We start from the raw sequence: 109,746 nt of genomic DNA on the forward strand, positions 1-109,746 counted from the left end.
TCAACTTGCGCATCGCTGAGTCCGGTCACAGACCCTAGGGGCCGGGCCCGGGGCGGACAAGGCCGGGCGGCTTGCATGGCCGGGAGGCTGCGGACATGCTCGGCCACCAGCAGGAGGAAACCATGGCCGCAGGGCTGACCGAGCGCGTGTGCGACCTGGTCGCGGCGCCGCCACCGCTCTCGGCCGGGGACCGGCAGGACGTGCTGCTGGCCTTCGCCGATACCCTGGCCTGTGCCCATGCCGGCTGGTTCGAGCCGGTGGCGCGGGCGGTGGCCGGCGCCTGGCGCGGCGGCACGGCACCGCTGCTGGATGGCGGCTTCGCCCCTTCGGCCGAGCATGCGGCGCTGATCACCGCGACAGCGGGCCATGCGCTCGACTACGACGACGTGCACCTCGACAGCACCTCGCATCCCTCCGTCGTGCTGGTGCCGGCGCTGCTGGCGATGCAGGCGGAGGGCCGGCTGCCCGCCGCGCGGCTGGCGCCGGCCTTCGCCATCGGCATCGCGGTGAATGCCGCGCTCGGCCGCGCGCTGGGCTTCGCGCATTACCGGCGCGGCTGGCACGCCACCTCGACCATCGGCCCGCTGGCCGGGGCGGCGGCGCTGGCGCATCTGCTGGCGCTGGACCGGCTGGCGACGCGGCAGGCGCTGGCGCTGGCCGCGGCGCAGTCCGGCGGGCTGCAGCGGAATTTCGGCGCCATGGCGAAGCCCGCCCAGGCCGGCTTCGCCGCCGCGGCGGCGGTGCGGGCGGCGACCCTGGCCCAGGCCGGGCTGACCGCGGATGCGGATGTCTTCGCGGTGGGCGGCTTCCTCGACCTCTACGGCGGCGATGCCGGGGCGACAGCGCGGGGCGCCGCGGTGGCGCTGGACGCGCGCCCGGGCAGCATCGCCCGCAAGCTCTATCCCTGCTGCTACGCGACCCACCGGCTGGTCGCCGCGGCGCTCGACGCCCGGGCGCCGCTGAACGCACCGCCGCCGGCCGAGGCCGCGCTGACCCTGTTCGTCCCGGCCGGCGGCCTGCAGCCCCTGCGCGACAGCCTGCCGCGCACCGGGCTGGAGGCGAAATTCTCCGCCGAGTACACCGTCGCGGTGGCGTTCTGGCAGGGCAGCCTCGGCCTGGCGGATTTCGAGGATGCGGCGGTGGCCCGGCCGGAGGCGGCGGCGCGCATGGCCCGGGTGCGGGTGATCGAGGAGCCGGTGCCGGCGGATGGGGCACAGGGGCTGGAGCACGGCACGGCGCGGCTGGCGGTGACGCTCGAGGGCCGGGAGATCGCGCGGGGCGAGGCGGGGCCGATCCCCGGCTCCCCGGCGCGGCCGGCGACCCAGGCGGAGATGCAGGCGAAGATCGCGGATTGCCTGGCCCGCCATGCGGCGGCCGGCGGCAGGCCGCTGGCGCCCGCGGCCTTCCTGGCGCGGCTCGAGGCCATGCTGGCGCCCGCCGCGGCGCAAGCGGCCTGACGGGGCCGCCGATCCGGCAGCAGGGGTAGGGGAGGAACAGGCATGGCGATACTGGCACCGGTCGAGGTCGCGCGCGAAAGCCGCCGGCCCATCGTCTCGAACGGCGTGGCGGCGCATCTCACCACCTTCATCGGCGCCAACCGCTACAACCCGGCGGCGGTCTATCCGATGGCCTTCCTGGTGGAGCAGCCGCCTGGCTCGGTCGTGGCGACGCATTTCCACGAGGCCAACCAGTTTCAGATCGTGGTGGCCGGCGACGGCCGGCTCGGCAGCCATCCGGTCGAGCCGGTCGCGGTGCACTACAGCAACGCCTTCAGCGCCTATGGCCCGATCACCGCCGGCGCGGCGGGGCTGCAGTACTTCACCCTGCGCAACGGCTACGACCGCGGCGCCCGCTACCTGCCGGCGGCGCGGGAGGAGCTGCGCGGCGTGCGGCGCCGCTTCCGCGACGCCTTCGCCGAGCCGGCGGCGCCGCTGGCGTCAGTGCCCGACGCGGCGGCGGCCGAGGCGCTGATCCCCGCCGCACCCGATGGCATGGGCGCCTGGCGGCACCGGCTGCCGCCGGGCGCGGCGCTGGAGGGGCCCGACCCCGCCGGCGGCGACGGCCAGTTCTGGGTGGTGACGGCGGGCAGCCTGCGGACGCCGGCGGGCGAGGCTTTGCCGCCGCTGTCCTGCGCCTTCGTCGCCCCGGACGAGCCGCCCTTCGCGGCGGTGGCCGGCGAGGCCGGGCTGGAGGTGGTGGTGGTGCAATTCCCGCGCGGCCGCGACCACGTAGCGGCGGGGAGCTGATGCGGCATGGCCCGCTGTGCGGTCCCGGGATGAGGTGACGCGGGTTGATCCTGAAGCCCGGCGGCTTTTCGGTCCAGGCGTCGCGGATGGCCCGGAACGGCGTTCGCCATCGCCGCGCCTTCAGGTGCCCGGCGACGTCGTAGGCATGGACGAACGCACCACCCCACTCCGGGACGGCAGACCTGGAACAGCGATGGTCAGTTCGTGCCCTGCGGCCGGGTTGAGGTGGGCGCCTTTGGCTTGGGCGCCGAGAAACTGCCCGGCATGCGCCAGCGGGCCGGCAGCAAGGCCGGAGCACGTTCCCGGAGGACCGACGCCGCCCGCGAACGCCAGATCAACAGGGTCTGCCGGACCTCGATCCAGAGCCAGAATGGCTTGACCGGGTGCCACAGCATGTCCGGCGTGGACCCGGTCCGAAAGAGCGTTGGCTTGAAGGCCATGCTGCCGGGCCAGAGATACATGTCGAATGGGGTGCTGAAGTAGAAGCGCTTGCGGTTGTGCGCCGCGGTGAACTCGCCCTCCGCGCCGATGTCGGCCACGGTCAGTCCGCGCATCGACGCGATCGTGGCCCAGGTGCATTCCAGATGTCCGCCCCAACCCTTCTGGTAGGCGGCATCCATCGCGCGCACGAGAGCGCCGGAGGCACGGAAGATCGGCATGAAGCTGCGCAGGGCTTGGCTGTCGTCCGGAGTCTCGTCCGTCGTGACCAGCGAATCCCAGAACAGCCATTCCTTGTGATCGCGGCGGCGATAGACAACGGTGGCCAGCAGGTCGCTGGGGTCATCTTCGAAGGCCGCAAAGAAACGATGCCAGCTGCTGCTGAAGGCGACATCGTACTCGACCTGCCAGTAGAAATCGTAATCCGGATGGGCCCGGCAGAAATGCATGAGAATGAGGTCAGTATGGCCATCGTGCCAGAGGTTCCAGCCCGGCGTTGCGACCGCTTTCTGCGGATAAGGCAGGGCGTGCAGATCCGGTGTCCGGACGATGTGATGCGGCACGCGGCGCAGTCGTTCAGGGACCGGCGCGTCGGCATCAAGCCGGATCAGGACAAAGAACGTGCAACCCGGTGCGGCCTGCTTCCGCAATCGAGCAAAAGCCCTTTCCGCCCACTTGTCGAAGAAATGGGTCTGGAAAAGTACCGCCGTGGTTCGTGCAGGCATTTTGCAGATCTCGTGTGAATTCGTAACTTATATCAGATACTAGACTTGGCCATGCAACGATCCTCAACCGTGCGTGAGGCGTGAATGCATAACGGCTTGTGACTGGTTGATTCCGGAATTGGGAGTGTCGAAAAGTCCATGTTTAGCGGGCCCGCTGAAGCGGGCCGGACTCCAGGCGTCACGCGGTCACCGCCAGCAGCTTCGGCAGCCCGACCAGCTTCTAGGCCGCCATGGCGAGGGTGAGCTTCCAGTCGACCTTGGGCAGCCCGGCCACCGTCCTGGCTCAGCCGAATGCCTCCTCGATCCGCGTCCGGATGCGCAGGCTGATGTCATAGGCGGGGTGACGTTGATGTCGCGGAGTTCAGCGACGAAGCCTTGCTCGCCGTTGCCCACCGCGTCGGTCGCGGGGCGGAGCCGTCCTTCGGCTGGACGCACCTGGGGCTGGCCCAGGCTTCCTGCAGCGTGCCGTCCACCGAGCCGTGCGCGGTCGAGAGCAGCGCTTTGACCCGAGGCTGTGCCAGCACCCTGGCCAGGACCTTCAAGGCCAGGTCGCCCTCGAGCGGTTGGTCGCGGTTCATGGTGAAGGTCGTGGTGTCCCACACCGGGTGATCCACGCCGAGCCCGACGGACCAGCGGAACAGCATGCCGAACTCGGTCCGCTCGATCGATTGCCGCTCCGGCGGGATCGAGTCCCGCCGGCCTGGCATTCATCACGTCTCGGATCACCCGAAGCGGATGGTCGGCACGCACCCGCTTCGCACGGTCGACATGGGTGAACAAGGAGCCAGCCACCGCTGCATTCCCACCCCATCCGACTGCGTTAATAGCGAATCACGGATGGGGGATTCAGGCTACGAATTGCAACAACCCGCTAATGCTCTTTCCGCCCACTCAATCAAGCAAAGCTCAACGAAGTCAGCGGGTTGGATTGACGTCTACAACGGTCCTTAAAAATGGCATCGTTTCTGCTTCACGGCATCGTGGGCAGGACACGACATTGTCGGTGACGGGGCGGCATATCACCAGGAGCTTTTGTCTTTATGAAATGCAATCAGTAATTGCACGGAAACGCTACTTATCCCCTGTCGTGGGCGATGTTACCGTGCTTTCAGACAAGGCAGCGGCAGTCGGGCAACGTGTCGAAGGAGCAGTTTCAGCCAAATGACAGCAGAGTATGGCGAAACCGTACCGTCCGATGATTTCCCGAACATGTCGCATCAACAATTCTGAGAACTAACGATGAAAATACTTATCACCGGTAACATGGGATACGTCGGCCCCGCCGTCGTCCGGCGGCTTCGGACTCGGTTTCCTGATGCTCATATCCACGGGCACGACAATGCTTACTTCGGGCATTGCCTGACCGGCAGTGCGATATTGCCGGAATCGTTGCTCGACAGGCAGACTTTCGGAGATGTCCGCGAGCTCGATATGGAGATGCTGCGGGGGCAGGACGCCGTGGTCCACCTCGCCGCCGTATCGAACGACCCGATGGGCAACCGCTTCGCCGCCGTCACCAAGGCCATCAACCAGGACGCCTCCGCCCGCATCGGTCATGCCGCCGCTGCGGCCGGCGTCCGCAACTTCGTCTTCGCGTCGAGCTGCAGCGTCTATGGCGTGGCCACGGGCGGTCCACGGCGCGAGGAGGACCCGCTGAACCCGGTCACCGCCTATGCGGCGTCCAAGATCGGCACGGAGCAGGCCCTGGCGCAGGTGGAGGGCGACATGGCCATCACCTGCCTGCGCTTCGCCACCGCCTGCGGCATGTCCGACCGGCTGCGGCTGGACCTGGTGCTGAACGACTTCGTCGCCTGCGCCCTGACGCGCGGCGAGATCAGCGTGCTGAGCGACGGTACGCCGTGGAGGCCGCTGATCGATGTCGCGGACATGGCGCGCGCCATCGAATGGGCGGTGATCCGCAAGGTCGAGGACGGCAATCGCTTCCTGACGGTCAATGCCGGCTCGGACGACCGGAACTACCAGGTCAAGGATCTGGCGAATGCCGTCGCGACCGCGGTGCCCGGCACCACGGTCGAGATCAACACCTCCGCACCGGCCGACAGCCGATCCTACAAGGTGGATTTTGCCCGCTTCGCCGCCCTCGCGCCGGACCACCAGCCGCAGGTCACGCTGGCCGAATCGATCCGCCAGCTGGTCGAGGGCTTGCGGTCGATGCGCTTCGCCGACGCGGAATTCCGACAGTCGCCCCTCATGCGGCTGCAGGTACTGCAGGAGCATATTGCGGCCGGCCGCCTGTCGCAAAGCCTCTCCTGGCAATGAGCCCGCAGCCCTCCCGTTTTCGGCGAAGGAGTAGCCACCCGTGAAAGTCGCTCTGCTCTCTGGCGGTTTTGGAACGCGCCTCAGCGAGGAAACATCCATTCGCCCCAAGCCGATGGTTGAGATCGGTGGCCGCCCGATCATGTGGCACATCATGAAGATGTATGCGCACTACGGCCTCAAGGACTTCGTCGTCCTGGGTGGGTACAAGGTCGAGTACATCCGTGAGTACTTCCTGCGCTATCAAAGCTCTCATTGCGACTTCTCGATAGACCTGAAGACCGGCAATGTGGAGTGGCTGCAGTCCGTCGATGAGGATTGGCGCGTCACCGTCCTCAACACCGGGGCCGATTCGATGACCGGCGGCCGGCTCCGCCGCGCCCGCCACGTGCTGGGCGAGGAGCGTTTCTGTCTCACCTATGGCGATGGCGTCTGCGACGTGAACATCGCCGAACTCATCAAGGCCCATGCGGCCAGCGATGCCTGGTGCACGCTGACCGCGGTGACCCAGCCCGGCCGTTACGGCGCGCTGCGGGTGAGCGACTGCAGCAAGCAGGTCCTCGGGTTCCGCGAGAAGGGCTCGACGGATGGCGGCCTGATCAATGGCGGCTTCTTCGTGTGCGAGCCGCAGGTCTTCGACCTGATCGACAACGATCAGACTGTCTTCGAAGCGGAACCCATGGAGCGCATGGTGAAGGCCAACCGGCTGGGCAGCTACACGCACACCGGTTACTGGCAGAGCATGGACTCGCTGCGCGACAAGCAGGTTCTCGAAGCCCAGTGGGCTGCTGGCGCACCATGGAAGGTCTGGTAAAATGGCCTGGGCTGGGCTGACGAGAGTGAGAGGGACTGTCGCTTGATCATCGTTGATACGGCACTGGCGCGACGGCATTCGGAGGGACGCCCGATCCGGGTGGGTATCGTCGGTGCGGGCTTCCAGGGTGCTGCAATCGTCCGGCAGATCGTCACCGCCACGCCGGGCATGGAAGTCGTCGCCCTTGCCAATCGGCACATCGCCAAGGCGATCGAGGCCTTCACCGTGCTCGGCATCACGCCGCAGCGCTGCGACAGCCGCATCGCCATCGAGACGGCCATCGCCCTGCGGCAGCCGGTGGTGACCGAGGATGCGACTGGGCTCGCCAGCGCCGACGGCATCGATGTTGTGGTCGAGGTCACCGGTTCGATCGAGTATGCGGCGCAGGTCGTCCTCGCCGCGATCGAGGCCGGCAAGCATGTCATCCAGATGAACGCCGAGCTGGATGGTACCGTCGGCCCGATCCTGAAGGCGCGTGCCGATGCGGCAGGCGTCATCTACAGCTTCGCCGATGGCGACCAGCCCGGCGTTCAGATGAACCTCTACCGTTTCGTCAAGAGCCTCGGCGTGACGCCGGTGCTGTGCGGCAACATCAAGGGCCTGCACGACCCCTACCGCAACCCGACGACGCAGCGAGGCTTCGCCGAGAAGTGGGGCCAAAAGCCGGCCATGGTCGCCTCCTTCGCGGATGGCACCAAGATCTCCTATGAACAGGCGATCGTGGCCAATGGCACCGGCTTCAAGGTCGCGCGACGCGGCATGCTCGGGCCGGATTTCTCCGGTGGCGATCCCGGCGCGCCTTTGACCCCAGTCGAGGACACCGTTGCCGCCTTCGCCGAGCACCTCGACCGCGGCGGGCCAGGCTTGGTGGATTACGTCGTTGGCGCACGCCCTGGCCCTGGCGTCTTCGTGCTCGGCACGCATGACGACCCGCGCCAGCGGCATTTCCTCAATCTCTATAAGCTCGGCACCGGCCCGTATTTCTGTTTCACCACGCCCTATCACCTGTGCCACTTCGAGGTCCCGACCTCCATCGCGCGCGCCGTGCTTTTCGGCGATGCGGTGCTGGCGCCGCGGGCAGGGCCCGAGGTGGGGGTGATCGCAGTCGCCAAGACCGACCTCGCGCCGGGCGAGGAGATCACCGAATTCGGCGGCTACCATGTCTACGGCGTCGCCGAAAATGCCGAGATCATCACGCAGGACCGCCTGTTGCCTCTCGGCCTCGCTCTCGGTTGTCGGGTGGCGCGGCCGGTGGCGAAGGATGCCGTGCTGACCTTCGCCGATGTCGAGATCCCGCCCGGCCGCCTGGTCGATGCGCTCTATGCCGAGCAGGAGACTCACTTCGCCCGTCAACCGGCTTCCATGATGCAGGTTGCTACATGATCTTCCATTCGACCACACTCAAGGATGCCTGGCTCATCGCGCTCGAGCCGCGGGGCGACGAGCGCGGCCATTTCGCCCGGACGATGTGCCAGACGGAATTCGCCAAGCATGGCTTGGCGACCGAGTACGTGCAGCAGAACATGTCCGCCTCCGCCAAGGCCGGCACCCTGCGTGGCCTGCATTTCCAGCGGGCGCCGCACGCCGAGGCGAAGCTGGTCCGCTGCATCCGCGGGGCCATCTTCGATGTGATCGTGGACTTGCGCGGCGATTCCCCGAGCTACCTGCGGCACGAAGGTTTCGAGCTGAGTGCGGTCAACCAGCGCCAGTTGTATGTCCCACCCGGCTTCGCCCATTCCTTCCTCACCCTGACCGATGATGCTGAGGTGACCTATCTTGTGTCATCCTTCTATGCGCCGGGGGCGGAGGGTGGGCTTCGCTACGACGATCCGGCGCTCGGCATCGAATGGCCGTTGCCGGTCAGTACCATCTCCGAGAAGGATGCCAACTGGCCGCTGCTCCGGCACGGTGATCCGGCGATTTTTTAGGCTGTCACAGAACCAACCCATTTGTGGTCGTACCGACCTGGACGCCGAAGCTCGTAGAGAAATCGAGCAGCTGGTGGGCGGGTTGCGGGCGGCCCTGGTGATCGATGACACGGCGCCGCCGAAGGAAGGCACGCTCTTGGTCGGGGGGGCGAGCGACAGAGCTGCGGCAGCTCAGAAGCTCGGCCCATTTGGCTGGAGCGATGGTGTCGATGACGTGCCGATGGTAGCCCGGAGCCCGTCGAGGCTGCGCTCGGCTGCCGCTCTGAGCGCGGCTTCCAGTTGGCGGAAGCCGGCTCGGCTGGGTTGAAGTCGGGGCTATGGGTTGAAAGGCAGAGCAGGCTTGCGCCTGCGGACTCGATGGCTGGACCTGAGGCCTTGTGGCTACCGAGGTTGTCCATCACGACGATGTCGCCAAGGCGGAGTTCGGGCACCAGCGCCTGCTCCACGTAGTCCTGGAAGAAGAAGCTGTTGATCGGCCCTTCGAAGCACCATCGGTGCGACCATGCCGGTGTTGCGCAGGCCGGCGACGAAGGTGGTGGTCAGCCAATGGCCATTTGGAATGGCGGCCCGCAGCCGCTTGCCCCGGGGCGCCCGGCCATGTTGGTCAAGGCCCCGTACAAGGCGGAGCCCTAACCATCGATAACACCAAGCGGTCCTGGTCGAGGTAAGGCTGGGCTTCGACTCAGGCCCAGCGCCGCTTCAGGACGTCCGGGCGATCCCGCTCGGCGGCGTGGGCGATCTTTTTGCGCGTCATCTGCCGCTGGTCGAAGAAGCGCCACAGCGTGCCGCGCCGATGCCGGCCGAAACACCAAGCTGAGCCAACTCAGCCTCGATCCCCCATAGCATCATGTCAGACTTCGCGTCGACGAGGCGGAGGATCAGCGCCGCATGTGCCTCGATCTGCGCCAAGCACTCCTGGCCCGACCGAACCTGCCTCCCGCACCGGTGCTACCCATCGGACTGCACCGGCTGAACTCACCCCACAGCGAGGAGGTGGAGGCGGTCACCCGACAAGCGACATTGTGTCTATCTTTTCACACGTCTTGCTGCCAGTCTGCGAGGGCATGACGCCACCATAGTTCACCGCTGAAACAGGCCGACCCCAGGTTGGTTCTGAACGCCCAAAAACTTTCTCCTTGGAGAGAGTGGGTGAACGCGTGTGAACTCCGTCATGCTCGGTGCCATTCAGTTATGGAAATTCGTCTGCTCAGCGCTTGTCTGCTGGGTCTGGTCTGCGCTGAGAGCGTGGACGAGGCCCTGTCTGCCGTAAGCGCGACACCACCCTTGCCGCTGTCCGTATTCCAGTCGGGCAAGGTCTGAACGCCCATGGCAAACACCCTGAACCACGCCGCCGCGGTCCATGGATCGCGGCTGCCAGAGCTTGATGCGCTCCGTGGCGTCGCCGCTCTCGTGGTGGTGGTGCATCATGCCTTGGAGATGCTCCGACCGTTCGAGTTGACCGATGGCACGGTGACAGGTCGCGCCATCCACATCCTCCTCAACTTCTCCCCGTTCCGGGTTCTGGAGTTCGGACGGGGTCCGGTGCTCTTCTTCTTTGTCCTGAGCGGCTACGTGCTGACGCGGGCGCTCCTGAAAAGCGGTTCGCCGGGCCTGCTGGCCTTCGCGGCACAGCGCTGCGTGCGTCTTCTGATACCGGTCACCGCCTCGGTCGTGCTGTCCTGCTCGCTCTATTATCTGGTCGCCGACCCGGCGCTGCTGCAGGGACCGCTCCTCAACCGCTCGCTGACGATCTGGAGCAAGCCACCGGATGTCGCCGCCGTTCTGCGCGAAGTGGCCTTGCTGCAAACCAACCAGGACCCCACACGGCTGAACAATGTTCTCTGGTCCTTGGCCCATGAGTGGCGGCTGACGTTGCTGCTGCCGCTGGTGCTGCTGTTCCGTCATCGGATATCGCTGTTGCTGGCCCTGGCGACGGCCGCGACGGGGTTCGGGGCGATGTTCAGCGCCGGTGAAAATTTCATCATGCTGGGCCCCGAGCTGCACGGCTCCATTGTCGCCACCGTCTATTTCTCGCTCAGCATCGCGAGTGGTGCGGCGCTAGCACTGGCAGGACAGGTGCCCGTGCTCTCGCGCGAGCAGCGTATCGCAACTGGAATCGGAATCGTCATGCTGGTCGGCATGACCTCTGACCTGGCCGTCTACCTGGCATCGGTGCTGTTGATTGTCCTGGCGCAGCAGCCAGGGCGCCTCCAGCAAGTCCTGCGCTGGCGTCCCCTGCTGTGGCTTGGGCAGGTTTCCTTCAGCCTCTACCTCATCCATTCGTTGATCATGGTCGCTTGGATGTGCCTGCTTTATGGAAGGTTGCCAGACTGGGCCATCGTGGTCAGTGGCGCCCTGCTGGCTGTTCTCGCAACGCCGCTTTTCTTCCACTGCGTTGAGCGTCCGTCCCGCCACCTGGCGAGGCTTGCCGAACGACGTTTGGTGCGAGACTTGCCGGATAAACTCGAGGCAGTGCCCGCGCCGTTGAAGCCATCTCTCCATACCAAACTTGAATGACAATAGGCCTGGCCGGACAGGGCGGCGCCCGTTCCCGATCAAGCCGGGCGCGGCCGGCGGCGGGCCAGCAGCACCAGCAGGATCGCGGCGGCGGAGGCCAGGGTGTACATGCCGAAGGCGTTGACATAGCCGATCATGGCGGCCTGCCGGTTGATCTCCCGGCTGAGCGCGGCGAGGCCGGGCAGCGTCTCGATCGTCCAGCCGCCCATCAGGCCAGGTGTCGTCAGCACCCGGTTGTAGGGCGTGACCAGCTCCGTCATGCGACTGTAGTTCATCGTCGTGGCCTGGATGATTTCGGCGACGCTGAGCGAAATGAACAGGCTGGAGCCGATGTTGCGCAGCAGGTGGAACAGCGCCATGGCCTCGGCCATGTGGCGGCTCTCGAGGCTGCGGAAGGTCATCACCGTCAGCGGCACCCAGATGATGCCGACCGCGACACCCTGCAGCACGGCGTTCAGCAGCAGCACCTCCACCCCGACGTTGAGGTCGAGGCTGGCGAGCCAGAGGCCGGAGACCACCAGCAGGCCGAAGCCGATCCCCATGCCGAGCCGCGGGTCCCAGCGGCCGATCAGCAGGGTGCTGGCGAAGCCGATGATGCCGCCGATGCCGCGGTAGCCGACGATCACGCCGATGATGCTGTCGGGATAGCCGGCATGCTGCTGCAGCAGCGAGGGCAGCAGCACGATCGGGGTGAAATTCACCATCCCGTAAATGAAGACCAGCACCATCCCCAGCGCGTAGTCCCGGTTCAGCAGCAGGCCGAGGTTCAGGAAGGGCCGCGCCGTGGTCAGGCTATGGGCGAGGAAGACGTAGAAGGCCAGCACGGCGAGGCAGGTCTCGAGGATGATCTCGGGGCTGTCGTACCAGTCCAGCCGCTGGCCGCGGGACAGCACGAGCTGCACGCAGGCGATGGCGGTGGCGAGTGCCAGGAAGCCGGTCCAGTCGAGCGGGATGCGGATGCCGGGCCGGTCCGCCGGCAGGGTGAGGCGGAGCGCGACGGCGGCGAGCACCCCGGCCGGGACGATCATGTAGAAGGCCCAGCGCCAGTTGTAGGCCTCGGCCAGCATGCCGCCGAAGACCGGGCCGATGGCCGGGCCGAGCACCACCGTCATCCCGAAGATGGAGCTCACCAGCCCGGCCTGCCGGCGCGGGAAGCTGTCGAGCACGATGGCATTGGCCAGCGGGATCACCGGGGCGCCGATGCCGCCCTGCAGGATGCGCCACAGCACCACGGTCTCCAGGGAATCCGCCTGGCCGCACAGCCATGTGGCGAGGGTGAAGCCGCTGACGCAGACCAGCATCACCCGGCGGCGGCCGAAGCGCGTCACCAGGTAGCCGGTCATCGGGGTGACGATGGCGGTGGCCAGGATGTTGAAGGTGGTCGTCCAGGCGATCTCGTCCGCCGTCGCCGCCATGGTGCCCTGCATCTGCGGCAGCAGGGTGGAGGCGACCAGCAGGGTGGTGGCATAGAGCGTCGAGCCGAGCACGACCGAGGCCAGGATCAGGATCCGGCGAGTCAGCGACAGGTCGAGCAGCGTTGCGCTTTCGGACATGCGACCGGTTCGGTGCCTTGACGAATAGTGCCTGGGTGATAGTGACCTGGGTACCCAATTTCGGCGGGACCTTCACCGTGTCGCTCCCCCATGCCGCTCGATGACCGCCGCAGCATCGGCTTCCTGATCTCGGACGTGGCGCGGATGATGCGGGCCGCCTTCGACCGCCGGGTGCAGCGGATCGGGCTGACGCGGTCGCAATGGCTGGTGCTCAGCCTGCTCTATCGCCGGCCGGGGGTGAGCCAGTCCGAGCTGGCCGAGATGCTGGAGGTGGAGCGGCCGACCGCCGGCCGCATGATCGACCGGCTGGAGCGGAAGAACTGGGTGGTGCGGCGGCCGGATGCGGCCGACCGGCGGGTCAAGCGGCTGTTCCTGACCCCCGAGGCCGAGGATGTGCAGGCCGAGATGGGCCGCATCGCCGAGACGCTGCTGGAGGATGCCATGGCCTCCCTCGCACCGGGCGAGCGGCTGGCGCTGACCGACATGCTAGGGCGGGTGAAGGGGAGCCTCACCGCGATGGCCCCCGCATGATCCCGTCCCGCCGCCGGGGGTTGCTGCGCCTGCTGCTGCTGATGGTGGTGCCGGCCCTGGCGGTGGTCGGGGCGGCCTTCGTCTGGCAGGCCGGGGGGCGGACCATCACCACCGAGAATGCCTATGTCCGCGCCGATATCGTGCAGATCGCGCCCGAGGTCGCCGGCCGCGTCGCCGAAGTCGCGGTCCGCGACCACAGCCGGGTCGAGGCCGGCGGCCTGCTGCTGCGGATCGACCCCGCGCCCTTCGCGCTGGCGCTGGAGAAGGCGGAGGCGGAGCTGGATACCGCCCGCGTGCTGGTCGAGACGGCGCGCGCCACCTACCACGAGACCCGCAGCGAGCTGGGCGAGCTCGAGAGCCGGGCGGACTACCTCCACCGCCAGGCGCGCCGGCAGCAGGACCTGGCGCTCCGCGGCGTGGCGCCGGCGACCCGGGTGGAGGAGACCAGCAGCGACGCGCAGGTCGCGCGGGAGCGGATCAACGTGCTGCGCCAGCGCATGCTGCGGCTGCTGACCACCCTGAAGGGCGACCCGGCGCTGGCGGTGGACGAACACCCCTCGGTGCGGGAGAAGCTGGCGGAACGCGACCGCGCCGCGCTCGACCTGGCGCGCACCACCATCACCGCGCCGATCGGCGGCACCGTCGTGAACATGCGGCTGCAGCGCGGCGAGCAGGTGCGGGCGGCGGTGCCGGTCTTCGCCCTGGTCTCCGACCGGCGGCCCTGGGTGGAGGCCAACCTCAAGGAGACCACGCTGACCCATGTGGCGGTGGGCCAGAGGGTCGAGGTGGTGCTGGACATCTACCCCGAGGTCACCTGGGTGGGGGAGGTCGAGAGCATCAGCCCGGCCACGGGGGCGGAATTCGCCATCCTGCCGCCGCAGAATGCCTCGGGGAATTGGGTGAAGGTGGTGCAGCGGCTGCCGGTCCGGGTGCGGCTGCAGCCCTTCGCCGGGGAGCCGCCGCTGCGGGCCGGGGTGACGGCGACCGTCTCGATCGACACCGGGCGGCGGCGCAGCCTGGCCGACGTGCTGGACAATCTGGCGAAGCTGGTGCGGCGCGATGCCAGCGCGGCGGGCGCCCCCTGAGGGGCGCGGCGCTCGGGCGGCTGCTGCTGGTGGGGCTCGGCACCATGGTGGTGCCGCTCGACAGCGCGCTGAACATCGCCTTCCCCGCCATCACCGCGCATTTCGGCCTGGCGCTGCCGGAGATCCAGTGGATCGTCATCTGCTACGTGCTGACCTACGGCAGCCTCATGCTCGGCATCGGCCGGCTGGGCGACATCTTCGGCCATCTGCGGGTCTTCCGCGCCGGGCTGGCCTGGAGCGCGGTGGCCTACCTGGCCTGCGCCTGGGCGCCGGACTACGGCTGGCTGCTGGCCTGCCGCGTGCTGCAGGGCATCGGCGCGGCGCTGGTGATCAGCTGCGGGCCGGCGCTGGTGACCGGTTGGTTCCCCGAGCCGCTGCGGCCCCGGGTGCTCGGCCTCTATACGCTGATGTTCGCCGCCGGCTCGGTGCTGGGCCCCTCGCTCGGCGGGCTGCTGGTGGCCTGGTTCGGCTGGGAGGCGGTGTTCTGGTTCCGCTCGCCCATCGCGCTGCTCGCCCTGCTGCTGCTGCGCGGCGGCGAGGCGGCGCGACCCGCCGGGCCACGCGAGCCCTTCGACCTGGCCGGCGCGGTGCTGCTGGCGCTGGCCATCGGCAGCCTGCTGCTGGCGATCAACCGGCTGGGCGGCGGCGGGCTCGCGGCCCTGCCGCTGGCGGCGCTGTTCCTGGCCGCCCTGCTCGGCTTCCTGCGGCAGAGCCGGCGCAGCCCGCGGCCCTTGATCGCGCTGGGCTATTTCCGGCTGCCGGGCTTCGCCGCGCTGAACATCGCCAATGCCCTGGTCAACCTGGCCGGCTTCGCGGTGCTACTCTTCGTGCCCTACTACCTCACCCGCATCGCCGGGCTGCCGGTGGCCCTGGCGGGGCTGGTGCTGGCGGCGTCGCCGGCCGGGGCGATGCTGGTTTCGGCGCCGGGCGGCTGGTTGCTCGGGCGGGTGCCGGCGCGGCGGATGGCCGGGATCGGCATCGGGCTGGTGGCGGCGGGGCTGGGGCTGATGGCGCTGTGGGGGGCGGCCACGCCGCTGGCGCTGCTGGTCCTGGCGCTGCTGCTGCATGGCGCCGGGCTGGGGCTGCTGCAGGTCAGCTACACCGACAGCGTCACCGCCACCCTGCCGCGGCAGGACCGCGGCGTGGCCGGCAGCCTGGCGATGATGACCCGCACCCTCGGCGTGGTGACCGCGGCCTCGCTCCTGACGCTGGTCTTCGCCGCCCTGGAGGCCGCGGCGCTGGCCGGCGGCGCGGCGCCGGGCGAGGCCTTCCTCCGGGCCTTCCGGCTCAGCTTCCTGCTGGCCGCGGCGATCCCGGCGGCGGTGCTGCTGCTCGCCGTTATTCGCCGGGGCTGAGCGCCGGGGCGGCCACCGGGTCGGCTGGCCGGCGGCGCCAGAGCCGCAGGGCCCATGCGCCGAAGTCGTCCACCACCGTATAGACCACCGGCACCACCACCAGGCTGAGCAGGGTGGAGGTGATGAGCCCGCCGATCACCACCAGCGCCATCGGCGCCCGGAACTCGGCATCGGCGCCGATACCGGCGGCGATATGGGCCATGCCCGCGGTCATCGCGATGGTGGTCATCACGATGGGCCGGGCCCGCTTGCGGGCGGCCTCCACCAGCGCGGCGCCGCGGTCGAAGCCGGCGCGGCGGGCCTCCACCGCGTATTCCACCAGCAGGATGGAGTTCTTGGCGACGATGCCCATCAGCATCAGCACGCCGATCACCGCCGAGACGCCGAGCGCCTTCTGCGCCAGCAGCAGCGCCATCAGCGCCCCGCCGAGCGACAGCGGCAGCGCCGACATGATGGTCAGCGGCTGCAGGAAGCCGCCGAACAGCAGCACCAGCACGAGATAGACCAGCAGCACCCCGGCGCCGAGCGCCATGATGAAGCCGCCGAAGAGCTCGCCCATCACCTCCTTGTCGCCGACCTCGCGTTCCCGCACGCCGGCCGGCAGCGCCTGCATGATCGGCAGGGCGGCGATCAGCTTGGTCGCCTCGCCCAGCGGCATGCCGTTGGTCTCGGCCTCGATCGTCGCCTTGCGGACCCGGTCGAGCCGGTCGATCTGGGCGGGGCCGGCGCCGTGGCGGATCTCGGCCACGGCATCGAGCGGCACCGCGAGGTCGAGCCGGCCGGTGACGCGGAGCGCGCGGAGCGCGTCGAGGTCGTCGCGGGCCTGCTCGGCCAGCATCACCCGGATCGGGATCTGCCGGTCCGGCAGGTTGAAGCGGGCCAGCGCCTGATCAACGTCGCCGATGGTGGCGATGCGGGCGGTGGCGCCGATGGCGGCGGCGGAGACGCCGAGTTCCGCGGCGCGGGCATCGCGCAGCACGATCAGCAACTCGGGCCGCTCGAGGCTGGCGACCGAGCGCGCACCGGACAGCGACGGGATGCCGCGCATCTGACTTTCCAGCTCCCGCGCCGCGGCGGCCAGCCGGCCGGCGTCGTCGCCGATTAGGGTGATGGAGGCCTTGGCGCCGCTCATGCCATCGGCGCCGAAGCGGATGCGGGTGCCGGGGATGGCCTCCAGCGCCGGGCGGATGGCGGTCTCGAATTGCTGCTGGGTCAAAGCGCGCTCGGCGCGGGGGACCAGGGTGATGATGAGGTTGGCGTTGCGCGGGTCGCCCTGGGTGGTGGTGCTGCCCATGCCGGGCCCCCCGCCGGCGATGCTGGCGGTGCCGAGCGAGGCGAAGACCGAGGCGACCTCGGGCCGGTCGCGCAGGATGGCCGTCGCGCGGCGGACCGCCGCATCGGTATCGGCCAGGGTGGCACCGGGGGCCAGCTCCAGCGCCATGGCCGAGCGGCCGCGGTCCGCGGCGGGGATGAAGTCGGAGGGGATCAGCGGCACCAGCGCGACCGAGAGGAGGAAGAAGCCGGTGGCCCCCGCCAGCGTGGTCTTGCGATGCCCGAGGCACCAGCCGAGCAGCGCCAGGTAGCGGCGGCCGATGCGGCCGTCGCCCACCTCCTCGGACCCCGCCCGCGTCGTCGGCTTCAGCAGGTAGGCGCCCATCAGCGGCGTGAGCATCCGGGCGACGATGAGGGAGAAGGTGACCGCGGCGGCGACGGTCAGGCCGAACTGGCGGAAGAACTGCCCGGGGATGCCCGGCATGAAGGCGACCGGGACAAACACCGCCAGGATCGCCCCGGTGGTCGCCATGACCGCGAGGCCGATCTCCTCGGAGGCATCCATCGCCGCCCGCCAGGCGCCGCGCTCGGGATGGGTCCGCAGATGGCGGACGATGTTCTCGATCTCGACGATCGCATCATCCACCAGCACGCCGACCACCAGGGTCAGGCCGAGCAGGGTGATGTTGCTCAGGGCATAGCCGAGCCAGCTCAGGATCAGGAAGGTCGGGATGAGCGAGAGCGGCATGGCGATGCAGGTCACCGCCGTCGCCCGCCAGTCCCGCAGGAACAGCCAGACCACGAAGACCGCAAGGGCGGAGCCGACCAGCAGGGCATCGATGGCGGCCCAGAAGCCGGCCTCGACGAAGGCGACGGTGGAGGTGACCTTGCGGACCTCAACGCCAGGGTGCTGCACCTCCAGCAGGGCGGCGCGCTCGGCGACCGCGCGGGCGACCTTCACCTCGGAGGAACCCCGCGTCCGCAGCACCTCGAAGGCGACCACCGGCAGGCCGTTCAGCCGGGCGGCGGTGCGGATCTCGGCGGTGCTGTCCGTCACATCCGCCAGGTCGCCCAGCCGGGCGGTGCGGCCGCCGGGCAGGATGATGGGCCGGGCGGCCAGCGCCTCGACCGAATTGGCCGAGCCGAGGGTGCGGATCGATTGCTCGCTGGCGCCGAGCGTGCCGCGGCCGCCGGGCAGGTTGATGTTGGCGTCGCGCAGCTGCTGGTTCACCTGCACCGCGGTGATGCCGAGCGCCAGCAGCCGGTCCGGCCGCAGCGCCACGCGGATTTCGCGTTCCACCCCGCCGATGCGGTTCACCTGCGCCACGCCCGAGATCGACAGCAGCGACTTCGCCACCGTGTCGGTGACGAACCAGGAGAGCCGTTCGGTGCTCATCGCCGGGGCGGCGACGGTATAGGTCAGGATGGCGCCGCCGGTGATCTCGATGCGGCTGATGATCGGGTCGCGGATGGCCGCCGGCAGGTCGGCGCGGATCTGCGAGATCTTGTCGCGCACGTCGTTGGTGGCGCGGTCGACGTCCTTGCCGAGGGCGAATTCGATGACGGTGGTCGAGGTGCCGTCCTGCACGATGGAGGTGATGTGCTTGACGTCGCCCAGGCCGGCGACCGCATCCTCCACCCGCCGGGTGACCTGGGTCTCCAGCTCGGAGGGGGCGGCGCCCGGCTGCAGGATGCTGACGACCACCGCCGGCAGGTCGATGTCGGGCGTGTTGTTGATCCGCAGCCCGGGGAAGGCGACGATCCCGCCGAGGGTGAGCAGCAGGAACAGCACCGCGGTCGGGATCGGGTTGCGGATGGCCCAGGCCGAGATGTTGCGGTAGCCGGGGTCGATCCGCGCCGGCGGGGTGGGCGGGAGTGCCATCTCAGGGCGCGAGGCGGACGCGGTCGCCGTCCGACAGGAAGCCGGCGCCGGTGATGACCACCCGCTCCCCCTCGGCGAGGCCGCGGGTCACGTCCACCACCCCGCCGCGGCGCAGCCCGGTGGTGAGGGGGCGGAGCGCGGCGCGATCGGAGCCGGCGGGCACCACGAAGGCGAAGGGGCGGCCCTCGCGGAAGACCACGGCTTCCTGCGGCACGATGAGGCCGGGCTGCGCCTCCGGCCGGAATTCGGCCTGGGCGAACATGCCGGGGCGGAGCCCGCTGTCGGCCGGCAGGGCGACATGGACGATGCCGAGCCTGGTATCGCTGCCGACCACCGGGGCCAGGGCGCGCACCTGAGCCATGATCTCGCGGCTGCCGTGGCGCACCAGCACCGGCTGGCCGGGGCGGAGGGCGGCGAGGTCCAGCTCCGGCACCCTGGCGTCCAGCTCCAGCCGGCTGTCGCGGATGAGGCGGAGGGCCTCTTGGCCCGGGATGGTCACCGCGCCGGGCAGGATGCTGCGGCGGGCGATGGTGCCGTCGGTCGGCGCCAGGATGCGGGTCTGGCCGAGCCGCGCCGCGGCCTCGTCGCGCCGGGCGCGGGCGGCGAGCAGCCGGGCCTCGGCCTGCAGCGCGGCGGACTGGCGCTGTTCCAGAATTTGCCTGGCGACGCTTTCGCTGCGGGCCAGCTCGGTGGAGCGGCGGAGGTCGGATTGGGCGATGGCCAGCGCCGCCTCGGCCTCCCGCACCGCCGCCTCGGCCTGGGCGGCCTGGGCCGCGGGCAGGGCATCGTCCAGCCGCGCCAGCAGCTGGCCGCGGCGGACGCCGTCGCCCTCCTCGACCGGGACCTCGAGGATCCGGAGGCCGCCGGTCTCGATGCCCACCACCAGCTCCTGCCAGGCGACGACCGAGCCGTCGCCGAAGACCGGCCGGGCGAGCGACTGGGCGGTGACCGTGGCCAGCGCGACGGTCAGGGCGGGCGGGGCCGCCTGTGGGCCGGGAGACGGCGCCGTAAGGACGGGCCGGGCGGGCCACAGCAGCCAGGCGGCGGCGCCGGCGGCCAGCAGCAGGACCAGCAGGACCGCCCCGCCCCAACGGACCCGCCGCCGCGACACGGGCGTTGCGGCCGGTGCCAGGGCCGTCTGGGCGGTGAAACCGTGGTCCGGCATCGGGCGATCCCTGGGGCGACCTGCATGTCACCCGTCGCGGCGGACCATGGGGCCAGCCGCAGCGTTCCTCATCTGCCCCTGTCTAGCCGAAGATCAATGCCGGCAGCAGGGGGCGCGGCCGGTCGTGGCCGCATTGTTACGGTTTGAACCATGGCGCGGCGGCCGCCCCGGTCAGGCCGGGGCGATGCAGGCCGCGACATAGGGCATGAAGTGGCTGACCGGCGGCGTCGCCAGGTCCTTCACCTTGGCGTCCTCGTCGAAGCGGCGGAGCTGCACCGCCGCCGCGGCCTGCGGCAGGGCGCGGAAGGCGGCCACTTCCGCGGCCGACATCGGGCCGCCCTGCAGCGCCAGGCTGCGCACCGAATCCGGCGAGAGCCTGCCGAAGTAGTCGGCCTCGGTCGCGCAGAGGTAGCGCTTGGCCGCGACATGCAGGCGCACCGGCTCCGTCACCTCCGGCCCGAACCACTTGGCGAGGAAGGCAGTGCCGAGATCCTCGTGCTGGTCGTCGACGCCCCGGGCGGCGGGATCCTCGCCCAGGTCATGCACCAGATGGCCGATGTCATGCATCAGGGAGGCGGCGATCAGGGCCGGCGGGCAGCCCTGCCGCTCGGCCAGCCAGGCGGATTGCAGCGCATGCTGCCGCTGGTTGATGGCGTGCAGGCCGTATTGGCCGTCGGCCTTCAATTCCAGTAGATCGGCAATAAGGACGAGCCGCTCGTCTGTCATCGTTCTGTCATCCGGCGTGGTTGTTCATGCCAAGGCTAGTATCGGCCGCAGGAGGAGTCCAACACGCATGGTCAGGAACGTGCTGCTCATCATCGCCGACCAGTGGCGGGGGGATTGCCTCGGGGCGCTGGGGCATCCGGCGGTGCGAACGCCGAACCTGGACGCGCTGGCGGCGGAAGCGACGGTCTTCACCCGGCACTTCGGCCAGAGCGCGCCCTGCGGGCCGGCGCGGGCCTCGATGCTGACCGGGCTCTACGTGATGAACCACCGGGTGGTGGCGAACGGCGTGCCGCTGGATGCGCGGCATCCGAACCTGGCGCTGGAGCTGCGCCGGGCCGGGCTCGACCCGAACCTGGTCGGCTATACCACGACCGCCCCCGACCCGCGCGGCACCACCGCCGCCGACCCGCGCTTCCGCGTCTGGGGCGACGTGCAGGAGGGCTGGCGGGTCTTCGCCCATTTCGACGAGGTGGAATTCCACAACTACTTCGCCTGGGCCGCGGCCAAGGGCATCGCCCTGCCGGCGGATCCCATGGCGCTGCTCGGGCCGGAGGGCACGCCGGGGCCCAGCGCCGCGCCGATGCGCATGCCGGCCTGGGCCTCGGACACCGCCTGGGCGGCGGAGAAGGCCATCGAATTCCTCCGCACCACCCGGCGCGACCGGCCCTGGGTGCTGCATGCCGGCTTCTTCCGGCCGCACCCGCCCTTCGCCGCCGCGGCGCCCTGGCACGAGGCGGTGGCGGTGGACCGGATCCCGGCGCCGCTGGGCGATGCGGCGGAGGCCGAGCAGCATCCGCTGCTGCGGCATTGGCTCGGCAGCCAGAAGCGGTCCAGCTTCTACCAGGGCGCGACCGGCACGGTGCAGCCGCTTGCCGCCGAGGAGGTGCGGGCGACGCGGCAGGCCTATTACGGGCTGATCGCCGAGGTCGACGACGCAATCGGCCGGGTGCTGACGGCGCTGCGGGAGACCGGGCAGGCCGAGGAGACGCTGGTCATCGTCACCGCCGACCACGGCGAGCAACTCGGCGACCATGGGCTGCTCGGCAAGCTCGGCTGGTTCGACCAGAGCTACCACCTGCCGCTGATCATCCGCGATCCGGCGGCGCCGGGCCCACGCCGGGTCGCGGCCTTCACCGAGGCGGTGGACCTGATGCCGACCATCCTGGACCGGGTCGGCGCCCCGGTCCCCCGCGCCTGCGACGGCGTCTCCCTGGCGCCCTGGCTGCGCGGGGAGACGCCGGCGGCCTGGCGCGACGCGGTGCATTTCGAATACGACCTGCGGGGCGGCTGGCCCGACCCGCGCCGGCCGCCCTTCGGCCTGGACGTCGATGCGGCGGCGATGGCGGCGATCCGGACCGAGCGGTTCAAGTATGTGCATTTCACCGGCCTGCCGCCGGTGCTCTACGACCTGGCGGCCGACCCCGGCGAGAGCCGCAACTTGGCCGCCGCGCCGGCCGCGGCCGGGCTGCTGAGCGAGGCGCGGAACCGCATGCTGTCCTGGCGGCTGCGCCATGCCGACCGGACGCTGACCCACCTGTGTGCGACGCCGGAGGGGCTGGTCGACCGCCGTGGTTGACACCATCCGCCGCGGGATTAGCGTCCTCGCCAACAACCACCAGGAGGCCAGGCCGATGGGCATGACGCTCGAGCAATTCGCCGCCCAGTGCAAGACCGCGCTGACGGCCCACCCCGGGACCGAAGGCCGCGTCGCCGTGACCGAGCTGGTCCAGGAAATCCTGAAGGACAAGGATTTCGTCGAGACATACATCCCGGCCGGCGGGCCGGAGCGGCATGTGCTCTACGAGGACCCCGATCTCGGCTTCACCATCCTGGCGCATGCCTATGAGGGCGCCAAGAACAGCAAGCCGCACGACCACGGGCCGGCCTGGGCGATCTATGGCCAGGCGACCGGCGAAACCATCATGACCGACTACGACTGCCTGGCCCGCCCGACCGAGGATGCCCCGGGCAAGGCGCGGCCGACCCGCGACTACTCGCTGCAGCCGGGCGATGCCTACCTGTACGAGCCGGGCGTGCTGCATTCCCCGCGCCGCGACGGCTCGACCCGCCTGCTGCGGATCGAGGGGCTGAACATGGATCGGGTGAAGCGGCAGCCCTATGTCGCGGTGAACGAGGCCGTGGGCGCCTGATATTGGCCTGTCACGTCATCGATTGTAACTTGTTGGACCGTCGCCACCTCCCTCACTAAGCTGGCTGCAAAGCCGAGTGTGGGGGTGTGGGATGGCCAAGCTCAACGTCAACGGACGCGTCGTCGAGGTCCAGGCCGAGGACGACACGCCGCTGCTCTGGGTGATCCGGGAGCAGCTGGGCATGACCGGGACGAAATACGGCTGCGGCGTCGCGCAATGCGGCGCCTGCACCGTGCACCTGGACGGCGTGGCGACGCGGTCCTGCGCCCTGCCCCTCTCGGCGGTGACCGAGGCGCAGAAGATCGTCACCATCGAGGGCCTCTCGCCCAACAACGACCACCCCCTGCAGAAGGCCTGGGTGGCGCTGGACGTGCCGCAATGCGGCTACTGCCAGTCCGGCATGCTGATGGCCGCGGCCGCGCTGCTGGCGGAGAACCCGAAGCCCTCCGAGGCGGATATCCGCGGCACCGTCACCAACATCTGCCGCTGCGGCACCTACAACCGGGTGCTCGCCGGCATCCAGCAGGCGGCCGGCACCAATGCCACCTCCCCTGGCGCGCGCGGCTGAGGGGGCACCGATCATGAACGCCATCGCCAAGCTCTCCCGCCGCGGCTTCCTTAGCGTCTCGGCCGTGGCCGGCGCCTTCACCCTCGGCATCCGCGCGCCCATGGCCCAAGGCCAGAACATTGCGGCCGCCGGTGCCGCCACGCCCGAGGTCAATGCCTGGGTCGTCATCAAGCCGGACGACACCGTCGTCATCCGCATCGCCCGCTCCGAGATGGGCCAGGGCACGCTGACCGGCCTCGCTCAGCTCGTCGCCGAGGAGCTGGACTGCGACTGGGCCAAGGTCACCACCGAATACCCGACGCCGGGGCAGAACCTCGCCCGCAGCCGGGTCTGGGGCGATTTCTCGACCGGCGGCAGCCGCGGCATCCGGGAATCCAACGAATATGTCCGCAAGGGCGGCGCCGCCGCGCGGATGATGCTGGTGCAGGCCGCGGCCACCGGCTGGAATGTCCCGGTCAGTGAGTGCAAGGCGGCCGCCTCGGTCGTCACCCATCAGCCCTCCGGCCGGACCATGCGCTACGGCCAGCTGGCCGAGGCCGCGGCGAAGCTGACGCCGCCGACCGACATCCCGCTGCGCAACCCGGCGGAATGGCACCTGGCCGGTAAGCCGGTGCCGCGGCTCGATACGATCGCCAAGACCAACGGCAGCCAGGTCTACGGCATCGACCTGACCATGCCGGGGATGCTGAATGCCTCGATCCGGGACTGCCCGGTCTTCGGCGGCAAGGTGAAGTCCTTCGATGCCGCCGCCGCCCTGGCGCGGCCGGGCGTGAGGAAGGTGGTGCAGGTCGGCGACAGCGCCCTCGCCGTCGTCGCCGAGACCTGGTGGCAGGCGAACTCCGCCCTCGATGCGCTCTCGATCGTCTGGGACGAGGGGCCGAATGCCTCGCTGTCCTCGGAGACCATCGCGGCCATGCTGACCGAGGGGCTGGGTGCCGCCGAGGCCTTCATCGGCAACAAGGCGGGCGATGCCAGGGCAGCGCTCGGCCGCGCCGCCAAGACGGTGGAGGCGGTCTACAACTTCCCCTTCCAGAACCACGCCACCATGGAGCCGATGAACGCCACGGCGATCTGGAAGGCCGACCGCTGCGAGGTCTGGTGCCCGACCCAGAACGGCGAGGCCTCGCTCGCCGCCTGCGCCGAGGCCGCCGGCCTGCGGCCGCAGCAATGCGAGGTGCACAAGGTGCATCTCGGCGGCGGCTTCGGCCGGCGCGGCTGGCAGGACTACGTCCGCCAGGCCGTGGCCATCGCCAAGGAAATGCCGGGCACGCCGGTGAAGCTGGTGTGGTCGCGCGAGGAGGACATGCTGCATGGCCGCTACCACCCGATCACCGCCTGCAAGCTGACCGCTGGGCTGGATGCCGAAGGCAGGCTCGAGGCGCTGCACATGCGCATCTCCGGCCAGTCCATCATCGCCGGCATCGCGCCGCAGATGCTGCAGGGCGGCGTCGACAGCCGGGTCTTCCAGGGCCTGGCGCAGGGTGGCGCGGAGGGCGCCTTCGGCTATGGCATCCCGAACCTGCTGATCGACCACGCCATGCGCAACACCCATGTGCCGCCGGGCTTCTGGCGCGGGGTGAACGTTAACCAGAACGCCGTCTACCTCGAGTGCTTCATCGACGAGGTGGCACTCGCCGCCGGCAAGGACCCGCTGGAGTTCCGCCGCGCCATGCTGCGGGGGGCGCCGAAGCACCTCGCGGTGCTGAACGCGGTCGCCGAGAAGGGCGGCTGGGGCACTCCGGCGCCGGCCGGGCGGCACCGCGGGCTGGCGGCGATCATGGGCTATGGCAGCTATGTCGCCGCCTGCGCCGAGGTCTCGGTCGCGGCGGATGGCGAGGTGACGGTGCACCGCATCGTCGCCGCCACCGACCCGGGCCATGCGGTGAACCCGCAGCAGATCGCGGCGCAGATCGAGGGCAGCTTCGCCTATGGCCTGACCGCGGCGCTGCATGGCGAGATCACCATCAAGGGCGGCCGGGTCGAGCAGGAGAATTTCGACACCTACCCGATGATGCGGCTGGCCGAGATGCCGGCGGTCGAGAGCATCGTCATGCCCTCCGGCGGCTTCTGGGGCGGGGTCGGTGAGCCGACGATCGCCGTGGCGGCGCCGGCGGTGCTGAACGCGGTCTTCGCGGCGACGGGCAAGCGGGTGCGGTCCTTGCCGCTGAAGGCGGCGGATCTGAAGACGTGAGGAAGGAAGGTTGGGGGGCGCGGCACTGCCGCGACGGTATTCTCCCCAAACCCCTCATCCATTTTTGTTCTGTTTTTAAAAAGAACAGAAAGGAAGGGTGGGGTTGGACGCATGCTTCCAACGGGAGGGAATACTTTTCCCTCCCTGACCTTGCCTTGCTTTCCTTTTTGATCGCTGTGCCAGCCGCAGCGTCGCCCCCTGGCGCTTCCTCCTGCGCCGGCTGCCACGGTGGCGGCGCCCTGCCGGCGCTGGCGGGCCAGCCTGCCGAGGCGGTAACGGCGGCAATGCTGGCCTATCAGGCCGGCGAGCGCGCCCCGACCGTGATGGACCGCATCGCCCGCGGCTTCACCGAGGCGGAAATCCGGGCCATCGCCGCCTGGGTCTCGGCACCGCCATGAAGCGGCGTGCCCTGCTCGCCGCCTCGCTGCTGGCCGCGCCGGCGCTGGCCCAGGCGGCGCCGAAGCTGGTGGTCATCGGCGGTGGCTTCGGCGGGGCGACAGCGGCGCGGGCGCTGCATCGGGCCGGGCTGGCGGTGACGCTGGTGGAACCGGCGGAGGTCTATGTCTCCTGCCCCTTCAGCAATGCCGTCATCGCCGGGCTGCGGGAGATGGACCAGCAGCGCTTCGGCTATGCCGGGCTGCGCCGCGACGGCATCGCGGTGGTGCATCAGGCGGCGACCGCGGTGGATGCGGCGGCGCGACGGGTGACCCTCGCCGATGGGACGGTGCTGCCCTACGACCGGCTGGTCATGGCGCCGGGGATCGACCTGCGGTTCGACGCGCTGCCGGGCTACGACCAGGCCGCGACCGAGGCCATGCCGCATGCCTGGAAGGCCGGCGCCCAGACCCTGCTGCTGCGCCGCCAACTCGAGGCGATGGAGGATGGCAGGCTGGTGGTGATGGCGGTGCCCGCCAACCCCTTTCGCTGCCCGCCCGGCCCCTATGAGCGCGCCAGCCTGATCGCGCATTACCTGAAGACGCATAAGCCACGCTCCAAGCTGATGGTGCTGGATGCGAAGGATGTCTTCTCCAAGCAGAAGCTCTTCGAGCAGGCCTGGGCGGCGCTTTATCCCGAACTGCTGGAATACGTCCCGCTCTCGGCCGGCGGCAAGGTGACCGAGGTCGATGTCGCGGGCCGGGTGCTGCGGACGGAGTTCGGCGACCATGAGGCGGCGGTGGCCAATGTCATCCCGCCGCAGCGGGCCGGGCGCATCGCCGCACTCGCGGGGGTGGCGGATCGCAGCGGCTGGTGCCCGGTCGATCCCGTCAGCTTCGAATCGACGCTGCGCCCCGGCATCCATGTGATCGGCGATGCGATCATCGCCGGGGCCATGCCGAAATCCGCCTTCGCCGCCAATGCCCAGGCGCGGGTCTGTGCCGAGGCGGTGGCGGGACTGCTGCGGGGCGAGGCGCCGGCGGCGCCGAAGCTGATCAACACCTGCTACAGCATCGTCGCGCCGGACTATGGCATCTCCATCGCCGGGGTCTACCAGCCCGCGAACGGGCTGCTGACGGATGTGCCGGGCGCCGGCGGCACCAGCCCGCTGGAGGCCCCGGCCAGCACCCGCCGCGCCGAGGCCGGCTATGCCGAGGGCTGGTACCGCACCATCACGGCGGACGTGTTTGGCTAGGTGGCCCTGGGTCCTGCTCCTGCTGGCCGGCGGCGCCGCGGCGCAGGAGGACAGCCTGCCCTCGCTCACCGGCACGCCGGGGGATGCGGTGCGCGGCCGGGCCATCGTCACCACGCGGCAGCGCGGGCTCTGCCTGCTCTGCCATTCGGGGCCCTTCCCGGAGGAGCGCTTCCAGGGCGACCTGGCGCCGGGCCTCGCCGGGGCCGGGTCCCGGCTGAGCGAGGGCCAGCTGCGGCTGCGGCTGGTCGATGGCCGGCGGTTGAACCCGCAGACCATCATGCCTTCCTATTACCGCAGCGAGGGCCTGCACCAGGTCGGCCCGGCCTGGCAGGGCCGCACCATACTCACCGCCGAGGAGATCGAGGATGTCGTCGCGTTTCTCCTCACCCTGCGTGATTAGCCGGCGCAGCCTGACCGGCGGGCTGCTGGCAGTGGCGCTGGTGTGGCCGGTGCGGGCCGCCGAGCGGGAGGGCCTGCAGCAGGTCATCCTCGGCTTCACCGGCGGGGCGCGGCCGCGCCCGGGGCGGGTCACGCTCGACATCCCCTCGCTGGTCGAGAACGGCAATACCGTGCCGGTCACCATCGCGGTCGAGAGCCCGATGAGCGAGGCCGATCATGTCCGCGGCATTGCCCTCTTCAACGAGAAGAACCCGCAGCCCCATGTCGTCACCGCCCGCTTCGGGCCACGTTCCGGCCGCGCCCGGCTGGCGACGCGCATCCGGCTCGCCACCTCGCAGACCCTGGTCGCGGTGGCGGAGATGAGCGACGGGACCTACTGGTCCGACAGCGCCGAGGTCATCGTGACCCTCGCCGCCTGCGTCGAGTTCTGAGCCATGGCCCGCACCCTGATCAACCTGCCGCGCAACCCGAAGCGGGGCGAAGTCATCGAGATCCGCACGCTGATCCAGCACGGGATGGAGACCGGCTACCGCCCCGGCCCGAACGGCGTGACCCAGCAGCGCGACATCATCCGCAGCTTCACCTGCCTGTTCAACAACGAGGAGGTCTTCCGCGCCGAGCTGCACCAGGCGATCGCCGCCAACCCCTTCCTCGAATTCTCCATGCTGGTGACCGAGAGCGGCATCCTCGCCTTCACCTGGAGCGGCGACAACGGCTTCGAGCAGACCGAGACCCGGGCGCTGACGGTGGCATGAGGGTTGGGGCATGAGGCGCGCCGCGCTGGCGCTGCTGCTGGCGCCCCTGATTGCACTGGCCGCGGCGGCGCAGCCGCAATCCGGCTTCGAGCTGATGGCGCCGGAAACCCAGGCGATGCAGCGGGACGATACCGCCAACCCCGGCATGCTCTGGGTCCAGGAGGGCGAGGCGCTGTGGCAGCAATCCGGCTGCGCCGGCTGCCATGGCGATGCCGCCGCCAGCATGCGCGGCGCCGCCGCCCGCTACCCCGTGTACGATGAAGCGCGGGCCGGGCCGATCGACCTCGCCGGACGGATCAACCAATGCCGGGTGGAACGCCAGGGCGCGCCGGCCCTGGCGCTGGAGGGCGAGCCGCTGCTGGCGCTGGGCAGCTTCGTCGCCCACCAGTCGCGCGGCCTGCCGGTCGCGCCGCCCGCGGACCCGCGCCTGGCCCCGGCCCGGGCGCAGGGCGAGGCGCTGTTCCGCGAACGCCGCGGCCAGCTCAACCTCAGCTGCGCCCAATGCCACGACGACAACGCGGGACGGCGGCTGGCGGGCAGCCCGATCCCGCAGGGGCACCCCAACGGCTATCCGCTCTATCGGCTGGAATGGCAGGGCATGGGGTCGCTGCAGCGCCGGCTGCGCAACTGCATGGCCGGCGTGCGGTCCGAGCCCTTCGCCTATGGCGCGCCGGAGTATATCGCCATCGAGACCTTCCTGATGTCCCGCGCCGCCGGCCTGTTGCTGGAGACGCCCGCCGTCCGGCCCTGAGGCCGTGGCGGAGGGTGCCGTCCTAGCCCCCGCGGGCGCGGCCGATCAGCGCCAGGCCTTCCGCGACGGAGACGAACTCGCCGCCGCCGGCCAGCTTGGCGGCGCCGAAGCGCTCCTCGAACAGCCGCCGCACCGCCGGGACCAGCGAGGTGCCGCCGGTGAGGAAGACCCGGTCCACCCGCTCGGGCGGCAGGCCGGCCTCGGCCAGGGCCTCATCCACCGCGGTGCCGAGCTTCGCCAGGTCCGGCGCGATCCAGGATTCGAAATCCGCGCGGTCGATGGCGGCCTCGACGCGGAAGCCCTCGTGGCGGAATTCCAGCGTGGCGCGGGGCGCCCGCGACAGCGCGGCCTTCACGCCGGAGACGGCGCGGTACAGGGAATAGCCGGCCTCCTCCTCGATCAGGCCGATCAGGTGGCGCAGCCGCTCCGGATGGTCGGCGGTGCGGGCGACCTCGGCGATGTCGCTGAGGATGCGCGGGGCGCGCATCAGCGACAGCCGGTGCCAGCGGGCGAAGCCGGTGAACCAGGCGGGCGGGATCGGCAGCGGCTTGCCCATCACCGTATAATTGTCGTTCTTGCCGAGCAGGGGCGAGACCACGCGGTCGATGATCCGGTAGTCGAAATTGTCGCCGGCGATGCCGACGCCGGCATGGCCGAGGGCGGTGACGCCATGGGCGGCGCCGGGCTCGAAGCGCAGCACCGAGAAATCGCTGGTGCCGCCGCCGAAGTCGCCGACCAGGACGGTGGCGGCACCGTCCAGCGTGCTGGCGAAGCGGTAGCCGGCGGCCTCGGGCTCCAGGGCGAAGCCGATCTCCGGCCAGCCGGCCCGGGCATAGGCGGCGCGCAGCCGGGTCTCGGCCAGGGCGTCATCCGGCGCATCCCCGGCGAAGCGGACCGGGCGGCCGGCGACGAGGCGGGCGCCGGCCAGCGCCGCGGCGCCGTCCCCGAACAGGTCCCGCAGCAGCAGGGCGATGAGCGCCTCGAGGTTGAAGGACCGGCCGAAGATGCGGGTCTCGCCGAAGGAGCGCTGCGCCAGGTAGGATTTCATCGACATGATGAGGCGGCTGGCCAGCGGGTCCTCGAGATAGGCATCGATCGCCAGCGGCCCGCCGGCATGCCGGACGGCGCCCCGCTCGGCCGCCCAGAAGCAGAGCACCGAGCGGAAGACGTCGAACTCGGCCTGGCCGACGGCGAAGCGGGCGGTCTCGACCCGGCCATCCGGCTGCAGGATGGCCACCACGCTGTTGGTGGTGCCGAAGTCGACACCGATGACCGCTGCCATGAAAGCTACCCGCGCCGCGAAGGGGCGGCGGGTTAGACCCGAAGCGGGGCTGCGGGGCAAGGGGGCCGTGCCGCGTCGGGCCGGCCCAGGTTCATTCCGGGCGGATGCCGGCACCGCTGAGGACCGGGCCCAGCCGGGCGATGTCCTCGCGGAAGAAGCGGGTCACCTGCTCCGGCGTCGCCACCTCGGGCACCGGCTGCAGGCCGATCCCGGCGAGGCGGGCGGCGCCGCGCCGCGCCGCCTCGGTGAAGAGGGCATTGAGCCGGGCGACGCGCGCCGCCGGGGTGCGGGCCGGCGCGAGGACGGCGATCCAGGCCTCGGCCCGGAAGGCCGGCAGGCCGGCCTCGGCCGCGGTCGGCACCTCCGGCAGGATCGGGCTGCGAGTTGCGGCGCCGATGACCAGCGCCCGCACCGTGCCGTTGCGGATATGCGGCGCCGAGGAGGCCACCGGGTCGATCATCATGCTGGTCTCGCCGGTGATGACCGATTGCATCGCCGGCCCGCCGCCGCGATAGGGCACGTGCAGCATCTCGGTCCCGGTCGCGGCGAGGAAGTTGATGCTGCCGAGGTGGATGGCGCTGCCGATGCCGCCGCTGGCATAGGCGTACTTGCCCGGGTTTGCCTGCAGCAGGGCGATGAAGCCGCGCAGGTCCGGCGCCGGCAGCGCCGCCGTCACCACGACCACCTGCGGCAGGGTGCCGGCCAGGAAGACGCCGGTGAAGTCGCCGGCGGGGTCGAAGGGCAGCCGCGCCATGAGCGACGGCACGATCGCATGGGAATTGGAGGTGACCAGCAGGGTATGGCCATCCGGCTCGGCCTTGGCCGCGGCCTCGGTGCCGACGACGATGCCGGCGCCGGTCCGGTTCTCCACCAGCACCGGGGTGCCGAGCAGGTTGCCCAGGGCCTCCGCCAGCACCCGCGCGGTGACATCCGTGCTGCCGCCGGCGGCGAAGGGGACGATGACCCGCAGCTGGCGATCCGGGAAGGGCTGCGCGGCGGCAGGGCTCGGCAGCGCCAGGCAGACCAGCGCGGCGAGCAGGTGGCGGACGGGCATGGGCGTTTCCTCGGCGATGGTTCGCCGCAGTATGGCTCAGGCCGGCGCCCCCGCTACGGCCTCAGTCGCTCAGCACGAAGCCTTCGTAGCCCTTCTCGGTGACCGCGTCGCAGATGGCGCGGTAGCGCGCCATGCCGCCGGCGTAGGGCATGAAGACCCGCGGCTTGCCCGGCACGTTGGCGCCGAGGTACCAGGAATGGTGCGCCTGCGGCAGCAGCGTCACGTTGGCGGCCTCGTTCACCTTGGCGACCCACTCCGCCATCGCCGCCTCGGTGGTCTCCACCCGCGCCAGCCCCCGGTCGCGCAGATGCGCGATGCAGCCGGTGATCCACTCGGCATGCTGCTCGATGGCGACCGGCATGTTGCAGAGCACCGAGGGGCTGCCCGGCCCGGTGATAGTGAAGAGGTTGGGGAAGCCGGCCACCTGCAGCCCGAGGTAGTTGCGCGGCCCGGCCTCCCAGGCCTTGGCCAGCGGCTGGCCGCCGCGGCCCAGGATGTTCAGCTTCAGCAGCGGGCCGGTCATCGCATCGTAGCCGGTGGCGAAGACGATGATGTCGAGCGGGTATTCCGCATCCTTGGTCCGCAGGCCGGTCGGGGTGATGGCCTCGATCGGCGCCGCCCGCACGTTCACCAGCGAGACGTTGTCGCGGTTGAAGGTGGCGAAGTAGTCGGTGTCGATCGGCGGGCGCTTGGCGGCATAGGGATGGTCGATATCGGCCAGCAGCGCCGCGGTCGCCGGGTCCTTCACGATGGCGCGGATCTTGGCCTTCAGGAACTCGGCCGCGGTGTCGTTCACCGACTTGTCCAGCAGCATGTCGCGGAAGACGCCGCGGAACTGCAGGCCGCCCTTGGCCCAGGCGGCCTCGTACAGCGCCTGGCGCTGCTCCGGCGTCACCTCATGGCCCGAGCGGTCCTCGATGAAGAAGGCCTGGCCATTGGTGTTGGTATGCATGATCCGGCGGATCTCGGCGTGGTTCTCCTTCACCCAGGCCTTGAATTCCGGCGTCAGCGGCGCGTTGTGCGCCGGCACGCTGTAATTCGCGGTGCGCTGGAAGACGGTGAGGTGCGCCGCCGTTTGGGCGATGACCGGCGTCGCCTGGATGCCGGTGGAGCCGGTGCCGATCAGCCCGACGCGCTTGCCGGTGAAATCCACCCCCTCCTGCGGCCATTGGCCGGTGTGGTACCACTGGCCCTGGAAGCTCTCGAGGCCGGGGAATTTCGGCACGTTGGCGGTGGAGAGGCAGCCGACGGCGGTGATGAGGAATTGCGCGGTCAGCGTCTCGCCGGCCTCGGTCGTCACCGACCAGCGGTTGGCCGCCTCGTCGTAGCGCGCGCCGACCACGCGGGTGCCGAAGCGGATGTCCTTCCGGAGGTCGAAGCGGTCGGCCACGTGGTCGAGGTAGCGGCGGATCTCCGCGTGGTCGGGGTAGCGCTCGGACCATTCCCACTCCTCGAACAGCTCCTTCGAGAAGGTGTAGTTGTAGGCGTGGCTCTCGGAATCGCAGCGGGCCCCGGGGTAGCGGTTCCAGTACCAGGTGCCGCCCACGCCGTCCCCGGCCTCGAGCACCTGGACCTTCAGGCCCAGCCGGTCGCGCAGGCAGAGCAGCTGGTAAAGCCCGGCGAAGCCGGCGCCGACGATGAGCGCGTCGAGGTCACGGCCGGCGGGGGCGGGGGTCATGTCGGGCATGGCAGCCAATCCTTCTCGGGACGATGATCAGGCCGGCGGGCGGCGTGGCACGGCCGGCAGGCAGCCGCCGGACGTGCCGGGCGCCTGGCCATCCCGGCGCCAGGTGGCCCCGGTGCCGCCGCAGCCGGTGGCATCCGCCTCGCGGACAGAGCGCCGCAGGCCCCGGAGCCGTTCCATCCCATGCCCGCCCTTGCGGTTCGTGCCGGGATGGTATCCGCCGGGTGGTGCTTGGCAAGGGCGGCCGGCGGGCGGCCAGGCTGGCCGCACGCACGGAGGAATGCCGCCATGAGCCTGAACCGCGACGTCGCCGAGGTCCTCAAGGTCATCCATGCCCCGGACCGGCCGGCCTGGGACACGCTGAGCCCGGAGGGGGCGCGGGCCTCCTACATGGCCGGGCGGGCCGCCACCGCGCCGGAGCCGATGCCGGTGGCCGAGGTGCGGGACCTCTCGATCCCCGGACCGGGCGGGCCGATCCCGCTGCGGCTCTACCGGCCCGCCGCGGCGCCGGCCTCGGGCAGCCCGGCGCTGGCCTTCTTCCACGGCGGCGGCTGGGTGCTGGGCAACCTCAACTCGCATGACGGCGTCTGCCGGCACCTGGCGGCGCGGGCCGGCTGCGTCGTGCTGGCGGTGGACTACCGCCTGGCGCCGGAGCACAAATTCCCCGCCGCCCTGGAGGATGCCTTCACCGCGACGCGATGGCTCGCCGCCGAGGCCGCCGGGCTGGGGGTGGACCCGGCCAGGATCGCGGTGGGCGGGGACAGCGCCGGGGGGAACCTGGCGGCCTCGGTCTGCCTGCTGGCGCGGGAGGCGGGCGGCCCGGCCATCGCCTTCCAGCTGCTGCTGTACCCGGCCACCGACTTCGCGATGGATACGCCCTCCCACGCCGACTTCGGGGAGGGCCACCTGCTGACCCGCGCCAGCATGGCCTGGTTCCGCGACCACTACCTGAACCATGCGGGGGAGGTCGCGGACTGGCGCGCCTCCCCCTTGCTGGCGGCCTCGGTCGCGGGGCTGCCGCCGGCCTATGTCCTCACCGCCAGCCATGACCCACTGCGCGACGAGGGCGAGGCCTATGCGCGGCGGCTGGTCGAGGCGGGCATCCCGGTCACGCTCTGACGGGCGCCGGGGCTGATCCATGGCTTCCTGCCCATGGGCAAGGCCATCGCCGCCTCCGGCCCGGCGCTGGACCGGCTGGCGGCGGCGCTGCAGGCGGGGCTGGCCCGGCCGGAGCCGGCCGGGCCGCCGCAATAGGCGCCGGGGCAGGCGGGCTTTGCATCCCCTGTCCCTCCGCGGATACCCTCGCCGCCCGTCCAGGCGCCCCCGCGGTCCCGGCCCGGCATGCCTGCGCCCGCAGCGCCCGATGGTCCGGCACCGCGCAAGAAGGAACGAGATCACATGGCCGAAGCACCCCAGGCAGTGGCAGCCGCCGCACCCGACCCGAGGCTGGACTACGACGCCGTCATCATCGGGGCGGGCATGTCCGGCATGTACCAGCTGCTCCGCCTGCGGGAGCTCGGGCTGCGGGTCCTGGTGCTGGAGGCCGGCTCCGGCGTCGGCGGCACCTGGTACTGGAACCGCTACCCCGGCGCGCGCTTCGATTCCGAGAGCTATTCCTACGGCTATTCCTTCTCCCGCGACCTACTGCAGGAATGGAGCTGGTCCGAGCATTTCGCCCCGCAGGCGGAGACGCTGCGCTACCTCAACCACGTCGCCGACAAATTCGAGCTGCGGCGGGACATGCGCTTCCACAGCCGGGTCGCCGCGGCGCATTACCGGGAGGAGGAGCGCGCCTGGGAGGTGACCCTCGAGGATGGCGCCCGGTACCGCTCCCGCTTCCTGGTCACCGCCGTCGGGCCGCTGTCGGCGCCGACCCTGCCGCGCATCGAGGGCATCGGGGATTTCCGCGGCCAGGCCTTCCACACCTCCCGCTGGCCGCACGAGCCGGTGGACTTCGCCGGCAAGCGGGTGGCGGTGATCGGCACCGGCGCCACCGGCGTGCAGACCATCCAGGAGGTGGCGAAGACCGCGGGGCAGCTGACCATCTTCCAGCGCACGCCGAACTGGTGCGCGCCGCTGCACAACCGGCCGATCACCGCCGAGGAGCAGCGCGCCATCAAGGCCAACTACCCCGCCATGTTCCAGCGCTGCCAGGAGACCTTCTCCTGCTTCCTGCATACGCCCGACCCCCGCGGCACCTTCGAGGTGACGCCGGAGGAGCGCGAGGCCTTCCTCGAGAAGCTGTACGGCGAGCCGGGCTTCGGCATCTGGGTCGGCAATTTCCGCGACTACCTGGTGGACCCGGCCGCCAATGCCGTGGTCTCCGACTTCGTCGCCCGCAAGATCCGCCAGCGGGTGAAAGACCCGGCGGTGGCCGAGAAGCTGATCCCGAAGAACCACGGCTTCGGCACCCGCCGCGTGCCGATGGAGACCCGCTACTACGAGGTCTACAACCAGCCGAACGTCCGGCTCGTGGACCTCCAGGACACCCCGATCGAGCGGATCACGCCGCAAGGCATCCGCACCCGCGAGGCCGAGTTCGAGTTCGACATCATCGTCTATGCCACCGGCTTCGACGCCATCACCGGCAGCTTCGACCGCATCGATATCCGCGGTACGGAAGGGCGGCGGCTGAAGGACGCATGGGCGCAGGGCCCGCAGACCTTCCTCGGCGTGCAGGTCGAGGGCTTCCCCAACATGTTCATGCTGATGGGGCCGCACACCGCGTTGGGCAACATCCCCCGCAGCATCGAATACAACGTGGACTGGGTGACCGGCCTGATCCGCACCATGCGGGACCGGGGCCTGACCCGGGCCGACGCCACGGCCGCCGCGGTGGCGGCCTGGACCGAGCACGTGAAGGCGATGGGCGCCGGGCTGCTCTCGAACGAGGTCAATTCCTGGTTCACCGGCTACAACAGCAACGTCGAGGGCAAGCAGACCCGCGTCATCGCCCGCTACAGCGGCAGCGCCCCGGACTACCGCGCCTGGTGCGACGCGGTGGCGGCGAAGGGCTACCGGGAGATCGCGTTGAGCTGAGGGGCCGCAGTCCGGGCCGCGCGGCCGGTGCGCCGTCTGCGGCGCGTCAGTCCGCGCGGATGCCGGTCTGCTCCACGATCTGCCGCACCACCGGCCGCTCCCGTCGGATGCGGGCGGCGAAGGCGGCGGCGCTCTCGGTCACCGCCTCGTTCCCGGTGAGCGCCAGCCGCTGCCGGGTCTCGGCATCGCCGGTCGCATGGGCCAGCGCGGCTTCCAGCCGGGCCAGCACCGGGGCCGGCGTGCCGGACGGCGCGAAGAGCCCGTTCCAGCTGGTGATATCGAAGCCGGGAAAGCCGCTTTCGGCGATGGTGGGCAGGCCGGACAGGCTGCCGCGCCGCTCCGCGCTGGTCAGCGCGATGCCGCGGATCCGGCCGTCCTGCACGAGCGGGCCGAAGGTATTGGCGGTGCCGATGGCCGCGTCAATGCTGCCGGCCGCCAGGTCCCGCGCCGATTCCGCGCCGCCCCGGTAGGGCACGTGCTCCAGCCTGATTCCCGCCCGGCTCTCGAGCAGTGCCCCGGCGAGGTGGCCCGGCGTGCCGATCCCCGGGGTGCCGTAGCTGACGCCTGGATGCGCCCTGGCATGGGCGACGAAGCCGGCGAGATCGCTGGCCGGGAAGTCCTTCCGCACCACCAGCACGTAGGGCAGCGCCACTGCCTGGCCGACCGGGGCGAAGGCGGTCTCGTAGCTGAAGGTCAGGCCCTTCACGATGAAGGGCACCACCAGGAAGGCGAAGCTCTCGAACAGCAGCGTGTAGCCATCGGGCGGCGCCTGCGCGACGACGCCGGCGCCGATCGAGCCGCCGGCCCCGGTGCGGTTCTCGATCACCAGGGGCTGGCCGAGGAACTCGGACATCTTCGGCGCCAGCAGGCGGATGACGGTGTCGGACTGCCCGCCCGCGGCATAGGGCGCGACGATGCGGATGGGGCGGTCGGGGAAGGCCTGCGCGGCGGCGCGGCCGGCCAGCAGCGTGCCCCCCAGCGCCGCCAAGGTGGCGCGGCGTCCCGGCATGATGGTTTCCTCCCGGCTTTCGGCCGAGGCTGGCGGCGGCGGGCAGCGCGGTCAAGCGGCGCGTGCCTCGCTGATCTCCAGCCGGGATTGCGGCAGCGCCTTCGGGTAGCGCTCCGCCAGGAAGGCGATCAGCGTCTCCCGCATCTGGCAGCGCAGGTCGAACATCGACCCGGCATCGGCCGCGCTCATCAGCACGCGGATCTCGACGCTGCGTTCCTTCAGGTCGGTCACCTGCACCGCGAAGACCCGGCGGTCCCACTGCGGGCTGGCCTCGAGCAGGCGCTGCGCCTCGGCCCGGATAGCGGCGACCGGCACGGTATAGTCCACATAGATGAAGATCGTGTCCAGCAACCGCGAGGTGGTTTTGGTCCAGTTACGGATCGGCCGTTCGGTGAAATAGACCAGCGGCACCACCAGGGATCGCTGGTCCCAGGTGGCGATGGTCACGTAGGTGGAGGTGATCTCGGCCACATGGCCCCATTCGCCCTCGACCACCACCGTGTCGCCAAGCCGGATCGGCTGGGTCAGCGCGAGCTGGATGCCGGCGATGAGGTTGGAGACCGCCGGCCGCGCCGCGAGGCCGGCGACGATGCCGGCAACTCCGGCCGAGGCGAAGAGGCTGAGCCCCACCGTGCGCACCGCGGGAATGGAGGTGAGCACCAGCCCGGCGGTCAGCGCCACCCCGGCCGAGACCGCCAGCCGGCGGAAGACGATCAGCTGGGTGCGGCGCCGGCGTTGCAGCCAGTCGGCGTTCTCGCCCAGCTCGCCCTCCATGTAGGCATCGAAGACCGCGGCCACCTTGCGGGTCAGCGCCCAGCCGAGCGCCACGACCAGCCCGAGCGCCGCCATCCGGGAGATGGCGGCGGCAGCCTGGCGCGGCAGCTCCACCGCTGGCAGGGCCGCCTGCATCGCCACCAGCGCGACGGCTGCCAGCACCGCGCCCCGGCCATAAATCAGCACCCGGCCCAGCACCGGAGCCGACCGGCCGCGCAGCACATGGTCGGCCAGCGCATAAACCGCCCGCGCCAGGGCCAGGGCCGAGCCCGGTGCTGCGACCAGGACGATCAGCAGGGAGAACCAGAGCGGCATCGCCTGCCCGCCCGGCAGCATATCGCTCAACATTCGGCACGGCCTCCATCGGCATCGCGCAGCAACGCGACGAATGGCGGGAAGGCACCACACGGGAACTGCATCCCTCGGGCCGCGCTGGAGGCTCGATACGGAGGAGGCCTGAATGACCGAGACCAAGCCGCAACCGGCCGACAGCAAGCCCGCCCAGGGTCACCCCGTTCAGGGTACGGGCGAGAAACCCTGGACCGAGGAGGAGAAGTCCCGCGGCGCCGCCAAGCCGGCGACGGAAGGCGAAGCCGGTGCCGGCGGCCGCCCGAACGACGACCGGGCAGCGACCGAATCTGCCGCGGCGAACATCGACCCCAAGCCCCAGCCTTAACCGCAGGCCTGCTCCACCGGGGGCACATTGGACAGCGGGGGCCGCGGCCCGGCATGCTGCGGCCATGTACAACCCCGCCGCCTTCCGGGAGGACCGCCCGGAGATCCTGCATGGGCTGATCCGTCAGGCCCGTCTCGCGCTGCTGGTCTCGAACGGCGCCGGCGGCGTGCCGGACGTCACCCACCTGCCGCTGACCCTGGATGCCGGGGCCGGCGCGCTGATCGGCCATGTCGCCCGGGCCAACCCGCATTGGCAGGCCTTGCGCGGCGCCGGCCGGGCCGTGGCGATCTTCCGCGGGGCGGAGGCCTATGTCTCCCCCAACTGGTATCCCGCCAAGGCGGAGCACCACCGGGTGGTCCCGACCTGGAACTACGAGGCGGTGCATGCCGAGGGTCCGGTCGAGATCATCGAGGACAGCGCGCGGCTGCATGCCATCGTCACCCGGCTGACCGCGGAGAAGGAAGCCGCGCAGCCGCGGCCCTGGGCGGTGGCGGATGCGCCGGAGGCCTTCGTCGCCGGGCAGCTCAAGGGCATCGTCGGGCTGGTGCTGCGGATCGAGGCGCTGGTCGGCAAGCGCAAGATGAGCCAGAACCGCGCCGCCGCGGACCGGGATGGCGCGGCGGCCGGGCTGGCTGCCAGCGAGGACCCGCGCGACCGCGATGCGGCGGCGGCGATCCGGCGGGTGGCCGAGGGCGCCTAGCGCCGGTCGGCGGCCTCCCCGCCGTAGCCGCGGCCGTAGCGCGCCTCCAGCCGGCGCTGCACGAGGTCCCAGAGCGTGGTCATCGCGAGGTAGTAGAGCGCCGCGACCAGGAACAGCTCCAGCACCAGGAAGCGTTCCTGGATCAGGATCTGGGTCCGCCGCAGCAGCTCGTCCACCGAGATCACGCTGGCGACAGAGGTGGTCTTCAGCAGCCCGTTCACGCTGTTGCCGAGCGGCGGGATGATGAGGCGGAGCGCCTGCGGCCAGGTCACCAGCCGGAAGACCTGGCGGCGGCGCAAGCCGAGCGCCAAGGCTGCCTCCCGCTGGCCGCGGGCGACGGAGATGATGCCGGCGCGGACGATCTCCGAGAGGTAGGCGCCCTCGTTGAGCGATAGGCCGATCAGCGCCGCCTCCCAGACCGAGAAGCGGATGCCAAACAGCGGCAGGCCGGTATAGATGATCAGCAGCTGCACCAGCAGCGGCGTGCCGCGGAAGATCCAGCAGTAGAACAGGGCGAAGCCGCGCAGCAGCCGGCTCGGCGCCAGCCGCATGATGGCGATGCCGACGCCGATCAGCAGCCCGAAGACCAGGGCGCCGAGGGTGAGCGCGACGGAGATCGCCGCGCCCTCCAGCAGGTAGGCGTTGAAGAGGTAGTCGAAGAACCCGTCCCAGCGCCAGATGGTCACCCTAGTTGGGCCCGACCACCTCGAAGGCGCCGGCGTATTCCTTGACCCCGAAGCGGTCGAGCATCGCCTTCAGCGAGCCGTCGGCGCGCATCTCGGTCAAGACCGTCGCCACCGCCTGGGCCAGCACCTTGCTGCGGAAGCCGAAGTTGATCGGCGTGCCGAAGAGGCCGGAGATGGCGCGGGTGAAGTCGCCGCGGTCGTCGTATTCCTTGGCGGTGCTGTCGATGGAGACGGCGGCATCGAGCTGGCCGACGCGGAGCGACTGGAAGGAGACGGCGAAATTGTCGAAGGGCCGGATGGTGATGGGGCGCAGGTTCTTGCCGGTGAGTTCGGTGGCGATGTCCTGGGTGCGGCGGAACTCGAAGCCGCCCTGCTCGACGCCGACGGTCAGCCCGGCGAGGTCCTCCAGCCGGCGGATGGCGCGCGGGTTGCCGCGCGGGACGCTGATGCTGATCGCCTGTTCCTCGTAGCGGACCAGGTACATCAGCTTCGCGCGTTCCTCGGTGTAGAACATGCCGGTGTTGATCATGTCCCAGCGCCGGGCGGCGAGGCCGGGGATCATGGCGGCGAATTCGATGCGGACGTTCTCGACCGCGAGGCAGAGGCGCTTGGCGATCTCGGCGCCGAGCTCGACCCGCATGCCGACGAGCTGGCCCTGGGCATTGACGAATTGCATCGGCGGCAGGGTCGGGTTGGTCGAGAGCACCAGGGTGCGGGGCTTGGAGAGCTCGCTGTCCGGCACCTTCGGGGTGCAGGTCTGGGCCAAGGCCGGGAGGGCGGCGGCCACGAAGGCGGCACCGAGCAGCAGGCGGCGGAACATGGTCGTCGGTTTCCCCTATTCGGCCGCGGCACGGGCGGCGATGGTCACGCCCATCTCCTGCAAGACCCGCGCCAGGGCCGGAACGTCGCGTTCAAGCAGCGGCAGGCGAGGCGGGCGCGGCGCGCCCATGTCCATGCCCATCAGCCGGAAGGCGGCCTTGGTGCCGGAGACGTAGCGGGGGCCGCCGACCCAGGGCAGCAGCGGGGCGAGGCGGCGGTAGAGCGCGAGCGACTTCTCCCGGTCCGCCTCGAAGGCGGCGGCAGCGAACATCTCGGTGGACAGGCGCGGCGCCACGTTGCTGCAGACCGCCACCCAGCCCACCGCGCCGAGCCAGGCGCTCTCGTAGCCGAGGACACCGGCAAAGACCTCCATCCGGTCGCCGCAGAGCGCGACGATGTCCCGTACCCGGGTCACCTCCAGCGTGCTCTCCTTGACGTAGCGGCAGTTGGGGATGGTCGAGAGCCGGGCGAGCGTCGCCGGCAGCAGGTCGACGTTGGCGGTCGCCGGGTTGTTGTAGACCATGATGGGGATGCCGATGGCATCGGCGACCGTCTTGTAGTGGTGGAAGAGCTCGTCCTCGGTCGGCACCGAGTAGTAGGGCGGGATGATCATGACGCCGTCGGCGCCCAGCGCCTCGGCTTCCTTGGACAGCGCCACCACCTCCCGCGTGTCCTCGGCGCCGGTGCCCATCAGGACGGGGACGCGGCCGGCGCCCGTGCGCCCCGCGCACTCGCGTGCGACGCGCACCACCGTCTCGGTGATGGCGGTGCGCTCCTCTCGGCTGACCGAGAGGAATTCCCCGGTGGAGCCGAGCGGGATGAGGCCCTGGATGCCCTCGGCGATCTGGAATTCGACCAGCCGCTCCAGCGCCTTCAGGTCGACCGCGGCGCCATCGGCGGTGAAGGGGGTGATGAGGACGGTATAGGTTCCGCGGAACGGCTCGGCCACGTCGCTTGCCCCTTCGGTGATGCGTGCGATGATGCGGGACTGAACAGGAAGTGGCGGAAGCCGGCAAGCGCATGCGTCTGACCCATCCCGACATCCGCCCCGCCGCCGCCCCCATCCGCATCCGCTTCGACGGCCGGGCGCTGGAGGCGCTGCCGGGGGAGACCCTGGCCGCGACGCTTTCGGCCGCCGGGATCCTCGCCTACCGCACCACCACGGGCGGCGCGCCGCGCGGCCTCTACTGCGGCATGGGCGCCTGCTTCGACTGCCTGGTGACGGTGGACGGCAAGGCCGGCCAGCGCGCCTGCCTGACCAAGGTGCGGGACGGGATGGAGGCGGCCAGCGCCGCGCCGGAGGTCCCGGCCCCCCTGGCGGCGGCGCCGGCGGCGATCCCCGAGCGGGCCTGCGACGTGCTGGTGGTGGGCGCCGGCCCCGCCGGGCTCTCCGCCGCCCGGGCCGCGGCCGAGGCCGGGGCGGGCGTCGTGGTGCTCGACGAGCGCGGCGAGGCCGGCGGGCAGTACCTGAAGCCGCTCGCCGCCGGCCATGCCCATGCCGCCCCGGACGCCCAGTTCCGCCACGGCGACGCGCTGCGCGCCGCGACCCTGGCGGCGGGCGCCGAGATCCTCACCGGCGCCACCGTCTGGGGCGGCTTCGCCCCGGAGGAGATCGGCGCCCTGCTCGGCGAGGCGGCCGTCACCTTCCGCCCCCGCCGGCTGATCCTCGCCGCCGGGGCGCATGAGCGGCCGGTGCCGGTGCCGGGCTGGACCCTGCCCGGGGTGATGACGACCGGGGCGATGCAGACCCTGGCGCGGGCCAACCGGGTCTCCCCGGGGGAGAGCGTGGTCATCGCCGGCAACGGCCCGCTGAACCTGCAGCTCGCCTGCGAATTGCTCGAGGGCGGGGTGCGGGTGGCGGCGGTGGCGGAAGCGGCGCCGCGGCCCGGCCCGGGCCAGTGGCGGCATGCGCTGGGCCTGCTGCGGGCCTCGCCCGACCTCGCCTGGGACGGCCTCCGCTACCTGCGGCGGCTGCGCCGCGCCGGGGTGCCGGTGCTCTGGGGCGCCACGATCCTGGGCTGCGAGGGGGAGGGGCGCTTCGCCGCCCTGCGGCTGGCGACGCCGGCCGGCGAGCGGCGCATCGCGGCCGATGCCTGCGCGCTGAACCTGGGCTTCCAGCCGGAGACCGGCCTCGCCCGTGCCCTGGGCGCGGAGCACCGCTTCGTCGAGGCCGGGCTCGGCCGGCTGGAGACGGTCGCCGCCGAGGATGGCCGCACCAGCCTGCCGTCGGTCTTCGCCGTCGGCGACGGCGCGGCGATCGGCGGGGCGCGGATCGCCCTGGCGCGCGGCCGGCTGGCCGGGCTGGCGGCGGCGGCGGATCTCGGCTTCGCCGCGGCGGATGCGGCCCCGGCGCGGGCCGGGCTGCGCCGGGCGCTGGCCTTCCAGGACGGGCTCTGGCGGCTGTTCGCCGCGCCGCCCTTCGATGTTTCCGCCATCCCCGACGCCACCGTGGTCTGCCGCTGCGAGGAGGTGACCGCCGGCACCCTGCGGCTGGAACGCGCCCGCGGCGCGGGCAGCCTTGGCAGCCTGAAGAAGGCGACCCGGGCCGGGATGGGACGGTGCCAGGGGCGGATGTGCGGCGCGACCGTCGCCCGGCTCTGCGGCGTGGCCGAGGAGGCGGGCTTCGCCGCGCCGCGCGCGCCGGTGAAGCCGGTGCCGGTCGCCGCGCTGATGCTGGAGGTGGCGGAGGGCGGCGACTGGCCGCTGTTCCCGGCGCCCGCCTACAACGGCTGGACCGCCCGGCCTGGCGCGAGCCGCGCCGATGCCTGCGACGTGCTGGTCGTCGGCGGCGGCGCGGTCGGGCTCTCGACCGCGCTCTACCTCGCCCGCGACGGCGCCGACGTGCTGCTGGTGGAGCGCGGCGAGGCCGGCATGGCCGCCAGCACCGCCAATGCCGGCAGCCTGCATGTCCAGCTCCTCACCTACGACTTCGACGGGCAGCAGCGGACCGGCCCGGCGCTGGACCGGCTGCCGCTCGGGCCGCGCAGCATCGCGCTGTGGCGGGAGATCGCCGCCGAGGCCGGCGAATCCCTCGGCCTCCGCACCGAGGGCGGGCTGATGCTGGCCGAGACCGAGGCGCAATTCGCCTGGCTGCGGGCCAAGGTGGCGGCGGAGCGAGCGCGGGGGATCGAGAGCCATGTGCTCGGCGCCAACGAGCTCCGCAGCCTGGCGCCCTATCTCGGCCCGCATTTCCTCGGCGCCGGCTTCGCCCCGGGGGAGGGGCAGATCGACCCGCTGCGCGGCACCGCCAGCCTGCGCCGGCTGGCGGTGCAGGCCGGGGCCCGGCTGCGCGAGGGGGTGGAGGTGCGCGCCATCGCCCGCGCCGCGGCGGGCTTCACGGTCGAGACCGGGGCGGGACCGATCCGGGCGGGGAAGCTGGTCAATTGCGGCGGCGCCTTCGCCGGGCGGATCGGGGCCATGCTGGGGCTTACCCTGCCGGTGGTGGGCGCGGTGCAGCAGGTGATCGCCACCGAGGGCGTGGCGCCGGTCCTGCGGCACCTGGTCGCCCATGCCGGGCGGCACCTGTCGCTGAAGCAGGGCGACGGCGGGCATGTGCTGGTCGGCGGCGGCTGGCCGGGGACGCTGGATGCCAAGGGCTCGCCGCGCAACCTGCGGCGGTCGATCGAGGGCAACCTCTGGGTCGCCGGGCGCGTATTGCCCGCGCTGGCGGGGATGCAGGCGATCCGCGCCTGGACCGGGCTGGCGGTGGAGGTGGACCGGGCGCCGCTGCTGGGCGAGGCGCCGGGTATTCCCGGGCTGTTCCATGCGGTGACCAGCAACGGCTATACCCTGGCGCCGGTGGCGGGGCGGATTACGGCGGATGCGGTGCTGGGGCGGGAGCGGGTGGCGCCCGAGTTCACGCTGGCAAGGTTCGGGTAGGGAAGGTTGGGGAGACGGTATTCTCCCCAGGCCCCTCATCTATTTCTACTAGTTCGAAAACTCAGAGAAAACGAAGGGGGTTCGGGGAAGTGCCTTCCCCCGAGGCTTCCTGTCTCAAGGGATACGCAAGCGATGCAACTCGGCATGGTCGGCCTCGGTCGGATGGGCGGCAACATCGTGCGGCGGCTGCTGCGCGCCGGGCACCACTGCGTCGCCTTCGACCGCGACCCGGCCCCCGGCGCCGCCCTGGCCGCGGAGGGCGCCCAGGCGGTCGCCGACCTGCCGGCCATGGTCGCCGCCCTCGAGGCGCCGCGCGCCATCTGGGTCATGCTGCCGAACGGCGCTCCGACCGAGGAGGCGCTGGCGACGCTGGCCGGGATGCTCTCGCCCGGCGACGTGCTGATCGACGGCGGCAATTCCATGTGGAAGGACAGCGTCCGCCGCGGCGCCATGCTGCGCGAGAAGGGGCTGCATTTCCTCGACATCGGCACCTCCGGCGGGGTCTGGGGCCTGGAGCGGGGCTATGCGCTGATGATCGGCGGCGAGGATGCGGTGGTCCGCCGGCTCGACCCGATCTTTGCCGCGCTGGTCCCGGGCAAGGCGGCGGCCAGCCCGACACCGGGCTATGCCGGCGACCCCCGCGCCGAGCAGGGCTACGTCCATGCCGGACCGAACGGTGCCGGGCATTTCACGAAAATGATCCACAACGGGATCGAATACGGCATGATGCAGGCCTTCGCCGAGGGCCTCGACATCCTCCACCACGCCGACAGCCCCGCCCTGCCGGAGGAGCACCGGCTGAGCCTCAACCTGCCGGACATCACCGAATCCTGGCGGCGTGGCAGCGTGGTCGCCTCCTGGCTGCTCGACCTCACCGCCCAGGCGCTGGCGCAGGACCCGAAGTTGGAGAGCTTCTCCGGCCATGTCTCGGACAGCGGGGAGGGGCGCTGGACGGTGCAGGCGGCGGTCGAGACCGCGGTCTCCGCCCCGGTGCTCTCGGCCGCGCTGTTCGCCCGCTTCGCCAGCCGGGACGAGGACCGCTTCGGGGCGAAGGTGCTCTCGGCCCAGCGCAAGGGCTTCGGCGGGCATCTGGAGGCGCCCAAGGACACCACCAAGGCATGAGCCATCTGGTCCTGGTGATGGGCGTCTCGGGGGCCGGGAAGAGCACCATCGGCACCCTGCTGGCGGCGCGGCTCGGCGTGCCCTTCGCCGATGCGGATGATTTCCACCCGGCCGCCAACGTGGCGAAGATGAGCGCCGGCCAGCCGCTGACGGATGAGGATCGCTGGCCCTGGCTGGAGGCGATCGGCGCCTGGATGGATCGCCAGGCGGCCGGCGGCATCGTCACCTGCTCCGCCCTGAAGCGCGGCTACCGGGACCGGCTGCGGGCGGGCCGGCCGCGGGTCCGGCTGCTACATCTGGCGGGCGATGCGTCGCTGATCGGCGCCCGCCAGGCCGCCCGGCCCGACCACTTCATGCCGCCCAGCCTGATGGCCAGCCAATTCGCCACGCTGGAGCCGCCGGGGCCGGAGGAGCGCGCCATCATCCTCTCGGTCGCGCCGCGGCCCGAGGTCATTGTCGCCGCCGCGCTGGCGGCGCTCGCGCGTGGCTGACCTGCCCGTCGTCTTCATGGCCGACGATGCCTATGCCGGCTGGGCGCGCAGCTTCCTTGCCAGCCTGCGGGACCAGGCGCCGGGGATGCCGGTGTACTGCATCCCCTATTCCGACCAGCTGTCCGCCATCGCCGCCCTGCGGGCCGAGTTCGGCTTCCGCATGGTCGATGCCGACTACGCCGCCATCGACGCCTTCGCCGCCGAATGCTTCCCGACCGGCCAGCGGCGCCGGCGCAACCTCCGGAAGCTGGCCGCCCTGGAGGCGCCGGGGGCGCCCTTCCTCTACCTCGACTGCGACCTGCTGGTGACGGCGCCGCTGGCCGAGGTCGCCGCCCTGCTCGCCGCCGCCCCCGCCGACCTGGTCTATTGGGCGACCAGCGCCGACTGGGTCTATGCCGCCGAGGCCCGGGCCGAGATGGCCGCCCGCTTCCCGCGCGCCCCGCTGTTCTCGGCCGGCAATTATGCGATGCTGGCGCCCGGCTTCGACGCCGCCGCCGTCATGCGGCTGATCCGGGCGGAGGATGCCCTGTACCGCCGGGTCCGCGCCCCGACCGGCTTCGACCAGCCGCTGATGAACCTGGCCTGCCATCTGGCCGGGCTGCGGCTGCTGCCGCTGCACGAGGCCGCGCCGGGCTTCACCGGGGAGGGCTTCTACCTCGACCCGGCGATCACGGCCGAGCCGGATGGCCGGCTGCTGCGGCAGGGGGCGCGGGTTGTCTCGGTGCATTGGGCCGGGGCGGATAAATCCGCCACGCCGCCGGCGCTGGCGCCGCTGGTGGCCCGCTATGCGCCGCCCCCCCTGGTCGGCCGACCGATGGGGGGGTAATCCCGTCGCAGCAATGCAAGGACGCAGGCCATGGCCCTGGACCCCGCCACCAAGGCGAAGCTCGAGACGATCACCACCGCAACCCTGACCACGGTGCTGCTGAAGAAGGGGCTGCGCAACGTCTGGATGCGCGGGCCGCAGCCCTTCTCCCCCGCCGCCCGCGGCAAGCGGCTGGTGGGCGAGGCCTTCACCCTCCGCTTCGTCCCGGCGCGCGAGGATCTGGCGACCCCGGCCTCCTGGTCCTCCCCCATCTCCACCCGGGCGGCGATCGAGGCGATGCCCGAGGGCTGCATCGCCGTCGCCGATGCCATGGGCCTGACCGATGCCGGCATCTTCGGCGACATCCTCTGCGCCCGGCTGGCGAAACGCGGCGTGACCGCGCTGGTGACGGATGGCGCCGTGCGCGACGTCGCCGGGGTGAACGGCACCGGCCTGCCGGTCTGGTGCGCCGGCGGCGCGGCCCCGCCCTCCGTCGCCTCGCTGACCTTCGTCTCCTGGCAGGAGCCGATCGGCTGCGGCGGCGTCGCGGTCTTCCCGGGCGACGTGGTGGTGGTGGACGACGACGGCGCGGTGCTGATCCCGGCGGCGCTGGTCGAGGCGGTGACCGCCGAGAGCGTCGAGCAGGAGAGGCTCGAGGCCTGGATCATGACCAAGGTCGAGGCCGGGGAGGCGCTGCCCGGCCTCTATCCGCCCAACGCCGAGAACAAGGCGCGCTACGAGGCCGAGAAGTAGGGCCTTCCCCGATGCCGCAACCGGCCCCGCCGCCCGCCCGCTTCCCCTTCTGGACGGAGGAGAAGCTGCGCATCGCCGATACCGATATGAACGGCCATATCAACAACGGCGCCATCGGGGCCTTCTGCGAGGCCGGGCGGGCGGAGGTGCTGCACGAGATCGCCGGCCCGCCGCCGGGCCGGGCCGTCGCCATGGCGGTCGCCCGGGTGGAGATCGACTACCTGCGGGAGCTGCACTACCCCGGCCGGGTCCGCATCGGCACCGCGGCGGTGCGCATCGGCAGCAGCAGCTTCACCCTGGAACAGGGGCTCTACTCGGGCGAGGCCTGCTTCGCCGCCGCCCGGTCCGTCATGGTGGTGATGGACCACGCGACCCGCCGCCCCGTCCCCATCCCGGCCGCTCTGCGCGAGGCCCTGGCCCGATTGGAGCCGATCGCATGATCCGCCGCGGCATCCTGGCCGGCCTGGCCGCCGCCTCCCTCGGCCGCCCGGCCCTCGCCGAGACCTGGCCGGCCCGGCCGGTGCGGATCGTGGTGCCCTTCCCGCCGGGTGGCACCGTGGACATCCTCGGCCGGCTGACCGCGGCCTGGCTGACCGAGGCGACCGGACAGAGTTTCATCGTCGAGAACCGCTCCGGCGCCGGCGGCAACATCGGCGCCGCCGCGGTCGCCCGGGCCATGCCCGATGGCTACACCCTGCTGATGGGCTCGCCCGGGACCCAGGCGATCAACGCGCATCTCTATCCGAACCCAGGCTACGACGGGATCGCGGATTTCGCGCCGATCTCGCTGGTGGCCGAGGTGCCGAACCTGCTGGCGGTGCATCCCTCGCTGGGCATCCGCACGGTGCCTGAGCTGATCGCCGCCGCGAAGGCGTCGCGGCTGGCCTATGGCGAGACCAGCATCGGCGGCAGCACCCATCTCTCGGCCGAGCTGTTCCGGCTGCAGGCGGGGATCGAGGGCGAGCACGTTACCTACCGCGGCAGCGCGCCGATGCTGGGCGACCTGCTGCCGGGGCGGATCGCCTGGGGCGTCGACAACCTGCCCTCCATCCTGCCGCATGTCCGCAGCGGGGCGCTGGTGGCGGTGGGCGTCACCAGCCGGGCGCGCTGGTCCGGGGCGCCGGAGATCCCGGCCATCGCCGAGAGCCTGCCGGGCTACGAGGTGACCGCCTGGTTCGGCCTGCTGGCGCCGAAGGGCACGCCCGGCGAGGTCGTCGCCACCGCCAACGCCGCCCTGGCGAAGATGCTGGCGACGCCGGCCGCGGTGCGGCGGCTGGCCGACCTCGGCGCGACGCCCATTCCCGGCACGCCGGAGGCCTACCGCGACCATATCGCCGCCGAGTTCCGGAAATGGGGCGAGGTGGTGAAGCGGGCCGGCATCCGGCTGGAGTAGCGGCCGGGCAGGCCGCGGGCACCCGCCCGGCAGCGATGCCGGTGGCGGGCCGGTCCTGCTGGCACGGGCATTGCAGCGCCGCCGGGCCGCGGGGCAATCGGCCCCTCGACCGTCAGGATGCGGCGGACCGGCACCGCCCGGCGCGCCGGCCGGCATGCGAGGGGCCGTCCGACATCCGCCCCGCAGGAGAGGCCCGCATGAACGACGCCAAGACCGAGCTCGGCCGCAAGATCCTGCGCATCAAGAAGGCCAAGGGGCTCAAATGGGGCGATATCGCCGCCCGCATCACCATGTCCCCGGTCTGGACCTGCGCCCTCTGCATGGGCCAGATGAGCGCCGAGCCGCAGCATGCCCGTGGCATCGCCGAGATGCTGGAGCTCGACGAGGAGGAGGAGGCGACGCTCTGCGAGATCCCCTATCGCGGCGCCCAGCCGATGCCACCGACCGACCCGCTGATCTACCGCTTCTACGAGCTGGTGCTGGTCTATGGCACGAGCTGGAAGGAGATGATCCACGAGGAATTCGGCGACGGCATCATGTCCGCCATCGACTACGACATGCTGCTGGAACGGCTGCCGGACCAGAAGGGCGACCGGGTGAAGATCACCATGACCGGCAAATTCCTCTCCTATAAGCGCTACTGAGGCGCTTAATTTGCGGCTTCGGTGCTGGCGGTGCGGCCCGGACATCGCCAGATTGCCGCGGATGACCACGCTCCTCGCCGATATCGGCGGCACCAATGCCCGCTTCGCCCTGGCCGAGGGCGATGCCCATACGCCGCCGGTCAGTGTCCGGCTCGATGCCTTCCCCGGCATCGCGGCGGCGATCGCCGCCTACCTGGGCGACGCCGCCCCGCCCCGCGCCGCGGTCCTGGCCGTGGCCGGGCCGGTGGAGGCCAATGCCGTCCGCCTGACCAACCGCGGCTGGCTGGTGGATGGCGCCGAGCTGGCCGCCACCCTCGGCATTTCCCGGGTCCGGGTGGTGAATGATTTCGCCGCCCTCTCCCGGTCGCTGCCGCAGCTGCGTGGCGCCGACCTGCATCCCCTCGGCGGCTCCCGGGCGGAGCCGGGCGCGCCGCTGGCGGTGCTCGGCCCGGGCACCGGCCTCGGGGTCGGCGCCTTCCTGCCGCCCGACCGGGTGCTGGTGACCGAGGGCGGCCATGCCAGCGTCGCGGCCCATACCGCGCGGGAAGCGGCGGTGGTCGAATTCCTGCGCGGGCGGCATGGCCATGTCTCGGCCGAGCGGCTGATCTCCGGCCAGGGGATCGAGAATCTCCATGCCGGGCTCGCCGCCGTCGACGGCCAGGCCGTGGCGCCCCTGCCGGCGGCCGAGGTCACCGCCCGGGCGCTGGCCGGCCGCGACCCGCGCTGCGCCGAGGCACTGGACATGTTCTGCGCCCTGCTCGGCAGCGTCGCCGGCGACCTGGCGCTGCTCTACGGCGCCCGCGGCGGGGTCTTCGTCGGCGGCGGCATCTGTCCCCGCTTCCCGGAGTTCCTCGCCGCCTCCGCCTTCCGGGCGCGGTTCGAGGCCAAGGGCCGCCTCAGCGGCTGGCTCGCGCCGGTGCCGGCCTGGCTCATCCTGCGGCCGGATGCGGCGATGCTGGGGCTGGCGGCGCTGGCCCGGGACTGACGGCCGCCGCCGCCGCTCTTGCCTCAGGTCCGCGCATGGCCTATCTGCCCGGCCATGCGCGCAGATGCCGAAACCCTGAATGAGCAGATCACCGCTTCGGTGTCCCTGCTGAGGAGGCATCTTTGACTGGGATGTCGCCCTACGCCGTCTCGATGAGCTGAACGCCAAGGCCGAGGACCCCGGCCTCTGGAACAACGCCGACCTGGCGAACAAACTCATGCGGGAACGCTCCCGCCTCGCCGACCAGACCGAGGGCGTGCTGCGGATGGAGCAATCCGTGCGCGATGCCCTGGAATTGGTCGAGCTGGCCGAGGCCGAGGGCGATGCCGATACCGCCGATGCGGCGGTCGCCGACCTCAAGACCCTGGCGGTCGAGGCCAAGCGGCGCGAGATCGAGAGCCTGCTCTCCGGCGAGGCCGACCAGAACGATGCCTATGTCGAGGTCAACGCCGGCGTCGGCGGCACCGAGGCGCAGGACTGGGCCGAGATGCTGCTGCGCATGTACCAGCGCTGGGCCGAGCAGCACGGCTACAAGGTGGCGCTGACCGAGCAGTCCGACGGCGAGGAGGCCGGCATCAAGTCGGCCACCCTGCAGGTCACGGGCCCGGCCGCCTATGGCTGGATGAAGACCGAGACCGGCGTGCACCGGCTGGTCCGGATCAGCCCCTTCGGCGGCAACGACAAGCGGCAGACCAGCTTCGCCAGCGTCTATGTCTACCCGGTGGTGGACGACAAGATCGAGATCGAGATCAACCCGGCCGACCTGCGGACCGATACCTTCCGCGCCTCCGGCGCCGGCGGCCAGCACGTGAACAAGACCGAATCGGGGGTGCGCTTCACCCATATCCCGACCGGGATCGTCGCGGCCTCCACCCAGGACCGCAGCCAGCACAAGAACCGCGCGATTGCGATGAACATGCTGAAGGCCCGGCTCTATGAGTTGGAGCTGAGCAAGCGCGAGGCGGTGAGTGCGGGTATCGAGGCCGGCAAGACCGACATCGGCTGGGGCCACCAGATCCGCAACTACGTGCTGCAGCCCTACCAGCTGGTGAAGGACCTGCGGACCGGCCTCGAGAAGGGCAATCCGGCGGCCGTGCTGGACGGCGACCTGGACGAGTTCATGGCCGCGGCGCTGGCGGCCCGGGTCGGCGCGACGCGGTCCGAGGCATCGGCCTCGGCGCGCTGACGCCGCCGCCCTGCCAGTGGTTTGGCCGGGCGGGTCGAAAAAGGCGCCGAATCAACGGGCTGGACCGCTTGCCGTGAGCCTGTGACGAATGGCAGCCGATCCAGCTATTGGCGCGGCCAAGCGCAAGCGGCGACTGATGAAACCGCTCCAGGTACTTAACTCGTTGCGAATCTTAAAATAGTATCTGATGTTCCGCGATGCGAATTGTAATTTCATTGTCTACTTTGTTACATGCTATTTGATTCGTGTAGAAAATACCTTATATAAGACAGATGATTAACTTCCGGCTGAGCTGAGATGCCAACGGCAAGTCACCTGACACAGCGGCGCATCGCGTCGTCCAGTCTCCGGACGCAGCTCGGTTCTGCCATCCGGCCCTTCTTCTACAAATTGCCGAATCAGATCGTTTCGCCGCTCCGCACCGTGAAGAAGTATTTCTTCACCTTCGGCTCGCTGCCGAACGTGCTTGCGCCGCGGACCTTCAATGAGAAGGTCAATGCGCGGAAGTTCTTTGACCACCGCCGCATCTTCCAGACCTGGGTGGACAAGCTGGCGGTCCGCGACTGGGTGGCCGGGGTCAAGCCGGGCTACGACCAGCTGCTGCCGGTCCTGCACCATGTCACCTCCGATCCCGCTGACATCCCCTTCGACCAGCTGCCCGACCGCTTCGTCATCAAGGCGTCGCATGGCAGCGGCTGGCTGCGGATCGTGAAGGACAAGGCCACCATTGACCGGAAGGCGATCATCGCCGAATGCCGGAAGTGGCTGGCCCTGAACTACTACGACGTCAATCTCGAAGGCGCCTACAAGAACATCCCGCCCCGCATTTTGATCGAGGAGTTCCTCGACAACGGCTCCGGCGAGGCGCCCGAGGACTACAAGCTCTACGTCTTCCACGGTCGGGTCGAGATCATCCAGGTGGATGTCGCCCGCTTCGGCCAGCACCGGCGGAAGATCTACGACCGGAACTGGCAGGAACAGCAGGTCGAGCTCTCGGTCACGACCTATGCCGGCACCCTGCCGCCGCCGCCGCAGCTGGCACGGCTGATCGAGGTGGCGGAAACCCTCGCCGGCGACATCGACTTCGTGCGGGCGGACCTCTACCTCGTCGGCGACCGGATCTACTTCGGCGAGATGACCCCATCCTCCGGCAACGGCTTCAACCGCTTCACGCCGGCCTCTTTCGATGCGGTCATGGGCGCCTTTTGGAAGCTCGAATCCCCGCCGCGCCTGCTGCTGAATTCGCTGCGGCGGCCGCGGGACAAGGCCTGAGGGCTAGACCGGGACCAGCCGGGTGAGCCGGTTGGGGTTCTGCTCGCTCTGGTAGATCACCCCGCTCGCCGGGTCCCGCCACATGCCGTGCGCCCCGTTCAGCACCGGCCGGCAGCGGCCGATCAGCCGACCCTTGGCATCGAAGTGGCTGAGCCGCGGCACCTGATCGGTGACGTAGAAGCTGCCATCCGGCCCGCCGTGGACGTCCATCGGCTTATGGACGTCGCGGATGTCCTGCAGGTGGGTGCCTTCGGGGGTGAAGACCTGGACCCGGCTGTTGTCGCGGTCGGCCACCAGCACCCGCCCGTCCTCCAGCACCCAGACCGAATGCGGGGTGATGAACTCGCCCGCCCGGTCCCCCGGCCGGCCCCAGGCGCCGAGGTAGGTGCCATCGGCCGCGAAGCGATGCACCCTGGCATTGGCATAGCCGTCGGCCACGACCATCGTCCCATCCGGGGCGAAGGCGATGTCGCAGGGCGCGTTGAAGGGCTGCCCCGGCCCGTGCCGGGTGCCGAGGCCGCCGATCCGCGCGCCGGCGGCCGAGAAAATGATGATCTCATGCGCATCGCGGTCGACGACGAAGACCCGGCCATCGGGATGGACGGTCGCCATGTGCCCGTCCATGACCACCCCGCCGCCCCAGGCCGCCAGGCGTTCGCCGGCCGGGGACAGCACGACGATCGCCGGCGCCTCCGGGTCGGTATAGGGGTCCACCCGGAACTGCACATAGACCCGGCCGGCGGCATCGCAGGCGACGTCGCTGATGCGGCCGGGACCATCGACCGGCAGGTCGCCCCAGGGCCGCTCGATGCGGTAGCGCTGCGGCCCGAGGGCGACCCTGTAGCTTTCCCGCGTCATTCGTTGAGGCCCTTGCCGGGATAGGGGTGCGTCGCCACCCAGTGCCGGGCGATATCGACCCGGCGGGTGATCCAGACATCCTGCTGCTGCAGCATGTGGTCGAGCACCCGCTGCAGCCCGACCGCCCGCGCGGGATGGCCGATGAGGCGCTGGTGCAGCCCGACCGACATCATCTTCGGCCGCCCCGCCCTTCCCTCGGCGAGAAGCATGTCGAAGGCATCGCAGATGTAGCTGAACCACTGGTCGCTGGTGCCCATCCAGCCCGCGTATTTCCCATCGTTGTTGGTGATGGAATAGGGCACGACCAGCTGCGGCTTGCCGTCGACCGTCAGCCAGAAGGGCAGCTCCTCGCCGTAGTAGTCGCTGTCGTAGAGGAAGCCGCCGTGTTCCATCACCAGCCGGCGGGTGTTCACGCTGGGTCCGTAGCGGCAGTACCAGCCCTCCGGCTTGTGGCCGATGGTCTTCTCCAGGCTGGCGACGGCGCGGGCGATGTGGTCGCGCTCCTCCGCCTCGGACAGCTCGAAATGCTTCACCCAGCGCCAGCCGTGGGAGCAGACGTCGTAGCCGGCGGCGCGGATGGCGGCGGCGGCCTCGGGGTTGCGCTCCAGCGCCATGGCGCAGCCGAAGATGGTCAGCGGCAGGCCGCGTTCGGCGAACAGCCGGGTCAGTCGCCAGAAGCCGACGCGGCTGCCGTATTCGAACATGCCCTCGGCGGCGAGGTCGCGGCCGGACTTGAGCTGGTTCAGCCCATGCGATTCGGTCAGCCCGTTCTCGGTATAGCCGTCGCCCAGCTCGATCGAGGGCTCCGAGCCCTCCTCGTAGTTGATGACGAAATTGACCGCGATCTTGGCCCCGTTCGGCCATTGCGGGTCGGGCGGATTGGCGCCGTAGCCGATGAAGTCGCGTTTCACCTCATAGGACATCAGGGCAGCTCCACGCTAAACTCGGGCACCTCGACGAATTCCTCGTCGGTCTTGCTGCCGTCCCGCCACATGACGATGACGAAGCGGGCCGGGCCGTCGAGGATGGTGAAGGGGTGGTGCCAGACATTGGCGCCGAAGGTGACGCCCTGCATCGGCCCGGCGAGGAAGGCGCGGGCGCGGGCCATGTCCGGCCCGCCGTCCTTGTCATGCGGGGCGACGATGACCAGCCAGCGCCCGGCTTCCTGCGGGATGAAGGACTGGGAGCTGAACTCGTGCCGTTCCATGGTGGTGGAGCGCAGCGGCATCTCGGCCACGGCATGCTTCACGGTCAGCGAGATGCTCGGCCGCGCATTGGGCCGCAGGTTCGCCAGCGCATCCTCGAAATAGGTCCGCCCCGGGATGGCGGGGCATTCGATCACCTCGCCATAGGCCAGGAAGGCGGCGGAGGTGAGCGGTTCGGCCTTGAGAAACATGTCTATCCCCGCATGCGGCGCGTCAGGCCGGTGAACCGTTCCATGACCAGCATCAGGACGAAGACCGTCAGGATGAGCAGGCCGGAAACGGCGGCAACCCGGACGTCGAGCGTGCTCTCCATCATGCCCCACATCCGGATCGGCAGCATGTCCGTCCGCGCCGAGGAGAGGAAGAGGGAGACCGGCACATTGTCGACCGAGGCCATGAAGGCGAGGAAGGCCCCGGCGGCGATCCCCGGCGCGATCAGCGGCAGCACCACCCGGCGGAAGGTCATCACCGGCCCGGCGCCGAGGCTGCGCGAGGCATCCAGCAGGGAGGGATCGAGCTGCGAGAGCGAGGCGCCCACCGTCCGCAGCACGAAGGGCGCCACGACGATGAGGTGGCCGGCCACCAGCATCTCCAGCGAGGGCCGGAAGCCCAGCAGCGAGAAGTACATCAGCGCCGCCAGGCCGAAGGCGAGGCCGGGCAGCACCAGCGGCGCCATGAAGAAGGCATCCGCCAGCCGCCCCGCGCGGCCCGCCGCCCGCGCCATGGCGACGGCGGCCGCGGTGCCCAGCACCGTCGCCAGCCCGGCCGCCCAGGCGGCAACGGTCAGGGTATTGCCCACCGCGCGATGGATCTGCCGCGACCGCACCTCGTCCAGCAGCAGCTCGTACCAGCGCAGCGAGAAGCCGGTGGGCGGGAAGCGGATGGAGCGGCTGTCGGTGAAGGAGGTCGCCAGCACCACCAGGATCGGCCCGACCAGGATCAGCAGCGCCAGCGCCGCCAGGAACCCGATGATCCCGACATAGGCGATCTCGCCCATGCTGCGGCGCCGCGCCCCCGCCGTGCGAAGTCTAGCCATGGATGCGTCCCCCCGCGATGCGCCCGGCCGTGGCGATGACGGCGATGACCGCCGAGACCGAGACCAGCAGGGCGATCGCCGCCGTCGCCGCGAAGGGCCAGTTCGCCACCACCATGGCCTGCTGCCAGACCATCGCCGGCAGGTAGACCAGCCGCTCGCCGCCTATGACGGACTGGCTGATGAAGGCGGTCGTCGATGAGGCGAAGACCAGCAGGCAGCCGGCGGCGATGCCGGGCGCGGCCAGCGGCAGGATCACCCGGAACAGCGTCCGCCAGGGCGAGGCGCCGAGCGAGGCGCTGGCATCCATCAGGTTCGGGTCGATCCGCGCCATGACCGAGAGCAGCGGCAGCAGCAGCAGCGGCATCTCGATCTGGGTCAGCGAGATCACCAGCCCGAGCTCGGTCTGCAGCAGCCGCAGCGGGTCGGCGGCCAGGCCCAGCCCCATGACCATTTGGTTGACCACGCCCTCCCGCCCCAGGATCACGATCCAGGCGAAGGTGCGCACCACCACGCTGGTCAGCAGCGGCATCACCACCACGAACAGCAACACCCGCTGCCAGCCCGGCGAGGCCGCGCGATAGGCCAGCGCCAGCGGCAGGCCCAGCAGCAGCGTCGCCGCCACCGTCTTCAGCCCGAGCAGCACCGTGTTGCCGATGACCTTCCAGTGGAAGGCATCGCCGAGGAAGCGCTGCCACTGGCCGAGGCCCAGCACCGTCATGCGGTCGTCCGCGTAGAAGGATACCGCAAACAGCATCAGCAGCGGCGCCACGAAGAAGGCGGCGTAGGCCAGCCCCAGGGGCGCGACGAGTGGCGCGGCGAGCCCCCAGGTGGATCTCATTTCGCCATCTCGCGGTTGAAGCGCTCGATCCAGCCGCCGCGCAGCGGGTTGATCTTCGACCAGTCGTGGGTGTTGAAGCTGGACATCTCGGCCAGGCTCTTCATCGGCAGCCCGGCGCCGAGCGGCACCCCGGTATTCACCGGCACGAAGTTGTAGGGCGCCTTCTGCAGCGCGTCCTGCACCGCCCGGCCCACGACGATATCGATGTACTTGTAGGCATTCTCGATATTCTCGCAGCCCTTGGCGATATGCAGCGTGGTGAAGAAGGCGGTCGCGCCGGTCGAGGGCACCGCGAATTCGATATCGACGCCGCGGTCCTTCAGGGTCGTGACCGTCTGGGTATTGGTATAGATGACGTCGCACTGGCCCTGCTGGAACAGCCCGGGCAACGCTGCCGGCGAGCTGACGGCGGCGATCTTCGGCAGCACCTTCTTCAGCTCGGCCAGCGCCGGCTCGATATTCGTCTCCGAGCCGCCGAAGACCTTGGCCAGCTCGATCAGGCTGACGGTGCCGAAGGTGGTGCCGAAGCCGGTGAGGCCGAGGCGGGAGACCCAGGGGTCCTTCAGCAGGTCGGCATAGCCGGTCGGCTTCGGCAGCTTCTTCGGGTTGTAGGCGACGCCGACGACCTGGGCGTTGCAGCCGACGCCCCAGTCATCGACCAGCATCCCCGGCAGCGCGGCGCGGCTGGTCAGCTTCGAGACCTCGAATTTCTCGAACATGCCACGGTCGATGGCGGTGATGCGGGGCCCCGGGTCGAGCACGAAGCAGTCGAAGGGCGGGGCGCCGCGGCTGGCGGCGAATTTGGCGATCTGGTCGACCGCGAAGAGCCCCTGCATCTCCAGCTCGATGTTGTGCTGGCGCTTCAGCGGCGGCGCCACCAGCTCGCGGAAGGCCTCCTCCCAGGCGCCGGGATAGATGGCGGTGGTGACGCTGCCGGCGCGCTGGGCGCGGGCGAGCGACGGCGCGAAGGCCGGCGCGGCCAGCCCGGCGAGCAGCGCGGCGCGGCGGGTGAGGGTGATGGACATGGTCATTCCTCCTCGGTGTCGGGATGGGGAAACACGGCCGGGCGGGCGCCCGGAACCAGGCCGCACCAGGCCCGCGGGCCGCGGTCGGCGATGCCGCCCAGCCGCGGCTCGACCAGCCGCAGCGGCGCGCCGCCCTCGGTGGTCGCCTCGCGGATGGTCTGCCCGCCGATCGGCAGGGCCAGGCCGAGTGCGACCGGGAAGCGGTCGTCTGCCGCCTCGTCGTGCAGCATCAGCTGCTCGGGCCGCACCGCCAGCACCGCCGGCCCCGGCGGCAGCGGCGCGGCGCTGCCGAGCGGCGCCGCGAGATGGGCGCCATCCGGCAGGCGGATGCGGGCCATGCCGGCCTCCGCCCCCAGCATCAGGCAGGGCAGCAGGTTGGTGCTGCCGATGAAGCCGGAGACGAAGCGGGTGCGCGGCTGGTCGTAGACCTCGACCGGGGTGCCGAGCTGCTCGATCCGGCCGCCGCGCATCACCGCGATCCGGTCGGCGACGCTCATCGCCTCGTCCTGGTCGTGGGTCACCAGGATGGCGGTCAGGCCGAGCTGGCGCTGCAGCCGCTTGATCTCGATCTGCATGTCGAGCCGGAGCGAGCGGTCGAGCGCGGCGAAGGGCTCGTCCAGCAGCAGGATGCTCGGCTCGATCGCCAGCGCCCGGGCCAGCGCGACGCGCTGCTGCTGGCCGCCCGAGAGCTGCCGCGGGGCGCGGTCCCGCAGCGGGCCGAGCTGCACCATCTCGAGCAGCTCGGCCACCCGCGCCGCGATGCGCGGCTTCGCCCAGCGCCGCGCCTGCAGCCCGTAGGCGACGTTGTCGGCGACGCTCATGTGCGGGAAGAGCGCGTAATTCTGGAAGACGATGCCGACCTGCCGGCGGTTCGGCGGCAGGTCGTCGATGCTGGCGCCGTCGATCAGCACCTGACCCTCGGCCTGCCGGGTGAAGCCGGCGACGGTGCGCAGCAGCGTGGTCTTGCCGCAGCCGGAGGGCCCGAGCAGCGCCAGGATCTCCCCGGGCTGCACCGCCAGGTCCACGGCATCCAGCGCGGTGAAGCCGCCGTAGCGCACGGTCAGCCCGAGCACGTCGAGCGTGTGGCCCTGGAGCGAAGGCGAAGGGGACGCCGCGGGGTCGGTTGCGGGAGCAGTGGGCACGGGATTCTCCGGGAGCGGGGCGCAGGACGCAACCTTCGTGCCAGCTTCCCTCCACCGCCGATCCCCCGCCTCGATCCCCTGTCGTGTCCCGTGCTGTTTGGGTTCGCGCCATGCTGCCGAGATTTTCGGCATCTGTCCCGCCTTGCCACGGGCGGGGCGCATGTCATCCTGCGGCCGATGCCGCCTGACGCCTCACCCAGCCGCCACCAGCGCGCCGACGGCGCCTTCGAGCTGGCCTTCGGCCCGTCGCCCCGCGGCACCGCCCTGCGCCACCTGTTCCAGCAGGCGCCGCTGCGGATCCTCTTCCCCGACCCGGAGCCGGGCGAGCCGCCGACCGCCGCCATCCTGAACTGCGCCGGCGGCCTGGCCGGGGGCGACGCGCTGCGCCAGTCCGTGCGGCTGGAGGCGGGGGCGCGGGCGACCGTCTGCACCGCCGCGGCGGAGAAGGTCTATCGCAGCCTCGGGCCGGACAGCCGGATCGAGACCACGCTGTCGCTCGGCGCCGGGGCCTGGCTGGAATGGCTGCCGCAGGAGACCATCCTGTTCGACGGCGCCCGGCTGGCACGCGGCATGCGAACGGTGCTGGAGCCGGGGGCACGGCTGCTGGCGGCGGAGATGCTGGTCTTCGGCCGCGCGGCGCGGGGGGAGAGGATGGCGGCAGGCATGGTGTTCGACCGCTGGCGGCTGCATGGACCGGAGGGGCTGCTCTGGGCCGATGCGCTTGACCTGCCGGACCCCGGCCGGCTGGCCTCCCCCTTCGGCTTCGCTGGGGCCGAGGCGCTGGCGACCCTGCTGCTGGCGGCGCCCGGGGTGGAAGCCCACCGCGACCTGCTGCGCGGGATGCCGGCGCTGGCGCCGGGGGCGATGACGCTACCGCGTCCTGGGCTGCTGCTCGCCCGCTGGCTCGGCCGGGCGACGGAGGTGCGGCGGGCGGCGGGGGCGGCGATCGCCGCGCTGCGGGCCGCGGCGCTGGAGCAGCCGGCGCGGCTGCCGCGGCTGTGGACGACATGAGCCGGGCCGGGCCATGATCGGCGCGAGAGACGAGGGACTGGCATGAACCTGACGCCGCGCGAGAAGGACAAGCTGCTGATCGCCATGGCGGCGGCGGTGGCCCGCCGGCGGCTGGACCGCGGCGTGAAGCTGAACCATCCGGAGGCGGTGGCGCTGATCACCGACTTCGTGGTCGAGGGCGCCCGCGACGGCCGCAGCGTGGCGGAGCTGATGCGCGACGGCGCCACGGTGATCACCCGCGACCAGGTGATGGAGGGGATCGCCGAGATGATCCATGAAATCCAGGTGGAAGCGACCTTCCCCGACGGCACCAAGTTGGTGACCGTGCACGAGCCGATCCGATGATCCCCGGCGAGCTGTTCCCGGCCGTGGGCGAGATCGAGCTGAACGCCGGCGCCGACAGCATCGAGTTGGAGGTCGGCAATACCGGCGACCGGCCGATCCAGGTCGGCAGCCACTACCACTTCGCCGAGACCAATCCGGCGCTGGCCTTCGACCGTGCCGCGGCACGCGGCCGCCGGCTCGATATCGCCGCCGGCACCGCGGTGCGGTTCGAGCCGGGGCAGACCCGGACGGTGCAACTCATCCCCTTCGGCGGCAGGCGGCTGGTGCACGGGTTCCGCGGCGAGACGGAGGGACAGGTCTGATGCCGGCACGGATCTCGCGCGCCGGCTATGCCGGCATGTATGGCCCGACCGTCGGCGACCGCCTTCGGCTGGCCGACACCGACCTCATCATCGAGGTGGAGCGGGATTTCACCACCTATGGCGAGGAGGTGAAATTCGGCGGCGGCAAGGTCATCCGCGACGGCATGGGCCAGTCCCAGGTGACCCGCGCCGGCGGGGCTATGGACACGGTCATCACCAATGCGCTGATCGTCGACGTGACCGGCATCATCAAGGCCGATGTGGGCCTGAGGGACGGCCGCATCGCCGCCATCGGCAAGGCCGGCAACCCGGATACGCAGACCGGCGTCACCATCGTCATCGGCCCGGGCACCGAGATCATCGCCGGCGAGGGCCGTATCCTGACCGCCGGCGGGCTCGACGTGCATATCCACTTCATCTGCCCGCAGCAGATCGAGGAGGCGCTGGCCGCCGGCATCACCACCATGTTCGGCGGCGGCACCGGACCCGCGCATGGCACGCTGGCCACCACCGCGACGCCGGGGCCCTGGCACATGGCGCGGATGCTGCAGGCGGCCGAGAGCTTCCCCGTCAACCTCGGCTTCCTCGGCAAGGGCAATGCCGCGCTGCCGGCGGGGCTGGAGGAGCAGATCCTCGGCGGCGCCTGTGGCCTCAAGCTGCACGAGGACTGGGGGACGACGCCGAAGGCGATCGACACCTGCCTCCGCGTCGCCGATGCCTTCGACGTGCAGGTGGCGATCCACACCGATACGCTGAACGAGAGCGGCTTCGTCGAGAGCACCATCCAGGCGATCGGCGGCCGCACCCTGCAGGCCTTCCATACCGAGGGCGCCGGTGGCGGCCATGCGCCGGACATCCTGCGGGTGGTGGGCGAGCCGAACTTCCTCCCCAGCAGCACCAACCCGACGATGCCCTATACGGTGAACACGGTGGACGAGCACCTCGACATGCTCATGGTCTGCCACCACCTCGATCCGCGCATCGCCGAGGACGTGGCCTTCGCCGAGAGCCGCATCCGGCGGGAGACCATCGCCGCCGAGGATATCCTGCACGACCTCGGCGCCATCAGCATGATGAGCAGCGACAGCCAGGCCATGGGCCGGGTCGGCGAGGTCATCATCCGCACCTGGCAGACCGCCCACAAGATGAAGGCCCAGCGCGGGCGCCTCAAGGGCGAGACGGGCGACAACGACAACCTGCGGGTCCGCCGCTACATCGCCAAATACACCATCAACCCGGCGATCTCCCAGGGCATCAGCCAGCATGTCGGCAGCGTCGAGGTGGGCAAGCTGGCCGACCTCGTGCTGTGGTCGCCGGCCTTCTTCGGGGTGAAGCCGGACATGATCCTGAAATGCGGCTCCATCGCCATGGCGGCGATGGGCGACCCCAATGCCTCCATCCCGACGCCGCAGCCGGTGCACTACCGGCCAATGTTCGCCAGCTACGGCAAGTCCATGGTGGCGAGCGCCGTCACCTTCACCTCCGCCGCGGCACTGGCGGATGGGATCGGCGCGCGGCTCGGGTTGCAACGCGAATTGCTGGCGGTGCGGAATACCCGCTCCGGCATCAGCAAGCGCGACATGGTGCTGAACGATGCACTGCCGAAGATCGAGGTCAGCCCGGAAACCTACGAGGTGCGGGCGGACGGCGAGTTGCTGATCTGCGAACCAGCCAAGGTGCTGCCCATGGCGCAACGGTACTTCCTGTTCTGATGGCCGAGGCACTCCCCCGCGCCACCCAGGTCCTGCCCGCCGGCGGCTGGATCGCCCGCACCGCGCGCCATGCCGTGACGCTCGACTTCGACGATCGCTTCCGCCGCCGCAGGCGCATCGTGGCGGAGGATGGCTTCGCCTTCCTGCTGGACCTCGAGGAGGCGACCGCGCTCCGCGACGGCGACGGGCTGCTGCTGGAAGGCGGCGGCGTCGTCCTGGTGCGCGCCGCGCCCGAGCCGCTGGTCGAGATTCGCGCCGAGAGCCCGGGCAGGCTGATGCGCCTCGCCTGGCACCTCGGCAACCGCCACCTGCCGACCGAGATCCAGGCCGAGTACCTGCTGATCCGCGACGACCACGTGATCCTCGCCATGCTGCGCGGGCTCGGCGCCGAGGTGCGGCAGGTGAATGCGCCCTTCAACCCCGAGGGCGGCGCCTATGGCGAGCACAACCGCCAGCCGGGGCATCACCACCACCACGATGGCCATGACCACGACCATCACCACTGAGGGCACCACTCACGGCGCCGCGCTGTACCGGTTGCTGGCATGGCTCTCCCCGGCCTATCCGGTCGGCGCCTATACCTATAGCCACGGCCTCGAGACCGCGGTGGAGGATGCCAGCATCACCACCCGCGCGGTGCTGGTGGACTACGTCGAGACGGTGCTGCTGGCCGGTGCCGGTCGCATCGATGGCGCGCTGCTGGCCGCCGCCTGGCGCGCCGCCGAGGCCGGCGACGATGCGGCCCTGGACGCGGCGGCGCTGCTCGCCGCCGCCTGGCGCGGCACGGCGGAGACGGCGCTTGAATCCATGGCGCAGGGGACGGCCTTCACCAGCGTGACCCAATCCGCCTGGCCGGAGCCGCGCTTCGCCGCCTTCGCCGCGCGGCATCCGCGGCGGCTGGCGCATCCGGTCGCCTTCGGGGCCGCCGCCGGCTTCCAGGGCATTCCGCTGCGCCCGGCGCTGGCCGGCTGGCTGGCCGCCTTCGCCGCCAACCTGGTATCGGCCGGGGTCCGGCTGGTCCCGCTGGGCCAGACCGATGGGCAGATCGCCACCGCCGCGCTGCACCCGGTGGTGGAGGCCGCGGCCGATGCGGCGCTCGCCGCCGACCTCGACCGCATCGGCACCGCGGCGCCGATGCTCGACCTGCTCTCGATGCGCCACGAAACCCAGTACACGAGGCTCTTCCGCTCATGAGCAATGGTCCCTTCCGCGTCGGCATCGGCGGCCCTGTCGGCTCCGGCAAGACGGCGCTGACCGAACGGCTCTGCCGCCACCTGCGCGATACCCATGACATCGCCGTCATCACCAACGACATCTACACCAAGGAGGACGCCGAATTCCTGACCCGCGCCGGGGCGCTCGATCCCTCCCGCATCGCCGGGGTCGAGACCGGCGGCTGCCCGCATACCGCCATCCGCGAGGATGCCAGCATCAACCTCGCCGCCGTGCACGACATGGTGGAACGCTTTCCCGGCCTCGAGGTGCTGTTCATCGAAAGCGGCGGCGACAACCTGGCGGCGACCTTCAGCCCGGAGCTGGCCGACCTGACGCTCTATGTCATCGACGTCTCGGCCGGCGATAAGATTCCCCGCAAGGGTGGCCCGGGCATCACCCGGTCGGATATGCTGGTCATCAACAAGATCGACCTCGCGCCGCTGGTTGGGGCCGACCTGTCGGTGATGGACCGCGACAGCCGCCGGATGCGCGGCACGCGGCCCTTCATCTTCACCAACCTGAAGGAGGATCTCGGCGTGGCCGAGATCGCCGATTTCATTCTCACCCAGGGCGGGATCGCCCCGCGAAAGGCTGCCTGATGAACCCCTTGATGCTCCTCGCCGCGGCACTGCTGCTGCCCGGTACCGCCCTCGCCCATCCCGGCGGTCCCATGGCCCACGGAATGCTGGCCGGCTTCGCCCATCCCTTCGGCGGGGCGGACCACCTGCTGGCCATGGTGGCGGTCGGGCTCTGGGCCGGGCTGTCGGGCGGTGCGGCGCGGCTGGCGCTGCCGGGCGGCTTCCTCGGCGGCATGGCGCTGGGCGCGTTGCTGGGCCTTTCCGGCGTGGTGCTGCCGATGGCCGAGGCCGGCATCCTCGCCTCCGTCATCGTGCTCGGCGCCCTGGCGGCGCTTGCGGTGCGGCCGCCGCTGCTGCTGGGCGTGGCGCTGGCAGCGGGCTTCGGCCTGCTGCACGGCCATGCCCATGGCACCGAGCTGCCGGGCGGCCTCGCCATGCTCGGGATGCTCGGCGGCACCGCGGTGCTGCATGCGGCCGGGCTGGCGCTCGCCCAGCCGATGCGCCGGGCGGCGCAGCTGGCGGGCGCGGCGACGGCGGTGGCCGGGCTGGTCCTCGCCATCGTCTGACGAGCAGGGGCGCCGGCCGGTTCAGCCCGGCGCTTCGCCCACGGCCAGCCATTGCTCGATATCGGCAATGGCGGCCGGCAGGTCCGCCACGCTGTCGATCACCAGATGCGCCCCGGCGGCGGTGAGTTCCGCCGTCGCCCGCAGGCGGGCCGCCTCGCGTGCCTCGGCCGGGGCCGCGGCCAGTTCCTCGACCGACCAGCCGGCGATGTTGCCGGTCATCGCCACCCCGACCGCCCAGCAGCCGGCGGCTCGCGCCTCGCCGATGCCGGGCGGCGTGTCGTCCACCTTCACCACGGCCGCCGCCGGCCAGATGCCCATGGCGGCCATCACGTGCCACATCTGCAGGGGCGCCGGGCGCCCGGCCGGCAGGTCGCCGGCGCAGACGGTCACCTCCGGCACGAAGCCCTGCGCGGCGGCGAGCGGCGCCAGCTCGGCCATGATCGGCCGGGTATAGCCGGTGGTGCTGCCGAAGCGGATGACGCGCGCGGCCAGCACCGCCAGCGCCTCGCGCACGCCGGGGATCAGCGCCGCGTGGTCCTTGATGGCGGCGACGTTCATCGGCTCGAAGAGGGCGAAGACCGCCTGGACATCGGCCTCGGAGAAGTCCCGCCCGTGCCTCGCCCGCCAGGCCGGGGCGACGGCGGCGCCGACCGCGCGGATATGGTCGGCCTTGGCCATGCCCATCGGCCCGCGCGCATCGGCGATGGAGATCTCGACGCCCAGCTCGGCGAAGGCGCGGACGAAGGCGCCCATCGGCGCCCGGCTGCCGTGGTCCACCACGGTGCCGGCCCAATCCAGCACCACCGCCTGCACCGGCCCGGTATAGGGCACCTGCCAATCCTGCATCAGGCCTTCCCCCAATTCTCGAAGACGTCTTCCGCCAGGCCGAAGGCGGTGCTGGCGCCGGTGCCGCTGGTGACCGAGACCAGCATCACCCCCGGGGCCGGGCTTTCGTAGAAGGCGGTCTCGGGGCCGGAGGGATAGACCCCGACCCAGCGCTCCACCACCTCCGGCCGCGGCAGGTCGAGCACCGCCGACAGCTCCCGCAGGATCAGCGCATCCACCTCGGCCGGCTGGAACGGGTCCGGGCTCGGCGCATAATGATGGCTGTCGCCCACCACCCGCGAACCATCGGCGCCCTGCACGACGATCAGATGAATGCCGTGTGACAATTCGGCGGCCTGTTCGGCCTGCAGCCGCGCGGCGAGCCGCGGCAGGCCGGGTGCCGCCGCATAGCCGCGGTAGCGCGCCAGGCCCAGGTCGCTCATCACCGCGCCCGGCAGCCGGAAGCCAGGCGCCGCCACCCGCAGCATGTGCAGCTTGCAGAGCGTGACGGCGCGGCGGGCGAAGACCTCGGGGAAGAGGGTGCGGATATCCGTTCCCGGGCAGACGATGATGCGGTCCGCGGTGATGGGGCCGCCGCTGCAGTGCACCCGCCCGGTCTCGACCGCATGCACCGCGGTGACGGGGCGGAATGCGACCCCCCGGGCCTCGGCCAGCCAGGCGGTCAGGCGGGGGATGGCATCGCGACTCTCGACCCGGAGCTCGTGCGGGCTGTGCATCGCCCCGGCGAGGTCGGCCCGCAGCGCGCCGAGACCGGCCGCCTCGGCCGCGGTGAGCAGGCGGCAGCCCGCGCCCATCGGGCCGGCGGCGAATTCCTCGAGCACCGCCAGCGCCTCCGGCCGGCGGGCGGCGAAGACCAGCCCGCGGTGGTGCACCGCGATGCCGGCCTGCGGCGCCACCTCGGCCCAGACGTCGCGGGCGCGCCGGGCCCGTCGCCAGCAATCCCCCTGTTCCTGCCCGGTCACGGTGACGAAGCCGAAGTTGCGGATCGAGGCGCCGGTGGCGCGCGCCTCCCGCTCCAGCACCACCACCCGCAGGCCTGCCCGGCTGGCGGCCAGCGCATGCGCCAGCCCGACGATGCCGGCGCCGATGACGGCGCAGTCGAAATGCGTCTCGCCCAAGGGCGGTTGTCCTCCATGGCCTGGCCGGGCAGGGTGTAGCGCCGCCGGCGGGTCGCCTCAATCGCGCGTCGCGCCCCCGGTCCGCGGCCAGGTGACCGAAGGCGCCAGGGGTCCGGCTCCGATATCGATTTCGTAACGGAGCGGGGGTTCAATCAGGCGCCGACGCCCGGCCGACAAGGACCATGCCGATGACCCCCGAACAGGCCACCCTCGTCCAGGACAGCTTCCGCCAGGTGATCCCGATCAAGGAGCAGGCGGCGACGCTGTTCTACGGCCGGCTCTTCGAGACCGACCCGACGGCGAAGCCGCTGTTCCGCACCACGGACATGGCCGAGCAGGGCGCCAAGCTGATGGCAACCTTGGGCTTCGTCGTGGCCGGGCTGAAGCGGCCGGCCGAGGTGGTGCCGGCCGCGCAGGAACTCGCCCGGCGCCATGTCGGCTACGGGGTGACGGAGGCGCAGTACGCCTCGGTCGGGGCGGCGCTGCTCTGGACCCTGGGGCAGGGGCTGGGCGAGGCCTTCACCCCGGAGGTCGAGGCGGCCTGGGCGGCGGCCTATGCGCTGCTGGCGGGCGTCATGACCGCCGCCGCGGCCGAGGGCTAGGCTGCGGTTCAGCCGGCGCGGGCCGCGGCGATCAGCGCCTTCATGTGCCGGATCACCGCCGGCAGGCCCTCGAAGACGCTCTGGCTGATGAGGAAATGGCCGATGCTGACCTCCGCCACCTCCGGCATGGCCGCGATCGGCGGCAGCGTCTTGTAAGACAGCCCGTGGCCGGCGTGGCAGAGCAACCCCGCCGCCGCCGCGGCGGCGGCACCCTGCCGCAGCCGGGCGAGATGCGCGGCGCGGTCCGCCACCGCCGCATCGGCATAGGCGCCGGTATGCAGCTCGATCGCCTGGGCGCCGAAGCGGGCCGCCGCCGCGATCTGCCGGGCATCCGCCTCGACGAAGATGGAGACCTCGATGCCGGCGCCGGCCAGCCGGCCGATCGCGTCCTGCAGGGCATCGCCCGCGGCGATGACGTCAAGGCCGCCTTCGGTCGTCAGCTCCTGGCGCTTCTCGGGCACGATGCAGCAGGCCGCCGGCCGCAGCCTGAGGGCGATGCCGATCATCTCCTCGGTCGCCGCCATCTCGAAATTCAGCCGGGCCGGCACCTCGGCGGCGACCCGGTCGAGGTCGCGGTCGCGGATATGCCGGCGGTCCTCCCGCAGGTGCATGGTGATGCCATCGGCCCCGGCCGCCATCGCCATCCGGGCCGCCTCGACCGGGCAGGGGAAGCTGCCGCCCCGGGCATTCCGCAGGGTGGCGACGTGGTCGACGTTCACGGACAGGCGCATCGGGGTCATCGGGCGGCATTCCTGGGTTCGGCGGGTCTCTCGGCAAGATGCCCGGCCTGGTTGTCCACCTCGAGGCGCCTGCGGTTGGCCGCGATCTCCGCCGCCAACCGGATGGCGGCGATCAGGCTGCCCGGGTCGGCCTGGCCGGTGCCGGCGATGTCCAGCGCCGTGCCATGGTCCGGGCTGGTGCGGACGATCCTGAGGCCGAGGGTCACGTTCACCCCGCCCGCCACATCCAGCGTCTTGATCGGGATCAGCGCCTGGTCGTGGTAGAGGCCGATCGCCACGTCGTAGCCCGGCCGCGCCTTGGCGGTGAACATGGTGTCCGGCGGGATCGGGCCGCGGGCATCGATCCCCTCGGCCCGCAGGGTGGCCACGGCCGGCGCCACGATGTCGCGGTCCTCGGTGCCCAGCGTCCCGTCCTCGCCGGCATGCGGGTTGAGCCCGGCGATGGCCAGCCGCGGCGCGGCGATGCCGAAGTCCTGCCGCAGCCCGGCCGCGGTCAGCCGGGCGACCTCGACGATCAGCGCGGGCGTCAGCCGGGCGATGGCCTGGCGCAGCGGCTCATGGATCGTCACCGGCACCACGCGCAGCTCCGGGCAGGCCAGCAGCATCACCGGGGCCGGCCCGGCCCCGGCCAGGGCGAAGAGGTATTCGGTATGCCCGGGGTGGGCGAAGCCGGCGGCATAGAGCGCCGATTTCTGGATCGGGTTGGTCACCACCCCGGCGGCCCGCCCCGCCAGCGCCAGCGCCACCGCCTCGTCGATGGCGGCGATCACCGCCGGCGCATTCGCCGGATCGAGCCGCCCCGGCACCGTCGGCCGGGCCAGGGGCCGGTGCAGCACCGGCAGCGCGGTGGCGAAGACCGCCGCCGCCTGCTCCGGCGCCTCGATCCGCCGGACCGGGGCGCCGGCCAGCCGCTCCGCGTCGTCGATCAGGAAGAAGACCGGCCCGCTGCCCCGCAGCGCCTGCCAGGCGCCCACCGCGATCTCGCCGCCGATGCCGGCCGGCTCCCCCATGGTCAGCGCCAGGGGCAGCGGGGCGGGCGAGGGGTGGACCGGTCGGGAGGTATCCATCATCCGCATGTAGCCCCGCCGCCCCCCACTGCCCAGCCGGCCGGCGGCGCGAAATGCGTGCCGGCCAGGCCGGGCGGGGCCGCGGCTAGTCCACCCGTGCGCCGCTGGCCTTGATCAGCGGCGCCAGCCGCGCCTCCTCGCGCGTCCGGTAGGCGGTGATCTCCTCGGGCGACGTCCACCATGGCGCCGCGCCGAGCTCCTGGAAGCTGCGCACCAGGTCGGGGTGCTGCAGCGCCTGCCGGGCGAAGGCCGAGTGCCGTGCCACCACCGGCGCCGGCACGCCGGCGGGGCAGCAGACGGCCCCCCAGGAGGTAATCTCGAAGCCGGGCAGGAACTCCGCCATGGTCGGCAGCTCGGGCGCCGCCGGGCTGCGCTGCGGGCCGGTGACGGCCAGGGCGCGGATCCGTCCCTCGCGCGCCGTCGGCAGCAGCCCCGGGATGTTGTCCATGATCAGGTGCACCCGGCCGCCGAGCAGGTCGAGCAGGGCCGGGGCGCCGCCCCGATAGGGCACGTGCAGGATCTCGGTCCCGACCATCTGCTTCAGCAGCTCCCCCGAGAGGTGCGGGGTGGTGCCGATGCCGGAGGTGCCATAGGCATACTTGCCGGGGTTGGCCTTCAGCAGCGCGATCAGCTCCGGCACGCTCCGCGCCGGCAGGTCGTTGTTGACCACCAGCAGGTTCGGCAACTGCCAGAGGCCGGAGACGAAGGTGAAATCCTTCGCCGCGTCGAAGGGCAGGCTGGCGTAGAGCGTCGGCGCGATCGCATGGGGGGCGATGCTGCCCAGGCCGATGGTGTAGCCGTCCGGCCGGGACTTGGCGATCGCGTCCACGCCGACGTTGCCGCCGGAGCCGCTGCGGTTCTCGACGACGAACTGCTGGCCGGTGAGTTCGGTCATCTTGGCGCAATAGAGGCGCGACAGCGTGTCGGTGGCGCCGCCCGGCGGGAAGATGTTGATGTAGCGCACGGTCTGGCTGGGCCAGTCGCTGCCCGGCTGCGCCCGGCTCGTCGCGGCAAGGCCGGACGGCGCGGCGGCGGCGGCGGCCAGCAGCCGGCGGCGCGACAGCGGTGCGGAGGCGGGCCTGGCGACGCCCGATGGATCTGTCATTCCCGTTTCCCCATACGTCCGGCTTGCTGCCGGCGATTGCCCTGCATTGGCCCCCGCGCAGCATGGCGGGAGCGGGGGGAGGATAGCGCCTCCGCCTCCGGGCTGAAACAACGCAGCATCCCGCGGCCGGCGGGTGGGGTCTGGGAACCGGCCGGGCGGCGGGATAGGCTCCGCGCCGGAGGAAACACCCATGAAGATGCTGCTCGTCGGCCTGCTGGCGCTGATCGCGCTGCCCGCGTCCGCCGCGGATCCGCTGCCCCGTGCCGAGCCGCGGAGCCTCGGCCTCTCGCCGGAGCGGCTGGCCCGGATCGGGGCCACCCTCGAGACCGAGGTGCGCGAAGGCCGCATGCCGGGCGCCGTCGTCGCCATCGCCCGCCGCGGCAAGCTGGCCTACTACGAAGCCTTCGGCTTCCAGGACGGCGGCCGCACCCGGCCCATGACCCGCGAGGCCATCTTCCCGATCGCCAGCATGACCAAGGTGCTGACCGGGGCGACGCTGATGTCGGTGCTGGAGGAAGGCCGCCTGTCGCTGAACGATCCCGTCGGCCGGTTCTTCCCGGCCCTGGGTGAGATGCGCGTCGCGGTCGACGGCAACCCCGAGACCACGGTGCCGGCCGCGCGGCCGATCCGCCTGATCGACCTGGCGCGCCATACCTCGGGCATCGTCTACGGCAACCGCGGCACGACCGCCGCGCATCAGCTCTGGCAGCGCAGCCTCGGCGGCTATGCCCGGATGTCCGGGCCGGCGTTCATCGCCGCCATGGCGAAGCTGCCGCTGCTGCACCAGCCCGGCACCACCTGGGAATACGGGCTCTCGATCGACGTGCTCGGCCTGGTGATCGAGGAACGGACCGACAAGACGCTGGGCGAGGCCATGGCCGACCGCATCCTGCGGCCGCTCGGGATGCAGGATACCGGCTTCGTCCTGCCCGAGGACCAGCGGGGCCGCTACGCGACGCCGCTGCCGACCGACCCGCTGACCGGCCGGCCGCAGGAGGTGCGGGTCGGCCTCGCCGCGCCCGGCTTCGAGGGCGGCGGCGGGCAGGCGGTCTCGACGGCGGCCGACTACATGCGCTTCGCGCAGATGCTGCTGAACGGCGGCACGCTGGACGGCAGGCGGGTCCTCTCGCGCAAGGGCGTGGAGGAGATGACCCGGGATCACCTCTACCCGGAGGTCGCCAACAACGTGCCGACGACCGAGCCGCACCTGACCAACTTCGGCTTCGGGGTGACGGTCGCGGTGCGGCGGGAGGGCGGCTCGGACGTGCTCGGCAGTCCGGGGATGTTCACCTGGAACGGCGCCTATGGCACCGCGATGTGGGTCGACCCGAAGGAGGAGCTGGCGGTGGTCTACATGGCGAGCACGCCGGGGCTGATCCGGCAGCACTACCGGCGGGTGATCAATGCGCTCGTCTATGCGGCGATCGAGGACTGAGAGGCCGGGCCGTGGGGGCGGCCCGACCTCCCGCCGCCTCGCCGGCGGAACCGGGGCGTTCCAGGCTTCGGGTCGATCCATGCTACAGCACCGGCATGAAGACCAAGCCCCCCATTCCGCTCGCCGTCCTTGTTGGCATCCAGACGCCCGACGTCGACGACGTCGCGCACGGGGCCAGTCTCGAGGAGCTGGGGCGCCTGGTGAAGACGCTGGGCTACGAGGTGGTCGATACGGTATCGCAGCGGCGCGAGGGCACCGGCGCCGGGCTGCTGCTGGGCAGCGGCAAGCTGGCGGAGCTGGCGGCGCTCACCGGCGGCACCGGCGAGGTCGGCTCGATGGCGCCGCCGCCACGGGCCAAGGCGCGGCAGCGTTTCGAGGGGGCGGCCGGACCGGCCGATCCGGCCGCGCCCGAGCCGGAGGCGGCGCGCAGGCCCGAGTTCGTCATCGTCGACCATGAGCTCTCGCCCAGCCAGATCCGCAACCTGGAGCGCGCGACGGGGGCCCAGGTCCTGGACCGCACCGGGGTCATCGTCGAGATCTTCCACCGCCATGCCAAGACCCGCGAGGCGAAGCTGCAGGTCGAGATGGCGCGCCTGAAGTATGTGGCGCCCCGGCTGCGGGAATCCTCGGGCGGCGGCGGGCGGCAGCAGGGGCCGGGCGCCGGCGAGACCAGCCTCGACCTCGACCGGCGCAAGATCCGCGACCGGATCTCGGAGCTGAAGGACCAGCTGGAGGCGGTGCAGCGCGACGGCGACAACCGCCGCGCTGCCAGGCGGGACCAGCTGCGGGTGGCCCTGGTCGGCTATACCAATGCGGGCAAGTCCTCGCTGATGCGGGCGCTGACCGGCAGCGAGGTGCTGGTGGAGGACAAGCTCTTCGCCACCCTCGATACCACCGTGCGCATCCTGCAGCCGGAGACCCGGCCGCGCGTGCTGGTCTCCGACACGGTCGGCTTCATCAAGCAGCTACCACATGACCTCGTCGCCTCCTTCCGCTCGACGCTGACGGAGGCGCTCGAAGCCTCCCTGCTGCTGTATGTGGTCGATGCCTCGGATCCGACCTACGAGGCGCAGCTGGAGGTGAGCCGCAGCGTGCTGCGGGAGATCGGGGCCGACGCGGTGCCGTCCCGCCTGGTGCTGAACAAGATGGACCGGGTGGATCCGGCCGGGCGGGCCGCCCTGGCGGAGAAGCATCCGGAGGCGATCATGCTCTCGGCCCATGCACCGGATGACGTGAGTGCGCTGCGGGACACCATCATGGCCTTCTTCGAAGCGGCGATGGTGGAGGACGTGCTGGTGCTGCCCTATGCGAAGCAGGGGCTGATCGGCGAGGTCTACGACAGCGCGCGGGTGCTGTCGGAGGACTATGACGAAGCCGGACGGGTGTTGACGGTGCGCGGCCTGCCAGGCGCCATCGCGCGCCTGCGGCGCAGCCTGGCGGCGGAATGAGCGGCGGCGCCCTGGCTGGCGGGATTTGCCCGCGGCTGCCCACGAAGCGGAAGGATATGATTTCAGGGCTTCGGGGCATTGTTCCGGCAGGGAAGCCATGGCTGCGGCCGGCGTCTGACCCGGGCTTGCAATCGCCAAAAACTATGATAGACACCCGGTCAACGACGGACGCGGGCGTAGCTCAGGGGTAGAGCACAACCTTGCCAAGGTTGGGGTCGAGGGTTCGAATCCCTTCGCCCGCTCCAGTCGATTTTCCAACCTCACATTTTCTATGCGTCGACGGCGCCCTGAACCGCAGGTTTCCTGGGGTTTTGCCGCAGCGGCTTGGGGGTTGGAGAACGTAACGAGCCTGAAAATCGCTCTCCGAAAGTGCAATACTCTCCGAAGCTTGGGGGCAGCCCGATTTAACCCCCAAGCTTCAACCGTCTGAAAATGCTAAATATTGTCCGATGCTGGGCGGGCGTAAGTTGCGCTTCAGATCGCCTACCGGTCGAGTCTCGGGACCCGAACCTCGGCCGCAACCGACGCCTGACCAGCTCAAAACCGCCGGCAGCCAAATCCGCTACAGTGCCGCGGCTCACCGGATCGGACTGCGCATGGCGGTATTTTTTACCAGCGATACCCACTTCGGTCATGCCGGAGCACGAGGCTTCTACCGCCGCCCCTTCGCATCTGTGGCTGCAATGGACGCGACCATGCTGGACCGCTGGAACACGACAGTAGGGCCTGAAGATGAGGTCTGGCACCTCGGAGATTTCGCCCTCGGTGTACCGGAGATACGGATGGCGGAACTACTCGGCCGGTTGCGCGGACGCAAGCACCTCGTCACTGGCAACAACGACACGCCGGCGACGACCAGCCTCGCTGGATGGTCGAGCGTCCAACCCTATGCCGAAATCGAACTCGACGGATTGGGTCTTGTGCTTTGCCACTACCCTTTCCGCACCTGGCGAAACATGAGCCGTGGCTGGCTGAACCTGCATGGTCATAGCCACGGCCGCCTGGCGCCGCTGCTACGGCAGGCCGACATCGGCGTTGATGTTTGGGACTTCAGGCCGGTGAAGCTGGAGCAGATCACCGCCACTAAGCGGACCCGCATGAGGATAGCGCCAGCGTAGCGTCTCCTCTTGGACCTAGATCGCGCACCGCCTCTCTCAAAGAATCCTACGTCTCGGCCAGAACACGAGGGAACCTGCCGCGCTGGTATACAGCGTTGCGGCGCAGTTCAAAAATGGATGGGCTCTTGTCGTCCCGGCGACTTGCGTCCTACGTTGAAAAACAATCTCTGACCTATAATCGGCGTGGGGTATGCCAGATTCCACAGATGACCCTTTGACGGCGCCGAAACCGAGAAGTCGCCGGAGGGTCGCTGTAGCACCCGGGGCCGATCCGACAACCGTCCGTAATACCGTGGATAGGGGCGATGCGACCGGGCGCGACTATCGGTACCAGCACGGCTACGGCGTCATCCTGTTGGTGGCTGCCCGATGTGGCCGACGGCCTTACGTGGCCATCTGGTGCGAGCAGCACGAAGACCTGCTCGCCCAACGGCAGGACGGTCTGTATGACGGTTACCAGATCAAGACGGCTCGTCCAGAGGGCGGGGCGTGGAGACTGACCGACGAGGACTTGGTTAAGTCGATCGGGCGCTTTGTCGACCTTGTCAACGAGTTTGGCCCGAAAATCGGCAGCCTGTATTTCGTGTCAAACACCGAGTGGGATGAGATTACTCCCGAGAGCAAAGACGATCGCCGGCGTGGTCGATGCCCGCGGCTGTTCTTGCAGCACGTGCGAGGCTGCAAAGCCACGACGGACATCGCCGAGCCCTACGCGAAAGCTTTTCTCGACCTGCAGGCAGGATGCAGTTGTACGGCCGATGAGCTTTTCGCTGTACTTAAGCGCACCGATCTCATCATCGGACCGGCACGACGCGAGATCGAGGCATCTCTCGCGCACGAGCATCTTCCGCTGCTCAGCGAGTGCCAGTCGCTCAGCCCCAAGGATTTGAATTCGATCCGCGATGACCTTGTAGCGCAGGTTCATCGGGCGGCGTCTCTGCAGGTTACCGATCCAATCCGCCATCTCCGGGCCTTCATCGACCCCACGGACCCGGATCCGGTTCTGCTCGCCAAGCGGATCGTGGTCGCTGACATTGAGATACGGCCACCTACCGCCGTAGATATGCCGGGATTCGAGTTTGTGGGCGAGCCGACGCTCCAACTAGAGGCGGGCATAGCCGGGAACGTCATTGATCAGAAGCTCAATAAGGCCGGGCTCGTCGACCAGACTGACTACATGCGCGGCCGTGCGCGTTCCGCTGAATTCAACCTGATTAAAGATGTACACCGGAGACCAGACGCCTTCCCGAAGCTGCTGGTGCAGATCGAGCAGCGTGTTTACGGCGAGGCGATGGAGGCGCAGTTGCAAGCCCAGCAGCAGCCTGCGCCGTACGGTCCCGCCATGTTGATGGATGTGCAGGCCCGGCTAAAGCGCCTCGCGGAGACGGATGCCGCGGCGATCGGTCACCATAAGTATGACTGCCTGATCGGTGTGGCAGGCTTGTTGACGAACGCATGCCGGATCTGGTGGGGGCCGCGGTTCCCAATCATCACGGCGTCAGAGTGATGGCACGGTGCCAGAACTCGCGTAAGCTTCCGCTCCATTGGTGATGCCATGAGCCTGCGATTGATCAAGGCGGTCGCCGAAACGGAGAATCTCGACGATTTCCACCTGAGCCGCCTGCTGGTGCTGCTCGGCAGCGCCGATGCACGCCAGAAGAAGCAACAGGACAAACTGAAGGCGGTCGAGGGCATCACTAAGCTGGCGAAGCTTGACTTCCTTCTACGGTATCCGACCTGCCTGGAGCGGGCGCTTGCGCAGCTCGGCAAGGATCCGGGCGACGCTGCTGTGCAGCCGCGGGAGCGCACATCAATCGAATCGGCGATGGTGAGGTTCCGGTACGGTCCCTGGGACGCGCGGTATCGCCGGTGGCTCGGGCTGCTTGCCGCCCGTGGCCTGATCACTCTGGGTGTGGAAGGTAACACGGTGCAGATCGGCCTCACGGACGCCGGTCGGCAACTGGCGGACCAATTCCGGACCGATCAGCTGTACGGCGATCTGGCCACGCGCGCCGATGTTGTGCTGAAGGCCGTAGGGTCCATGAACGCGACGCGCCTGAAAAATTTCGTATACGAGGTGGTACCGGAGATCATCGACATGAAGTGGGGCGAGGAGATCATGCCGTGATGCCGCCACGCACATGCGAGTGTAACCCGAGCACCGCGCAAGGAGCCGATGTGTGCAGTTTCGTCTGAAGACGCTGGCGCTCGAGCTGCGTCGTGGGAAGGTGAAGATCCCCTTTACTGACGTCAGCTATTTCTGGGGCCAAATGGGCGCCGGCAAGACCAGCATCGTGCGCCTTGTCGACTACTGCCTCGGTGGCGGCATCGCGCTGACACCGGCGCTGCAAAGCGAGTTCGTTGGCGCGACGCTGCAGCTCTCGCTAGCGCGCGGCGACCTGCTGATTGATCGCCCACGGGAATCCGACCGCGTCATCGTCAGCTGGGGCCAGGGCGACCAGTCGCATCATCTCAATCTTCCAGCCCGACGCGCAGAAGGTGAGGTTCTGCCAGACACCGGGGTGGAGCAGCTCTCGGATCTGCTGTTCTGGCTCTCCGGTGTCAGGCCGCCGCGCGTCCGCAAGAGTAAGATCAAGGAGGACAGCGAGAGCACGCGTCTGTCGATGCGGGACCTACTTTGGTATTGCTACCTGGACCAGGACGAGATCGACAGCTCCTTCTTTCATCTCGACACGAACGCCCCCTTCTACCTCCGCAACAAGAGCCGCGACGTCGTCCGATACGTGATCGGATTTCACGACGAGCGCGTAGCCGAGATCGAGGCTGAACTCGACCTGCTGCGGGGAGAGCGAAAAGCCCTGATGGCGGCAATCGCGGGCCTGGCACGTGCACTCAAGGAAGTAGGCGTCGAGTCCGAGGCTCAGATTCTCGATCACATCGAGAAACTTCACGCACGCGCCAAAGACTTGGAGAGCAGCATTCAACAGGGACGAACTGCCGCAGAGGCGCAGCGGCCGACCGTTCACGCGGCCGACCGTTTGCGCGAGCAGGCGATGTCCCTTGGCGTAGAGCTCGCCTACCTCGAGCAGGCGATCCAGGACCTGCGGGAGATGCAAGACCACGAACGCCGGCACTTGCACGAGCTACAGACGCTGTCGCTGAAATACCGCCGGTCGCTTTCCGCAAAGGCGGTGCTCATCGGCGTTGAGTTTGAGATCTGCCCGCGCTGCGCACAGCAGCTGCCGGAACCGGAAGATGGCCAATGCAGGGTTTGCGGGCAACAGGATAATGTGCAGGCCATCGATCCGACCGAGGCGGCCCTCGTCGAGCGGGACGCAAAACTCAGGATAACCGAGCTAACGGATATTTTGGCGCGGCATGACGAGAGCCTTGGCAAGCTTCAGCGCGAACGGGAAGTGCTTCTCGGTACCAAATCCCGCATCGAACGTGAGCGCAATGAATCGCTGCAGCGGTACGACACGGCGTACCTGTCCACAATGCTGTCAACCGAGCACGAGCGGGCTGCTGTGCTGCAGGAGGCCGAGAACCTTCGCGCGCTGTCCAGATTACCCAAAATGCTCGAGGAGCAGCGCGACAAGCTCGCCGAAGTAGTGGCGCAGGAGCAGCGGCTTCGCACGTCACTGAAGGCTGCGCGCGAGGCTGCGGAGAGTGACGAGCGGAATCTGGAGCATTTGAAGGAGCTCTTCCTGGATTGCCTCGTGCGGGCGGGCGTGCCTGGTATTACACGTCAGGACCGGGTGGACATCCCGACCACAAGCTACTTCCCAGAGGTTTACGGCCCCAATCCTGACGACCGCACGGTCACATCCTTCGCCACCATCAGCAGCGGCGGAAAAAAGACGCTTTTCAAATGCTGCTTTGCGATAGCGCTGCATCGGCTGGCCGTCGACGTCGGCGCGCCGCTTCCCGAGCTTCTCATAATCGACTCATCTATGAAGAACATCAGCGAGCGTGAAAACCGGCAGCAATTCCTGGGCTTTTATCAGCTCGTCTACGAGCTGGCGTCGGGTGAGCTGCGCGATACGCAGTTCGTGCTTGTCGATAAAGAGTTCGCGCCGCCGCCTTCCTCCGTCTCGTTCGAGCTTACGGAGAGACATATGCGTCCGGGGGATCCTCAGAACCCTCCGTTAATTACCTATTACAACGGCAAGTAGGGTGGACCGTGCTCATAGTCCGACCTTGGACCTTTTTCGACGCCTCCTGTGAACGTGTGAACGGACCAGGCCGCCAGCTTTCTGTATTCGCTCTCCAACGAGGCCACCATCGTAGGCACGATTTTCTCTGTCACTGCTCGATGATGGGAGGCGGCGCGTGAGGCTCTGTGCCATCGGCGGCGGCGCCGAGCCAAGAAGTGGACCTCGGCGTAAGGTGGTCGAAAAACAGCGAGGCAGCAGGTAGACTCCGTTAGGTTGGCAGCCAGTCGCTCCTTCGCCAGCGCCGCGATGCGCGTTTGGTTTCGAGCCAACCGACTGGCACCAACCTAGGGCTACCGCCTTCTCCCTCTTTGGGATGGCGTTGCCGGCTCTCCGATGGCGGAACAGTCGGCTGCGCTCAGCTTGGGCCGAACAACGCGCTCCACTGCGCTGCGCTGCTCCGCCCAGCCTGTCGGGACCGGCTCCAGCAGCCGCAGAAGCCCCAATCCCTCCGGCCTCGTTTCGTTCAGGATCGCCTCGCCAAGGCACGGCGCCAACAGCGTTAAACGCAACAGTCGGCCGAGATGGCCCCGTTCGATCCCCTCGGCAGCAGCCAATTCGGTGATCGAGGCATAGCGGCCCTCGTCCAGCATGCGCTGGTACCAAAACGCTTACGCAAAAGCCTTCACGAGCGTTGCGTCGGCCCGCGTGGTAACTGTCGCTATGCCTTCGCCCATCGGCGTCACTACCGTTTTCCTACCGGGCCGATGACGGATTGCTAGCGGCACCCGGACCGTGATGCTGGTGGCTGCCGTCATGCTGCTGCCCTTGAGGCATCCGACTGGATGGCGGTGAGGTCGCGGACCAGGCCGCTCAGCCCGTCTAGCCGCAGCCGAATGCCCGCGCCGGCGGAGCCGACCACCACCCGCGTTATCAGCAGCGAAGCGCTACGTGGCTACTTCGCCTGGACGAGACGACCTGTTCCGTCGTGCATGGCGGTGAAGCTGGCCAAACAGCCTGTCTTCCGTCTTAGTGATGCACTGATACGGTCTTATTTCGGATCGAGTCTTTGCAGTTACGGCTCGGCACAATGGCCGGCGCGCGTCAACAAAGTGTATAGCGGAGGTTGTTATAAATGGCCGAGGGTGATGTGGCGGGATGGACGCCTACGAAGCTAACCAAGAACAGGCAAGATGAGTTTCTATTCCAACTTAAGGAATGTGGGGGGAGTGCGGGCAACCAGAATCTGCGCACACGTCTTGGTTGGGATGAGGATTTTTATTGGCGTGTTCAAGGACGCCTGATTGAAGAGGGAAAAATCGTCGCGGGCCGCGGAAAAGGTGGGTCGGTGCGGTTCACGGAAGCACAGGCTGCAGCCTCAGGTACGCCGGTTGAAGGTCCAAATCTAACTATCCTTGCGGATGCCTCCGAGCTTGTTGAGGCATATGGGCGAGAGCGAGACCTTTACGCTCCATTGAAGCGGGCGATTGAACAAAAGTGGATCAATAAATTTGGTTTCGACGATGTGTTGGTGGATGAGACGCACTCTCGTGGTTCACGCGACACTGGCGGCACCTTCACGCGCCCGGACATAACGGCGGCTGGCGTCAAACGCTACGTCTACCTCCCGAAGCGGCTGGAAATCGTCACCTTTGAGGTTAAGTCAGCAGAAGCGGTCAGCATCATGGGAGTGCTTGAGGCGATTGCCCACCGTGAGGCTGCACACCGTTCCTACGTCCTTTATGCAGTTTCGCGCGCACTATTTGATGCGACGATTGAAGCAGAGCGAATCGTCGAGCTTGCGCAGAAGTACGGTATTGGAGTGGTTCTTGTGGAGCGCCCGGCTGCTGTTGAAAGTTGGGAAATTCTACTAGACGCGGTTCGCCACGAACCGGACCCAGCGCGCCTAGATCGCTTCCTCGGCGATTTGCCAAGTGAGGCGATGAAGAAACACCTTTCAAAATGGAAGGAGTGACGGCTGAAGCGCATCAATGTCTGGGAGAAGGGCGGCGAGCTTCAATTCGCTGGTGGTGAGGCCATAGGGGTTAGCGACAAAGCGCCGCAGCAGCTCGCTGCTCTGACCACTGCAACGGAAACGGCGCATGCATTGCTGTTAAGGCTGTTCCTTTCGGCTGCAGCCCGTTCAGAGCGGCTTCCACGATGTCCGGCGCCAGCAGCGTCAACCGGAGCAGCGTACCCAGATACCCCCGCTCGATCCTCTCGGCCGCAGCCATCTCGCTAATCGACGAGTACCGTCCCTCGTCCAGTAGCCGATGATACCGGAATGCCCGAGCCAGCGCTTTCACGAGCGCCGGATCGGCTCGCGTTGCCACCGGCGGCGTGGTGTCCTGACCAACCGGCGCCACAACCGTCTTCCGCCCCGGCCTGTGGCGGATTGCCAGCGGCACCCGAACCGTGATGCTGGTGGCGGTCGTCATACACCTTCCCGCCGGGTGACCAGTGGACCTTCCATGACGTTGTGCTGACCAGTCGAATCTTCCTCGTTCGACGTTGTGCATAGGCACGCCGGTGCCACATTCGACTCGTGCGCCGACTGCTCGCCCTTTTGGTCCTGACCGCTATCGGGATGGTCGCCTACTGGAAGCTGCCTCCAGAGTGGAACCCGATGGCGCCGCTCGATCTTCGAGCCGAGCCTGGGCCGATGACCCGTGTAAAGCTCTGGCGGCTCGCCGAGGATCCTGAGGCATGCTTCGTGGCCTTTACCGCATCGAGCTTGGCGCTCGTGCGAGTTCCAGACCGGCGCTCCGAAGCCACATGTATGATTGAGGACGCCGTATTGCTTCCCAATAGCATCATGGTCACTCCGCGCGGTCCGACGGTCACCTGCCGGATGGCAGCGGCTTGGGCGCTGTTTGAGCGACATTCGCTGCAGCGGGCGGCAAGGCAACATCTTGGAACTGAGATTGTTGGTGTCCGTCACCTGGGCACCTATAGCTGCCGGAATGTAAACAACGTGGCCACGAGACGGCGCAGCGAACATGCAACTGCGAACGCGATCGACATCGCTACCTTGGTCCTTGCGGATGGCCGCGAAGTGAGGCTCGCCCGCGACTGGGGTAACGGCAAGCCCGAGGGCGACTTCCTGCGTGCAGTCCGCGACGGCGCGTGCCGATGGTTTCGGGTCGTCCTTAGCCCCGACTATAATGCCGCGCATGCAGATCACTTCCATTTCGACATGGGGCCCTGGCGCACCTGCCGATGAGGCGAGGTCCAGCTGCTGATGCGTCGCGGATCGTTGGTTGGCCGTCAAAGCTATCATGCTGCCGCCCTCAGGGCATCCGGCTGGATGGCGGTGAGGTTGCGAACCAGGCCGCCGAGCCCGTCCAGCCGCAACCGAATGTCGGCGCCGGCCGGGCCAACCACCACCCGCTCCACCAGCGACCTGACAATCCGCGCTTGCTCGACCGGGAAGAGCTGCTCCCAAAGCGGCTCAAGCCGGTGTAGCGCATCCTGCGTCTCACCCTCGGTCAGGTCCGGCGCCTCCTTCCGCGCCGCCCGCCAAGTGCCGCCCACGATCTCGGGCTGCCGCAGCAGCGCTCGCACCTGGTCTACCACCGCGGCCTCGATCTCCGCAGCCGACACCCGCCGCACGATGCTGTCGTCGTCGGTGGCATCGCCCTTCAAGACCCTCTGCGCCACGTAGTACCGGTAGAGGCGGCCGTTCTTCCGGCAGTGGGTTGGTGACAATGCCCGGCCATCCACCCCAAAGATAAGCCCCTTCAGCAGCGCCGGCGTCTGCGCCCGGTTCTGATTAGCACGCACGCGTGGGCTGATTTGCAGGATGGCGTGCGCCTGGTCCCATAGCTCCCGCGGCACGATGGCCTGGTGCTCGCCGGCATGTATCTGTCCCTTGTGTGGCGCCTCCCCGACGTAGGTCCGGTTGCTCAGCAGCTTGTAGACGTCCCCCTTGTCGAGCGGTCTCCCAGACTTGCTGGTGACACCCGCGGCTTGAAGCCGGCGGACGGTCTCGACCCCCGAACCCGTTTCGACGAAGAGCTCGAATACCCGCCGGACCCGCAGTGCCTCATCCTCATTCACGATCAGCTTCCTCGCCACGACGTCGTAGCCGAGCGGCACCTTGCCACCCATCCACATGCCGCGGGCGCGCGAGGCCGCAAATTTGTCCCGGATGCGTTCGCCAATCACCTCACGCTCGAACTGCGCGAAGCTGAGCAGAATGTTCAGCGTCAGCCGGCCCATGCTGGTCGTGGTGTTGAAGCTCTGCGTGACGGACACGAAGGTCACGCCGTGCGCGTCCATCACCTCCACCAGTTTGGCGAAGTCCATCAGCGAGCGGGACAGGCGGTCGATCTTGTAGACTACGATGACGTCGACCCGATCGGCCTCGATATCCCGCAATAGCCGCTGTAGGGCTGGCCGCTCGAGCGTCCCGCCGGTGAAGCCGCCGTCATCGTAGTGGTCCCGGACCAGTAGCCACCCCTCGGCGCGCTGGGAGGCGATGTAGGCCTCGCAGGCGTCCCGCTGGGCTTCGAGGGTATTGAAGACCTTATCCAGGCCCTCGTCGGTCGATTTGCGGGTGTAGACGGCGCAGCGGAGCTTCTTCACGGTCGCCGGCATGGCGGGTTCGGGCAGCTTCCGGCGGCTCATGCCCCAGGTCTCCCCTTGAGGCCGAAGAAGGTCCAGCCATTCCAGCGGGTGCCGGTGATATGCCGGGCAATGGCTGAAAGCGACCGGTAGGGCCTGCCCTCGAACTCGAAGTCATCGGCGCGGACGGTGACCACGTGCTCGACACCGCCATGCTCGCGGATCAGGCGCGTTCCAGGTAGCGGGCGGCTGTCAGCACGGATCCGGCGGAGGACGATATTACCGCCGTCCAGCTGCTCGCCCAGCGCCTCCAGGCGGGCTCGCGTCTCTGGCTTCAGGCCACCATAGGCCAGTTCCTGGATGCGGTAGGCGAGGCGGCTCTGGATGTAGGCCTTGTTGAAGGGCGGCGGCTCCTTCCCATAGAGCTCGCGCCATTGCTGTTTCAGCTGGGCGATCGGCGTCGTCTGGAGGGCTGCCAGCCGGCCGAGAACATCAGCGGGCGGGATCCTAGGGATGGTCGTCACCGGCGCGGACGGCGTGGTCGAGGGTCGTCGGGTCATGCGGTAGGCCTCTCTCTGGAGTCTGCATGACCGCTCTGCCGGGCGGTATAGTGTAGCGAACTTTCTCCCGTGCCGCCGGCCTGCTCGGTGTCGTGGGCACTATCCTCGGCATTGCGGCACCGTAGCCGCAGCAGGCCGGCGGCCAAGATGGTGCAGACCTCACGGAGGTGGGGTGGGAGGCAGGTTAAGATGCCGTCTCGGGATTCAAGCATCATGGGTGACGCCCATGGCCAGACTGAGAGACTTGAGACCTCTTGGTGGGTGGCTTGGGTCCTCAGCTATGTTGGGGCAGAGAGGACCCGATTCGTGACCCATGACCCATCCCGACTGAGCCTTCGCAACGCCCTGCTGCATTGGTGCTTCGAGGAGCGTGTGGAAGACGTGCGAGCGGTAGAGGGCTACTTTCGATCCCAAGATCTGGCGAGGCACGGATGGCCAAACTTGGGCGGTGCCTCTAGCCGTGGTGAGCCAAATCCTGTCGAGGATGAAGACGAGGCGCGAGCAGAACTTTCTCGCGCCTGGCGCGGTCTTTTGCTCGATTTTCAGCAGCGGGTTGAAGGTGGCCAAGTTCATTTGCGTGGGGTGCAAACGAACCCGGAGCGGCGACTGGACGATAGCCTGCTCCCAGGCCAATGGGCGGCCGAATACCGCTTCGATGTCCTGGCCGGCAGCCTCCATGTGTGGGAGTACCGCTTCGTCAATGTCGTGGTGCTGCCCGGCCCTGCCGATAAGGAGGCTTTGGCAGAAGCGTGGCCTTCGGCCGCGAGTGTCTCGAGGACAAAAGCCTCGTCTCCGACCCGAGAGTTGCGCGTTGAGGATGTTGCGTTGCTCGATCCTGGCGTCGTTGCAGCGCTCCTGGAGCGCCATGCAGAGCACGTGCGAACTGGACTGCGCAAGCAGTTGCTGCCGCCAGGCGGAGCCTCGCCGATGGCCCTTATTGCGTCGATGATGCAGCATCGCGCCAAAGAGTTGACCCTTCTGCCGACGATGGCAGCTGAGGCGGATTGGCTGAGTGAATGGTGCGGTAGAGTAGCTCCATCCTACTTTTCGGTCGGGGCGAAGCGCATCCAGAACTTGCTCGGTGCCCTGTACAAAGATCTGCTCGCTGCACAAAAGAAGTCGACCGGTTAGGAGTGGTCGTCGGATTACGGGGAGGCATCGCTCAGCTACGTTTAGGCATCCTGGTCCAACGGATGATCGGCTCATAGCCGTCCAACACGAGTGCATTTTCTTGTCCATGCCCAGCAACTTGGCGGTTGGCGTTTTCCCGATCCACACTCCCGACTTCCCGGCCTAGAGATTCGACTTGGGATTCTGGATGGGGATTTCGCGGTAACCCTAATGCTTTGGCAGACCCACACCGATGGGCCTTGCTGAGGGTACCGCCATGACGAAAGCTCAATCGCAAGATTGCCATTTCAACCAAGCCGATTTGGCCCGCCGTTGGTGCCTCAGCCCGCGGACTTTGGAACGATGGCGCTGGCTCCGTACTGGGCCGGCGTACCTCAAGGTCGGTGGTCGGGTGGCTTACCGGCTGGAGGACATCGAGACCTATGAGGCAGCGCAGCTGCGTGGCGGTGGCCGGTGAGGGACGCGGCGATGGCCGCAGGTATGAGTGACCCGAACCACAATCCCGCCTTCCGGCGGCGTTGGGATGAGCCGTCGGACAGGAAGCACCCAGCCGTCGCCATCCCGCTGCAGACAGCCCGCGACCCGATCGGGCAGATCGGCTTGGCGCTGCTGGAAGCCTGGCACCGGGACAAAACGCCGCGGAAGGGGGCTGGGTCATGAACGCTCAAACCGAGACAGTCGCTGTGCCGGCGGAGGCAAGCGTGCAGACCTACGGCTTCACCTTCGGCCACTATCTGCAAACCGGGTCCTGGTCCGATCAGCGTCACCTGACCTGGTCAGGCCTGACAGAGTTGCTGACCCGGCACGAGGTCGGCGCTAAGGATGGTACCTGCATTGTCCCGGCGACCTTCATTGGTACTCGGCGGCACAAGTATGACGCCCGGCAAATCGACGTGGTCTTCCTCGATAGCGATGCCGGCGCCACCCTGGAGGAGATCGTGGCCGCCATTGAGCGGCGGTGCTGGAAGGCCATCGTCGCCTCCACCCATTCTCACCTGATGCGGACCACCCAGGTCAAGCGTGGCAACTGGGACAGTTTTCGGCTCAAGGCCGAGGACCAAGCCACCGCGCCAGCCGCCTTCCTGATCAAAGAGAAAGGCTACCTAAGCCGGATTGCCGACCGGGCCGTCATCCGCTCGGAGGGCGCCGAGTACGTCATCATCGAGCACCAGCCCTGCCCGAAGTTCCGCTTGGCCTTGCCGCTGCTGCGACCCTGGCTGGCGTCTGGTTACGACAGTCAGCTGCAGGCCAATGCGGCCTGGAAAGAGCGGATCGAGGCGCTGGCAGCTGCCCTGGGCCTCAGGCACGACCAGTCCTGCACGGATACCTCCAGGCTGTTCTTCCTGCCGCGCCGGCCGGCGGACGGAGCGCCGCCCGAGATGGCGGTGCTGCAGGGTGTCCCCTGCGACCTGTTCGACCTGCCCGCTGCGCCAAAGCCGCGCGGAGCCACTGCCAAGCGACAGCGACCTCGGCAGGGCACGGATGATCTCAGCTTTACCGATCCGGAAACCGGGGAGGTATTCGACCTGTCGGGCTGGGCCCGGGTTCACGCTACCCGGTTCGAGATCGTCAAAGCGTTGCAAGCCCGCAAGCCCGACCTGCTCATCGGCAAGGTCACCGATGGCACGAAGCACCACATCCGCTGCGCTAACGAGGACCGGCATACCGATGCGGGTGCCGATGCGGCGACAATGATCGTCAACTCGAGCGAGAGCACTAGCAAGGGCTTCGTCTATCACTGCCGCCATGCCCACTGCGATGAGGTGGACCGCCTGATCTTCCTTCGCAGGATGCTGGAACAGTGCTGGCTGACGGTGTCGGACCTGACGGATCCACGCTTCCTTGGCCCAGTGGCGGAAGGGCAGTCGGGTTGGATTGCCGTTTGCCAGACAGACGGCAGAGGAAATCCGCGGCCAAATCTTGCCAATGCAATGCTGGCGCTCCGGTCCGATCCTCATCTTCAAAACCTATTTTCCTATGATGAGATGCTGCGAACGCCACTGCTGATGCAGGCTGTGCCAGGAAGCACGCTGGGGAGGGCGCCCATCGGACAGCCGCTGCAGGACGCCAACGTTTCAGCAATACAGGAATTCCTGCAAACCCACGGCTTGGAAAACTTGAGCAAGGATACGACCCACCAAGCCGTCGATCTTCGGGCCCAGGAACGGGCCTTTCACCCCATCAGAGACTACCTCTCAGCCCTTCAGTGGGATGGTTCGCCGCGCGTGGAAACCTGGCTCCATAGCTATCTGGGCGTCGAGCATGGCCCTTATGCCTCTGGCATTGGAAGGATGTTCCTGATCGCAATGGTCGCGCGCATCTATGAGCCCGGGTGCAAGGCCGACTACATGATGGTCTTCGAAGGGCCGCAGGGCGGACGCAAGTCAACCGCTTGCGCCATCTTGGGCGGGCAGTGGTTCTCCGACGGTTTGCCTGATTTGCGTAGCGGCAAAGATGTTTCGCAGCACCTGAATGGCAAGTGGCTGATTGAGGTTGCCGAGATGTCCGCGTTGGACAAGGTTGAAGCCGCTGCACTGAAGGCCTTCGTTACCAGGCGTCAGGAGCGGTACCGGCCTAGCTATGGCCGCAAGGAAGTCATCGAGCCGAGGCAATGCGTTTTCATCGGCACCACAAACAAAGCAGCCTACCTGCGTGACGAGACTGGCGGACGCCGGTTCTGGCCGGTGAAGGTCGGCTTGATCGATACAGTCGCGCTCAGCCGAGACCGGGACCAGCTGTTTGCCGAAGCCGTGCTGTTCTATCGGCAAAGGATAGCTTGGTGGCCCAGCCAGGATTTCGAGACGAGCCACATCGCACCAGAGCAGGATGACCGGTACGAGGCCGACGTATGGGAACAGCCTATTGCGGTGTGGCTGGCTGGGCGGGTTGAGGTCACGATCCTAGCTGTTGCTCGTGAGGCTCTTGCCATTGAGACCCCAAAGATCGGCACCTCGGAGCAGCGTCGGATCGCCGCGGCCTTGGAACGGCTTGGGTGGATACGGGCACCGCGTACTTCATCTGGCCGCTTCTGGGTGAAGGCTCGGTCGGGCGTTGACGCATGACGCACATGACGCACTTTCCTTCCTAGTTTCTGGTGGAAATAAGAAGGAGAGAGGGTGTGGGCGAGCATGCCGGGGCGCGAGCACCCGCGTGGGAACACGTTGGGAATATGCGTCATGTGCGTCATGTGCGTCATGGTACTGGTGATTAGTGGTTAGCCACAGTGAGAGGATCGGTCGAATTTCCCGTACTACAACCCGTCCAGTCGCCACCAACCGTAGAAGTTCGTAGTTCTGCGCAGAGATGTCGCGTTGTCGTAGTATTCGTCGGTCCAGTATCATCCAGGCTTCGCCGCGCGCGACCGCGCCGCCCGGAGCATTGCCATGGCTGGCCGCAAGCCCTTCACTCCAACCGACGAGCAGCGCCGCATGGTCCGCGCCATGGCGGGCTATGGCGTGCCGCACGACGATATTGCGCTGGTGACGCAGTGCAGCCCGCCGACGCTGCGGAAGTGGTTCCGCCATGAGCTCGACATCGCCACCATCGAGGCCAATGCCCGCGTTGCCCAAATCCTCTACCAGCAGGCCACCACACCGGGGAACCTGGGCGCCACGATCTTCTGGCTCAAGGCCCGGGCCGGCTGGCGCGAGAAGCAGGTTGTCGAGGTCGCCGGCGGCGATGGCGGCGCCGCATTCGTCAACTTCACCTGGCTGCCGTCGGGTGCCACTGAGGGACAGCCTGTCCAGCGCCTGAAGGACGGCAGTTCATGACCGCCGCACCGGCAAAGTTTCCGGCCTACAAGCCGGCACTGGTCGCCGACCTCGTCCCCTACGCCCGCAACGCCCGGACCCATTCGCCGGCCCAGGTGGCACAGATCGCCGCCTCGATCCGCGAATTCGGCTTTACCAATCCGATCTTGGTGGACGGCGAGCGCGGCGTCATCGCTGGCCACGGCCGACTGCTCGCCGCCAGGCAGCTCGGCATGACAGAGGTGCCGACCATTGAGCTGACCCACCTCAATGCCGCTCAGCGCCGCGCCTATATCCTGGCCGACAACCGCCTGGCGCTCTCCGCCGGCTGGGACGACGACCTGCTGCGGATCGAGCTCAGCGACCTCCAGGCCGAGGGCTTCGACCTGGCCCTGACCGGCTTCGATCCGCTTGAGCTCGGTGCCCTCCTGGCCGAGCCCACCGCCGGTCTGACCGACCCGGACGAGATCCCGCAGGTGCCGGAGACGCCGGTGAGCCGCCCCGGCGACCTTTGGCAGCTGGGCCGCCACCGCCTGTTCTGCGGTGACAGCACCGATGCCGCGGCAGTGGAGGCGGTCCTCGCCGGGGTCCGGCCGCACCTGATGGTCACCGACCCGCCCTATGGGGTGGCCTACGACCCTGCCTGGCGCAATGCCTCCTTGGCCGGCGGCAAGACCGCCCGGGTTGGCAAGGTGCTGAACGACGACCGGGCCGACTGGCGCGAGGCCTGGGCGCTGTTCCCCGGCGAGGTTGCCTATGTCTGGCATGGTGCCCTCCACGCCGGCACCGTGGCCGAGAGCCTTACCGCGACGGGCTTCACCGTCCGCGCCCAGATCATCTGGGCCAAGGAGCGGCTGGTCATGGGCCGCGGCCACTACCACTGGCAGCACGAGCCATGCTGGTACGTCGTTCGCGGTACCGGCCACTGGAGCGGCGATCGCAAGCAGACGACGCTCTGGTCGATCCCCAGCCGCGGCCAGGACGCCGCCACCACCCACGGCACCCAGAAGCCGGTCGAGTGCATGGCCCGGCCGATGCGGAACAACTCCAGCCCTGGCCAAGCGGTCTACGAGCCCTTCTGCGGCTCCGGCACCACCTTGATCGCCGCCGAGATGGAAGGCCGCGCCTGCCACGCCATCGAACTCGCCCCGGCCTACGTGGACGTCGCCCTGGCCCGCTGGCAGGCCTTCACCGGGCTGCAGGCGACGCTACAGGGCACTGGCACGACCTTCGCCGCCCTTGGGGCCCAGCGGGCGACGGAGGCCGTGGATGGGCGCGCCAACCTATAGCCCGACCGAGGAGCAGCAGCGCACGGTCCGCGCCATGTCGGGGTTCGGCATTCCCCAGGCCGACATCGCCACCCTGCTCGAGATTGACGACAAGACGCTGCGCAAGCACTTCCGCCGGGAGCTGGACCGCGGCTCGATTGAGGCCACGGCCAAGGTGGCGCAGACGCTGTTCCAGATGGCCACCTCCGGGCAGAACACCGCGGCGGCGATCTTCTGGATGAAGGCCCGGGCCGGCTGGCGGGAGAAGCATGAGCTGATCCTGTCGGCCAAAACGCCGGATATCATGACCGACGAGGAGCTGCTCGACGAGATTGCCCGGTCGCGGGCGGCCCGACTGATGATCGATGGCGAGTGACGCCGCCTGGGAGCTGGGCCAGCGCCGGGCGCTGCGCCGGGACTTCGGCCTCTGGTGCAGCCACGCCCTGACCCCGCAGGGCCTGGCCCCGGCCGCCCACCACCGCCTGCTCATCCGCGAGCTGCAGGCCGTGGCGGACGGGGTGCAGGACCGCCTGATGGTCTTCATGCCGCCGGGCTCGGCCAAGAGCACCTATACCTCCGACCTGTTTCCCGCTTGGTTCCTGGCCCAGGGCCGCGATCGCCGGGTGATCGCCACCAGCAACACCGCCGACCTCGCCGGGACCTTCTCCCGCCGGGTCCGGGGGCGGATCCGCACCGATGGCCTGGTGCTTGGTTATCGGCTCGAGCGCGAGGCCGAGGACCTCTGGACTACCAGCAACGGCGGTGAATACCGCGCAGCGGGCATTGGCGGCGTCATCACCGGCCTGCGCGCCGACCTGGCGCTGATCGACGACCCAGTGAAGTCCCGTGAGGAGGCGGACAGCGAGGCGCGGCGCAATCGAGTATGGGAGTGGTTCCAGGACGATCTGCGCACCCGCCTGCGGCCCGGCGCGGCAATCGTGGTGGTGCAGACCCGCTGGCACGAGGACGACCTCTCCGGGCGGCTGCTGGCGGCCCAGAAGGACCAGTGGCGGGTGGTGTCGCTCCCAGCCGAGGCCGAGGCGGACGACCCGCTGGGCCGGGCCCCAGGGGAGATGCTCTGGGGCGATGACGGCTATGGCTATGCTGCCTCGCTCGCCCGGGTGAAGGCCGAGGCCAGCACCCGCAGCTGGTCCGGCTTGTATCAACAGCGCCCGGTCCCCGACACGGGCGACTACTTTCAGCGGGATTGGCTTCACCAGGCCGATAGCATGCCGGACCGGGCCACCCTGCGGGTCTATGGCGGCTCCGACTATGCCGTCACGGCGAACGGTGGGGATTTCACCGTGCATGCCGTGGTGGGGATGGATCCGAATGGCCGGCTGTGGCTGCTCGATCTCTGGCGCGGCCAAGCTGCGTCCGACACCTGGGTCGAGGCCTTCTGCGATCTGGTCCGGCAGTGGAAGCCGATCGGCTGGGCGGAGGAGGTTGGGCAAATTCGGGCTGGCATCGGGCCCTTCCTCGAACGGCGCATGCGGGAGCGGCAGGCGTTTGTGGCGCGGCATGCCTTTCCGACCCGCGGCGATAAATCGGTGCGGGCGCAGTCGATCCGCGGGCGTATTGCGCTGGATGGGCTGCACCTGCCGCGGCAGGCGCCGTGGCGGCATGCCTTCGAAGCGGAGCTGCTGACCTTCCCGGCCGGCAAGCATGACGACCAGGTCGATGCGCTGGGGCTGGTTGGCCAGTTGCTCGACAAGATGGTCACCGGCACGGCGCTGAAGCCCAAGTCGACCGAGCCCGAGGACAGCTGGACCCGAATGTTCGACCACGATGCGAACGGTGCCGCAGTCACATGGCGGACGGCCTAGCCTCGGGGGTGTTCAACACCGATCGACGACCGTTGGTCGGTGGTGAACAGGCCGTCGGCTATGGCGGGCCAGCCCTGGTGGGGGTGGAGAGGGATTTTGCTGGAGGCACGCCGGCCGCAAGGTCGATCTCCCATGCTGGAACTGCTGCTCCGCCTGTTACACCTACAAAGGTAGTGCTTTCGGCTGTTGTAGTGCGGCCACCACGCACACCACTGGCCACGCCAATTATGGACCATTCTCCTGAGGGAGCCCGGGCGAGCAGAGGTGCACCGCTGGTGCCGCGCGTTCCAGCGCAGGTATGCAAAAGCATCAGACGTCCAGCAACGTCGCGCTCGCCTCCAACAACATGGCAACTGAGGTCGCCGAGTAGCACCTCCCTGCGATCCTGTTGATAACCCCCCAGGGCAACAGGAATACCCTCTGATCCGCGAGAGAACGTGCGCAAGTCAGCAAGACGCAGCACTCCAGCGGCTGAGGCAAGAGGCGCTTCGAGCGTCAGGACTGCCCAGTCGTCTCCCGATGCCATCGGGGATGGTGTGTATGTCGGCGCCACCACGTAGCTGCTGACGCGTGCGTGTCCCGCGTGCTGACCATGTTGATATCCCAAAACAAAGTGAAGGGAGTTAGGCTGCATAAAGCAACCGCTTCTTGAGCTGACGACGCAATGGGCAGCGGTCAGCACGGTTGTCGGGGCAATCAACGCCCCCGTGCAGAAGCTGCCGAGGGCAGCGTTGTTGACGCGGCCCAACGCAGACCAGGGAGCATCTGCCGAGTTAAGACGGGCCCTGGGATCTGGGCCTGGACCAAGCCCGATCCGTACAGCACCGGGTACACGCACGCGCAGAGGAGTGTTGCAGTCCGCGAGCGCTGTCGCCGCACTCAGTAGCAAAGATGGAAGGAAAAATGTGACGCCGGCCGCAAAGCGAAGGCATTTTCGAGCAAAAGCAGTTCCGGTGATTTGCATCTGTGCCCCCCAACTCGACAAAGCTGCGCAGAACCATACGAAACGATCAAGGATGTTGGATTTGGCGAACAGCCTTACAGTCTGCATAAGCGAACTTCAGGCAGTTGCTCGCGCCATCACCCTTGTCACCGTTGTACGTCCAGGTCCCGCGGCCGGACGGCACCGGCACACCCCTTTCGTTCAGCGCCCTGGCCATCGCCGCATGGCTGGTGACACTCCCCTCACGCAACCGCTCAATGTCTATGGCTACGCGGTGTGCCGCCTGCTCCGCCACCTTGCGCCGCGCCACGCCGACAAGCGTGGCATCTGGGCCGCAGGCAGGCCGGAAGCCCCTATCACCCCCCAACACCGCCCCACAGGCCTTGGCAGCTGCCAGCGCGGCTTTTGTACAGCCGCTGATCAGCTCCCATTCCTTCTGCGCCACGGCAGCGTAGATCCGCATCATTGGGCCATCGGCGCCCGGCATGTCATCTGCCCGGATCGCATAGCCCTCCTCCAGCAGGCTGGAGTATGATCAGGCGTTTTGAGCGTGCCGTGCAATGATGCGGTGTGGTGCGGCCAGAAGGAGCCTGAATGTTCGATCTGCTGGTCCATGCTGATTGGAGCAAACACAGCCGGAAGCGATGGGCCGCGACCGCACGGCGGGTTGGTAGTAGCTGGGAGGTGGGTGCGCCAGAACGAGTGGGCCTTGTTCAGGAATTCCTACACCAGGCGTTTGCCTCAGCCGGGCATGACAGAGTGCTACTCGGCTTCGACTTTCCCATCGGCCTGCCCGAAGCCTACGGCGTCCAGACTGGGGCGCGCGGGTTCGTCGATTTCCTGGACCTTCTCCGGACTAACGCCTGGCCGGAATTCTTCGAGGTGGCGCAGAGGCCGGATCAGATATCACTACGCCGGCCCTTCTACCCTCAAGGCGCGCCCAAGGGTGTAACCCGCGCTGCCCTGGTGGCCGGCCTGGGTGTCAGCAGCTTCAACGAACTGCTGCGGGCCTCCGAGCGTGCCACGTCCTATCGCCAAGCGGCCTGCTCGATCTTTTGGACCTTGGGTGGCAACCAAGTCGGCAAGGCGGCCCTCGCTGGTTGGCAGGAAGTCGTCATCCCTGCCCGGCGTCGCGGCGCACGCCTGTGGCCGTTCGAGGGCACGCTCGCCGAGTTGGCGGTGCTCCCTGGCGTCGTCATAGCTGAAACCTACCCCGCCGAAGCCTATCGCTTGGTTGGCGCCGAGTTCTCCCGTGGCGAAAGCAAGCGCAGAATGGCCGACCGGTGCCGGAAGGCGGAGGCGATCTTCGCATGGGCCGCGGCGCATGGGGTTCGCCTCGCGCCCGGAGCGCAGCAGGCCATCCTGGACGGCTTTGGACCGCTGTCAGCAGGGGAGGACGCCTTCGATGCTCTGATGGGGCTGGTGAAGATGATCGAGGTGGCAGATGGGCGCCGACCAGAGGCCACCGAGGTGCAAGACCGCTCCCGAGCCTGGGAAGGGTGGATCTTGGCGCGGTAGGGCGACTCGGCAGCTTTGAGCTCCGCGCCGTCGGGCTGTGGATATCGGGGATAAGGGAGGTCAGCCCTGATTTAGCAGCACCATGTTGTTCTTTATTTGTTCTAGGCTTCGGCCATGCCAGACGATTCTCCGCCGCCCCACCCCGCCCAGCTTGGCTTCTTCGAGCCCAAGGCGTTGCGTATGACGCCAGGGGAGCGGGACCTGGTGGCGGCGTTCATGGAGCGCGTGCTGGCGGCGCATCCGGCTTGGCCTTGGCCACTGATTGAGGAGGAGGCACGGCGGCGGGCCGAAGAAATGTTCGTCGTCGTCCGGAGGTGACCGGGTCGTGGGTCAGGCTTCGGCTCGGGCCAAAACACGGGCAACGGTGGTGTGGGTCCAAACACCGCAGCCCCGCGGTGTCGCCACGCCACGCTCAGTCAGCGCCCGCGCTATCGCCGCCTGGCCTGTAACGCCCTCTGTCCGCAGCCGCTCTACCTCCAGGGTCAGCCGGTGGGCGGCCCGCTCCGCTGCCAGGCGACGTGCCTGGGTCGCTGCCGCGGCGCTGGGCCCCATGGCAGGCCGGTAGCCCCTATCACCGCCCAGCATCGTACCCCGCGCCTTGGCGGCGCGCAGCGCGGCCCTGGTGCGCTCGCTGATCAGCTCGCGCTCCTTCTGTGCCATCGCCGCATAGATCCGCATCATCAGGTCATCAGCGCCGGGCATATCCGCCGCCCGGACCGAGTAGCCATCCTCCAGCAGCTGCGACAGCGTGTGAGCCCGCCGGGTGATCCGGTCGAGCCGGGCGGCGACCAGCACCGCGCCGAGCTGCCGGCAGCGGGCGAGCGCTGCCTGGAAGCCAGGCCGGTGGTCGTCTTTGCCGCTGGCGATGTCGCTGTACTCGGCGACCAGCACCCATCCCTGCTCCGTGGTGAAGGCCCGGACGCTGGCCTGCTGCGCCTCCAGGCCGAGGCCGCTCTGCCCCTGCTCGGCGGTGGAGACCCGGGTCAGCCCTACCGCGTAGCGCGGGGTTCCGGTTCGGCTGGCGAGCATCAGCCGGCCTCGGCGACGCGGTAGATGGTGTAGCTGCCCTTGGCCCCGGCCTTATTCGGACCGACTTGGCGAACCCGCTCCAGCACCGAGACCGCTATGCCTTTGCGTCCCAGGCCGGCGAGGAAGCCGCGGACGGTATGCGGCGCCCAGCCGGTGGCCTCGATCAGCTGCGGCCCGCTGGCACCCTCGGGGCGGCGCAGCAGTGCCAGGACCGTCGCCTGTTTGGTGTCGGGTCGAGGGGCGCGGGCGGCCGCGTCCTTGGGATTAGGGTGGCACGAGGCCAGGGCTGTTTGCAGTGCGCCGATGGCGCCGGCCAAACCAGGCTGCTCTGGCGTGCCCCAGGCGGCAAGCACGGCCTGGGCAGCCTCGCGCAGGCGGACAAGGCGAGGCGCCCCAAGCGGAGTCTTGGAGGGGCCGCCAGCGCCTTTGTCGCCTACGCCGCTGTGACCCACGAGCCTTGTCGCCGGCGGCGCCAATGACTCGCTGTGGGGCTCTGTGGGGCCGTTGGCAGGCACGATGCCGACAGCCACCTTGGGATCATGACCGTCATCCAGCTCGGTCTCGTATTCGGCCTGCGTCAGACCGCCAAGTTCCGTCTCGTCGACTGCATTCCGGGGCTCGTCGTATCCAATCGCCTGGCGCCCAGCCTCGGTGATCTGCATTGCCGTCGTGGTGCCGTCGGCCTGCCGCCAGCCAAGGCCATGATGGTCGTTCGGCGCCGAATACTCGGCCACCAACACCTGGCGCAGCAGGCTGCGCAGCACCGCATGCCGGGCGGCAGCAGGGAGCGTGGCTGGTGGGGCAGCGACGCCGAGTGGGTGCTGGCTCGCCTCGGTGAGGATGCTGCGGGCGGTGTCGGAGAGGCTCATGGGTGGGGCTCCTGGGGCATGACCCAACCATCGGGTCCTACTGGCCAGAGCCCCGCCGAGGGGTTGGTGGGGGCGGTGCCGGGTTCCTTCAGCACGGGTGAGCATTCGCTCTGCACCGGCCGCGAGACAAGCGGCAAAAGCGATGACAACATTGGTTTCTAAACACAGCATCTGGCCGAGTACCCTGCACCCTCGACCTGACCGGACCGCTCCAGGTTGCGGGGTCACGAAGGCGCCACAGTCCCAACCCTGGGCGGCAAAACATAGGTAACCAAATATGCCGGTCGTCAGCTCTGCGAGGCAGGCTGCATCCACAGCCTCTGCTGTCCCGTATGGAACTCTGAAATACCAATCGGAGATATTTATGCAAGGCGCCTTGATGCTGCTCCTCTGTATGCTCACGGGGACCAACGCCATGGCGGCGCCAGATAGCCCAATGGACTGGCCACCGCTGACGTCCCGCTTCGAAAGCACGGGTGGAGGCGGTTGGATGATCGAGGGGTATGACCCGGTCATCGCGGGTATGCGCTGCGTCACGGATTTCGCTGCCGTTGCCCCTGACGGCCAAGTGTTCCGCAATGAGGTCGAGTTCGATGCCGTGGCCGTAACTGGCGGTGTGCTATGTGAAAATGGCCGCTGGCGGGCAAAGGACGGCTCGAGTTCGGGCACCACTCCCTTGCGCGTCCTCATCCGGGATGACGGCAGGCGGTTCCGGTCACCTTGATCTCGCCGGTCCTGGTGCCCTCGCATTGGCGTGGCCCGACACGGCGCCGGCTCTCCGCACTGTTGCTGCCCGCCTGGCTGAACCGGCGGCAGACCATCCGGGTCGGTGCGGGCGTGGCCTTCGCGCAGGTGGGGATCGTCGGCTTCGACGGGCAGATCGAGGTGGAGGCGCTGCGGCTGTTTGGGCTGCCGGAGGCAGCGCCGGCGGTACTTTATGCATGGCCCGCGGTGCCGGTGGGGACAAGCAGCTTGGCGCTGGAGACGAACTGGGACCTGCCAAGCCTCTCGGCATACGCGACGGCGAACATGGACCTGACCGTGGCGGGTGTGCAAGGCCACGCGCCGAACCCTTCATCTGACCGGCCTGCTCGGTTACTGTGACCGATGCTTCGAATGACCCTGGAACAATTGCGCGTTTTCGTGGCCGTGGCCGAACGCCAGCATGTCACGCGCGCGGCCGAGGCGCTGAACATCGCGCAATCCGCGGCCAGTGCCGCGGTGGCGGCGCTGGAGGCCGCCCACGGCATCAAGCTGTTCAACCGCGTGGGCCGCGGTATCGAGCTGACCGAGGCCGGACAGCGCTTCCTGGGCGAGGCCCGCGCGGTCCTGGCCCAGGCCGAGGCTGCCGAGCTCACCCTGGCCGAGCTGGGCGGGCTGGTGCGCGGCGTGCTCTCGGTGCAGGCCAGCCAGACCATCGCCAGCTACTGGCTGCCGCGCCACCTCGTCGCTTTCCGCCGCGCCCATCCCGGCATCGAGATACGGCTGGCTGTGGGCAACACCGCGCAGGTGGCGGCCGCGGTGCATGACGGCCTGGCTGAACTCGGCTTCGTCGAGGGCGCGGTGGAGGACGGCCAATTGGACAGCACCACGGTCGCCACCGATCAGCTTGTGCTGGTGGTGCCGCCGGACCATCCATGGGTCACCGCTGGGGCCGCCACCCCGGCGCTGACCCTGCAACAGGCCGCTGCGGAGGGGGAATGGGTGTTGCGCGAGCCCGGCTCCGGCACACGCTCGGCCTTCGAGGCGGCGTTGGCGGCGGCGGGCATCGCGCCGGGCAGCCTGCGCGTGGCGCTGGAGATGCCCTCCAACGAAGCCGTGCGCGCCGCGGTCGAGGCCGGCATGGGCGCCACCGTCATTTCCGCTTCCGTCGCCGTGCCCAGCCTGGAGGCAGGGCTGCTGCACCAGGTCCCGCTCGCGTTGCCCGAGCGCGCCTTCCATGTGCTGCGGCATCGGGAGCGGCAGCCCAGCCGCGCCGCCGAGGCCTTGCTGCGGCTGATCGCCGCCGCCTGATCAGGCGATGCCCAGCAGGCGAATCAGACCAAGCCCCAGCCCGCCAAGCGCCAGCAGCGACAGGCTGACAGCCGCCGTCACCCGCCCGCCGGCGCCCGCCACCACTTGCACATCCACACCCAGGCCGAGTGCCGCCATCGAGATCACCGTCAGCACCATCGCCAAGGTGGCGAGCGGGGCCAGCACCGCCTGCGGCACCAGGCCGAGGGAGCGCAACCCGCTCATGGCGAGGAAGCCCAGGATGAACCAGGGCACCAGCCGATGCAGCGGCGGCCGGCCCGGCCGCGGTCGGTCGCCGGCGGTGACCTGCGGCGCGGCTTCGTCAGGCTCCTCGCGCAGGCGCGGCGTCAACAACGACAGCGCCAGCACGACCGGTCCCAGCATCAGCACCCGCACCAGCTTGACCAGCGTGCCGACCTGCACCGCCAGGGCGCCGATGGGTGTTGTCGCCGCCAGCACCTGCGGCACGGCATAGACGGTCAGCCCCGCCAGCACGCCGAATTGCGTGCCGCTCAGCCCCAGCGCCGGCACCAGCAGCGGGAGCCCCAGCACGGCCAGCACACCCAGCACGGCGGTGAAGGCGATGGAGGAGGCGACCTCGTCGCCATCCGCGCCGATCACCGGGGCCACTGCGGCAATGGCCGAATTGCCGCAGATGGCATTGCCGCAGGCCACCAGGATCGCCATCCGGCGCGGCAGGCCAAGCAGCCGGCACAGCCCATAGCCGCCCGCCACCGCCACGGCGACGAAGCCCGCGATGCCCAGCAGCAGCGCCGGCCCCACCGCCAGGATGGTGGCCGCGCTGACCGAGGCGCCGAGCAGCACCACCGCCGTCTCCAGCAGGAATTTGGCGCTGAAGGCGATACCGGGATGCCAGCGGGCGGCCGGCGTCCAGGCGGTGCGCAGCGCGGCGCCGAGCAGGATGGCCAGCACCAGCGCCTCCAACCAGGCGCGGCCGAAAAGCCTCGCCTCGACATGCTCCAGGGCGATGGCGGCCAGGGTGACGGCGATGCACAGCAGGATGCCCGGCAGCAGGGCGGGCAGCCGGTACAGGGCCGGGGCTGGTGTCAGGGTGTCGGTCGTGGCGGACATGGTCGTGTTCCGGTCCTTGTCGGGTGTGGCCGGAGTTTCGGGACGGTGGGGTTTCACGTCCAACGGATGGATCGAATGAAACCAATCCTGAAAACTGATTGATTCCGTCCTGCTCGTGCAGATCAAGCTAAAATACAGATATGTTTGATACGATTTTATCGTTGGATGGATTGAATGCCGGCGTGCAGCGTGCCGGTCACGGTGATGACCGACCCCCAGTCAGAGCCCTGCCCCTGCGATCCCACGGAGATACTCATGCCCATCCGCACCGACGATACCGCCCCCAACCCCGACGACACAGCCAACCCGGCCCCCGCCTGGACCGAAATCCGCGCCGTGCGCGAGGTGGTGGGCCTGTTCGACGACCATGCGGCGCTGGAGCAGGCGGTGGATGAACTCCTCGTCTCCGGCTTCGACCGTTGCGAGGTGAGCCTGCTCGCCGAAGCCGGTGACGCGCCAGGCAACAGGGCCGAGCAACTCGCCGATGACCCGCAAGCCCCACGCACCGACCATTTCTGCACTGAAGCGCTGGGCAATGCCGAGGGCGGGCTGATCGGCGGCTTCGCCGTCATTCCCGCCCTCAGCGCCGCAGGCGCCGCCACTGCCGTCGGCGCCACCACGCTGGCCGTGACCGGACTGGCGATCGCCAGCGGTGGTGCCGGGGCGGTGCTCGGCGCCTTCCTGGCCGTGCTCCTGGCCCGTCGTCGCGCCACGCATCACGCCGAACAGACGGAGATGGGCGGCCAGCTTCTCTGGGTTCGCACCCGTTCGCCGGAGCTGGAGCAACGCGGCATGGATATCCTGGCCCGGCATGCGGCACACCACGTCCACGCGCACGACATGCCGGTTTGACATCCGCCACGCCGTCATCAGGGTATTCCGCCATGTCATGGTCTGACCTTCCGAGCGCGCTCGACCTCGCCCGCCTGCAATTCGCCTTCACCGTCACCTTCCACTTCATCTTTCCGGCCTTCACCATCGGCCTGGCCAGCTACTTGGCGGTGCTGGAAGGGCTCTGGCTGTGGACCGGGCGGGCGGTCTATCTGGATGTGTTCCAATACTGGCTGAAGATCTTTGCCATCGTCTTCGCCATGGGCGTCGTCTCCGGCGTGGTGATGTCCTACCAGTTCGGTACCAATTGGTCGGTGTTCGCGGTGCGCACCGGCAATATCCTCGGTCCATTGATGGCCTATGAGGTGCTCTCGGCATTTTTCCTGGAAGCCGGCTTCCTAGGCGTCATGCTGTTCGGCCTGAAGAAGGTCGGCCCGCGGCTGCATTTCGCGGCCACCTGCCTGGTGGCATCAGGCACCCTGCTCTCGGCCTTCTGGATTCTCTCGGCCAATTCATGGATGCACACGCCGGCCGGCTACAGCGTGGCGCCCGATGGCCGCTTCATGCCGGAGGATTGGTGGGCGATCGTCTTCAACCCCTCCTTCCCCTATCGCCTCGCGCATACCGTCACCGCCGCCTATCTCACGACCGCCTTCATCGTGGGCGCGGTCGCCGCCTGGCATCTGCTGCGCGACGCGGCCAATCCGCGCGCACGGCTGATGTTCTCGATGGCGATGTGGATGGCCGCCGTGGTGGCGCCCGTGCAGATCGGCCTGGGCGACGCGCAGGGCCTCAACACCCTGGCGCATCAACCGCAGAAGGTCGCAGCGATGGAAGGCCATTGGGAGGGGCAGAGCGGCGCGCCGTTGATCCTGTTCGGCCTGCCGGATGCGGCCACGGAAACCACCCGCTACGCGCTTTCCATCCCGCATCTCAGCGCCCTGGTGCTGACCCATGAATGGAATGGCGCGACGCCGGGCTTGCGCGACTTCGCCCCTGGTGCGCGTCCCACCAACGTGCCTCTGGTGTTCTGGGCGTTTCGCGTGATGGTCGGCCTGGGCAGCCTGATGCTGCTGGTGGGCGCCATCTCGCTGTGGCTGCGCTGGCGCGGCCAGATGTATGGCGCGCGCTGGTTTCAGCGCGCCGTCGTGGTCATGGGGCCGTCCGGGCTGGTCGCGGTCATCGCCGGCTGGATCACCACCGAGACCGGGCGCCAGCCCTTCACCGCCTATGGCCTGCTGCGCACGGCGGACAGCGTGGCCCCCATCGTCGCACCTGCGGTGGCGACCTCCCTGCTGGCCTTCATCGTCACCTACTTCGTCGTCTTCGGCGCCGGTGTGTGGACCGTGCTCCACTTGATGGCGACGGCGCCGCATGCGGCCGAGGCCGGGCCATCCCCCGCGGAGCCCATCCGCACCGCCGGCACCGTGGCCGGGCAGGATCCCACCACCGGGGACACCACCGCCACCCTGCATGAGGCCCGGCCATGACGACGGAAACCCTGTCCTGGCTGCCTGTCATCTGGGCGGTGATCATCGCGGCCGCGGTGTTCTTCTATGTCTGCATGGATGGCTTCGACCTCGGCCTGGGCATCCTGTTCCCCTGGTTCCGCGCGCAGGCCGACCGCGACGTGATGGTGAACTCCATTGCCCCGATCTGGGATGGCAACGAGACCTGGCTGGTGTTCGGGGGCGCGGGCCTGTTCGCCGCCTTTCCACTGGCCTATGCAACGATCCTGCCGGCGCTCTACATGCCGCTGATCAGCATGCTGCTGGCGCTGATCGGCCGCGGCGTGTCCTTCGAGATGCGCTTCCGCACCCATTCCAACCGCGCTCGAGCGTGGTGGGACCGCGCCTTCGCCTGGGGCAGCGTGGTTGCCACCTTCTGCCAGGGCATCGCGCTGGGCGCGCTGGTGCAGGGCATCAGGGTCGAGCACGGCGCCTATGCCGGCGGCTGGTGGGATTGGCTGACGCTGTTCTCGGTCTTCACCGGCCTATCGCTGCTGGTCGGCTACGGGCTGCTGGGCGCCTGCTGGCTGATCTGGAAGGCCACTGGCCCGCTGGCGGAGACCGCCCGCCGGCTGGCGTTCATCCTGGGCTGCGGCCTGCTGGCCTGCATCGGCGTGGTGAGCCTTTGGATGCTGGTATCGCAGGCCGGGTTCAGGACGCGTTGGCTGGGCTATCCAGGGCTGCTGATCGCGGCCCCAGTGCCGGTGCTGACCGTGCTGGCGGCGTGGCGTTTTCGCCTCTCGCTGCTGCGCCTGTCCCGGCATGATGCGGCACCCGTCGGAGGTCCGGCGCCGCGCGACATCACGCCGCTGCTGCTGGCCCTGACGCTGTTTCTGCTCAGCTATCTCGGCCTGGGCTTCAGCCTCTGGCCGTATATCGTGCCGCCTGGCGTCACCCTGTGGGATGCCGCGGCCGCACCCTCCTCGCAGCGCTTCCTGCTGGTGGGTGCGGCCATCCTGCTGCCGGTGATACTCGGCTACACGGGATACGTGTACTGGCTGTTTCGCGGCAAGGTCGAGCATGGGGCAGGCTACCACTGATGCCGCCCGCGCTCATCCGTGCCTTGTGGTTCGCGGCGCTGTGGCTGGCCGGGGTGGCCGCTGTCGGCGCAGTGGCGCTGCTGATCCGCTGGGTGCTGCGATGAATGTGACCGACGCTATGGCGCGGTTGCTTCGGCCAGGAACCGCCGCACCCCTGCCTCCATCGCCGCGAGCGGCGCATCGCAGGCGGCCGGCAGGTCCCAGCGCGGCTTCAACGATTGGGGGTCGATCATGCCCAACCACACCTGCCCAGCTTCATCCTGCCAGGCCAGGGCCCTGAGCGGCAGGTCGATGCCCGCACGCTGATTGCACACCATGATCGGCGTGCCGCCCTGGGGCCTTCCGAAGATCATCAGTTCGGTGGGGCGCAGGCTCAGACCCACGCCCATCGCCGCCTCGGAATGCCGCACCCGGCCGACGAGGAAGAACCCGCCGGCGATGACCACCGCCTGCAGCCGGTCGAGAGTCTCGGTCACTGGCCGGCCGCTTCGCACCGCGATCATGTCGTCGGCGCGAGCTGGGATGGCGGCCGTGACTGCGAGGCACGTCAAAAGGATGAACCTGAGCATCGCCAATGCCTCTTCCTCGGATGTGAATAGTGGACAGCACCCGCTCTCCGCACCGGGTGCCGCGGCCCTCTACCGACCGTAAGTCGCCGCGAGATAGGCGACGATCGCCGGCACATCCGATTCGTCGATCGGCGCGCCATAGACGTGACGCATCTTGGTCACCTCGGCCTGCCAAAACGCCGCCGGATCACGGAAATTGCGTGGCTGCGTCGTGATGTAATCGGCCGAATGGCATGCGCCGCAATTGCCCTGCACCACGTCGAGGCCTGGCCCCGGGGCAAGTTCGGCGGTCTCCTCGGGGAGGTCGTACTGGACTGGACGGGCATCCACGGCCGACATCAGGCCGAACGCCACGGCGCCCGCCAGCATGGGCGTGATGATGATGTTTCGCATGTCCATCTCCCTTAGGCCGCCGTCACGGTCACGGTTTCCACCACGTTCCGCATGTAGCCGGCCGGGTTCCAGCGCGCCTCCATCGGTTGGGTTTCGCCCGCGGTGCTGGTGGCTCGCGCCATCAGCCCGTGCACGCCAGCCGGCAAGGTGACCTCCACCGCGAAACGGCGAAAGGAATAGCGGCTCAGCGCCGTCTCCAGCCGCGCATCCACCCACCTCCTCCCGCCATCGGCGGAAACCTCGACCTTGGCGATGCCTGTGCCGCCATCGAAGGCGATGCCGGTGACGGTTACCGGCCGTCCCGCCGCCACGCGGCCAGCCTCGGCCGGCGCAGTGATGAAGCTGCGGATATTGAACTTGCCGATCGGCCGCGTAGGTCCCGCCGGGGCGCCGGCCGGAACGCAGGCGCAGTCATTGTCGGGAACGCGATAGGCCGAAGCCATCCAGAAGCTATCAGATGGCTTGTCGAGCACGGTGATCTCATGCAGGTGCTTGACCCAGTAGGTGCCGAAATAGCCCGGAACGACGAGCCGCAGCGGATAGCCGTTCAGCACTGGCAGATCCGCGCCATTCATCGCCCAGGCCAGCATAACCTGGCCATCGGTGGCGTGATCCAGGCGCAGCGATTTGGTGAAATCCGGCGTGTCGGGTGCGGGGGGTTCATCGAGCCCGTTGAAGCTGACTTCGACCGCGCCAGAGGCGATGCCGGCGCGTTCCAGCACCGATTTCAGCGTCACGCCGCGCCAGAGGGCATTGCCCATCAACCCGTGGGCAGCCTGGCCACCGCCGACGCGGGGTTCGGAAAAGCCGCGGCTATTGCCCGAGCATTGATGCACCGCGACCACCTCCGTGGCCGGCAGCGCCTTGATCTCTGCGAGCGATAGGGAGAGTGGCCGCGTCACCCGGCCCGTGACCGCCAGGCGGTAGGTCTCAGGATCGAGGTCCTGCGGCGGCACGTTGCCGGAGAGATGGTAACGCACGAAGAACGCATCATTCGGCGTGATGACGCCCTCGCCGAACACCGAGAATGGCGTTTCAAGCTGAGGCGGTCGGGACGTCAGACGGATCAGCGGTCGCTTTTGCGGGTATTGCACCAATGGCCGCTCGCCATTGGCGAAGGGCAGCGTGATGGTCTGCGCTCGGGCCGTGGCGACGCCGGCAAGACCTAGCCCGGCGGCCAGATGCAGCGCGTGGCGACGGTTGAACATTGTCATGGACTTCCTCCTGTTTCGGCTTTCTTCGGCAGACACGCCTTGCTGGTCACAACGCCTGGGACCGGGCCACCTGCCGGTGCACGCTTTCGGCAACGCGTTGCAACATCACACGCTCTAGCCCCTCTGCGGCGACGGCGAAGCCGAAGCCCCTGTCCACCCACCAGAAGGCGGTGACTCCCTGCGCCGGCATCTCGGCGAAACGAAACTCGGTGCCTGCGCCACCGGCCCGATCGGCGCGGAGGTACACCGTCAGTCGTTCGGCGCCAGGGCCGGCATACATCAGCTGCGCCGCCGGGTCCCCGGCCGCGCCCGCAAGCAGCCGCCCGCCCAGCAAACTGTAGCCAAGCGGCGCCAGGTCGGGCGCCACCAGCGGCCGGCCCAGCCGGTTCGACAGCCAGCCCACCAGCTGCGCTTCCTGCGCCGCGGCGACCTCGACCGGCCGCGCCGCGTCGGCCGCGAACACACGATGCGCCGACAGCGCCTCGGCCACCATCGGTCGCATCGCCGTGGCGCCTTGCGGCACCAGCCCATGCCCCGCCCAGCCCGCCACTCCGCCGATCAGCAGCCAGGCCGCCACGGCCGCTATCCGGTGTAAGCCGTGCAGACGGGACTGACGCCGCGCGGTCAGCAGATGGGCGACGCGCAGACGCGCCGGAACCGGCGCCGCATACCGTTCGCCCAGCGAGCTGCGCAGGGCCTGGCGCTGCGTGGCCATGGCGCGGAACCGGGTTGCGGTATCCGCATTTTCGGCGAGCCACGCCTCGACCCGCGCGTGTCTCTCCTGGCCCAGGTGACCATCGAGCCAGCCTTGCAGATCATCCTCGCCCACCGGCAGCGGGTCGCCATTCACTGTCACTTCACTCTCCTCAGTTGAGGCTTGCCTGTATCGGGGGCGCTATCTCCCGCAATGAGCCGGCGCAATCTTTCCCGCCCGCGCGACAACCGCGACATCACCGTGCCGACCGGCACGCCGGTGAGTTGGGCCGCGGCCTCGTAGGAAAAATCCTCGACGCCCACCAGCAAAAGCACCACGCGCTGTTCCTCGGCCAGGGCATCGAGGGCGAGCAGCGCATCGCGCCAGATCAGCCGATGCTCGGCCACGTGCTCCGCAGTGGGGTCGGCGACCATCCAGCCCTCCTCGTCCAGTGGCATGGCCTGGCCGCGGCGGGATGCGCTGCGCCGCCCCATGCGAAACAGATTGTGCAGGATGGCGAAAAGCCAGGCCTTCGCATCAGCGTCCTGTCGGCGGAGGTGCCAGCGCGCGATAGCCCGCTCCAGGCAATCCTGCACCAGGTCATCGGCGGCGGTGGTGTCGCGCAGCAGGGCCCAAGCGAAGCGGCGCAGCGCCGGGATATGCGGCTCGATCAGTGCCGCCATCGCGGGCTCGCCGCCCCCCATCACCGCCGGGGGCCGCCGCCGCGCGTGCCACCCAGGGTGGGATACTCCTCGGTCGGGCTGCGCAATGCCGCGAAACGCGCCTGCATCGCCGCGACCTCGATGGTTTGCCCAGCCAGGATCTCCTCGGCGAGCTGGCGCGTCAGAGGGTCGCGGCCATGCACCAGCACCAGTCGGGCCATCTCAATCGCCCCTTCATGATGCGGCACCATCATGGCCAGGAAATCCTGGTCGGGATGGCCGCTGGGTGGGGTTGCCTGCATCGCGGCCATCATGCGCTCCATCGCCGCTGCCATGGCATGCGCGAAGGGATCGTCCTGGGGCGTTTCGCCCATCGGCCCGTGATGCGCATGCACCACCCCGGTCATGCCGTGACGCTTCTGGCACCGGGCCGGATGAAGACGAGGTTGATGCCCTTCTTGTTCCGCAGCCCGCCCGATGGCAGTGCCAGATCGCCCAGCATCACCCGATCGACGAAGCGCGGCCGGAACGGATCCGTCACGTCGAGCACCGTGCAGAGCGTCTGCCCGGCGCCAGGCGTGCCCTGCAGCTCATCCTGCTCATGCGCCACGAACAACCGCGTGCCGGCTGGGTCGAGCCACAGCCCATGCGCCTCCCGCCCACCGGTCGCGATCTCGCCCACCACCCGGCGCTGCCCGAGCGGCGCGGAGCGGTCGATGATGGCGAGCTTGGAGGATGCGCCGCCGCCCGGCCCCGCGCCGTCATCGATGCGCGCCAGGCTGGCATAGACCGCCCGGCCCTGGGCGTTCTCGACGAACTCGACATGGTTGGGTCGCGCCAGGGCACCAAGCGGGATGGTCTCTGCGATGGCCCGGCCATCGGCCGGCAGCACGGACAACGAATCCGCCAGCTTGTGGCTGATCCAGAATTCCCGCCCATCCGGGCTGAGCTTCAGGAAAGGGCTGAAGCCGAACCGGTCCTGTGCGCTGATGTCTATCTGTGTCGCGCGTCGTGCGGTGCTGAAGCCTTCCGCGTCGTAGCTGACATCGAGTAGATCGATCAACGAGGATTTCTGGCTGATCACCGCGGCGCGGCGGCCATCGGCCGAGAACCACGCATGCGCCGGGCCGGGCAGAGTATCGACGAAGCCACGGATGGCCTGGCCGGGACGGCCGCCTGCACTTTCCTCGCGAGCCTTCTGAACGTCGAGCACCGCGATGCGGTCCTCACCGCGCACCGTGACCCAAAGCTCCCGCCCGTTGCGGGTGAAGGTGGGCTCATGCGGCTCGCGCCCCAGGAAGACGCCGCTGGTCAGGCGTTCGGGATTGGTTTGCGCGGAGGCCTGGGGGTTGGGCCGGTTGCCGACGACGCGGCGGGTGGCGGTGTCGATCAAATACAGGTTGCTGGTGCCGCGCCCAGTAGTGGCGACCAGGGTGGAATCGGGGTTGGGCACCGCGCCATGGATCGAGATGGCGCCGTGATAGAGCGGCTTCTGTACCATGGCGCCATGCGTCGGCATCACGCCGCCCGTCACGAAGCGGAAGGGAGGGCGGGAATCCTCGTCGAAGGAGGTGAGGTTCACCGTTGTCTGCACGACGAGGCGGACCGGATCGATGACGACAAGCGTGTTGCTGTCCTCGCAGCAGATCCAGACGCCGTCGCCCGAGGTTGGAGCGGTGGCAGGGGCCGCGGGGCCTGGCGCGGGCTGCGCCTGGGCGGTTGATGCCGCCATCGCCCCCGCCGCAACGGTCATGCCGGCGGCCAGCGTCAGGACATCGCGCCGTGACGTGGCGATGGTGGGGTTTTGGGTCAATCGGATGCTCCTGCGAGTTATCGCCCCGGCCTGGCGCGACACGGGATGAAGGTGAGATGCCGCAGACGAGGGTCTATTCCAGGGCTTTGGACAAAAGCGTTCGGCGACGTGAAGGGAGGACGCCCAGCGGTCGCATTTTTGCGGATCGGCCAGCACTGCAGGCTGGGTTGCGACGCATTCACTACAACAATAGAAGATATGTTGTATATGCGACTGACCCGAGAGAGTAGCCATTTCAAAGCCTACCTTCGATGCAACATCCCCCGATCCCTTCGGCGACCAACTGGGGGCGTCCTTGCCCAGCCTTTCGCCCGCCGCCCGACGCGTTGCGCGCTTCGTGGCTGATAACCGCCCTCTGGCGCTCTCGCTGTCGGCCGCCGAACTGGCCACGCGCGCAGGCACATCGGACGCCACGGTCGTGCGCAGCGTCCGGGCGATGGGGTTTGCCGGATTGCCGGATTTGAAGCGCGCGCTGGCTGCGGCGCTGAGTGCCAGCCCTGCCAGCCCCGCCGAGGCGATGCGCCACACCCTGGCGGAAAGCGGCGAGGAGGCTGGCCGGGCCGTGGACTTCGCCATCGAGGCACAGCGCGAAGCGGTCGAGGCGCTGGCCACGCCCGAAGCCCGCGCCACGCTGCGCGCCGCCGTGGCCACCCTGCATCCCGCGCGCCGCGTGCTGGTGTTCGGCATAGGCCCCTCCGGGGCGCTAGCGCGCTACGTCACCACGCTGCTGATGCGCGCCGGCCGCACGGCCCGCGCGCTGGATGCCAGCGGCATCGCGCTGGCGGACCAGATGCTCGACCTCGGGCCGGGCGATGCGCTGCTGGTCCTGGCGTACGGCCATGCCTACCGCGAAGTCGTGGCGCTGTTCGCCGACGCGAAGCGCTTGGCCCTGCCAATCGTGCTAGTTACGGACAGCTTGGACCGCTCGCTCGCCCGCCACGCCGACGTCGTAGTGCCGGCCCGGCGCGCACGCGGCCGCCGGATCGCGCTGCATGGTGCGACCCTGGTTGCGCTCGAGGCGATGATCCTGGGTCTCGCCGCGACCGACAGTCCGCGGGCGCTGGCGTCGCTGGATCGGCTCAACGGCCTGCGCACTTCGATCACAGGGGCCCGCCACGATGTCGGCTGACGCACCGTGCCGCATCGTGCTCACAGCCCTCCGAGGCACGGCGACGTCCCATGCGCAGCAGTCGCTGTGGCGTTGGCCACGGCCGCGCCAGCCTGATGAGAGCCCCATGGCCAAGGCCGCGCGCTATGCGGCCGACCGGTGGCGGCTTGCCGCAATGGATGACCGCCTGCTGCTGGATATCGGTCTCGATCGCCGTGCCGTCGAGGCGGGCATCCCGTTCCAGGACCGCTCACCCAGCACCGCCTCGCCCATCAACACAGGAACCGCAAGCCATGACCTGGATCGAACTCGCGCCCACCGTCTCCGCCGCCTTCCTCACCTCGCTCGTCGAATGCGTCGAGGCGGCGACCATCATGCTGGCCGTCGGCACCGTGCGCGGCTGGAAACCGGCCTTCGTGGGCACCGGCCTGGCGCTCGCGGCGCTGGTCGTGCTGGTGTTCGCACTCGGCCCCGCGCTCTTGCAATTGCCGGAACAGGCGCTGCAGCTCTTCGTCGGCATCCTACTCCTGCTGTTCGGAATGCGCTGGCTGCGCAAGGCCATCTTGCGCGGCGCCGGCATCATCCCGCTCCACGATGAAGATGCGATCTTCAAGAGCGAGACCGCGAACCTGAAGCTCGCGCAGACCACCCAACGCTGGGGCGTCGATCCCATCGCCATGGCCACGGCCTTTAAGGGCGTGCTGCTGGAGGG

General features: G+C 69.5%; 112 protein-coding genes, 1 tRNA gene and 1 pseudogene (1 of these 114 only partly in view). 69 read left to right on the forward strand and 45 right to left on the reverse strand.

The features are described from left to right. Positions 1-95 precede the first annotated feature (95 nt). Together QWZ14_RS09085 and QWZ14_RS09090 are read left to right on the forward strand one after the other, a co-directional pair. Positions 96-1,457 (forward strand): MmgE/PrpD family protein, encoded by a 1,362-nt coding sequence (locus QWZ14_RS09085; RefSeq protein ID WP_290316315.1) that lies wholly within the window; start codon positions 96-98, stop codon positions 1,455-1,457. 42 nt (positions 1,458-1,499) lie between these two features. Further along, the gene (locus QWZ14_RS09090; protein ID WP_290316316.1) at positions 1,500-2,246 is read left to right on the forward strand and encodes a hypothetical protein; all 747 of its coding nucleotides are present in this window, start codon (positions 1,500-1,502) and stop codon (positions 2,244-2,246) included. A 197-nt stretch (positions 2,247-2,443) separates the two neighbouring features. On the opposite strand, the gene QWZ14_RS09095 is transcribed toward QWZ14_RS09090, so the two are convergent. Together QWZ14_RS09095 and QWZ14_RS09100 are read right to left on the reverse strand one after the other, a co-directional pair. Then, positions 2,444-3,409 carry a hypothetical protein gene (locus tag QWZ14_RS09095; protein ID WP_290316317.1) on the reverse strand — a complete coding sequence of 322 codons (966 nt, stop codon included), beginning with the start codon at positions 3,407-3,409 and terminating at the stop codon, positions 2,444-2,446. Between the two features lie 398 nt (positions 3,410-3,807). After that, a pseudogene (locus tag QWZ14_RS09100) lies at positions 3,808-4,234 on the reverse strand (transposase); the annotation flags it as partial. 414 nt (positions 4,235-4,648) lie between these two features. Here QWZ14_RS09100 and QWZ14_RS09105 point away from each other — a divergent pair. From QWZ14_RS09105 to rfbC, 4 genes are read left to right on the forward strand one after another with little or no spacing between them, the layout of a single operon-like run. Then, the gene (locus tag QWZ14_RS09105; protein ID WP_290316318.1) at positions 4,649-5,689 is read left to right on the forward strand and encodes an NAD-dependent epimerase/dehydratase family protein; all 1,041 of its coding nucleotides are present in this window, start codon (positions 4,649-4,651) and stop codon (positions 5,687-5,689) included. Positions 5,690-5,729: 40 nt separating this feature from the next. Beyond that, positions 5,730-6,500 carry a glucose-1-phosphate cytidylyltransferase gene (gene rfbF / locus QWZ14_RS09110; RefSeq protein WP_290316319.1) on the forward strand — a complete coding sequence of 257 codons (771 nt, stop codon included), beginning with the start codon at positions 5,730-5,732 and terminating at the stop codon, positions 6,498-6,500. A gap of 42 nt (positions 6,501-6,542) precedes the next feature. Then, positions 6,543-7,883 carry an NAD(P)H-dependent oxidoreductase gene (locus tag QWZ14_RS09115; protein ID WP_290316320.1) on the forward strand — a complete coding sequence of 447 codons (1,341 nt, stop codon included), beginning with the start codon at positions 6,543-6,545 and terminating at the stop codon, positions 7,881-7,883. After that, on the forward strand, positions 7,880-8,428 hold the full coding sequence (gene rfbC / locus QWZ14_RS09120; protein ID WP_290316321.1) for a dTDP-4-dehydrorhamnose 3,5-epimerase: 549 nt from the start codon (positions 7,880-7,882) through the stop codon (positions 8,426-8,428). The genes QWZ14_RS09115 and rfbC overlap by 4 nt, the downstream gene beginning before the upstream one ends. On the opposite strand, the gene QWZ14_RS31960 is transcribed toward rfbC, so the two are convergent. Then, positions 8,425-8,901, reverse strand: coding sequence for a transposase (locus QWZ14_RS31960; RefSeq protein ID WP_353959295.1), 477 nt, complete (start codon positions 8,899-8,901; stop codon positions 8,425-8,427). The two genes, rfbC and QWZ14_RS31960, sit on opposite strands and share 4 nt — an antisense overlap. A 277-nt stretch (positions 8,902-9,178) precedes the next feature. Continuing rightward, positions 9,179-9,337, reverse strand: coding sequence for a hypothetical protein (locus QWZ14_RS09125; RefSeq protein ID WP_290316322.1), 159 nt, complete (start codon positions 9,335-9,337; stop codon positions 9,179-9,181). Between the two features lie 417 nt (positions 9,338-9,754). Between QWZ14_RS09125 and QWZ14_RS09130 the strand changes: the two genes are divergently transcribed. Continuing rightward, a complete protein-coding gene (locus QWZ14_RS09130; RefSeq protein WP_290316324.1) occupies positions 9,755-10,945 on the forward strand; it encodes an acyltransferase family protein in 1,191 nt (396 codons plus the stop codon). Between the two features lie 38 nt (positions 10,946-10,983). On the opposite strand, the gene QWZ14_RS09135 is transcribed toward QWZ14_RS09130, so the two are convergent. Beyond that, entirely contained in the window at positions 10,984-12,498 is a 1,515-nt protein-coding gene (locus QWZ14_RS09135; protein WP_290316325.1) for a DHA2 family efflux MFS transporter permease subunit, read from the reverse strand. A gap of 90 nt (positions 12,499-12,588) precedes the next feature. Between QWZ14_RS09135 and QWZ14_RS09140 the strand changes: the two genes are divergently transcribed. From QWZ14_RS09140 to QWZ14_RS09150, 3 genes are read left to right on the forward strand one after another with little or no spacing between them, the layout of a single operon-like run. After that, positions 12,589-13,029 (forward strand): MarR family winged helix-turn-helix transcriptional regulator, encoded by a 441-nt coding sequence (locus tag QWZ14_RS09140; protein WP_290316326.1) that lies wholly within the window; start codon positions 12,589-12,591, stop codon positions 13,027-13,029. Next, positions 13,026-14,114 carry an HlyD family secretion protein gene (locus QWZ14_RS09145; protein WP_290316327.1) on the forward strand — a complete coding sequence of 363 codons (1,089 nt, stop codon included), beginning with the start codon at positions 13,026-13,028 and terminating at the stop codon, positions 14,112-14,114. The genes QWZ14_RS09140 and QWZ14_RS09145 overlap by 4 nt, the downstream gene beginning before the upstream one ends. A 29-nt stretch (positions 14,115-14,143) precedes the next feature. Next, on the forward strand, positions 14,144-15,469 hold the full coding sequence (locus tag QWZ14_RS09150) for an MFS transporter (protein ID WP_290316328.1): 1,326 nt from the start codon (positions 14,144-14,146) through the stop codon (positions 15,467-15,469). On the opposite strand, the gene QWZ14_RS09155 is transcribed toward QWZ14_RS09150, so the two are convergent. From QWZ14_RS09155 to QWZ14_RS09165, 3 genes are all read right to left on the reverse strand, one after another. After that, the gene (locus QWZ14_RS09155) at positions 15,453-18,623 is read right to left on the reverse strand and encodes an efflux RND transporter permease subunit (RefSeq protein ID WP_290316329.1); all 3,171 of its coding nucleotides are present in this window, start codon (positions 18,621-18,623) and stop codon (positions 15,453-15,455) included. The genes QWZ14_RS09150 and QWZ14_RS09155 overlap by 17 nt on opposite strands. A 1-nt stretch (position 18,624) precedes the next feature. Continuing rightward, positions 18,625-19,788 (reverse strand): efflux RND transporter periplasmic adaptor subunit, encoded by a 1,164-nt coding sequence (locus QWZ14_RS09160; protein ID WP_290316330.1) that lies wholly within the window; start codon positions 19,786-19,788, stop codon positions 18,625-18,627. Positions 19,789-19,959: 171 nt separating this feature from the next. After that, on the reverse strand, positions 19,960-20,514 hold the full coding sequence (locus tag QWZ14_RS09165) for a phosphonate degradation HD-domain oxygenase (RefSeq protein ID WP_290316331.1): 555 nt from the start codon (positions 20,512-20,514) through the stop codon (positions 19,960-19,962). A 67-nt stretch (positions 20,515-20,581) separates the two neighbouring features. On the opposite strand from QWZ14_RS09165, the gene QWZ14_RS09170 reads away from it, so the two are divergent. The 10 genes from QWZ14_RS09170 (at position 20,582) to soxA (ending at position 28,958) form a co-directional block, all read left to right on the forward strand. Then, entirely contained in the window at positions 20,582-22,090 is a 1,509-nt protein-coding gene (locus QWZ14_RS09170) for an alkaline phosphatase family protein (protein WP_290316332.1), read from the forward strand. Continuing rightward, entirely contained in the window at positions 22,083-22,664 is a 582-nt protein-coding gene (locus QWZ14_RS09175; RefSeq protein ID WP_290316333.1) for a cupin domain-containing protein, read from the forward strand. Before QWZ14_RS09170 ends, QWZ14_RS09175 begins: the two co-directional genes overlap by 8 nt. Before the next feature lie 91 nt (positions 22,665-22,755). Then, positions 22,756-23,232, forward strand: a complete 477-nt coding sequence (locus tag QWZ14_RS09180) for a (2Fe-2S)-binding protein (protein ID WP_290316334.1) — start codon at positions 22,756-22,758, stop codon at positions 23,230-23,232. Between the two features lie 13 nt (positions 23,233-23,245). Then, entirely contained in the window at positions 23,246-25,423 is a 2,178-nt protein-coding gene (locus QWZ14_RS09185) for a xanthine dehydrogenase family protein molybdopterin-binding subunit (protein ID WP_290316335.1), read from the forward strand. A gap of 176 nt (positions 25,424-25,599) precedes the next feature. Continuing rightward, positions 25,600-25,821, forward strand: a complete 222-nt coding sequence (locus QWZ14_RS09190) for a c-type cytochrome (protein ID WP_290316432.1) — start codon at positions 25,600-25,602, stop codon at positions 25,819-25,821. Beyond that, on the forward strand, positions 25,818-27,053 hold the full coding sequence (locus QWZ14_RS09195; RefSeq protein WP_290316336.1) for an NAD(P)/FAD-dependent oxidoreductase: 1,236 nt from the start codon (positions 25,818-25,820) through the stop codon (positions 27,051-27,053). Before QWZ14_RS09190 ends, QWZ14_RS09195 begins: the two co-directional genes overlap by 4 nt. After that, positions 27,046-27,453, forward strand: a complete 408-nt coding sequence (soxX, locus tag QWZ14_RS09200; RefSeq protein ID WP_290316337.1) for a sulfur oxidation c-type cytochrome SoxX — start codon at positions 27,046-27,048, stop codon at positions 27,451-27,453. Before QWZ14_RS09195 ends, soxX begins: the two co-directional genes overlap by 8 nt. Next, positions 27,419-27,883 carry a SoxY-related AACIE arm protein gene (locus QWZ14_RS09205; protein WP_290316338.1) on the forward strand — a complete coding sequence of 155 codons (465 nt, stop codon included), beginning with the start codon at positions 27,419-27,421 and terminating at the stop codon, positions 27,881-27,883. Before soxX ends, QWZ14_RS09205 begins: the two co-directional genes overlap by 35 nt. 3 nt (positions 27,884-27,886) lie before the next feature. Continuing rightward, a complete protein-coding gene (locus tag QWZ14_RS09210) occupies positions 27,887-28,207 on the forward strand; it encodes a thiosulfate oxidation carrier complex protein SoxZ (protein WP_290316339.1) in 321 nt (106 codons plus the stop codon). 10 nt (positions 28,208-28,217) lie between these two features. Beyond that, positions 28,218-28,958, forward strand: a complete 741-nt coding sequence (soxA, locus tag QWZ14_RS09215; RefSeq protein ID WP_290316340.1) for a sulfur oxidation c-type cytochrome SoxA — start codon at positions 28,218-28,220, stop codon at positions 28,956-28,958. Positions 28,959-28,980: 22 nt separating this feature from the next. On the opposite strand, the gene QWZ14_RS09220 is transcribed toward soxA, so the two are convergent. The 4 genes from QWZ14_RS09220 to QWZ14_RS09235 all read right to left on the reverse strand — a co-directional run bounded on the left by QWZ14_RS09220 (position 28,981) and on the right by QWZ14_RS09235 (position 33,158). Beyond that, positions 28,981-30,240 carry an Hsp70 family protein gene (locus QWZ14_RS09220; protein WP_290316341.1) on the reverse strand — a complete coding sequence of 420 codons (1,260 nt, stop codon included), beginning with the start codon at positions 30,238-30,240 and terminating at the stop codon, positions 28,981-28,983. 91 nt (positions 30,241-30,331) lie between these two features. Continuing rightward, positions 30,332-31,294, reverse strand: a complete 963-nt coding sequence (locus tag QWZ14_RS09225; RefSeq protein WP_290316342.1) for a Bug family tripartite tricarboxylate transporter substrate binding protein — start codon at positions 31,292-31,294, stop codon at positions 30,332-30,334. Positions 31,295-31,355: 61 nt separating this feature from the next. Next, complete coding sequence (locus QWZ14_RS09230; protein WP_290316343.1) at positions 31,356-32,981, reverse strand: flavin-containing monooxygenase; 1,626 nt, start codon at positions 32,979-32,981, stop codon at positions 31,356-31,358. Positions 32,982-33,008: 27 nt separating this feature from the next. Next, entirely contained in the window at positions 33,009-33,158 is a 150-nt protein-coding gene (locus QWZ14_RS09235) for a hypothetical protein (RefSeq protein ID WP_290316344.1), read from the reverse strand. Positions 33,159-33,266: 108 nt separating this feature from the next. Between QWZ14_RS09235 and QWZ14_RS09240 the strand changes: the two genes are divergently transcribed. Both QWZ14_RS09240 and QWZ14_RS09245 read left to right on the forward strand, forming a co-directional pair. Continuing rightward, the gene (locus QWZ14_RS09240; protein WP_290316345.1) at positions 33,267-34,097 is read left to right on the forward strand and encodes an alpha/beta hydrolase; all 831 of its coding nucleotides are present in this window, start codon (positions 33,267-33,269) and stop codon (positions 34,095-34,097) included. 279 nt (positions 34,098-34,376) lie between these two features. Next, positions 34,377-36,017, forward strand: a complete 1,641-nt coding sequence (locus QWZ14_RS09245) for a flavin-containing monooxygenase (protein WP_290316346.1) — start codon at positions 34,377-34,379, stop codon at positions 36,015-36,017. Between the two features lie 46 nt (positions 36,018-36,063). On the opposite strand, the gene QWZ14_RS09250 is transcribed toward QWZ14_RS09245, so the two are convergent. After that, a complete protein-coding gene (locus QWZ14_RS09250) occupies positions 36,064-37,026 on the reverse strand; it encodes a Bug family tripartite tricarboxylate transporter substrate binding protein (protein ID WP_290316348.1) in 963 nt (320 codons plus the stop codon). A gap of 51 nt (positions 37,027-37,077) precedes the next feature. Further along, on the reverse strand, positions 37,078-38,148 hold the full coding sequence (locus QWZ14_RS09255; protein ID WP_290316349.1) for a mechanosensitive ion channel family protein: 1,071 nt from the start codon (positions 38,146-38,148) through the stop codon (positions 37,078-37,080). Between the two features lie 112 nt (positions 38,149-38,260). Here QWZ14_RS09255 and QWZ14_RS09260 point away from each other — a divergent pair, with 112 nt between their 5' ends. Both QWZ14_RS09260 and QWZ14_RS09265 read left to right on the forward strand, forming a co-directional pair. Then, positions 38,261-38,476, forward strand: a complete 216-nt coding sequence (locus QWZ14_RS09260) for a hypothetical protein (RefSeq protein WP_290316350.1) — start codon at positions 38,261-38,263, stop codon at positions 38,474-38,476. A gap of 64 nt (positions 38,477-38,540) precedes the next feature. Beyond that, positions 38,541-39,176: an FMN-binding negative transcriptional regulator gene (locus QWZ14_RS09265; protein WP_290316351.1), complete on the forward strand. Its 636-nt coding sequence runs from the start codon at positions 38,541-38,543 to the stop codon at positions 39,174-39,176. Here QWZ14_RS09265 and QWZ14_RS09270 read toward each other — a convergent pair. Genes QWZ14_RS09270 through QWZ14_RS09280 form a run of 3 tightly spaced genes read right to left on the reverse strand, consistent with a single transcriptional unit; the run spans position 39,173 to position 41,630 of the window. Then, a complete protein-coding gene (locus QWZ14_RS09270) occupies positions 39,173-39,862 on the reverse strand; it encodes an amino acid ABC transporter permease (protein ID WP_290316352.1) in 690 nt (229 codons plus the stop codon). The two genes, QWZ14_RS09265 and QWZ14_RS09270, sit on opposite strands and share 4 nt — an antisense overlap. A 1-nt stretch (position 39,863) precedes the next feature. After that, complete coding sequence (locus QWZ14_RS09275) at positions 39,864-40,682, reverse strand: ABC transporter substrate-binding protein (protein WP_290316353.1); 819 nt, start codon at positions 40,680-40,682, stop codon at positions 39,864-39,866. A gap of 15 nt (positions 40,683-40,697) precedes the next feature. Continuing rightward, a complete protein-coding gene (locus QWZ14_RS09280) occupies positions 40,698-41,630 on the reverse strand; it encodes a dihydrodipicolinate synthase family protein (RefSeq protein ID WP_290316354.1) in 933 nt (310 codons plus the stop codon). 71 nt (positions 41,631-41,701) lie between these two features. On the opposite strand from QWZ14_RS09280, the gene QWZ14_RS09285 reads away from it, so the two are divergent. From QWZ14_RS09285 to QWZ14_RS09335, 11 genes are all read left to right on the forward strand, one after another. Continuing rightward, positions 41,702-44,560, forward strand: coding sequence for an FAD-dependent oxidoreductase (locus tag QWZ14_RS09285; protein ID WP_290316355.1), 2,859 nt, complete (start codon positions 41,702-41,704; stop codon positions 44,558-44,560). 132 nt (positions 44,561-44,692) lie between these two features. Then, a complete protein-coding gene (gnd, locus tag QWZ14_RS09290) occupies positions 44,693-45,682 on the forward strand; it encodes a phosphogluconate dehydrogenase (NAD(+)-dependent, decarboxylating) (RefSeq protein WP_290316356.1) in 990 nt (329 codons plus the stop codon). Continuing rightward, positions 45,679-46,173, forward strand: a complete 495-nt coding sequence (locus QWZ14_RS09295; RefSeq protein WP_290316357.1) for a gluconokinase — start codon at positions 45,679-45,681, stop codon at positions 46,171-46,173. Before gnd ends, QWZ14_RS09295 begins: the two co-directional genes overlap by 4 nt. Further along, a complete protein-coding gene (locus QWZ14_RS09300) occupies positions 46,166-46,999 on the forward strand; it encodes a hypothetical protein (protein WP_290316358.1) in 834 nt (277 codons plus the stop codon). The genes QWZ14_RS09295 and QWZ14_RS09300 overlap by 8 nt, the downstream gene beginning before the upstream one ends. A gap of 30 nt (positions 47,000-47,029) precedes the next feature. After that, on the forward strand, positions 47,030-47,731 hold the full coding sequence (locus QWZ14_RS09305) for a ribonuclease activity regulator RraA (protein ID WP_290316359.1): 702 nt from the start codon (positions 47,030-47,032) through the stop codon (positions 47,729-47,731). A gap of 11 nt (positions 47,732-47,742) precedes the next feature. Continuing rightward, positions 47,743-48,171: an acyl-CoA thioesterase gene (locus QWZ14_RS09310; RefSeq protein ID WP_290316360.1), complete on the forward strand. Its 429-nt coding sequence runs from the start codon at positions 47,743-47,745 to the stop codon at positions 48,169-48,171. Then, on the forward strand, positions 48,168-49,124 hold the full coding sequence (locus QWZ14_RS09315) for a Bug family tripartite tricarboxylate transporter substrate binding protein (protein ID WP_290316361.1): 957 nt from the start codon (positions 48,168-48,170) through the stop codon (positions 49,122-49,124). Before QWZ14_RS09310 ends, QWZ14_RS09315 begins: the two co-directional genes overlap by 4 nt. A 197-nt stretch (positions 49,125-49,321) precedes the next feature. Next, the gene (gene cynS / locus QWZ14_RS09320; RefSeq protein WP_290316362.1) at positions 49,322-49,768 is read left to right on the forward strand and encodes a cyanase; all 447 of its coding nucleotides are present in this window, start codon (positions 49,322-49,324) and stop codon (positions 49,766-49,768) included. Between the two features lie 61 nt (positions 49,769-49,829). Next, a complete protein-coding gene (gene glk / locus QWZ14_RS09325) occupies positions 49,830-50,753 on the forward strand; it encodes a glucokinase (protein WP_290316363.1) in 924 nt (307 codons plus the stop codon). A 54-nt stretch (positions 50,754-50,807) separates the two neighbouring features. Continuing rightward, positions 50,808-51,939 (forward strand): peptide chain release factor 2 gene (gene prfB / locus QWZ14_RS09330; protein WP_290316364.1). Its coding sequence is split into 2 segments (ribosomal slippage): positions 50,808-50,876 and positions 50,878-51,939, totalling 1,131 coding nucleotides; the frame shifts between segments, so codons are not numbered across the junction. 423 nt (positions 51,940-52,362) lie between these two features. Then, positions 52,363-53,211, forward strand: coding sequence for an ATP-grasp fold amidoligase family protein (locus QWZ14_RS09335; RefSeq protein WP_290316365.1), 849 nt, complete (start codon positions 52,363-52,365; stop codon positions 53,209-53,211). A 3-nt stretch (positions 53,212-53,214) separates the two neighbouring features. Here QWZ14_RS09335 and QWZ14_RS09340 read toward each other — a convergent pair whose 3' ends face one another. The 7 genes from QWZ14_RS09340 to QWZ14_RS09370 are packed head-to-tail and all read right to left on the reverse strand — an operon-like array spanning position 53,215 to position 59,315. Continuing rightward, entirely contained in the window at positions 53,215-54,069 is an 855-nt protein-coding gene (locus tag QWZ14_RS09340; protein ID WP_290316366.1) for an NHL repeat-containing protein, read from the reverse strand. After that, complete coding sequence (locus QWZ14_RS09345; protein WP_290316367.1) at positions 54,066-54,992, reverse strand: polysaccharide deacetylase family protein; 927 nt, start codon at positions 54,990-54,992, stop codon at positions 54,066-54,068. Before QWZ14_RS09345 ends, QWZ14_RS09340 begins: the two co-directional genes overlap by 4 nt. Continuing rightward, positions 54,992-55,465: an ureidoglycolate lyase gene (locus QWZ14_RS09350; RefSeq protein ID WP_290316368.1), complete on the reverse strand. Its 474-nt coding sequence runs from the start codon at positions 55,463-55,465 to the stop codon at positions 54,992-54,994. Before QWZ14_RS09350 ends, QWZ14_RS09345 begins: the two co-directional genes overlap by 1 nt. Positions 55,466-55,467: 2 nt before the next feature. After that, the gene (locus QWZ14_RS09355; RefSeq protein ID WP_290316369.1) at positions 55,468-56,310 is read right to left on the reverse strand and encodes an ABC transporter permease; all 843 of its coding nucleotides are present in this window, start codon (positions 56,308-56,310) and stop codon (positions 55,468-55,470) included. Then, positions 56,303-57,148 carry an ABC transporter permease gene (locus QWZ14_RS09360; protein WP_290316370.1) on the reverse strand — a complete coding sequence of 282 codons (846 nt, stop codon included), beginning with the start codon at positions 57,146-57,148 and terminating at the stop codon, positions 56,303-56,305. Before QWZ14_RS09360 ends, QWZ14_RS09355 begins: the two co-directional genes overlap by 8 nt. Then, positions 57,145-58,173, reverse strand: a complete 1,029-nt coding sequence (locus QWZ14_RS09365; protein ID WP_290316371.1) for an extracellular solute-binding protein — start codon at positions 58,171-58,173, stop codon at positions 57,145-57,147. The genes QWZ14_RS09360 and QWZ14_RS09365 overlap by 4 nt, the downstream gene beginning before the upstream one ends. Positions 58,174-58,175: 2 nt before the next feature. After that, positions 58,176-59,315, reverse strand: coding sequence for an ABC transporter ATP-binding protein (locus tag QWZ14_RS09370; protein ID WP_290316372.1), 1,140 nt, complete (start codon positions 59,313-59,315; stop codon positions 58,176-58,178). A gap of 177 nt (positions 59,316-59,492) precedes the next feature. Here QWZ14_RS09370 and QWZ14_RS09375 point away from each other — a divergent pair, with 177 nt between their 5' ends. Genes QWZ14_RS09375 through QWZ14_RS09410 form a run of 8 tightly spaced genes read left to right on the forward strand, consistent with a single transcriptional unit; the run spans position 59,493 to position 65,044 of the window. Then, entirely contained in the window at positions 59,493-60,326 is an 834-nt protein-coding gene (locus QWZ14_RS09375) for an urease accessory protein UreD (RefSeq protein WP_290316373.1), read from the forward strand. 42 nt (positions 60,327-60,368) lie between these two features. Further along, entirely contained in the window at positions 60,369-60,671 is a 303-nt protein-coding gene (locus QWZ14_RS09380) for an urease subunit gamma (RefSeq protein WP_290316374.1), read from the forward strand. Further along, positions 60,668-60,973 (forward strand): urease subunit beta, encoded by a 306-nt coding sequence (locus QWZ14_RS09385; protein WP_290316375.1) that lies wholly within the window; start codon positions 60,668-60,670, stop codon positions 60,971-60,973. The genes QWZ14_RS09380 and QWZ14_RS09385 overlap by 4 nt, the downstream gene beginning before the upstream one ends. Beyond that, positions 60,973-62,685, forward strand: a complete 1,713-nt coding sequence (ureC, locus tag QWZ14_RS09390; protein ID WP_290316376.1) for an urease subunit alpha — start codon at positions 60,973-60,975, stop codon at positions 62,683-62,685. The genes QWZ14_RS09385 and ureC overlap by 1 nt, the downstream gene beginning before the upstream one ends. Continuing rightward, complete coding sequence (ureE, locus tag QWZ14_RS09395) at positions 62,685-63,191, forward strand: urease accessory protein UreE (protein ID WP_290316377.1); 507 nt, start codon at positions 62,685-62,687, stop codon at positions 63,189-63,191. The genes ureC and ureE overlap by 1 nt, the downstream gene beginning before the upstream one ends. Continuing rightward, positions 63,121-63,879 (forward strand): urease accessory protein UreF, encoded by a 759-nt coding sequence (locus QWZ14_RS09400; RefSeq protein WP_408903657.1) that lies wholly within the window; start codon positions 63,121-63,123, stop codon positions 63,877-63,879. The genes ureE and QWZ14_RS09400 overlap by 71 nt, the downstream gene beginning before the upstream one ends. After that, the gene (gene ureG / locus QWZ14_RS09405; RefSeq protein WP_290316378.1) at positions 63,876-64,499 is read left to right on the forward strand and encodes an urease accessory protein UreG; all 624 of its coding nucleotides are present in this window, start codon (positions 63,876-63,878) and stop codon (positions 64,497-64,499) included. The genes QWZ14_RS09400 and ureG overlap by 4 nt, the downstream gene beginning before the upstream one ends. Further along, positions 64,499-65,044: a HupE/UreJ family protein gene (locus tag QWZ14_RS09410; RefSeq protein WP_290316379.1), complete on the forward strand. Its 546-nt coding sequence runs from the start codon at positions 64,499-64,501 to the stop codon at positions 65,042-65,044. The genes ureG and QWZ14_RS09410 overlap by 1 nt, the downstream gene beginning before the upstream one ends. A gap of 21 nt (positions 65,045-65,065) precedes the next feature. On the opposite strand, the gene phnX is transcribed toward QWZ14_RS09410, so the two are convergent. Together phnX and QWZ14_RS09420 are read right to left on the reverse strand one after the other, a co-directional pair. After that, on the reverse strand, positions 65,066-65,890 hold the full coding sequence (gene phnX / locus QWZ14_RS09415) for a phosphonoacetaldehyde hydrolase (RefSeq protein ID WP_290316380.1): 825 nt from the start codon (positions 65,888-65,890) through the stop codon (positions 65,066-65,068). Then, a complete protein-coding gene (locus tag QWZ14_RS09420; RefSeq protein ID WP_290316381.1) occupies positions 65,890-67,008 on the reverse strand; it encodes a TIGR03364 family FAD-dependent oxidoreductase in 1,119 nt (372 codons plus the stop codon). The genes phnX and QWZ14_RS09420 overlap by 1 nt, the downstream gene beginning before the upstream one ends. A gap of 188 nt (positions 67,009-67,196) precedes the next feature. Between QWZ14_RS09420 and QWZ14_RS09425 the strand changes: the two genes are divergently transcribed. Further along, a complete protein-coding gene (locus tag QWZ14_RS09425; protein ID WP_290316383.1) occupies positions 67,197-67,610 on the forward strand; it encodes a globin family protein in 414 nt (137 codons plus the stop codon). Between the two features lie 8 nt (positions 67,611-67,618). Here QWZ14_RS09425 and QWZ14_RS09430 read toward each other — a convergent pair whose 3' ends face one another. The 3 genes from QWZ14_RS09430 to QWZ14_RS09440 form a co-directional block, all read right to left on the reverse strand. Further along, positions 67,619-68,341 carry a pyridoxine 5'-phosphate synthase gene (locus QWZ14_RS09430; RefSeq protein WP_456307232.1) on the reverse strand — a complete coding sequence of 241 codons (723 nt, stop codon included), beginning with the start codon at positions 68,339-68,341 and terminating at the stop codon, positions 67,619-67,621. A 5-nt stretch (positions 68,342-68,346) separates the two neighbouring features. Then, positions 68,347-69,420 (reverse strand): 4-hydroxythreonine-4-phosphate dehydrogenase PdxA, encoded by a 1,074-nt coding sequence (gene pdxA / locus QWZ14_RS09435; RefSeq protein WP_290316385.1) that lies wholly within the window; start codon positions 69,418-69,420, stop codon positions 68,347-68,349. Positions 69,421-69,502: 82 nt separating this feature from the next. After that, positions 69,503-70,522, reverse strand: coding sequence for a Bug family tripartite tricarboxylate transporter substrate binding protein (locus QWZ14_RS09440; RefSeq protein ID WP_290316386.1), 1,020 nt, complete (start codon positions 70,520-70,522; stop codon positions 69,503-69,505). A 190-nt stretch (positions 70,523-70,712) separates the two neighbouring features. Between QWZ14_RS09440 and QWZ14_RS09445 the strand changes: the two genes are divergently transcribed. The 7 genes from QWZ14_RS09445 to QWZ14_RS09475 all read left to right on the forward strand — a co-directional run bounded on the left by QWZ14_RS09445 (position 70,713) and on the right by QWZ14_RS09475 (position 78,659). Continuing rightward, positions 70,713-71,957 (forward strand): serine hydrolase domain-containing protein, encoded by a 1,245-nt coding sequence (locus tag QWZ14_RS09445; protein ID WP_290316387.1) that lies wholly within the window; start codon positions 70,713-70,715, stop codon positions 71,955-71,957. Positions 71,958-72,052: 95 nt separating this feature from the next. Continuing rightward, a complete protein-coding gene (gene hflX, locus QWZ14_RS09450) occupies positions 72,053-73,405 on the forward strand; it encodes a GTPase HflX (RefSeq protein WP_290316388.1) in 1,353 nt (450 codons plus the stop codon). Positions 73,406-73,575: 170 nt separating this feature from the next. Further along, a tRNA-Gly gene (locus QWZ14_RS09455) sits at positions 73,576-73,650 on the forward strand. 351 nt (positions 73,651-74,001) lie between these two features. Further along, positions 74,002-74,523, forward strand: coding sequence for a metallophosphoesterase family protein (locus tag QWZ14_RS09460; RefSeq protein ID WP_290316389.1), 522 nt, complete (start codon positions 74,002-74,004; stop codon positions 74,521-74,523). Positions 74,524-74,713: 190 nt separating this feature from the next. Beyond that, positions 74,714-76,030, forward strand: a complete 1,317-nt coding sequence (locus QWZ14_RS09465) for a dsDNA nuclease domain-containing protein (RefSeq protein ID WP_290316390.1) — start codon at positions 74,714-74,716, stop codon at positions 76,028-76,030. A gap of 60 nt (positions 76,031-76,090) precedes the next feature. Beyond that, entirely contained in the window at positions 76,091-76,651 is a 561-nt protein-coding gene (locus QWZ14_RS09470) for a hypothetical protein (RefSeq protein ID WP_290316391.1), read from the forward strand. A 52-nt stretch (positions 76,652-76,703) separates the two neighbouring features. After that, positions 76,704-78,659 (forward strand): coiled-coil domain-containing protein, encoded by a 1,956-nt coding sequence (locus QWZ14_RS09475; RefSeq protein ID WP_290316392.1) that lies wholly within the window; start codon positions 76,704-76,706, stop codon positions 78,657-78,659. Between the two features lie 332 nt (positions 78,660-78,991). On the opposite strand, the gene QWZ14_RS09480 is transcribed toward QWZ14_RS09475, so the two are convergent. Further along, positions 78,992-79,291: a hypothetical protein gene (locus QWZ14_RS09480; RefSeq protein ID WP_290316393.1), complete on the reverse strand. Its 300-nt coding sequence runs from the start codon at positions 79,289-79,291 to the stop codon at positions 78,992-78,994. Positions 79,292-79,773: 482 nt separating this feature from the next. Here QWZ14_RS09480 and QWZ14_RS09485 point away from each other — a divergent pair, with 482 nt between their 5' ends. Next, on the forward strand, positions 79,774-80,613 hold the full coding sequence (locus tag QWZ14_RS09485) for a hypothetical protein (protein ID WP_290316394.1): 840 nt from the start codon (positions 79,774-79,776) through the stop codon (positions 80,611-80,613). Between the two features lie 70 nt (positions 80,614-80,683). Here the strand turns inward: QWZ14_RS09485 and QWZ14_RS09490 are convergent, their stop codons facing one another. Then, on the reverse strand, positions 80,684-81,076 hold the full coding sequence (locus tag QWZ14_RS09490) for a hypothetical protein (RefSeq protein WP_290316395.1): 393 nt from the start codon (positions 81,074-81,076) through the stop codon (positions 80,684-80,686). Between the two features lie 188 nt (positions 81,077-81,264). Between QWZ14_RS09490 and QWZ14_RS09495 the strand changes: the two genes are divergently transcribed. Then, a complete protein-coding gene (locus tag QWZ14_RS09495; RefSeq protein WP_290316396.1) occupies positions 81,265-81,861 on the forward strand; it encodes an extensin-like domain-containing protein in 597 nt (198 codons plus the stop codon). A 53-nt stretch (positions 81,862-81,914) separates the two neighbouring features. Here the strand turns inward: QWZ14_RS09495 and QWZ14_RS09500 are convergent, their stop codons facing one another. Together QWZ14_RS09500 and QWZ14_RS09505 are read right to left on the reverse strand one after the other, a co-directional pair. Further along, the gene (locus QWZ14_RS09500; protein WP_290316398.1) at positions 81,915-83,267 is read right to left on the reverse strand and encodes a recombinase family protein; all 1,353 of its coding nucleotides are present in this window, start codon (positions 83,265-83,267) and stop codon (positions 81,915-81,917) included. Further along, complete coding sequence (locus tag QWZ14_RS09505; protein WP_290316400.1) at positions 83,264-83,764, reverse strand: DUF2924 domain-containing protein; 501 nt, start codon at positions 83,762-83,764, stop codon at positions 83,264-83,266. Before QWZ14_RS09505 ends, QWZ14_RS09500 begins: the two co-directional genes overlap by 4 nt. Before the next feature lie 306 nt (positions 83,765-84,070). On the opposite strand from QWZ14_RS09505, the gene QWZ14_RS09510 reads away from it, so the two are divergent. From QWZ14_RS09510 to terL, 6 genes are all read left to right on the forward strand, one after another. Next, positions 84,071-84,895, forward strand: a complete 825-nt coding sequence (locus QWZ14_RS09510; RefSeq protein ID WP_290316401.1) for a hypothetical protein — start codon at positions 84,071-84,073, stop codon at positions 84,893-84,895. 701 nt (positions 84,896-85,596) lie between these two features. Continuing rightward, on the forward strand, positions 85,597-87,957 hold the full coding sequence (locus tag QWZ14_RS09515; RefSeq protein ID WP_290316402.1) for a virulence-associated E family protein: 2,361 nt from the start codon (positions 85,597-85,599) through the stop codon (positions 87,955-87,957). A gap of 321 nt (positions 87,958-88,278) precedes the next feature. Further along, positions 88,279-88,665, forward strand: a complete 387-nt coding sequence (locus tag QWZ14_RS09520; RefSeq protein ID WP_290316404.1) for a hypothetical protein — start codon at positions 88,279-88,281, stop codon at positions 88,663-88,665. Beyond that, on the forward strand, positions 88,662-89,933 hold the full coding sequence (locus QWZ14_RS09525; RefSeq protein ID WP_290316405.1) for a site-specific DNA-methyltransferase: 1,272 nt from the start codon (positions 88,662-88,664) through the stop codon (positions 89,931-89,933). Before QWZ14_RS09520 ends, QWZ14_RS09525 begins: the two co-directional genes overlap by 4 nt. Next, positions 89,914-90,288 (forward strand): hypothetical protein, encoded by a 375-nt coding sequence (locus QWZ14_RS09530; RefSeq protein WP_290316406.1) that lies wholly within the window; start codon positions 89,914-89,916, stop codon positions 90,286-90,288. Before QWZ14_RS09525 ends, QWZ14_RS09530 begins: the two co-directional genes overlap by 20 nt. Further along, complete coding sequence (gene terL, locus QWZ14_RS09535) at positions 90,278-91,738, forward strand: phage terminase large subunit (RefSeq protein WP_290316407.1); 1,461 nt, start codon at positions 90,278-90,280, stop codon at positions 91,736-91,738. Before QWZ14_RS09530 ends, terL begins: the two co-directional genes overlap by 11 nt. Before the next feature lie 58 nt (positions 91,739-91,796). Here the strand turns inward: terL and QWZ14_RS31965 are convergent, their stop codons facing one another. Together QWZ14_RS31965 and QWZ14_RS09540 are read right to left on the reverse strand one after the other, a co-directional pair. Then, complete coding sequence (locus tag QWZ14_RS31965; protein ID WP_353959293.1) at positions 91,797-92,789, reverse strand: trypsin-like serine peptidase; 993 nt, start codon at positions 92,787-92,789, stop codon at positions 91,797-91,799. Next, a complete protein-coding gene (locus QWZ14_RS09540) occupies positions 92,749-93,147 on the reverse strand; it encodes a hypothetical protein (protein ID WP_290316408.1) in 399 nt (132 codons plus the stop codon). Before QWZ14_RS09540 ends, QWZ14_RS31965 begins: the two co-directional genes overlap by 41 nt. A 128-nt stretch (positions 93,148-93,275) precedes the next feature. Here QWZ14_RS09540 and QWZ14_RS09545 point away from each other — a divergent pair, with 128 nt between their 5' ends. Next, on the forward strand, positions 93,276-94,199 hold the full coding sequence (locus tag QWZ14_RS09545) for a hypothetical protein (protein ID WP_290316410.1): 924 nt from the start codon (positions 93,276-93,278) through the stop codon (positions 94,197-94,199). 114 nt (positions 94,200-94,313) lie between these two features. Beyond that, on the forward strand, positions 94,314-94,517 hold the full coding sequence (locus QWZ14_RS09550; protein ID WP_290316411.1) for a hypothetical protein: 204 nt from the start codon (positions 94,314-94,316) through the stop codon (positions 94,515-94,517). A gap of 12 nt (positions 94,518-94,529) precedes the next feature. Here the strand turns inward: QWZ14_RS09550 and QWZ14_RS09555 are convergent, their stop codons facing one another. Both QWZ14_RS09555 and QWZ14_RS09560 read right to left on the reverse strand, forming a co-directional pair. Next, complete coding sequence (locus tag QWZ14_RS09555) at positions 94,530-95,228, reverse strand: recombinase family protein (RefSeq protein WP_290316412.1); 699 nt, start codon at positions 95,226-95,228, stop codon at positions 94,530-94,532. Then, on the reverse strand, positions 95,228-96,097 hold the full coding sequence (locus QWZ14_RS09560) for a DUF3489 domain-containing protein (RefSeq protein WP_290316413.1): 870 nt from the start codon (positions 96,095-96,097) through the stop codon (positions 95,228-95,230). The genes QWZ14_RS09555 and QWZ14_RS09560 overlap by 1 nt, the downstream gene beginning before the upstream one ends. 376 nt (positions 96,098-96,473) lie before the next feature. Here QWZ14_RS09560 and QWZ14_RS09565 point away from each other — a divergent pair, with 376 nt between their 5' ends. The 3 genes from QWZ14_RS09565 to QWZ14_RS09575 are packed head-to-tail and all read left to right on the forward strand — an operon-like array spanning position 96,474 to position 98,110. Continuing rightward, positions 96,474-96,821 carry a hypothetical protein gene (locus QWZ14_RS09565; protein ID WP_290316414.1) on the forward strand — a complete coding sequence of 116 codons (348 nt, stop codon included), beginning with the start codon at positions 96,474-96,476 and terminating at the stop codon, positions 96,819-96,821. Next, a complete protein-coding gene (locus QWZ14_RS09570) occupies positions 96,818-97,201 on the forward strand; it encodes a hypothetical protein (RefSeq protein WP_290316415.1) in 384 nt (127 codons plus the stop codon). Before QWZ14_RS09565 ends, QWZ14_RS09570 begins: the two co-directional genes overlap by 4 nt. Positions 97,202-97,228: 27 nt before the next feature. Continuing rightward, complete coding sequence (locus QWZ14_RS09575; protein ID WP_353959294.1) at positions 97,229-98,110, forward strand: LysR substrate-binding domain-containing protein; 882 nt, start codon at positions 97,229-97,231, stop codon at positions 98,108-98,110. Here QWZ14_RS09575 and QWZ14_RS09580 read toward each other — a convergent pair whose 3' ends face one another. Next, positions 98,111-99,202 (reverse strand): YeiH family protein, encoded by a 1,092-nt coding sequence (locus tag QWZ14_RS09580; RefSeq protein WP_290316416.1) that lies wholly within the window; start codon positions 99,200-99,202, stop codon positions 98,111-98,113. It lies immediately after the preceding gene. 255 nt (positions 99,203-99,457) lie between these two features. Between QWZ14_RS09580 and QWZ14_RS09585 the strand changes: the two genes are divergently transcribed. Genes QWZ14_RS09585 through cydB form a run of 3 tightly spaced genes read left to right on the forward strand, consistent with a single transcriptional unit; the run spans position 99,458 to position 102,581 of the window. Next, entirely contained in the window at positions 99,458-100,054 is a 597-nt protein-coding gene (locus tag QWZ14_RS09585) for a hypothetical protein (protein WP_290316417.1), read from the forward strand. A 32-nt stretch (positions 100,055-100,086) separates the two neighbouring features. Continuing rightward, a complete protein-coding gene (locus QWZ14_RS09590; RefSeq protein WP_290316418.1) occupies positions 100,087-101,523 on the forward strand; it encodes a cytochrome ubiquinol oxidase subunit I in 1,437 nt (478 codons plus the stop codon). After that, positions 101,520-102,581: a cytochrome d ubiquinol oxidase subunit II gene (gene cydB / locus QWZ14_RS09595; protein WP_290316419.1), complete on the forward strand. Its 1,062-nt coding sequence runs from the start codon at positions 101,520-101,522 to the stop codon at positions 102,579-102,581. The genes QWZ14_RS09590 and cydB overlap by 4 nt, the downstream gene beginning before the upstream one ends. A 116-nt stretch (positions 102,582-102,697) precedes the next feature. Here the strand turns inward: cydB and QWZ14_RS09600 are convergent, their stop codons facing one another. The 7 genes from QWZ14_RS09600 to QWZ14_RS09630 form a co-directional block, all read right to left on the reverse strand. Next, positions 102,698-103,150 carry a DUF302 domain-containing protein gene (locus QWZ14_RS09600; RefSeq protein ID WP_290316435.1) on the reverse strand — a complete coding sequence of 151 codons (453 nt, stop codon included), beginning with the start codon at positions 103,148-103,150 and terminating at the stop codon, positions 102,698-102,700. 69 nt (positions 103,151-103,219) lie between these two features. Further along, complete coding sequence (gene sorB, locus QWZ14_RS09605) at positions 103,220-103,543, reverse strand: SorB family sulfite dehydrogenase c-type cytochrome subunit (RefSeq protein WP_290316420.1); 324 nt, start codon at positions 103,541-103,543, stop codon at positions 103,220-103,222. Between the two features lie 11 nt (positions 103,544-103,554). Then, positions 103,555-104,757, reverse strand: coding sequence for a SorA family sulfite dehydrogenase catalytic subunit (gene sorA, locus QWZ14_RS09610; protein ID WP_290316421.1), 1,203 nt, complete (start codon positions 104,755-104,757; stop codon positions 103,555-103,557). A gap of 46 nt (positions 104,758-104,803) precedes the next feature. Then, entirely contained in the window at positions 104,804-105,613 is an 810-nt protein-coding gene (locus QWZ14_RS09615) for an anti-sigma factor family protein (protein WP_290316422.1), read from the reverse strand. Beyond that, a complete protein-coding gene (locus QWZ14_RS09620) occupies positions 105,610-106,134 on the reverse strand; it encodes an RNA polymerase sigma factor (RefSeq protein WP_290316423.1) in 525 nt (174 codons plus the stop codon). Before QWZ14_RS09620 ends, QWZ14_RS09615 begins: the two co-directional genes overlap by 4 nt. Positions 106,135-106,154: 20 nt before the next feature. After that, positions 106,155-106,520 (reverse strand): DUF305 domain-containing protein, encoded by a 366-nt coding sequence (locus QWZ14_RS09625; RefSeq protein ID WP_290316424.1) that lies wholly within the window; start codon positions 106,518-106,520, stop codon positions 106,155-106,157. Further along, positions 106,517-107,968, reverse strand: coding sequence for a YncE family protein (locus tag QWZ14_RS09630; protein WP_290316425.1), 1,452 nt, complete (start codon positions 107,966-107,968; stop codon positions 106,517-106,519). Before QWZ14_RS09630 ends, QWZ14_RS09625 begins: the two co-directional genes overlap by 4 nt. A 253-nt stretch (positions 107,969-108,221) precedes the next feature. On the opposite strand from QWZ14_RS09630, the gene QWZ14_RS09635 reads away from it, so the two are divergent. Continuing rightward, positions 108,222-109,055, forward strand: coding sequence for a MurR/RpiR family transcriptional regulator (locus tag QWZ14_RS09635; RefSeq protein WP_290316426.1), 834 nt, complete (start codon positions 108,222-108,224; stop codon positions 109,053-109,055). Positions 109,056-109,327: 272 nt separating this feature from the next. Next, positions 109,328-109,746 carry the 5' portion of a TMEM165/GDT1 family protein gene (locus QWZ14_RS09640; RefSeq protein WP_290316427.1) on the forward strand. Its footprint extends 181 nt past the window's final position, so the window shows 419 of its 600 coding nt (coding positions 1-419); its start codon is at positions 109,328-109,330; the stop codon falls past the right edge of the window.

Origin of the sequence: Paeniroseomonas aquatica (genome assembly GCF_030409335.1) — a bacterium.
Taxonomy (GTDB): Bacteria; Pseudomonadota; Alphaproteobacteria; order Acetobacterales; family Acetobacteraceae; genus Belnapia; species Belnapia aquatica.

Bases quoted from the DNA above. Each gene is read 5' to 3' on its own strand.
- QWZ14_RS09085 (WP_290316315.1), top strand. From the start codon at position 96: ATGCTCGGCCACCAGCAGGAGGAAACCATGGCCGCAGGGCTGACCGAG.
- QWZ14_RS09090 (WP_290316316.1), top strand. From the start codon at position 1,500: ATGGCGATACTGGCACCGGTCGAGGTCGCGCGCGAAAGCCGCCGGCCC.
- QWZ14_RS09095 (WP_290316317.1), bottom strand. From the start codon at position 3,409: ATGCCTGCACGAACCACGGCGGTACTTTTCCAGACCCATTTCTTCGAC.
- QWZ14_RS09105 (WP_290316318.1), top strand. From the start codon at position 4,649: ATGAAAATACTTATCACCGGTAACATGGGATACGTCGGCCCCGCCGTC.
- rfbC (WP_290316321.1), top strand. From the start codon at position 7,880: ATGATCTTCCATTCGACCACACTCAAGGATGCCTGGCTCATCGCGCTC.
- QWZ14_RS09130 (WP_290316324.1), top strand. From the start codon at position 9,755: ATGGCAAACACCCTGAACCACGCCGCCGCGGTCCATGGATCGCGGCTG.
- QWZ14_RS09135 (WP_290316325.1), bottom strand. From the start codon at position 12,498: ATGTCCGAAAGCGCAACGCTGCTCGACCTGTCGCTGACTCGCCGGATC.
- QWZ14_RS09140 (WP_290316326.1), top strand. From the start codon at position 12,589: ATGCCGCTCGATGACCGCCGCAGCATCGGCTTCCTGATCTCGGACGTG.
- QWZ14_RS09145 (WP_290316327.1), top strand. From the start codon at position 13,026: ATGATCCCGTCCCGCCGCCGGGGGTTGCTGCGCCTGCTGCTGCTGATG.
- QWZ14_RS09155 (WP_290316329.1), bottom strand. From the start codon at position 18,623: ATGGCACTCCCGCCCACCCCGCCGGCGCGGATCGACCCCGGCTACCGC.
- QWZ14_RS09160 (WP_290316330.1), bottom strand. From the start codon at position 19,788: ATGCCGGACCACGGTTTCACCGCCCAGACGGCCCTGGCACCGGCCGCA.
- QWZ14_RS09165 (WP_290316331.1), bottom strand. From the start codon at position 20,514: ATGACAGACGAGCGGCTCGTCCTTATTGCCGATCTACTGGAATTGAAG.
- QWZ14_RS09170 (WP_290316332.1), top strand. From the start codon at position 20,582: ATGGTCAGGAACGTGCTGCTCATCATCGCCGACCAGTGGCGGGGGGAT.
- QWZ14_RS09180 (WP_290316334.1), top strand. From the start codon at position 22,756: ATGGCCAAGCTCAACGTCAACGGACGCGTCGTCGAGGTCCAGGCCGAG.
- QWZ14_RS09185 (WP_290316335.1), top strand. From the start codon at position 23,246: ATGAACGCCATCGCCAAGCTCTCCCGCCGCGGCTTCCTTAGCGTCTCG.
- QWZ14_RS09195 (WP_290316336.1), top strand. From the start codon at position 25,818: ATGAAGCGGCGTGCCCTGCTCGCCGCCTCGCTGCTGGCCGCGCCGGCG.
- QWZ14_RS09205 (WP_290316338.1), top strand. From the start codon at position 27,419: ATGTCGTCGCGTTTCTCCTCACCCTGCGTGATTAGCCGGCGCAGCCTG.
- QWZ14_RS09210 (WP_290316339.1), top strand. From the start codon at position 27,887: ATGGCCCGCACCCTGATCAACCTGCCGCGCAACCCGAAGCGGGGCGAA.
- soxA (WP_290316340.1), top strand. From the start codon at position 28,218: ATGAGGCGCGCCGCGCTGGCGCTGCTGCTGGCGCCCCTGATTGCACTG.
- QWZ14_RS09220 (WP_290316341.1), bottom strand. From the start codon at position 30,240: ATGGCAGCGGTCATCGGTGTCGACTTCGGCACCACCAACAGCGTGGTG.
- QWZ14_RS09225 (WP_290316342.1), bottom strand. From the start codon at position 31,294: ATGCCCGTCCGCCACCTGCTCGCCGCGCTGGTCTGCCTGGCGCTGCCG.
- QWZ14_RS09230 (WP_290316343.1), bottom strand. From the start codon at position 32,981: ATGCCCGACATGACCCCCGCCCCCGCCGGCCGTGACCTCGACGCGCTC.
- QWZ14_RS09235 (WP_290316344.1), bottom strand. From the start codon at position 33,158: ATGGAACGGCTCCGGGGCCTGCGGCGCTCTGTCCGCGAGGCGGATGCC.
- QWZ14_RS09240 (WP_290316345.1), top strand. From the start codon at position 33,267: ATGAGCCTGAACCGCGACGTCGCCGAGGTCCTCAAGGTCATCCATGCC.
- QWZ14_RS09245 (WP_290316346.1), top strand. From the start codon at position 34,377: ATGGCCGAAGCACCCCAGGCAGTGGCAGCCGCCGCACCCGACCCGAGG.
- QWZ14_RS09250 (WP_290316348.1), bottom strand. From the start codon at position 37,026: ATGCCGGGACGCCGCGCCACCTTGGCGGCGCTGGGGGGCACGCTGCTG.
- QWZ14_RS09255 (WP_290316349.1), bottom strand. From the start codon at position 38,148: ATGTTGAGCGATATGCTGCCGGGCGGGCAGGCGATGCCGCTCTGGTTC.
- QWZ14_RS09260 (WP_290316350.1), top strand. From the start codon at position 38,261: ATGACCGAGACCAAGCCGCAACCGGCCGACAGCAAGCCCGCCCAGGGT.
- QWZ14_RS09265 (WP_290316351.1), top strand. From the start codon at position 38,541: ATGTACAACCCCGCCGCCTTCCGGGAGGACCGCCCGGAGATCCTGCAT.
- QWZ14_RS09275 (WP_290316353.1), bottom strand. From the start codon at position 40,682: ATGTTCCGCCGCCTGCTGCTCGGTGCCGCCTTCGTGGCCGCCGCCCTC.
- QWZ14_RS09285 (WP_290316355.1), top strand. From the start codon at position 41,702: ATGCGTCTGACCCATCCCGACATCCGCCCCGCCGCCGCCCCCATCCGC.
- gnd (WP_290316356.1), top strand. From the start codon at position 44,693: ATGCAACTCGGCATGGTCGGCCTCGGTCGGATGGGCGGCAACATCGTG.
- QWZ14_RS09295 (WP_290316357.1), top strand. From the start codon at position 45,679: ATGAGCCATCTGGTCCTGGTGATGGGCGTCTCGGGGGCCGGGAAGAGC.
- QWZ14_RS09305 (WP_290316359.1), top strand. From the start codon at position 47,030: ATGGCCCTGGACCCCGCCACCAAGGCGAAGCTCGAGACGATCACCACC.
- QWZ14_RS09310 (WP_290316360.1), top strand. From the start codon at position 47,743: ATGCCGCAACCGGCCCCGCCGCCCGCCCGCTTCCCCTTCTGGACGGAG.
- QWZ14_RS09315 (WP_290316361.1), top strand. From the start codon at position 48,168: ATGATCCGCCGCGGCATCCTGGCCGGCCTGGCCGCCGCCTCCCTCGGC.
- cynS (WP_290316362.1), top strand. From the start codon at position 49,322: ATGAACGACGCCAAGACCGAGCTCGGCCGCAAGATCCTGCGCATCAAG.
- glk (WP_290316363.1), top strand. From the start codon at position 49,830: ATGACCACGCTCCTCGCCGATATCGGCGGCACCAATGCCCGCTTCGCC.
- QWZ14_RS09340 (WP_290316366.1), bottom strand. From the start codon at position 54,069: ATGACGCGGGAAAGCTACAGGGTCGCCCTCGGGCCGCAGCGCTACCGC.
- QWZ14_RS09345 (WP_290316367.1), bottom strand. From the start codon at position 54,992: ATGTCCTATGAGGTGAAACGCGACTTCATCGGCTACGGCGCCAATCCG.
- QWZ14_RS09350 (WP_290316368.1), bottom strand. From the start codon at position 55,465: ATGTTTCTCAAGGCCGAACCGCTCACCTCCGCCGCCTTCCTGGCCTAT.
- QWZ14_RS09355 (WP_290316369.1), bottom strand. From the start codon at position 56,310: ATGGCTAGACTTCGCACGGCGGGGGCGCGGCGCCGCAGCATGGGCGAG.
- QWZ14_RS09360 (WP_290316370.1), bottom strand. From the start codon at position 57,148: ATGAGATCCACCTGGGGGCTCGCCGCGCCACTCGTCGCGCCCCTGGGG.
- QWZ14_RS09365 (WP_290316371.1), bottom strand. From the start codon at position 58,173: ATGTCCATCACCCTCACCCGCCGCGCCGCGCTGCTCGCCGGGCTGGCC.
- QWZ14_RS09375 (WP_290316373.1), top strand. From the start codon at position 59,493: ATGCCGCCTGACGCCTCACCCAGCCGCCACCAGCGCGCCGACGGCGCC.
- QWZ14_RS09380 (WP_290316374.1), top strand. From the start codon at position 60,369: ATGAACCTGACGCCGCGCGAGAAGGACAAGCTGCTGATCGCCATGGCG.
- QWZ14_RS09385 (WP_290316375.1), top strand. From the start codon at position 60,668: ATGATCCCCGGCGAGCTGTTCCCGGCCGTGGGCGAGATCGAGCTGAAC.
- ureC (WP_290316376.1), top strand. From the start codon at position 60,973: ATGCCGGCACGGATCTCGCGCGCCGGCTATGCCGGCATGTATGGCCCG.
- ureE (WP_290316377.1), top strand. From the start codon at position 62,685: ATGGCCGAGGCACTCCCCCGCGCCACCCAGGTCCTGCCCGCCGGCGGC.
- QWZ14_RS09400 (WP_408903657.1), top strand. From the start codon at position 63,121: ATGGCGAGCACAACCGCCAGCCGGGGCATCACCACCACCACGATGGCC.
- ureG (WP_290316378.1), top strand. From the start codon at position 63,876: ATGAGCAATGGTCCCTTCCGCGTCGGCATCGGCGGCCCTGTCGGCTCC.
- QWZ14_RS09410 (WP_290316379.1), top strand. From the start codon at position 64,499: ATGAACCCCTTGATGCTCCTCGCCGCGGCACTGCTGCTGCCCGGTACC.
- phnX (WP_290316380.1), bottom strand. From the start codon at position 65,890: ATGCAGGATTGGCAGGTGCCCTATACCGGGCCGGTGCAGGCGGTGGTG.
- QWZ14_RS09425 (WP_290316383.1), top strand. From the start codon at position 67,197: ATGACCCCCGAACAGGCCACCCTCGTCCAGGACAGCTTCCGCCAGGTG.
- QWZ14_RS09430 (WP_456307232.1), bottom strand. From the start codon at position 68,341: ATGCGCCTGTCCGTGAACGTCGACCACGTCGCCACCCTGCGGAATGCC.
- pdxA (WP_290316385.1), bottom strand. From the start codon at position 69,420: ATGATGGATACCTCCCGACCGGTCCACCCCTCGCCCGCCCCGCTGCCC.
- QWZ14_RS09440 (WP_290316386.1), bottom strand. From the start codon at position 70,522: ATGACAGATCCATCGGGCGTCGCCAGGCCCGCCTCCGCACCGCTGTCG.
- QWZ14_RS09445 (WP_290316387.1), top strand. From the start codon at position 70,713: ATGAAGATGCTGCTCGTCGGCCTGCTGGCGCTGATCGCGCTGCCCGCG.
- hflX (WP_290316388.1), top strand. From the start codon at position 72,053: ATGAAGACCAAGCCCCCCATTCCGCTCGCCGTCCTTGTTGGCATCCAG.
- QWZ14_RS09460 (WP_290316389.1), top strand. From the start codon at position 74,002: ATGGCGGTATTTTTTACCAGCGATACCCACTTCGGTCATGCCGGAGCA.
- QWZ14_RS09465 (WP_290316390.1), top strand. From the start codon at position 74,714: ATGCCAGATTCCACAGATGACCCTTTGACGGCGCCGAAACCGAGAAGT.
- QWZ14_RS09480 (WP_290316393.1), bottom strand. From the start codon at position 79,291: ATGCTGGACGAGGGCCGCTATGCCTCGATCACCGAATTGGCTGCTGCC.
- QWZ14_RS09485 (WP_290316394.1), top strand. From the start codon at position 79,774: ATGGCCGAGGGTGATGTGGCGGGATGGACGCCTACGAAGCTAACCAAG.
- QWZ14_RS09490 (WP_290316395.1), bottom strand. From the start codon at position 81,076: ATGACGACCGCCACCAGCATCACGGTTCGGGTGCCGCTGGCAATCCGC.
- QWZ14_RS09495 (WP_290316396.1), top strand. From the start codon at position 81,265: ATGGCGCCGCTCGATCTTCGAGCCGAGCCTGGGCCGATGACCCGTGTA.
- QWZ14_RS09500 (WP_290316398.1), bottom strand. From the start codon at position 83,267: ATGAGCCGCCGGAAGCTGCCCGAACCCGCCATGCCGGCGACCGTGAAG.
- QWZ14_RS09505 (WP_290316400.1), bottom strand. From the start codon at position 83,764: ATGACCCGACGACCCTCGACCACGCCGTCCGCGCCGGTGACGACCATC.
- QWZ14_RS09520 (WP_290316404.1), top strand. From the start codon at position 88,279: ATGGCTGGCCGCAAGCCCTTCACTCCAACCGACGAGCAGCGCCGCATG.
- QWZ14_RS09525 (WP_290316405.1), top strand. From the start codon at position 88,662: ATGACCGCCGCACCGGCAAAGTTTCCGGCCTACAAGCCGGCACTGGTC.
- QWZ14_RS09530 (WP_290316406.1), top strand. From the start codon at position 89,914: ATGGGCGCGCCAACCTATAGCCCGACCGAGGAGCAGCAGCGCACGGTC.
- terL (WP_290316407.1), top strand. From the start codon at position 90,278: ATGGCGAGTGACGCCGCCTGGGAGCTGGGCCAGCGCCGGGCGCTGCGC.
- QWZ14_RS31965 (WP_353959293.1), bottom strand. From the start codon at position 92,789: ATGCAGACTGTAAGGCTGTTCGCCAAATCCAACATCCTTGATCGTTTC.
- QWZ14_RS09540 (WP_290316408.1), bottom strand. From the start codon at position 93,147: ATGATGCGGATCTACGCTGCCGTGGCGCAGAAGGAATGGGAGCTGATC.
- QWZ14_RS09545 (WP_290316410.1), top strand. From the start codon at position 93,276: ATGTTCGATCTGCTGGTCCATGCTGATTGGAGCAAACACAGCCGGAAG.
- QWZ14_RS09550 (WP_290316411.1), top strand. From the start codon at position 94,314: ATGCCAGACGATTCTCCGCCGCCCCACCCCGCCCAGCTTGGCTTCTTC.
- QWZ14_RS09555 (WP_290316412.1), bottom strand. From the start codon at position 95,228: ATGCTCGCCAGCCGAACCGGAACCCCGCGCTACGCGGTAGGGCTGACC.
- QWZ14_RS09560 (WP_290316413.1), bottom strand. From the start codon at position 96,097: ATGAGCCTCTCCGACACCGCCCGCAGCATCCTCACCGAGGCGAGCCAG.
- QWZ14_RS09580 (WP_290316416.1), bottom strand. From the start codon at position 99,202: ATGTCCGCCACGACCGACACCCTGACACCAGCCCCGGCCCTGTACCGG.
- QWZ14_RS09585 (WP_290316417.1), top strand. From the start codon at position 99,458: ATGCCCATCCGCACCGACGATACCGCCCCCAACCCCGACGACACAGCC.
- QWZ14_RS09590 (WP_290316418.1), top strand. From the start codon at position 100,087: ATGTCATGGTCTGACCTTCCGAGCGCGCTCGACCTCGCCCGCCTGCAA.
- cydB (WP_290316419.1), top strand. From the start codon at position 101,520: ATGACGACGGAAACCCTGTCCTGGCTGCCTGTCATCTGGGCGGTGATC.
- QWZ14_RS09600 (WP_290316435.1), bottom strand. From the start codon at position 103,150: ATGCTCAGGTTCATCCTTTTGACGTGCCTCGCAGTCACGGCCGCCATC.
- sorB (WP_290316420.1), bottom strand. From the start codon at position 103,543: ATGCGAAACATCATCATCACGCCCATGCTGGCGGGCGCCGTGGCGTTC.
- sorA (WP_290316421.1), bottom strand. From the start codon at position 104,757: ATGACAATGTTCAACCGTCGCCACGCGCTGCATCTGGCCGCCGGGCTA.
- QWZ14_RS09620 (WP_290316423.1), bottom strand. From the start codon at position 106,134: ATGGCGGCACTGATCGAGCCGCATATCCCGGCGCTGCGCCGCTTCGCT.
- QWZ14_RS09625 (WP_290316424.1), bottom strand. From the start codon at position 106,520: ATGACCGGGGTGGTGCATGCGCATCACGGGCCGATGGGCGAAACGCCC.